At 52.8% G+C, this 115,343-nt stretch carries 87 protein-coding genes, 1 tRNA gene, 3 rRNA genes, 1 other RNA gene and 3 pseudogenes (2 of these 95 running past the window's edge); 67 read left to right on the top strand and 28 right to left on the bottom strand.

From position 1 onward, the window contains the following. Together CpATCC19410_RS02805 and CpATCC19410_RS02810 are read left to right on the top strand one after the other, a co-directional pair. On the top strand, positions 1-1,775 hold the 3' portion of the coding sequence (locus tag CpATCC19410_RS02805) for a UPF0182 family protein (RefSeq protein WP_013241410.1). The gene continues 1,192 nt to the left of window position 1, outside the view; 1,775 of the gene's 2,967 nt are visible here — the last part of the coding sequence; the start codon falls outside the window, past its left edge; the stop codon is at positions 1,773-1,775. Positions 1,776-1,901: 126 nt separating this feature from the next. Further along, a tRNA-Met gene (locus CpATCC19410_RS02810) sits at positions 1,902-1,978 on the top strand. A gap of 7 nt (positions 1,979-1,985) precedes the next feature. Here CpATCC19410_RS02810 and CpATCC19410_RS11080 read toward each other — a convergent pair. Continuing rightward, complete coding sequence (locus CpATCC19410_RS11080; RefSeq protein WP_014300532.1) at positions 1,986-2,195, bottom strand: helix-turn-helix domain-containing protein; 210 nt, start codon at positions 2,193-2,195, stop codon at positions 1,986-1,988. On the opposite strand from CpATCC19410_RS11080, the gene CpATCC19410_RS02820 reads away from it, so the two are divergent. The 3 genes from CpATCC19410_RS02820 to CpATCC19410_RS02830 all read left to right on the top strand — a co-directional run bounded on the left by CpATCC19410_RS02820 (position 2,194) and on the right by CpATCC19410_RS02830 (position 4,636). After that, positions 2,194-3,015 (top strand): Abi family protein, encoded by an 822-nt coding sequence (locus CpATCC19410_RS02820; protein WP_014401043.1) that lies wholly within the window; start codon positions 2,194-2,196, stop codon positions 3,013-3,015. The two genes, CpATCC19410_RS11080 and CpATCC19410_RS02820, sit on opposite strands and share 2 nt — an antisense overlap. Positions 3,016-3,159: 144 nt before the next feature. Next, a complete protein-coding gene (locus CpATCC19410_RS02825) occupies positions 3,160-4,158 on the top strand; it encodes a hypothetical protein (RefSeq protein ID WP_232518570.1) in 999 nt (332 codons plus the stop codon). 19 nt (positions 4,159-4,177) lie between these two features. Continuing rightward, positions 4,178-4,636 (top strand): hypothetical protein, encoded by a 459-nt coding sequence (locus CpATCC19410_RS02830; RefSeq protein WP_014300535.1) that lies wholly within the window; start codon positions 4,178-4,180, stop codon positions 4,634-4,636. A gap of 297 nt (positions 4,637-4,933) precedes the next feature. On the opposite strand, the gene CpATCC19410_RS02835 is transcribed toward CpATCC19410_RS02830, so the two are convergent. Then, the gene (locus tag CpATCC19410_RS02835) at positions 4,934-9,880 is read right to left on the bottom strand and encodes a DEAD/DEAH box helicase (protein ID WP_014522367.1); all 4,947 of its coding nucleotides are present in this window, start codon (positions 9,878-9,880) and stop codon (positions 4,934-4,936) included. A gap of 753 nt (positions 9,881-10,633) precedes the next feature. Between CpATCC19410_RS02835 and CpATCC19410_RS02840 the strand changes: the two genes are divergently transcribed. From CpATCC19410_RS02840 to CpATCC19410_RS02855, 4 genes are all read left to right on the top strand, one after another. Next, positions 10,634-10,930 (top strand): DUF2249 domain-containing protein, encoded by a 297-nt coding sequence (locus tag CpATCC19410_RS02840; protein WP_013241416.1) that lies wholly within the window; start codon positions 10,634-10,636, stop codon positions 10,928-10,930. Continuing rightward, positions 10,903-12,051, top strand: coding sequence for a DUF8744 domain-containing protein (locus CpATCC19410_RS02845; RefSeq protein WP_014300538.1), 1,149 nt, complete (start codon positions 10,903-10,905; stop codon positions 12,049-12,051). Before CpATCC19410_RS02840 ends, CpATCC19410_RS02845 begins: the two co-directional genes overlap by 28 nt. Beyond that, positions 12,048-14,696 carry a multicopper oxidase domain-containing protein gene (locus CpATCC19410_RS02850; protein ID WP_014300539.1) on the top strand — a complete coding sequence of 883 codons (2,649 nt, stop codon included), beginning with the start codon at positions 12,048-12,050 and terminating at the stop codon, positions 14,694-14,696. The genes CpATCC19410_RS02845 and CpATCC19410_RS02850 overlap by 4 nt, the downstream gene beginning before the upstream one ends. A 292-nt stretch (positions 14,697-14,988) precedes the next feature. Continuing rightward, on the top strand, positions 14,989-15,663 hold the full coding sequence (locus CpATCC19410_RS02855; protein WP_014522694.1) for a trypsin-like serine protease: 675 nt from the start codon (positions 14,989-14,991) through the stop codon (positions 15,661-15,663). Positions 15,664-16,000: 337 nt separating this feature from the next. Here CpATCC19410_RS02855 and CpATCC19410_RS02860 read toward each other — a convergent pair whose 3' ends face one another. The 3 genes from CpATCC19410_RS02860 to CpATCC19410_RS02870 form a co-directional block, all read right to left on the bottom strand. Continuing rightward, the gene (locus tag CpATCC19410_RS02860; protein WP_013241420.1) at positions 16,001-16,657 is read right to left on the bottom strand and encodes a hypothetical protein; all 657 of its coding nucleotides are present in this window, start codon (positions 16,655-16,657) and stop codon (positions 16,001-16,003) included. 208 nt (positions 16,658-16,865) lie between these two features. Further along, positions 16,866-18,233 (bottom strand): heparan-alpha-glucosaminide N-acetyltransferase domain-containing protein, encoded by a 1,368-nt coding sequence (locus CpATCC19410_RS02865; RefSeq protein ID WP_013241421.1) that lies wholly within the window; start codon positions 18,231-18,233, stop codon positions 16,866-16,868. A 33-nt stretch (positions 18,234-18,266) separates the two neighbouring features. Beyond that, positions 18,267-22,265, bottom strand: coding sequence for a Pls/PosA family non-ribosomal peptide synthetase (locus CpATCC19410_RS02870; protein WP_014401046.1), 3,999 nt, complete (start codon positions 22,263-22,265; stop codon positions 18,267-18,269). A 1,170-nt stretch (positions 22,266-23,435) separates the two neighbouring features. Between CpATCC19410_RS02870 and CpATCC19410_RS02880 the strand changes: the two genes are divergently transcribed. From CpATCC19410_RS02880 to CpATCC19410_RS02910, 7 genes are all read left to right on the top strand, one after another. Next, entirely contained in the window at positions 23,436-23,714 is a 279-nt protein-coding gene (locus tag CpATCC19410_RS02880; RefSeq protein ID WP_013241424.1) for a hypothetical protein, read from the top strand. A 381-nt stretch (positions 23,715-24,095) separates the two neighbouring features. After that, on the top strand, positions 24,096-25,535 hold the full coding sequence (locus CpATCC19410_RS02885) for an amino acid permease (protein WP_013241426.1): 1,440 nt from the start codon (positions 24,096-24,098) through the stop codon (positions 25,533-25,535). A 304-nt stretch (positions 25,536-25,839) separates the two neighbouring features. Next, on the top strand, positions 25,840-27,321 hold the full coding sequence (locus CpATCC19410_RS02890; protein ID WP_014401047.1) for a methylmalonyl-CoA carboxytransferase subunit 5S: 1,482 nt from the start codon (positions 25,840-25,842) through the stop codon (positions 27,319-27,321). Positions 27,322-27,336: 15 nt separating this feature from the next. Further along, positions 27,337-28,893 (top strand): acyl-CoA carboxylase subunit beta, encoded by a 1,557-nt coding sequence (locus CpATCC19410_RS02895; protein WP_013241428.1) that lies wholly within the window; start codon positions 27,337-27,339, stop codon positions 28,891-28,893. A gap of 9 nt (positions 28,894-28,902) precedes the next feature. Next, on the top strand, positions 28,903-29,166 hold the full coding sequence (locus tag CpATCC19410_RS02900; protein WP_013241429.1) for a hypothetical protein: 264 nt from the start codon (positions 28,903-28,905) through the stop codon (positions 29,164-29,166). Between the two features lie 24 nt (positions 29,167-29,190). Continuing rightward, a complete protein-coding gene (locus tag CpATCC19410_RS02905) occupies positions 29,191-29,553 on the top strand; it encodes a biotin/lipoyl-containing protein (protein ID WP_013241430.1) in 363 nt (120 codons plus the stop codon). A gap of 95 nt (positions 29,554-29,648) precedes the next feature. Next, on the top strand, positions 29,649-30,833 hold the full coding sequence (locus CpATCC19410_RS02910; protein WP_014300543.1) for a S1 family peptidase: 1,185 nt from the start codon (positions 29,649-29,651) through the stop codon (positions 30,831-30,833). A gap of 74 nt (positions 30,834-30,907) precedes the next feature. On the opposite strand, the gene hisN is transcribed toward CpATCC19410_RS02910, so the two are convergent. Both hisN and CpATCC19410_RS02920 read right to left on the bottom strand, forming a co-directional pair. After that, on the bottom strand, positions 30,908-31,714 hold the full coding sequence (hisN, locus tag CpATCC19410_RS02915; protein WP_013241432.1) for a histidinol-phosphatase: 807 nt from the start codon (positions 31,712-31,714) through the stop codon (positions 30,908-30,910). Between the two features lie 41 nt (positions 31,715-31,755). Next, the gene (locus tag CpATCC19410_RS02920) at positions 31,756-32,640 is read right to left on the bottom strand and encodes an inositol monophosphatase family protein (RefSeq protein WP_013241433.1); all 885 of its coding nucleotides are present in this window, start codon (positions 32,638-32,640) and stop codon (positions 31,756-31,758) included. 113 nt (positions 32,641-32,753) lie between these two features. Between CpATCC19410_RS02920 and prfB the strand changes: the two genes are divergently transcribed. Continuing rightward, a complete protein-coding gene (gene prfB / locus CpATCC19410_RS02925; protein WP_013241434.1) occupies positions 32,754-33,854 on the top strand; it encodes a peptide chain release factor 2 in 1,101 nt (366 codons plus the stop codon). A 34-nt stretch (positions 33,855-33,888) separates the two neighbouring features. On the opposite strand, the gene CpATCC19410_RS02930 is transcribed toward prfB, so the two are convergent. Then, positions 33,889-34,362, bottom strand: a complete 474-nt coding sequence (locus CpATCC19410_RS02930) for a P-loop NTPase family protein (protein ID WP_014522695.1) — start codon at positions 34,360-34,362, stop codon at positions 33,889-33,891. A gap of 60 nt (positions 34,363-34,422) precedes the next feature. After that, positions 34,423-36,051, bottom strand: a complete 1,629-nt coding sequence (locus CpATCC19410_RS02935; protein ID WP_013241436.1) for an AbgT family transporter — start codon at positions 36,049-36,051, stop codon at positions 34,423-34,425. Positions 36,052-36,309: 258 nt separating this feature from the next. Between CpATCC19410_RS02935 and ftsE the strand changes: the two genes are divergently transcribed. The 12 genes from ftsE (at position 36,310) to rrf (ending at position 50,613) form a co-directional block, all read left to right on the top strand. Further along, positions 36,310-36,999: a cell division ATP-binding protein FtsE gene (gene ftsE / locus CpATCC19410_RS02945; protein ID WP_013241437.1), complete on the top strand. Its 690-nt coding sequence runs from the start codon at positions 36,310-36,312 to the stop codon at positions 36,997-36,999. Positions 37,000-37,020: 21 nt separating this feature from the next. Then, entirely contained in the window at positions 37,021-37,923 is a 903-nt protein-coding gene (gene ftsX, locus CpATCC19410_RS02950) for a permease-like cell division protein FtsX (protein ID WP_013241438.1), read from the top strand. Positions 37,924-38,029: 106 nt separating this feature from the next. Next, positions 38,030-38,521 (top strand): SsrA-binding protein SmpB, encoded by a 492-nt coding sequence (gene smpB / locus CpATCC19410_RS02955; RefSeq protein ID WP_013241439.1) that lies wholly within the window; start codon positions 38,030-38,032, stop codon positions 38,519-38,521. A gap of 136 nt (positions 38,522-38,657) precedes the next feature. After that, positions 38,658-39,039, top strand: a transfer-messenger RNA (tmRNA) gene (ssrA, locus tag CpATCC19410_RS02960). A 355-nt stretch (positions 39,040-39,394) separates the two neighbouring features. Further along, positions 39,395-40,117, top strand: coding sequence for a carbonic anhydrase (locus CpATCC19410_RS02965; RefSeq protein WP_013241440.1), 723 nt, complete (start codon positions 39,395-39,397; stop codon positions 40,115-40,117). A 609-nt stretch (positions 40,118-40,726) separates the two neighbouring features. Continuing rightward, the gene (locus CpATCC19410_RS02975; protein WP_013241442.1) at positions 40,727-41,719 is read left to right on the top strand and encodes a siderophore ABC transporter substrate-binding protein; all 993 of its coding nucleotides are present in this window, start codon (positions 40,727-40,729) and stop codon (positions 41,717-41,719) included. Positions 41,720-41,834: 115 nt separating this feature from the next. Beyond that, on the top strand, positions 41,835-42,800 hold the full coding sequence (locus CpATCC19410_RS02980) for an ABC transporter permease (RefSeq protein WP_013241443.1): 966 nt from the start codon (positions 41,835-41,837) through the stop codon (positions 42,798-42,800). After that, complete coding sequence (locus CpATCC19410_RS02985; protein ID WP_014401050.1) at positions 42,793-43,851, top strand: iron chelate uptake ABC transporter family permease subunit; 1,059 nt, start codon at positions 42,793-42,795, stop codon at positions 43,849-43,851. Before CpATCC19410_RS02980 ends, CpATCC19410_RS02985 begins: the two co-directional genes overlap by 8 nt. Then, entirely contained in the window at positions 43,848-44,603 is a 756-nt protein-coding gene (locus CpATCC19410_RS02990) for an iron ABC transporter ATP-binding protein (protein ID WP_013241445.1), read from the top strand. The genes CpATCC19410_RS02985 and CpATCC19410_RS02990 overlap by 4 nt, the downstream gene beginning before the upstream one ends. A gap of 808 nt (positions 44,604-45,411) precedes the next feature. Further along, a 16S ribosomal RNA gene (locus tag CpATCC19410_RS03000) occupies positions 45,412-46,931 on the top strand. 369 nt (positions 46,932-47,300) lie between these two features. Next, positions 47,301-50,383, top strand: a 23S ribosomal RNA gene (locus tag CpATCC19410_RS03005). Positions 50,384-50,496: 113 nt separating this feature from the next. Next, positions 50,497-50,613 (top strand): 5S ribosomal RNA (rrf, locus tag CpATCC19410_RS03010). The 16S, 23S and 5S rRNA genes sit together here, the layout of an rRNA operon. 109 nt (positions 50,614-50,722) lie before the next feature. Here rrf and CpATCC19410_RS03015 read toward each other — a convergent pair. Next, positions 50,723-51,706: a pseudouridine synthase gene (locus CpATCC19410_RS03015; protein ID WP_013242874.1), complete on the bottom strand. Its 984-nt coding sequence runs from the start codon at positions 51,704-51,706 to the stop codon at positions 50,723-50,725. On the opposite strand from CpATCC19410_RS03015, the gene CpATCC19410_RS10800 reads away from it, so the two are divergent. From CpATCC19410_RS10800 to CpATCC19410_RS03025, 3 genes are all read left to right on the top strand, one after another. Beyond that, positions 51,699-51,842 carry a hypothetical protein gene (locus CpATCC19410_RS10800; RefSeq protein WP_014301029.1) on the top strand — a complete coding sequence of 48 codons (144 nt, stop codon included), beginning with the start codon at positions 51,699-51,701 and terminating at the stop codon, positions 51,840-51,842. The two genes, CpATCC19410_RS03015 and CpATCC19410_RS10800, sit on opposite strands and share 8 nt — an antisense overlap. 175 nt (positions 51,843-52,017) lie before the next feature. After that, positions 52,018-52,917 carry a universal stress protein gene (locus CpATCC19410_RS03020; protein WP_014401463.1) on the top strand — a complete coding sequence of 300 codons (900 nt, stop codon included), beginning with the start codon at positions 52,018-52,020 and terminating at the stop codon, positions 52,915-52,917. Positions 52,918-53,266: 349 nt separating this feature from the next. Further along, on the top strand, positions 53,267-53,524 hold the full coding sequence (locus CpATCC19410_RS03025) for a GlsB/YeaQ/YmgE family stress response membrane protein (protein ID WP_013242872.1): 258 nt from the start codon (positions 53,267-53,269) through the stop codon (positions 53,522-53,524). A 55-nt stretch (positions 53,525-53,579) separates the two neighbouring features. Here CpATCC19410_RS03025 and CpATCC19410_RS03030 read toward each other — a convergent pair whose 3' ends face one another. Next, a complete protein-coding gene (locus CpATCC19410_RS03030; protein WP_014301028.1) occupies positions 53,580-54,308 on the bottom strand; it encodes a queuosine precursor transporter in 729 nt (242 codons plus the stop codon). Between the two features lie 178 nt (positions 54,309-54,486). Here CpATCC19410_RS03030 and CpATCC19410_RS03035 point away from each other — a divergent pair, with 178 nt between their 5' ends. After that, the gene (locus CpATCC19410_RS03035) at positions 54,487-55,113 is read left to right on the top strand and encodes a TetR/AcrR family transcriptional regulator (RefSeq protein WP_014301027.1); all 627 of its coding nucleotides are present in this window, start codon (positions 54,487-54,489) and stop codon (positions 55,111-55,113) included. Here the strand turns inward: CpATCC19410_RS03035 and yidC are convergent. Next, positions 55,110-56,357 (bottom strand): membrane protein insertase YidC, encoded by a 1,248-nt coding sequence (gene yidC / locus CpATCC19410_RS03040; RefSeq protein ID WP_014401462.1) that lies wholly within the window; start codon positions 56,355-56,357, stop codon positions 55,110-55,112. The genes CpATCC19410_RS03035 and yidC overlap by 4 nt on opposite strands. A 151-nt stretch (positions 56,358-56,508) precedes the next feature. Between yidC and CpATCC19410_RS03045 the strand changes: the two genes are divergently transcribed. Together CpATCC19410_RS03045 and CpATCC19410_RS10805 are read left to right on the top strand one after the other, a co-directional pair. Beyond that, on the top strand, positions 56,509-57,396 hold the full coding sequence (locus CpATCC19410_RS03045) for a class E sortase (protein WP_013242868.1): 888 nt from the start codon (positions 56,509-56,511) through the stop codon (positions 57,394-57,396). After that, positions 57,397-57,549, top strand: coding sequence for a hypothetical protein (locus CpATCC19410_RS10805; RefSeq protein WP_013242867.1), 153 nt, complete (start codon positions 57,397-57,399; stop codon positions 57,547-57,549). A gap of 72 nt (positions 57,550-57,621) precedes the next feature. Here the strand turns inward: CpATCC19410_RS10805 and CpATCC19410_RS03055 are convergent, their stop codons facing one another. Continuing rightward, a complete protein-coding gene (locus CpATCC19410_RS03055) occupies positions 57,622-58,194 on the bottom strand; it encodes a DUF2020 domain-containing protein (protein WP_013242866.1) in 573 nt (190 codons plus the stop codon). On the opposite strand from CpATCC19410_RS03055, the gene CpATCC19410_RS03060 reads away from it, so the two are divergent. Both CpATCC19410_RS03060 and CpATCC19410_RS03065 read left to right on the top strand, forming a co-directional pair. Then, entirely contained in the window at positions 58,193-59,518 is a 1,326-nt protein-coding gene (locus CpATCC19410_RS03060) for a sensor histidine kinase (RefSeq protein ID WP_013242865.1), read from the top strand. The two genes, CpATCC19410_RS03055 and CpATCC19410_RS03060, sit on opposite strands and share 2 nt — an antisense overlap. Positions 59,519-59,664: 146 nt before the next feature. Then, positions 59,665-60,303 (top strand): response regulator, encoded by a 639-nt coding sequence (locus CpATCC19410_RS03065; RefSeq protein WP_013242864.1) that lies wholly within the window; start codon positions 59,665-59,667, stop codon positions 60,301-60,303. 48 nt (positions 60,304-60,351) lie between these two features. Here the strand turns inward: CpATCC19410_RS03065 and CpATCC19410_RS03070 are convergent, their stop codons facing one another. Further along, on the bottom strand, positions 60,352-60,672 hold the full coding sequence (locus tag CpATCC19410_RS03070; protein WP_013242863.1) for a histone-like nucleoid-structuring protein Lsr2: 321 nt from the start codon (positions 60,670-60,672) through the stop codon (positions 60,352-60,354). Between the two features lie 524 nt (positions 60,673-61,196). Continuing rightward, complete coding sequence (locus tag CpATCC19410_RS03075) at positions 61,197-61,829, bottom strand: DUF6474 family protein (RefSeq protein ID WP_013242862.1); 633 nt, start codon at positions 61,827-61,829, stop codon at positions 61,197-61,199. A gap of 158 nt (positions 61,830-61,987) precedes the next feature. Between CpATCC19410_RS03075 and CpATCC19410_RS03080 the strand changes: the two genes are divergently transcribed. Both CpATCC19410_RS03080 and CpATCC19410_RS03085 read left to right on the top strand, forming a co-directional pair. Then, a complete protein-coding gene (locus tag CpATCC19410_RS03080) occupies positions 61,988-63,550 on the top strand; it encodes a TM0106 family RecB-like putative nuclease (RefSeq protein WP_013242861.1) in 1,563 nt (520 codons plus the stop codon). Positions 63,551-63,604: 54 nt separating this feature from the next. Beyond that, a complete protein-coding gene (locus CpATCC19410_RS03085; protein WP_014401461.1) occupies positions 63,605-64,963 on the top strand; it encodes a glycosyltransferase 87 family protein in 1,359 nt (452 codons plus the stop codon). On the opposite strand, the gene CpATCC19410_RS03090 is transcribed toward CpATCC19410_RS03085, so the two are convergent. After that, the gene (locus CpATCC19410_RS03090) at positions 64,944-65,264 is read right to left on the bottom strand and encodes a nucleotide pyrophosphohydrolase (RefSeq protein ID WP_013242859.1); all 321 of its coding nucleotides are present in this window, start codon (positions 65,262-65,264) and stop codon (positions 64,944-64,946) included. The two genes, CpATCC19410_RS03085 and CpATCC19410_RS03090, sit on opposite strands and share 20 nt — an antisense overlap. Positions 65,265-65,489: 225 nt before the next feature. Between CpATCC19410_RS03090 and uhpT the strand changes: the two are divergent. Then, a pseudogene (uhpT, locus tag CpATCC19410_RS03100) lies at positions 65,490-66,916 on the top strand (hexose-6-phosphate:phosphate antiporter UhpT). A gap of 1,028 nt (positions 66,917-67,944) precedes the next feature. Beyond that, positions 67,945-68,889, top strand: a complete 945-nt coding sequence (locus tag CpATCC19410_RS03110) for an Abi family protein (protein WP_014522909.1) — start codon at positions 67,945-67,947, stop codon at positions 68,887-68,889. A 386-nt stretch (positions 68,890-69,275) separates the two neighbouring features. Here the strand turns inward: CpATCC19410_RS03110 and CpATCC19410_RS03120 are convergent, their stop codons facing one another. From CpATCC19410_RS03120 to CpATCC19410_RS03130, 3 genes are all read right to left on the bottom strand, one after another. Continuing rightward, positions 69,276-70,487 (bottom strand): MFS transporter, encoded by a 1,212-nt coding sequence (locus CpATCC19410_RS03120; RefSeq protein WP_013242854.1) that lies wholly within the window; start codon positions 70,485-70,487, stop codon positions 69,276-69,278. 130 nt (positions 70,488-70,617) lie between these two features. Beyond that, entirely contained in the window at positions 70,618-71,202 is a 585-nt protein-coding gene (locus tag CpATCC19410_RS03125) for an NADPH-dependent FMN reductase (RefSeq protein WP_013242853.1), read from the bottom strand. Positions 71,203-71,483: 281 nt separating this feature from the next. Continuing rightward, positions 71,484-72,086 carry a superoxide dismutase gene (locus CpATCC19410_RS03130; protein ID WP_013242852.1) on the bottom strand — a complete coding sequence of 201 codons (603 nt, stop codon included), beginning with the start codon at positions 72,084-72,086 and terminating at the stop codon, positions 71,484-71,486. A gap of 341 nt (positions 72,087-72,427) precedes the next feature. Between CpATCC19410_RS03130 and msrA the strand changes: the two genes are divergently transcribed. Both msrA and CpATCC19410_RS03140 read left to right on the top strand, forming a co-directional pair. Continuing rightward, positions 72,428-73,102, top strand: a complete 675-nt coding sequence (gene msrA / locus CpATCC19410_RS03135; RefSeq protein ID WP_013242851.1) for a peptide-methionine (S)-S-oxide reductase MsrA — start codon at positions 72,428-72,430, stop codon at positions 73,100-73,102. 280 nt (positions 73,103-73,382) lie between these two features. Beyond that, a complete protein-coding gene (locus tag CpATCC19410_RS03140; RefSeq protein WP_013242850.1) occupies positions 73,383-74,333 on the top strand; it encodes an L-lactate dehydrogenase in 951 nt (316 codons plus the stop codon). Positions 74,334-74,435: 102 nt separating this feature from the next. On the opposite strand, the gene CpATCC19410_RS03145 is transcribed toward CpATCC19410_RS03140, so the two are convergent. Then, positions 74,436-75,722, bottom strand: coding sequence for a thymidine phosphorylase (locus tag CpATCC19410_RS03145; protein ID WP_013242849.1), 1,287 nt, complete (start codon positions 75,720-75,722; stop codon positions 74,436-74,438). 184 nt (positions 75,723-75,906) lie between these two features. Between CpATCC19410_RS03145 and CpATCC19410_RS03150 the strand changes: the two genes are divergently transcribed. The 7 genes and pseudogenes from CpATCC19410_RS03150 (at position 75,907) to CpATCC19410_RS03180 (ending at position 84,615) form a co-directional block, all read left to right on the top strand. Further along, a complete protein-coding gene (locus CpATCC19410_RS03150) occupies positions 75,907-76,377 on the top strand; it encodes a cytidine deaminase (RefSeq protein WP_014401455.1) in 471 nt (156 codons plus the stop codon). Between the two features lie 11 nt (positions 76,378-76,388). Next, complete coding sequence (locus CpATCC19410_RS03155; protein WP_013242847.1) at positions 76,389-77,603, top strand: NupC/NupG family nucleoside CNT transporter; 1,215 nt, start codon at positions 76,389-76,391, stop codon at positions 77,601-77,603. Between the two features lie 255 nt (positions 77,604-77,858). After that, complete coding sequence (locus CpATCC19410_RS03160) at positions 77,859-78,578, top strand: glycerophosphodiester phosphodiesterase (protein ID WP_013242846.1); 720 nt, start codon at positions 77,859-77,861, stop codon at positions 78,576-78,578. A gap of 63 nt (positions 78,579-78,641) precedes the next feature. After that, positions 78,642-79,553, top strand: coding sequence for a DUF5926 family protein (locus tag CpATCC19410_RS03165; RefSeq protein WP_013242845.1), 912 nt, complete (start codon positions 78,642-78,644; stop codon positions 79,551-79,553). A gap of 151 nt (positions 79,554-79,704) precedes the next feature. Continuing rightward, a pseudogene (locus CpATCC19410_RS03170) lies at positions 79,705-81,264 on the top strand (alanine/glycine:cation symporter family protein). Positions 81,265-81,537: 273 nt separating this feature from the next. Further along, positions 81,538-83,478: an HtaA domain-containing protein gene (locus tag CpATCC19410_RS03175; protein ID WP_227985919.1), complete on the top strand. Its 1,941-nt coding sequence runs from the start codon at positions 81,538-81,540 to the stop codon at positions 83,476-83,478. Between the two features lie 12 nt (positions 83,479-83,490). Continuing rightward, on the top strand, positions 83,491-84,615 hold the full coding sequence (locus CpATCC19410_RS03180) for a membrane protein (protein WP_013242841.1): 1,125 nt from the start codon (positions 83,491-83,493) through the stop codon (positions 84,613-84,615). A gap of 92 nt (positions 84,616-84,707) precedes the next feature. Here the strand turns inward: CpATCC19410_RS03180 and CpATCC19410_RS03185 are convergent, their stop codons facing one another. Genes CpATCC19410_RS03185 through CpATCC19410_RS03195 form a run of 3 tightly spaced genes read right to left on the bottom strand, consistent with a single transcriptional unit; the run spans position 84,708 to position 87,948 of the window. Continuing rightward, positions 84,708-85,991: an LCP family protein gene (locus CpATCC19410_RS03185; RefSeq protein WP_014401453.1), complete on the bottom strand. Its 1,284-nt coding sequence runs from the start codon at positions 85,989-85,991 to the stop codon at positions 84,708-84,710. Positions 85,992-86,041: 50 nt separating this feature from the next. Next, positions 86,042-86,803, bottom strand: a complete 762-nt coding sequence (locus tag CpATCC19410_RS03190) for a CPBP family intramembrane glutamic endopeptidase (protein ID WP_041481579.1) — start codon at positions 86,801-86,803, stop codon at positions 86,042-86,044. Then, positions 86,800-87,948, bottom strand: coding sequence for an amidase (locus CpATCC19410_RS03195; RefSeq protein ID WP_013242838.1), 1,149 nt, complete (start codon positions 87,946-87,948; stop codon positions 86,800-86,802). The genes CpATCC19410_RS03190 and CpATCC19410_RS03195 overlap by 4 nt, the downstream gene beginning before the upstream one ends. 35 nt (positions 87,949-87,983) lie before the next feature. On the opposite strand from CpATCC19410_RS03195, the pseudogene pheA reads away from it, so the two are divergent. Then, positions 87,984-88,906, top strand: a pseudogene (gene pheA, locus CpATCC19410_RS03200) (prephenate dehydratase). Between the two features lie 3 nt (positions 88,907-88,909). Next, entirely contained in the window at positions 88,910-89,575 is a 666-nt protein-coding gene (locus tag CpATCC19410_RS03205; RefSeq protein ID WP_013242836.1) for a histidine phosphatase family protein, read from the top strand. Positions 89,576-89,693: 118 nt separating this feature from the next. Here CpATCC19410_RS03205 and CpATCC19410_RS03210 read toward each other — a convergent pair whose 3' ends face one another. The 3 genes from CpATCC19410_RS03210 to CpATCC19410_RS03220 are packed head-to-tail and all read right to left on the bottom strand — an operon-like array spanning position 89,694 to position 91,848. Then, entirely contained in the window at positions 89,694-90,041 is a 348-nt protein-coding gene (locus CpATCC19410_RS03210) for a metallopeptidase family protein (protein ID WP_013242835.1), read from the bottom strand. Continuing rightward, the gene (locus CpATCC19410_RS03215; protein WP_013242834.1) at positions 90,038-91,054 is read right to left on the bottom strand and encodes a septum formation family protein; all 1,017 of its coding nucleotides are present in this window, start codon (positions 91,052-91,054) and stop codon (positions 90,038-90,040) included. Before CpATCC19410_RS03215 ends, CpATCC19410_RS03210 begins: the two co-directional genes overlap by 4 nt. Before the next feature lie 20 nt (positions 91,055-91,074). Beyond that, on the bottom strand, positions 91,075-91,848 hold the full coding sequence (locus tag CpATCC19410_RS03220) for a GntR family transcriptional regulator (RefSeq protein ID WP_013242833.1): 774 nt from the start codon (positions 91,846-91,848) through the stop codon (positions 91,075-91,077). Positions 91,849-91,912: 64 nt separating this feature from the next. Between CpATCC19410_RS03220 and serS the strand changes: the two genes are divergently transcribed. The 3 genes from serS to CpATCC19410_RS03235 all read left to right on the top strand — a co-directional run bounded on the left by serS (position 91,913) and on the right by CpATCC19410_RS03235 (position 95,023). After that, positions 91,913-93,172: a serine--tRNA ligase gene (serS, locus tag CpATCC19410_RS03225; protein ID WP_014522488.1), complete on the top strand. Its 1,260-nt coding sequence runs from the start codon at positions 91,913-91,915 to the stop codon at positions 93,170-93,172. 17 nt (positions 93,173-93,189) lie between these two features. Continuing rightward, positions 93,190-94,038 carry a lysophospholipid acyltransferase family protein gene (locus tag CpATCC19410_RS03230; RefSeq protein WP_013242831.1) on the top strand — a complete coding sequence of 283 codons (849 nt, stop codon included), beginning with the start codon at positions 93,190-93,192 and terminating at the stop codon, positions 94,036-94,038. Positions 94,039-94,186: 148 nt separating this feature from the next. Continuing rightward, positions 94,187-95,023, top strand: a complete 837-nt coding sequence (locus tag CpATCC19410_RS03235; protein ID WP_014401449.1) for a Cof-type HAD-IIB family hydrolase — start codon at positions 94,187-94,189, stop codon at positions 95,021-95,023. Positions 95,024-95,099: 76 nt separating this feature from the next. Here CpATCC19410_RS03235 and CpATCC19410_RS03240 read toward each other — a convergent pair whose 3' ends face one another. After that, a complete protein-coding gene (locus tag CpATCC19410_RS03240; protein ID WP_014522487.1) occupies positions 95,100-97,127 on the bottom strand; it encodes an N-acetylmuramoyl-L-alanine amidase in 2,028 nt (675 codons plus the stop codon). A gap of 477 nt (positions 97,128-97,604) precedes the next feature. On the opposite strand from CpATCC19410_RS03240, the gene CpATCC19410_RS03245 reads away from it, so the two are divergent. The 8 genes from CpATCC19410_RS03245 (at position 97,605) to CpATCC19410_RS03280 (ending at position 108,667) form a co-directional block, all read left to right on the top strand. After that, positions 97,605-98,618, top strand: a complete 1,014-nt coding sequence (locus CpATCC19410_RS03245) for an ABC transporter substrate-binding protein (protein WP_013242827.1) — start codon at positions 97,605-97,607, stop codon at positions 98,616-98,618. A 24-nt stretch (positions 98,619-98,642) separates the two neighbouring features. After that, entirely contained in the window at positions 98,643-99,686 is a 1,044-nt protein-coding gene (locus CpATCC19410_RS03250; protein ID WP_014401447.1) for a FecCD family ABC transporter permease, read from the top strand. Position 99,687: 1 nt separating this feature from the next. Next, positions 99,688-100,464 (top strand): ABC transporter ATP-binding protein, encoded by a 777-nt coding sequence (locus CpATCC19410_RS03255; protein ID WP_013242825.1) that lies wholly within the window; start codon positions 99,688-99,690, stop codon positions 100,462-100,464. Between the two features lie 103 nt (positions 100,465-100,567). Continuing rightward, on the top strand, positions 100,568-101,764 hold the full coding sequence (glf, locus tag CpATCC19410_RS03260; RefSeq protein ID WP_014401446.1) for a UDP-galactopyranose mutase: 1,197 nt from the start codon (positions 100,568-100,570) through the stop codon (positions 101,762-101,764). A gap of 332 nt (positions 101,765-102,096) precedes the next feature. Continuing rightward, a complete protein-coding gene (locus tag CpATCC19410_RS03265) occupies positions 102,097-103,467 on the top strand; it encodes an MFS transporter (RefSeq protein WP_014301010.1) in 1,371 nt (456 codons plus the stop codon). Positions 103,468-103,540: 73 nt separating this feature from the next. Further along, on the top strand, positions 103,541-104,638 hold the full coding sequence (locus CpATCC19410_RS03270) for a glycerophosphodiester phosphodiesterase (RefSeq protein ID WP_013242822.1): 1,098 nt from the start codon (positions 103,541-103,543) through the stop codon (positions 104,636-104,638). A gap of 361 nt (positions 104,639-104,999) precedes the next feature. Next, on the top strand, positions 105,000-108,065 hold the full coding sequence (locus tag CpATCC19410_RS03275; protein WP_014522776.1) for a DUF5979 domain-containing protein: 3,066 nt from the start codon (positions 105,000-105,002) through the stop codon (positions 108,063-108,065). A 95-nt stretch (positions 108,066-108,160) separates the two neighbouring features. Then, a complete protein-coding gene (locus CpATCC19410_RS03280) occupies positions 108,161-108,667 on the top strand; it encodes a phosphatase PAP2 family protein (RefSeq protein WP_013242820.1) in 507 nt (168 codons plus the stop codon). Here CpATCC19410_RS03280 and CpATCC19410_RS03285 read toward each other — a convergent pair. Further along, positions 108,664-110,019 carry a DUF5129 domain-containing protein gene (locus tag CpATCC19410_RS03285; RefSeq protein WP_013242819.1) on the bottom strand — a complete coding sequence of 452 codons (1,356 nt, stop codon included), beginning with the start codon at positions 110,017-110,019 and terminating at the stop codon, positions 108,664-108,666. The two genes, CpATCC19410_RS03280 and CpATCC19410_RS03285, sit on opposite strands and share 4 nt — an antisense overlap. Positions 110,020-110,284: 265 nt before the next feature. Between CpATCC19410_RS03285 and CpATCC19410_RS03290 the strand changes: the two genes are divergently transcribed. From CpATCC19410_RS03290 to CpATCC19410_RS03305, 4 genes are all read left to right on the top strand, one after another. Continuing rightward, positions 110,285-112,276, top strand: coding sequence for a glycosyltransferase (locus CpATCC19410_RS03290; protein WP_013242818.1), 1,992 nt, complete (start codon positions 110,285-110,287; stop codon positions 112,274-112,276). After that, complete coding sequence (locus CpATCC19410_RS03295) at positions 112,269-112,775, top strand: phosphatase PAP2 family protein (RefSeq protein WP_014401444.1); 507 nt, start codon at positions 112,269-112,271, stop codon at positions 112,773-112,775. Before CpATCC19410_RS03290 ends, CpATCC19410_RS03295 begins: the two co-directional genes overlap by 8 nt. After that, positions 112,776-113,756: a decaprenyl-phosphate phosphoribosyltransferase gene (locus CpATCC19410_RS03300; RefSeq protein WP_013242816.1), complete on the top strand. Its 981-nt coding sequence runs from the start codon at positions 112,776-112,778 to the stop codon at positions 113,754-113,756. It abuts the gene before it with no gap. 182 nt (positions 113,757-113,938) lie between these two features. Then, a protein-coding gene (locus CpATCC19410_RS03305) for an arabinofuranosyltransferase AftB family protein (RefSeq protein WP_014522775.1) crosses the window boundary here: on the top strand, positions 113,939-115,343 show its 5' portion. It continues 539 nt past the right edge of the window; the window shows 1,405 of its 1,944 coding nt (coding positions 1-1,405); it begins with the start codon at positions 113,939-113,941; its stop codon lies beyond the right edge, outside the window.

Below are 115,343 nucleotides of genomic sequence, written 5' to 3' on the forward strand. Positions count from 1 at the left end.
CTCTTGCGATGGACCGCTACGTTATCGACGGGGAATTGCGTGACTTTGTGGTCGCCGCCAGAGAGCTTGATCCGAATGCTCTTCAAGAGAACCAGAGGGACTGGATCAACCGGCATACGGTATACACCCACGGAAACGGCATCGTTGCGGCGCAAGCGAACCAGGTGGATGAGGTAGCTCGCGACGTCGGATCCGCACGTGGCGGTTATCCGGTGTATACAGTCTCGGATCTGCAGTCGACAGACGCTGAGGCAAAAGAACTCGGCATCGTGGTCAAAGAGCCGCGCACGTACTACGGCCCGGTTATCGCGTCTGCTCGCGACGGCGCCGATTACGCAGTGGTGGGCTCGGACCAAGGTAACCCCGTGGAATATGACACCGACTCTTCTACCTACACGTATAAGGGTAAAGGCGGAGTGAACATTGGAAACCTCTTTAACCGCTTGGCGTTTGCCGTCCGCTACCAGGAACTTAATCTTGTTCTCTCGGATCGCGTGAATAAAAACTCGAAGCTCCTGTTCAACCGTGATCCCCGCGAACGCGTGCATAACGTGGCCCCGTGGCTGACCACAGATTCCACTACATATCCTGCGGTGATCGATGGACGCATCAAGTGGATCGTGGACGGATACACCACCCTTTCTTCTCTGCCATATTCGGAGCGGACGTCTATGACAGAGGCCACCACAGATACCACCGCGCAGGTTGGTAATAGTGCACAGCGCATTGTCACCGACAACGTGGGATACATCAGGAACTCTGTGAAAGCCGTAGTGGATGCTTATGACGGCAGTGTGGATCTCTACGAGTTTGATGAGCAAGATCCGGTGCTCAAGGCGTGGAAGGGAATCTTCCCGGGCTCTGTGAAGCCAAAGTCGGAGATTTCTGAGTCGTTGATGAACCACCTGCGGTACCCGGAAGATATCTTCAAGGTTCAGCGTAAGATGTTGGCTCGCTACCACGTTGATGACGCTCGTGACTTCTTTACCAACGACCGCTTCTGGTCAGTCCCAAGCGATCCATCTGCATCTGAAGGTCAGCAGAACATAGCGCAGCCTCCGTACTACGTGGTTGCTGCAGATCCTCACACTAAAAAGCCAAGCTTCCAGTTGATTACCCCGTTCCGTGGTCTGCAGCGTGAGTATTTGGCAGCGCATATGTCAGTGAGCTCAGACCCTGATAACTACGGCAAAATCACCGTGCGGGTCCTGCCTACAGACACCTTGACTCAAGGACCTAAGCAGGCTCAAGACACCATGATGTCTTCGGATCAAATCGCCTCTGACCGTACGCTGTGGCGCGACACAAATGATCTCTTTAACGGCAATCTCCTGACTCTTCCGGTCGGTGATGGTGAGATCCTCTATGTGGAGCCGTTGTACTCCCAGCGTAAAGACCAAGCCTCGGCATTCCCTAAGCTTCTTCGCGTGCTTGTTTCCTACCAAGGAAAAGTTGGTTACGCCCCAACTATCTCTGAGGCGCTATCGCAGGTAGGGATTGATCCTAAGGCGGCTCAGGATCTTGGCGAGGCCCGGAACCTGGGCAAGGTGCCAAAGAAAGATGATGCTAACAAGGATCAATCGAATCAGAAGGAATCTCCTAAGCCATCAGCGCCTGCCACTGGTACTGGTGCAGCGGGAGAAGCCATCCAAAAGATCAACGATGCTCTTAAAGCCCTGGAGACCGCTAAGGGCAAGTCCAATGAAGAATATGGTCGTGCGATCGACCAGCTGGACAAAGCCGTTCAAGACTATCGCCACACTATAGGCGGATAGTCCAGATGGTTAGACTGATCCTCAGTGCTTAGGTATATGGCGCCTGTGCTGGGGATTTGTCTATTTGTTAGGTCCTATGTAAAGTTACTCCTCGTTGCACAGGACATCTTGTTCTAAGGCAATCGTCGCGGGGTGGAGCAGCTCGGTAGCTCGCTGGGCTCATAACCCAGAGGTCGTAGGTTCAAATCCTGCCCCCGCTACCATGTTTCGTTAGCCCCCTCTTCGGAGGGGGCTTTCGTGTTTTTCAGGGGCCTTGGCTTGGTGGGGGATTAAATCATGCACGCTGATATCCAAAAGTTCAGCAACCGAAAATAGCTCAGCTAACGACCAAGAAATTTCCCCTCGCACTTTTCGGCCAGCGGTTGCACCAGAGATACCCAAAACTTCTCCAAGCTGTTTCTTTATGACGCGATTGACCATGAGTAAGAAAATGACCACGAGACAACACGCAAGACAGCTAACAAGGCAAGCTCTTGCGCAGAAAGTAGCTCACCAATCCGGCCTTGAGCCAATGAAGTTTCATTACTTTCTGGGGTATGCCCGCAATTTCAGAGAGTTGTACTTTGACGGAAAGTTGCCAGGCCGGAAAACGCCTGACCGTGTGTTCCGGTTGATTGATGTCGACGCTAAAGTTTCGGAAGTTCTCTATTCGGGTATTCGAAATGCTGAATGGCTATTGCGGCATTATCTCGTGCAAGAGTACTGCGAGAGATTTGAGTCTCGGGGTTCATTTCTTGATTTCGAAAATTACTTGAACTTGGGAGACGATTACACCAATGATCATTTAGCTCGTGGCTTAATGAATGACATTCTTGATTACAGTGAAACATATGTTGTAGAACAGCTTGCCGAAGTTGCTAAGGCTCTGAAGTGTCCGCCTCCTAAGCGGTGTGACGTAAGCAATTGGGAGCATTGTAAAAATCTTTCAGAAGACTTGGCGTTGTGGTCAGTCGTTGATAGTTTTTCGCTGGGGCGTTTGGTAAAGCTGATACAGCGCTGTGATAGCACCGCGGACGATAAACAACGTATTTGGCGTAAAATTGCCGCAGATATGGATATTCCCGCTGGGCGTTTTGGTGTAGGGATGGAATCGCTACGTTCATTAAGGAATCTGGTTTCGCATCAATCTAGACTTTGGCTAAGACCAACAACGAACACTGTCAGTAAAAAGGGCCAGTTTCATAAGAAGATTGGCCGTTGTCACAGAAATCCATACCCGTTTGGTGTACCGATAGGGTGAGAATGACGTCGTGACAATCAGGCCATGTAGGTTCCTTAGTGATGATGATCTGAGCCTGAATCTAGGTTGCCTAGGGAATAGTTGCAACGATCTTCCTCGAACGAACTTCAGCTAGAATATGCAATATCCTCAAAACTGACTGGAGTGCTTCTAAAGATGCCACTGAAACGACTGAATCGTACCGTCCAATTCTGGAGAATTGTTGATGCGAGAGATAACCAGCCACTGGAAAAGGATTATGATTGGGCTGCAATATTCGGTGACTTATACGGCAAAACTTCCCCATTGCTCTTCGAAGCAGATTTGGAAGGTCGAAAGTTTTTAGGCCAAGTGGTGACGCTTGGTGATAAGATAACAGAGCTCCTACATCATGAATTAACCGACGTATTTGGTAGTAAGGGCAGCTGTCAACATTTTGGCGTTATCCTTGCTGGTGATAAGGACTACGTGCCCAACCAGCAAAACAAACAATCAGGTGTTCAGCAACCCGTGGGGCTTAATGAGGGATGGGATGCTGTTGATAACTCCTTTGTCTGGCATCTAGCTTTCGGAAACATGTTTGCGATCCTATTGGAATCACAATCATCTGGCAGAGCTAATCGTTACGCAGCTTGGCTTACGCGATTTTTACGTCAAAGTGGAATCATTTCCGATCAGCAAGTGTCATATGAAGCAATTCCTGTCATTGATGGTGACGTTGTGGATCGAGCTCGGAAGGCAAAGGGAATCAAGGCTGTAAGCCTCCGAACTTCTCTAGGTAGAGCATCTTCAGCGAATAATCCTGTTAACCGCATATTTGCATCGCATAGCAACTATCACGATGTCGACATTGAAATAAAGATAACCACGCGGCCCGGGAGGAGTAGGCAAGAGGATGAGCAAGAAAATTTGGAGTGGTTCCGAGAGAATCTAGGAGATTTGACTGAGTTTTCGAAAGCTGTTGTGAAGACTGTGGACAGCAAGGGAACTATCGATGAGCTAAACTTGCTGAAAGAACGCTTGAGTCGAAAACAGAATATTACACTGGATACAAGTAAGTCGGCAGCCGACGCCATAAATAAGGATTCCGTATTTCCGGCTATTGTTGAGGCCTTCGTTAAAAATTACCGCGATTTGCAAGGCCTTAAAGATGATGGGCGTTAACAATTTTTAGAGGTGGAGTATGAGCTCGGTCACCAAACATGTGGGACTTTCCTGTTTGTTCTTTGGCGTCGTTTGCTTGGCCCTAGGAATCGCCATTAATTCGGCTAAGGCGGAAGTCTTAGCGAGCGCACTGACTAATTTGGCTGCCGTGAGCGGGATCGCGAGTGGCCTTTCGTTTGCTGCTTTATCAATCTTTACTCTTAACGGCACTTACCAAGAAAAAGTATTGAAGTATGTGGGAAATACCGTCCGCGGAACTCTCTTCTACATGCTATTTGTCGTTATGCTCGTGTCGGTATTTAGTGGTATTTCTGTAATTTGGGCTGATTCGTCGTGGATTAGAATTGTTTTCCCTATCCTAGTTTTCCTTGTGGTCGAGCCATTTTATATCACTTTTAGAATTACCTATACCGCATATGAATGGGAATCTGAGCCGACTAGACCAGACCCTATGGACTCGAAATATATCAAAAAGTAAGACAAAACCACCGCCCCTAACGCTCACACCTAGAGCGTTAGGGGCGGTGGTTTATCCCGAGTAGTCAGTTGCCTAGCTAGCGGTCAATTCTAGTAGCCAAAACCGGCCATGCTGGGTGTGTCACCTCGGCCGTTGCGGTTATCGACGGGGGCCTGTTGGTGACTCACTGCGCCCCGGTCACCTGTCCCGTAGACCCGCGTGCCACGGGCTCTAGATACATCACGCTAGGGGGCACAACCACCTGGTGTGACATGTGCGTCCGTGCAGTTATGATTTCCGCACTGTGGCAAAGTCGAATTAACCCTCGTCCAACCCCTCCACAATCCGCACCGTCTCCATGGCCACGCGCACAACGCGCCCGATCAGCTCCACGATGTAGAGCGGGTTGCCTACCTCGTCGGCCCAATCGTTTGGGTCATTAACAATCCCGGAGGCCTTGTCCGTTTTGACTTGGTAGCGATCAATCAGCCACGCCACCGCGGAGCGCGAGCCGAGCATGTACTCATCGGCCTGCTCCGGGATCCCGCTGATGGTGATCTGCCGGTTGTAGATCAGACTGGTCACGTCGTTGACGTTCTTGCCGGTCTCGGGGTCCTTGCGCTTAGCCCACCGCATCTTGGCCACCCGCCAGGTCTCGCGTGCGTCCTCGTCGCCTTTGACTTTCACGTCGAGCGGCCACGGCTCGACCGTTTCGTATCCGATGTGCAGCGTGAGCAGTTCGGCACCCGCACGCACAAACCGATCAAACTCCTCGCGGGTGGCCGGCGTTTCAATGTGCGGCAGCATCTTCTTCAGATCCGTCGCATACGCGTTGCGGTACGCCGGGTCATGCAGTTTGCCGTACATGAAGTGGAAGATGTCATCGCCCGTAATATCGCCACCGAGCGCCTCGCGGTACAGCATCTTGATCTCGACGGTGATGTTATCCACGCGCCGGTAGCCCTCAACAACCTCGCCGATCTCGCCATAGGCGCTTTCTTCAAAGCTTTGCTTGTCGACGCCCCCACGACCGAACAACCCACCATTATCCTCGGTAGGGTCCCACGTGAACCGGGGGAAGAATTGGCCGGATCCCGAACCACTTAGACACAAATCAGGTACGAGTTCAGTTGCAATCGCATTGAATCCACGAGCAGCACTACTTGCGGCAGGAATATAAAATCCAACATTGCGGTGCGCTGGCGTCGGAAACATCGTCGGCAGTTGGTAGCGACGGTGGTTTAGTTGTTCATCAAAATAGACGTGCTGTGCACAAAAAGGGCGGTAAAGACTGTTCATCACAGAGCCAGACTTTCGTAGAGGCTGCCTGCGCTCTAATTGGCTCTGGAGGCTCGACGACCACTTGCTCTTTTTCGGATCAACAAGTGATGGTTCTGTTGCAAATAATTGGGGGGCACTCTGACCATCTTGAATTTTGTCTAATGCCTCCGCGTAGTTTTGCTCGATCTGTTTTACTTTTAAATCAAGTTCCGTAGACGTGAACGAATACACCCACGCATCGCGATTTGTCTGGAGACCTGCAGAAAACGTTCTGAAGAACGTGGTGGACGTACCCTTCTTCTCGCCGATCACCGGCCACGTGGCGAAGTCCTCCGAGCGCTGGTTCAACCAATCACCGTGAACGTTTGGTTCAATTACTCGCCATTCGAGCGTGCCTACTGTTGAAGTCGAAATTAGTTCGAGTTTTTCCTCACGGGGCGCAGCGTCCGGAGTTTGAGCATAGGAAAGACGGAATCCCTTTCTTGATGAGTCTTTCACCGCGACAAAAATTGCAATCGTGGTCTGGGAGCCAGCACCAAAAATTTGTCCACCCTCGGATCTCCAATCAGAGTTGCGCATGTTCCCGCGCAGGTTAAACACATACAAATCCGTGAAGTCTTCAGCCATGGACAAACGCACACCGTCACCGGTGTTGCCGTCGATCCAGCCACCGTTGGACACAAAAGCAACAACGCCTTGATCTCCGATACGATCGGTGGCCCAGCGGAAGGCGCGCAGGTAGGAATCATAAAGCGAGTTCTTGTTCGTCGCTGTAGATTTCGCGGCATAGGTCTCCGCGATGCGCGCGTCCAAGCTGGGGTACTTCAAGTTCGCGTTGAGATCGTTTGCGGATTTTTGGCCTGCCGAATAGGGCGGGTTACCAATCACCACATTGATCGGGGCAGCCTTCTGGCGCTCGATCGTGTCGTTGTTCTCCCGGAAGATGTTCAAATCCGGGATATCGCCGTCCTCGTGGATCTGGAACGTATCAGCCAGGGCGATGTTCTTAAACGGCACGTACTCCGGTTCCGGCTCACCACCCCGCTGCGCGGCCTCGGCGCGCAAGGCGTTGTAGGTGGTCTCAATGTTTACAGCCGAGACGTAGTAGGCCAACAGCATAATCTCTGTGACAAAGATTTCGTTCGCGTACTTGCGCGCCAGATCTTCCGGGCGGATCAAACCCGACTGTAATAAGCGCACCGTAAACGTTGAGGTACCAGCAAAGGGATCGAGGATGCACACCCCTTCATCACTTAACCCGCGCCCAAAATGCCTACGCGAAACATCATCGGCAGCGCGCAAGATGAAGTCCACGATCTCCACCGGGGTGTACACAATCCCCAGGGAATCGGCTTGCTTTTTAAAGGCCTTTTGGAAGAAGCGCTCGTAAAGCTCCTTAATCACCTGCTGCTTGCCAGAGGCCGAGGACACCTCCGAAGCACGCACGCGCACCGAATCGTAGAACTTCTCCAGCGACTCGGTCTCGGTATCCAAATGCGCAGCCTCCAACGCATCCGTCATGCGCTGCATCACCTGGGCCACCGGGTTGTGCTCTGAGAAAGAATGGCCCTCAAAGAGCGCATCAAAAACCGGGGCGGTGATCAGGTGCTGCGAAAGCATACTGATCGCCTCATCTTTGGTAATCGAATCATTCAAATTGGCGCGCAAACCAGCAACAAACGCCTCAAACTCGGCGGCTAGTTGGGGATCGGCGCCGTCGATAAGCTTAGAAATACGCACGATATGCGACTGCGCAATCGTAGCGACATCATCGGCCCAATCCTCCCAATACGTGCGCGTGCCCACCTTATCCACCAACTTGGTGTAAATAGCCTCCTGCCACTTTTCCAAGGAAAACAGGGCGATCTGTTGGGCGGGATCGTGGGTAGGGTCCTCGCCGGGCTGATCTTCGGCGGGGCGGGTGTCGTCCTTGTCCAGCTTGTCTTTCGGGTTCTCCAGGTGATCCACCACAATCGGCAGCTCTTCAGTCGAACCCTCGTTCAGCGCAAGCGAATTCACCTTCGCGTTAAAACGATCATCGTGCGCGCGCAGGGCATTGAGAATCTGCCACACAACCTTAAAACGCGCGTTATCATTCAGCGCCTGTGCAGGGCTAACACCAGGGGAAACCGCAACCGGCAAAATAATGTAACCATAATCCTTACCCTCGGCCTTACGCATCACACGCCCCACCGATTGCACAACATCCACCATCGAATTACGCGGATTAAAGAAAATCACCGAATCCAAGCCCGGCACATCCACGCCTTCAGACAAACACCGCGCGTTAGTGAGAACCCGCGACTCATCGGACGGGAAATCAGCCTCCAACCACGTAATCTTGCCCGAGCGCTCCAGCGCATTCATGGTGCCATCCACATGCTGGGCGGTAACGGAAAGATCGACGTGGTGCAAGGTGGCGTCGACAAGCGAAGGCTCAACGTTCACCGCGTTTTGGTGAAGCAGCTCCTGGTGCGCCGCAATCAACGCCGGGAAAGACTCTGCAATCTGGCGCGAATGCTTAATATCCTTGGCAAAAGCCACCGTGCGGCGCATCGGCTGATCATCAGCGCCGAAGCCGCCCTTCTTGCCTTGCAGGGTACCCGAACGCTTGGCCAGCGCATTCCACGCGCCAATAATCGCAGACGCCGTGGTTAAATTCAGCAGCTCACTAGGGGAGTGGGCCAGGGCCTCGGCGGCGACGGACTCATCAACCGTCATCACCAACACCTTGTAATCAGTGAGCAAACCGCGCTCTACCGCCTCACCAAAACCAAGACGGTGGAACTCCGGGCCATAAATCGCCTCATCATCCATCGACGCCAACTCCGCGAAATGATCGGCGGCTTTGCCCTTGACGGTATCGTCGAAAAGCCTCGGCGTAGCCGTCATGTACAGCCGTTTCTCGGCCTTGATGTATGCGGGGTCATGGACCTTGACAAAATTCGAAGCATCCTGGCCAGCCAACGTCACGCCCGTAGTACGGTGTGCCTCATCGCAAATGACCAGATCAAAATCCGCCAAACCCTGCTGTTGCGCCTCATGCACCGCCGGCAACGACTGATAGGTGGAAAACACCACGTGCAAGCCCTTCGAGCGCTTGCCCGTTTCAAAGGCCTCTGCCAAGGTTTTCCCATCCGTGGACACCGGGATCTCCACATCATAGGAGGCAATATCCTCCGCCTGGCGGCCGGCCTTTGTATCCGAACACACCGCGAAACTACGCATGGACACCGTCGCCTGCGCCGTCCACTCCCTCAAGGTCTGCGACAGCAACGCGATCGACGGAACCAAAAACAAAACACGCGCACGGCCACCGTTCTTGTGTGCAAACTGCTCCGCAAGGCGCAGTGACGTAAACGTCTTGCCCGTACCGCACGCCATGATCAGCTTGCCGCGATCATGAGCGTTAAAGCCTTCCAGAGCTTTTTCAATCGCCTCCGCCTGGTGCTTGCGCGGCTTGAAAGGCTCCTTACGGGTGAGCTTGACCTCGATCTCCGAACCTGGGAACACCACGTCCCAATCCACCGGCGCCCCCGAAATATCCGCACGACCAATCCTGCTGGTCGGGATCATCTGGTTGGCAAGCGCCTCCTCAGCATTCTTCGACCACTTATCGGTGGTGGAAATAATGTAGCGGTGTGAGAAATGCTCTCTGCCTTGTTCAGTTTCAAAGGATTGGCCGGAGGCCTCAAAGAAGGAATCAATGTGCCTCTTTTGAATACTGGTGGACTCCTGGTAAAACTTCGCCTGGATAGCTACCCACGAACCATCTTCTTTTCGCTTAGCAACGATATCGATACCCGTATCCGGCTTACCTCCGTTATAGCGCCAGTCGCCCCAACGCGAGACCTCATCAAACTGCTCCGCCAGCGTAGGCGCCATGCGGAAGAAATTAACCATCAACTTCTCAAACGCAATCCCATACTTGCCCTGGGGTTGGTTATCACGCAGCTGATCAAGGACCTGTTCAAAAGACGCCATGAAAAAGATTATGGCACGTGGGGGTAAGGGGGCTGGGAATCAAAGCAGTGGCCCGGGGGGTGTACCGATTTTCCGCGGCGTCGACCCCTCACGATCTTATCGTCAAGACTACTCATACTAGGAGGTCCCTATCTTAAAAAAATCTTCGGCCTGGATAGGAGACCGGACTCAAATGACAACCCGCAGTGGAGAAACTCAACAAAAGCCTACGCAGCACGAGCGAAAATAGTTTCTCTCATTTTGCTGTGGTTGTTGCTTCTTTTTGAAGATCAAACGCACTACCTACGTAGCTCTCACGGCAGTGCTCATGCTTTCGGTACTATCCCGTCGCTAATGCCTCGAAATAACCGGAAGCTCAGCTCTCTCCGAATCTGCTCAGAGTCTGCGTTACCTTGATGACGGCAGGACGTTGGTTTTTGACAAAAACGAAGAAAAGGTTCGAGAAATAGGAAACGACTCACCACGTAGAGTAAAACGGGGAATCATTCCAGAAGAGACTAAAACTCTCGTTGAGAAATGTCTCGGCGTTGGATTTTTCTCAGGTGGTCTTCCTGGAAAACTTAGCTCTGCATGCCGTTAACATAACCCCGTGTTCTAGCAGTGCTGTTCAAAGCCAGCCGTGCCAAGATCCCACCGGAAGTCACGCCATTCTTAGCTGAGGAAAAGACGTCTATGCTAAATATCATATCCTTTTCTTTAAAAGAAGCTATAGGATAAAAATATCAACGAATTCCTCAAGACTGGACTGATCCCTTGAAGAGTCAACTATCCCTCAATGAAACCTCAACCCAGCCCCACGCAGGCGCTTGCGGATGTCACTTTCAGCAGGCCGAACTCCCGACTCTGGATGCCCGCGCGATTGTTCCCCGCCTGCGTCATGCCGCTATCTTTGGAGCATTGGAATCCCTGACTCCAGGGGAAGCAATGGGCTTCATTGCGCCGCACAACCCCGTGCCTTTGTTGCAGCAAATCGGGGACAAATACGGTGATGGCGTAGAGGTGAGCTACCTGTCAGAAGACCCGTGGACGCTCAAGTTCACCCGCGTCTAGTAGCTGGACGCTCCAACCCAGCACGTTGGCGCGTCGTACTGCTCGTGCTCGGTGGCGTGTGCCTTTTGATGGGACTTAACGCCGCGCTGCTGCTCCTCGGGGTCCCCGCTCCCGTGGAATCGGAGACGCTGAGCAACAACCATGGGCTCATCATGACCCTTGGCTTCATGGGCACGGTCATTGCACTGGAACGCGCCCAAGCGCTCCACCAACCTTGGGCCTACCTTGCGCCGGGGTTGTTAGGCAGTGGTGGACTTGCGCTGGGCTTCGGTGCCAGCTGGCTCGGGCACACTCTTCTACTTGAAGGCACACTCGCCCTTCTGTTGGTTTACGCCCTGCTATTTAAGCGTGCACCTCTACCGTTGGTTGCAGTTCAAGGCCTCTCTGCTGTGTGGGCATTTATCGCAGCTGCCTTGGCCCTCACTCTGCCTACCGCGGACCTCATCGTCCCTCTTGCTGCCTTCATCGTGCTGACCATCGCCGCCGAAAGGGCAGAACTCGCGCAGCTGGCCATGGGGCCCAAAGCGATTCCCACTCTCGTACTTCTGTCCGCTCTACTCAGCGCCGGAGTTGCCGCGCACCTACTGTGGGCCTACAAGGGTGCACACCTCTATGGCGTCGCCCAGGCCATCATCGCGATGTGGTTGCTTCGCGACGACGTGGTGCGCATCTTCATCCGCGCACGCGGATTGCGTCGATACAATGCCAGCGCACTATTGAGCGGCTATACGTGGCTGACCCTCGCCGGCCTGATCTGGGCAGCAGGCGGTGGGCACATAGGGACGGCTTCCTACGATGCCGTCATCCACTGCACTTTCTTGGGTTTCGGCGTGTCCATGATCATGGCCCACGCGCCGATCATTTTCCCGACTGTGATTGGTCGCCCTTTGCCGTATACCCCGTGGTTCTACCTCCCTTTGGCGGCACTCCACGGCGGCATGGTTCTACGGATAGCTGGCGACTTCTCCGGGCAAGGCATCGCGTGGCAGATCGGAGGAAGCATCACCGTGATAGCCATGCTCATTTTCGTCATTCTTGCCGCGATGACGGTGCTTTTTAACCGACGCGACCAGCAGCAACCCCAGACTCCACAAACGTGTGAAAAGAAAGTACAACAATGAACCAGCCAAAAATGCCTCCCAATCGATCCGGACGCCGCAGCAGCTTGCGTGACTTCGTCGTCATCGGCTGGCTGGTGGCCTTGTTCGCAGTGATCTTCGTACACCGCTGGGTGCCGGAGGCCATGTGGCTGATGATTCACCTCGTGCTGCTAGGGGCACTGACGCATTCCGCAATGGTGTGGAGCGAGTACTTCGCGCACACTCTGCTGCGTACGGGGCAGGGTGCGCAAGAAAAGAAAAACCAGAACCGCCGCATCCTCATCCTCGTGGCAGGTACCTTGATGGTTTTCATCGGGGTCCCGGCAGGGCAGTGGTGGCTGGTCGTGGCCGGGGGCGTACTCATCGCGTCTGCGGTGATCTGGCATGGCGCCTATCTGTACCGCCAGTTGAAAAAAGCCTTGCCCGCGCGTTTCCAGATCGTGGTGCACTACTACGTGGCTGCGTCTTTTATGCTGCCGATCGGTGTGTTTCTCGGTGTGCTCATGGCCAGGAATCCGGAGGAACCTTGGTACGGGCAGTTCCTCATGGCCCACATTGCGGTGAATTTCCTAGGCTGGATCGGCCTGACAGTCGTGGGCACGCTGGTAACTCTGTGGCCAACGATGCTGCGCGCCCGCATGGACGAGCGCGCGGAGAAACTTGCTACTCGTGCTCTGCCAGTGCTGCTCTTAGGTATTGCAGTGATCGTGGGTGCAACACTGCTAGGTGCGATGAAGATGGCGCTGGCAGGACTCGTGGTGTACTTTGCAGGCCTGGTTATTTGGGGAATCGCTCTGGGCAAGCCGTTGCGAGCAAAGGGGCTGCGTGAATTCGCGCCAGCATCCGTGTTGGCTGCAATGTTCTGGGCCGTTGTAGGGCTGGTCTGGGTGGGTATCATTCTTGCGACATCAACCAACTGGGCGCAGGTTACTGCGGCTCTGCCACTGATAGGTGGGGTGTTTGCTGCAGGCTTTGCTATCCAGCTGCTGTTTGGTGCGCTGACGTACCTTATGCCTTCCGTTATGGGTGGCGGAACAAGGGTCGTCCATGCGGGGCAGTCTGCGCTGCACAAGTGGACGACTTTCCGCATTCTTGTTCCAAACGTCGCGCTGGCACTGTGGTTGGTGGTCTCGGCCTCATGGGTCAAGGTTGCGCTGTCGGTCGTGGGGGTTTTGGTATTAGCGATGTTCGTGCCGCTTTTGGTCATAGCAGGGAAGCGTTGTGCGGCGATGCTTCGCGATAAGAGCACGGGTGCGGCGCTACCTGAGTTCGATGTTCCCGCGACCTGGAGCTGGAATGGCGTGGTCGCGGCTGTAGCAGTGATCGTGCTGTCTGTGACCGCGGGTGTGGCTGTTGATCCCGGCGCAGCGGGTTTTCAGCCTCACGGCGGAACAAACAGTTCCGGTACGGGAGTCATGGCCACCGGCCAAGATACCCGCGTGGAGGTCACGATCGAGGGAATGCATTTTGTTCCGAGCCGCATCGAGGTGCCCACGGGTAACAGGTTGATCGTGGAGTTTAAGAACACCGGATCCGATGTGCACAACCTTGTGGTGGGCGACGCCCGCACACCCCGCCTCGCGCCGGGGGAGTCTCATACCTTAGAAGCTGGTGTGATCAGTCATGACGTGGAGGCTTTTTGCTCAGTTGCGGGGCACCGCCAGATGGGCATGGTTTTGGACGTTGTAGCCGTGGGCGCGCTCGCGGGGAACAGCATGACCGGAGGGGACCACGCCGGTCACACACCTATGTCCACCGGTCAGATCCAGAACGTTCCGGGTGCTAAGTTGCAGGATCACATCGACCCGAAGCTGCCAAAGCTCGGCAGTGAGCGCGTGCATAAGCACCGCTTTGAGGCCACGGAGGTTCCCAATGAAGTCGCGCCCGGCCTGTGGCAGACGCGGTGGACTTTCAACGGGAAGTCTGTCGGCCCCACCTTGCACGGCCGGGTTGGAGATGTCTTTGAGATAACCCTGGTCAACAATGGCAGTATGGGGCATTCCATCGATTTCCACGCCGGTGCCCTAGCACCGGATCTCCCGATGCGTACCATCGCGCCGGGAGAGGAACTGGTCTATCGTTTTAAAGCCACGCGCGCGGGTATCTGGATGTATCACTGCGGAACGATGCCGATGACTAGCCATATTGCTATGGGTATGCACGGGGCCGTGGTGATTAAGCCCGAAGGATTGCCTGAGGTGGATCACGAATACGTGCTCACCCAGTCTGAGATTTATCTAGCTAACAAGGCGCGCTCTGCCGGTGAAGCCCAAGAGCTGGATAGCAAAAAGCTGGCGGAGGAACGGCCGGACCGGGTGGTTTTCAACGGCATCGCCAATCAGTATGATCAGCAGCCTTTTAGGGTAAAGGTCGGTCAGCGGGTGCGTTTCTGGGTTCTCGACGCTGGGCCGAACCGCGCGCTGTCCTTCCACGTCGTCGGCGGGCAGTTCGATACTTCGTGGACTGAAGGTTACTACACCCTCAACCGGGGTGTATCCGCCGATGGAGCTACCGATGGAGGCGCTCAGGTCCTGCCGCTGCTTCCCGCGCAGGGTGGCTTTGTGGAACTGACTTTCCCGGAAGCCGGCCACTACGCCGTAGTCAATCACGTCATGATTGACGCAGAACGCGGTGCCCACGGCATCGTGGAAGTCACGGATCGCTAGTCCGTCAGTACCTTGCCCCGCAGCTCGGGCAAGGTGAGCCCCCAGCGTGACGACGAGGCAGTCTTTGCTAAAAGGAGCGGCTTGCACAATGCTTGCAGGTTTGTCTCAACGCGACTGTCTCCACGCGGGTGGGGGACTCGACCTAGCGCATTAGGGTTTATTTTTAATAGCCGAGGAAAAAGGGAAAGTGATTGTGATCTTCGGATCACTTATGTCTTTGCTATGTACTAAAATCACAATTCCTTATAAATTAGGTTAGGCTTACCTAATCTAAACGGGAAGGTGGCTCAATATGTATTCCTCCCTCAAAGAAAGGTCTTCTGTCAAAATGAAGATGCATACGCGTGTGGCTATCGCGCTATTCGGTTCATTTATTGCTGCTTCAACGCTTGCGGGCACTGCTACTGCCGACGAATCTAATGGACCGATCAAAAATGGAAGTTTTATTGAGGTATTCAATGGCGATACACGTATCGGGTCATGCTCGGCAACAGTGATTGAAAAGGGAAGCCTGTTAACGGCTGGACATTGTGGTCATGTGGGTGCGAAAGTTCGCATCAGGGATAAGGAAATCGGCTTCGTGGATTCAAGTGGTCTCCGTCAGGGCTACGATATTATTCACGTCACACTTAATCCCGGTATAAAAGTTGTGCCTATGAAAGCTGATTTGGGATATACCCCTAAGACTGGAGACCGTGTATCGAAAGACGGTTGGCGCAGCCTTCATACTGAAGGGACTGTGAAGGATCCTGAAATTAAGGAAGTTAAATCCCGCGAGAGCATCAACGCGCCTGTTGACGGGCAGACGTTTACCGTATCAACCTGGACCGCGGACCTAGTTAGCCTGCAAGGCGATTCTGGTGGAGCTGTGACCCATAATGGGAAAGTTGTGGGACTAGTCAAGGGTGGACCAAACGATGAGGTCACAACTTACTCCCTTGGGGGCTGCCCTTCAGTCTTTGCATGAATAGAACGATCGAAGAAGCGGCGACTCATGCTGAGAAAGCTAGTTACGGTAAACAGCAAGTTGAATAGTCGTGACGAGTCTCTTGGCTTTAAAAAGTCTCTTCTATGAGACATAGTTCAAATTCTATTCCCGCTACTAAAATGGATCCCCCGATTTGTAAAAGCGAATCGGGGGTTTCTTGCCTCTCGAGGAGGGAAAATGCCGGGGAAGGAAGCGCCTATTGGTAAGCGCAGGGGAGAAGGAAATATCAAGATCAACTGTTCAAAAAGAAAAACCCCACTGACGTGGGGAAGTTTTCTCATCGGTTACCGCGGAACAGCACAGACTACGAGAGTTCTTAATTCCAATAGAGTGAGTCGCGGGATTTTTCTCCGGATTGGTCCCAGTCAAAGCGAACAGACTGAGCATGCTTATTGTTTGCGGAGTCTTGATTCTTAGTGATCACTCCGATGTTTCCGCGTGCGTAGACCCGGTTGACCTTTAAAAGAGACTCAGACGTTGGTATACGGCTGGAATCGGGGATTCCGCAGGCTTTGTCTGCTCCACCATTGAGGTGGAGAGCATTGTCACCCGAAGCCGTTGCCGGCACCAAGGTAGGAGCGATAACGGCAGCGTGCTCGGCGTCGGCAAGCCCGGAGAGCGCGAGCGGGTCATCGGAACCTTTGGAGACTGCCCCTAAGAATTCAACGTCGTAGGCATAACACATGAAATGTGAAACCTCGTTGGATTCATTGGTGTTAAGAAGACTGACTTTCTCTAAAGGCAGTGGGACACCATCGTGGGCAGTGACGGCCCAGACAAGGTAGCGTCCCTCAGAATCTTCGGTGACTACATTTGCGGTTTCTCCAAATTTTAACGTGGTGCCCAATGGGGTTATTTTGACTTCTTTATCATTAGGATAAAGAAATATTTGCTGTTCAGGAAGTGCCTCTGGAGGTTGCGGAGCTTCAGAGCTTACGCTGGGAGGCTCAGGAAGATCCTTCTTGTTAACCACCTCATTATGTTTGTCGGCGGTGATCTTTTTTCTAGTTTCGGCTTATCCTTATTTGACGGATGTGGATGGAAGCCCGCAGCATCATTTCCTCCGCACGCTGTGACTAGCGTGGCAAGCGTAGCGGCAGCAGAGAGTTTAAGGACAAAAGTCCTGAACGAGCGGTGCGTGCTAGCCCGATGAGACTTTGACATAGCGTTTTCTTTCTCTGTTAGTTTTCTGTGTCACTGACGGTTTTGGGTTGAGCAGGGAGAAACGCTCTGCTCACCCGTTTGGAGATTTTTGATACGACCTCTTCTAGTGGTCCACGGCCTCTAGCAAGCTGCCATGCGGTGCCAAATAGCAAAGCCCCAAGAACATGAACCATGAACCAGAGCGTTGGCAGGGCCTCTGTAGATTCTTTGAATGTGGCCATCAGGAGGATGTGGGAGACGTAGAGCGTCAGAGTCATCGATCCAGCGGCAATTAATGGGATAAAGAGGTTCTTAATCATTCGGGTGATTACAAGGAATGAACCGAGAGCCAAAATTGCTGTGCCAAGGGACGTGAGCAAAGAAAATGGTGTGTTCACGTGCGGGCCGTTGATAGCCAGCCACCACCATGTGTCCGTAGGAAGATGGATCTCAGGGCCAAAGTCGATGACTCGAAGAATGTCCTCTACATCGTAATTATCAGTGTGGTAATAGAGCTGAGAGAACCCGCCTACGTAGTCAATAAGGAAAGTTGATAGAAGAAAGCCCATGATCGCGGCAACCGCACCGATGGCGATGAGCCTGGTTTGGGTAATTAACCAATGGAGGTTCATGCGGCCTAGGGCTATGCCTACACAGATGTACGCCATCCAGGTGACCACCGGGTAGGTACCACCGACAAACAACGTGATGATGGTGTCAACAGGCAGATTAATCAACGAGGAGAAGCTGGGGTTCAGAGTGGTGGTGTAGTGTCCCCAAGAATTCACCGCAAAGATTGCTAGGGGACCAGCGATAATGAACACCCCGCTGAGGATGAACAACGTCCGAATTCTCAAGGAGACGAGCGCGATGGACAGCAGGAATAGTAGGCCGTAGTAAGCCAAAATATTGGATACTGGCAGCCTGATCTCGTCGAGGGCTAACCCCAAGGCAAAGACAATAACCGCGCGAACTGCTAGTGATATCTGATCGCGGCGAAGCTCCCTGCCAGAATGCGGCATATTTCCGCCCGTAAGAAGTGCGATAGTTACTCCCGCCAGTAGCGCAAATAACGCAGAAGAATTTCCACCGAATAACTGCCAGATCAAAGTGGGTTGGTCGGTGTATTTGTTGTACGCAGGAAGCACATGAACGGCGATCATGCCTATGAGGGCAAAGCCGCGGGCTGAGTCGATACCAATGATGCGTCGAGGATCGGCAGAAGAACCAAAGGCAAGTTCTTTGTTCCAGCGTGATGGGCGAATTTCTGGCTCCGGTGGTGGACTATAAGGTTGGGGTAGTACCTCGGCTTCGCCGTTCCAGATAGGACGGACACACGCAGGGCCTGGTTGTGGCCTAGTTATAGCATCTGAGGTGTGATGCTGCGTAGATATCTGTGATGTCATTGTCGATTCCTTGGATGTGGTGAAATCAATCCACTAGCCGATGAGAACGGCTTCTTGCGGGAGAGTGTTTTGGGAAGTGCTATCAAAATCAGTGATGCTTTTAGGATCAGCGACATAGGAAACGGGGTTTCCGGACCAGACGCTATCGTTGGGGATAGCGTCTTGGCGCAATATCAAGGATCCGGGGCCGATGGTGGCCCGATCACCGATGGAAGAGCCGGGAAGGATAAAACTATTGGGGCCAAGGGTAGAGCCTGTCCCCATGGTGACTGTCTCTAGGGCCATAACGCGATCATGGAATAGATGCGTCTGGAGAACGGTACCCCGGTTGATCGTGCAACGGTCTGAAAGGGTGATCAGATCGAATTCCGGGAGCCACCAGGTTTCACACCAGACGTCGCGGCCGATATGCGTTCCCATGAGCCGCAACCACCAGTTATAGAGTGGTGACCCGAGCGACATTCTGATCAAAGAAGGCACTGCCAGAAGTTCAGCGATATTATCGGTGAGTTCGCCGCGCCAAACAAAGGTGGAAAAGAGCGTGCGATGCCCCGCAGTAAACCGACCTATGAGAAGCCATTTCATTATGATTGGCACGATGCTGGCGATAATTCCAGCTCCGAGAACGATGGGGAAAGACCACAGCAAGACTGCCTGGATTCCGCCCCATCCGCGTCCGCCCGACATGTATGCCAGCGTGCCCAGCCACACGATTAAAAGATCGAGATAAGCAGCAACGATTACAGGCAGGAGTCGGAACAACTCGACGAATGCGCGGGCTACTTTGAGCCGGTCAGAAGGATTGAAAGTGCGTTGAACATCGGCGTCGATATGGGCGCGAGGGATTTGGCGGGTAGACCTACCAAGCCAAGAAGTGCCTTTACCGGGGCGCTCAGGAGTCGATGAGAGAACCGCGACCAGAGACTCGGCAGGAAGATCGTGGTCGGGGCCAACAATTCCAGAATTACCAACAAATGATCCATCGCCGAGGACGGTTGTGCCGACGTGAACCCAGCCGTTGTTATAGCGTGCCGACGTACACATGGAGTGATCTGCAAGGAAGCAACGGTCACCGATGGCTGTCAAGTGCGGAATGGTCTCAACAGTAGATATCTCGGTGTCTTTGCCCACACGAGCCCCCAGAAGTCGCAGGAAAGCAGGAGTGAGCCAACCGGCGTACACAAAATAAGTGGAGGTGAGTGTTTTCTGTAGCAGCGTGTGTGTCATCCACAGTGCCCAGCCAGTGCTGGAGTGAACCGGGTAATAGCCTGGACGAATCAACAGTGAGCAGAGGCGAACCGTGATGATCACTAGCGCCAGCCAACATGCAACAGTGAGAATCGCGAAGAAGGGCGTCCATGCTGCCAAGATCAAGAAGACCTCTTGGTACCGGAAATTATCCACCACCGTGGGCAGGATGAGGAAGGTCGCCGGTAGCACTGCCAAAACCGGCAATAAGCTCTGCAATAACAATCCGAACATGTACAGCAGATGGTGGGATAGGAATCCCAGCCCGGTGACGGTTCCCTCGGCGATAGCCTCTTTGGGGGTTTGGCTAGGCCAGGTGGTCTTGCTCGGGCCGTTATCGCTTAGCGGATTTCCGCTGTAGCACCGACCCTCGGCGACGGTACCTGTGACACAGGAGCCGGGGATAATCTCTACGTCATCGCCAATACGCGACCCAGGGGAAACGAATGTTCGCATGCCAACACGTACGCGATCACCGATGGTGATGTCTCTGACGTAGAAGGTATCGCCCTCAATCCAGTGTCCATTAATGTCCACTTCATTTTCCAGGACTGAGTTCTCGCCTATTGTTGCCAGACCCGTGACCGGTGGGAATGCTGCTAGCGTAGTTCCCTTGCCTACTTTGCAACCAAAGAGACGGAACAAGAGCGGAGTCGATGGAGTGTCAAGGATTGCGTCTAAGCGTAAATAGGCCAAGAAGCGTTCCGCAGACCAGACTCGTAGATGAGTCCAACCACCTCGTGGGTAGTCTCCAGGTCGGATGCCAAAGGTAGCGATGCGAGCCACAAGTGCCGCTTGCAAAATCTTTCCGGGAGTGGAAAAGAGCACAATCATGCCAATGCATATCGGCCAGAATGGGACGGTGGGTACCCATGCCGCAGAGAAGAAGAATCCCAGGGCCCATACAACAAAGACCGATCCGACGATATACCGAGCAACGTTGACGGTGTAAATACCGCAGACGATCAGGAACTGGATGATGCCAGACCACCACGGGATCTTCTTGGGTAATGGCCGTTGTTCGGTGTCGTTGTGGAGTGTATCCACGTAAGCGGCCATGCTAGACAACGTGGGGTTATCGTAAAGAGCTCCGATATCCAACGCAGGGTGGGACTTCCTTAGCGCAATAGCTAATTTTGCAATAGCCACCGATGAGCCGCCAAGGTCGAAGAAATTAGAGTCGGCTTCAATCGGGACAGGTCCTAGCTGGTCTATCCATTGATCTGCAAGCCAACGCAATTGTTCAGGCAGTGCCTCAACGGAATCGCGAGAATCCGGTAACGGCCAAGGAAGTGCCTTGCGATCCACCTTGCCGGAGGTCTTCATAGGAAGCTCATCGACGATGCACAACGTGGGAGCGATTCCACCAGGTAAGACGGTGGCTAGATGGGTGCGGGCTTTGTGCAGGTCTATAGTTACCGGCTTGCCCTCGTCCTCTTCCGGAACAACATAGCCGATGATAACGTCAGATCCAGCCGTGGTTGTTTGCTTGGCTGCCGCTGCTACTCCGGGTACAGATGCGAGGGCTCGGTCGATCTCACCAAGTTCCATGCGGCGGCCGCCGAATTTGATTTGATCATCCGCGCGTCCCGCAAAGATGATTCCCTTTTGATCCGCTACCACAAGATCGCCAGTCCGGTAGGCGCGTTCCCACCCTAGGGATTCGAGGGGAGCGTAGGCTTGGGCATCTTTTTCTTGGTCTAGGTACCGGCCTAAGCCGACCCCTGTTACAAGGAGCTCACCAGTTTCTCCCCAGCGCACGGGATCGCCAGTCTCCGGGTCTACGATGGCGAGCTCCCAACCTGGGACGGGACGGCCGATTCGTACCGGCTCTTTATCCGTCATCGGTTCCATGAGATGACCCGAGCAGATAATGGTGGCTTCTGTTGGGCCATAGGTGTTCCAAAGCTCGCGACCTGGGGCTGCGAGTCGGTTAACCAACTCTACGGGGAGAGCCTCACCACCAAAGATCAAGAGACGTACTGCGGCTAACGACTCAGTGGGCCAGAATGACGCGAGAGTTGGCACCGTTGATACAGCGGTGATTTCGTTTTTTGTGATCCACTTGCCCAGCTCATCTGCGGAACGGACAATATCGCGAGGAGCAGGGACGAGAGCAGCCCCGTACCGCCAGGCCAGCCACATTTCTTCACAGGATGCGTCGAATGCAACAGAGAGTCCGGCCATGACCCGATCCTGAGGTCCTAGAGGATCGTTGACCAGGTACATGCGTGCCTCTGCATCAACAAGCGCCGCTGCAGAGCGATGGGTAACCGCCACTCCCTTGGGCTTACCCGTGGAACCAGAGGTAAAGATGATCCATGCGTCGTCAGCAATTGTCGGCTCACAGGCTTTGACGGGAGCGAGAGTATTACCTCTGAGGTCGAGGGAAAGTTCGGCGCCATAGACAGCAGTGACATTGGCTTCTTCCCATACTGTGTTAGCTCGAGAATCTGGATCGTCCCAGTCAACAGGAACGTAGGCCGCCCCAGCACAGATCGTGGCAAGTATTGCTATGTACAGGTCGGTGGTGCCTGAGGGTACCCGAATTCCGATGCGCGCTCCGCGGCCGACCCCGAGAGCCGCCAAGCGCTCTATTTGCTTCTCGACGCGCTCTGCTAACTCGCTGTAAGTCAGAGATTCATTTGTGCCAATAAGAGCGGTGGCGTTGGGGTAGCTGATTACGGTGTCGCTGAAAATATCAACGAGCGTGCGAGGTTCGGGGATGGTATCGACGCCGTAGATTGCATACGTACGGTCGTCGGATGGGGCTGGTTTTCCCACCGAAAAAGTTCCTTTCAATTGCTTTAAAAGCCTCCAAAGTTTGTTAGCGGAGACCCCTGTCAGTGAACTATTGCCCAGATATAGTCTGTGCTTTTTAGAAAGCTAATAGTTTCCGATTGAGCGATAAGAGTAATTTACACTCAACCTGATGAAATATTCTTAATAACATATTTAAGTCATATGCAAATCAGTGAAATATTATTATTTTATCGATAGAAAATAGGGGTTTTTATTTCCGTGCTGGTTGTGAGGCTTTTCTATCTTTTCGCGTATGCATTACGGGAATACAAGGTGTGAAATTAAGCACATTTTAAGGGATTTAAAAACTATTGCAAAGCCATTTGAAGTGCCCTTTAGTCACTATTGCGAGTTGTTTGAACGCATGTGAAAAATGATACTTTTTAATCGGGAAATATACGGTTAGGCATTGCTTAATTAGTTCTTTTAATAGGCAATTTCCAAATCTTATATAAGTAAAATAAACCTATTTGCCTAGGTCGGTGAAAATAGGAATAAGGGCTGGACGGAATGCTTTCTTTTCCTGTTTGTGATCTGGGGTAGGCGGCGAAAAGAATGGCCAAAGTACTGATATATCGTCTGGCTGTTTTATAGGGTGGGGCAGGCCTAAATAATCGGCAGGGGGAGTTTTTAATCTTCCGATATTCATTGAAGGCGAGTGGTCTGAAATTTTCAGCTTTTATTAAGTAAATGAGAAAGCTGTGAATTCTTCTTTATCGCCCGTAATTCTCCGTTTTCGAGTTTTCGTTTTTAAACGTGAATATTGCCGGAATGTATTTCATGCTGGGGCTATGTGAATTGTGTGGGTTTATTGGGGGTTGTTTTTGCGGAGTTAAAAAAGGGGAGGGGCAGTAAGTATTTCGTACGGAAAACTATAAAAAATGGATTTGTGAGATTTTCCACTTAAGAGAAATGGTTACCGGAGCGGGGAAGGGGCGGTTGTTTCGGTCCCCGGCGTTGTCCTAGTTAGTTGGCTCTTTTTCGTTTCCTATATGTCTACCGATATTTTTTAAAAAAAGTGACAAAAAACGCATTCATACAAAAAATCTTATTAGGATATTTTTAGTTCATTTATAAATTTGTGTAAGTTTCTAAATGCATCGATCGAATGTATTTATTTGATTTCCGCTTTTATATAAGGAGAGTTTTATTTTGAAGATTCGCAAGATCACCCTGACTGTTACCGGTGCTGCCATGTTGGCGGGGGTTGCCTCGGCGCAGGCAAGTACGTATTCCCCAGAGCCGCATTCCAAAGAATGGTGCCATAATACCTTCGGTGATGGTCAGCATGACCTCTGTAATTACTACAACTGGGCAACGGATGCTGCCCGTATTCTGCGGCAGAATGGTGAGGATCAAGCTAAGGACTATCAGTCTGCTGCGGATGAGGCCCTGCGCCGTCTTTATGAGGAACAGAAACGGGGCCTTTAGTCCTATATTCCTATAGCTTTAACTGCCGCTACGCTATCTGTCATTAAGGCCCTTATGGTTCTTTCCTTGTGGGATCGAACCATAAGGGCCTTGTCTGTGTGGCGGGCATGTGGTGCGGAACTGCCCAATTATGTGATTTTGATAAAAATGACGTAATTTAGTCACTAAAAATTTTATTTGTACTGTGATCTCCATTGCATTCTCTTTATTGTGGGCCTTTAACTAAAGTGCCCGCTAGCTGCGCAATGTGGTGTTGGGGTGCGTGAGAACGTCGAAAAGCTTTATGGATAACTATTACTTGATAGCTTTCGCCGTGTATTTTCTCCTTATTGCTTAGTGCACAATGCGCTGGGCTTAGTCCGAAAAGGTCGGTCAGATTTTATGGCGCATACAGATTCTTCATTTCTTACAGCGGATCAGGAGGGATACAAGACAACTCTGGGTTCACGCCACATCCAGATGATGGCACTGGGCTCTGCGATTGGTACGGGGCTCTTTATGGGAGCTGGCGGGCGTTTGGCCACTGCGGGGCCGTCGTTGGTTTTGGCGTACCTTATTTGTGGCTTTTTTGCTTTCTTTATTCTGCGTGCTGTCGGTGAACTTGTTTTGTATCGCGCGTCTTCCGGCGCGGTAGTCTCGTGGACTCGTGAATTTATGGGCGAGCGTGCGGGGTTTGTGGTGGGGTGGGTCTACTTTATGATGTGGGCCTTGACCGGAATTGCAGACACCACGGCTATCGCGATTTATCTGAAGTTCTGGAATCTTTTCTCGGATGTTCCGCAGTGGACACTTGCATTAGCCGCATTGGTTATTGTTTTGCTTCTGAACCTCATCTCAGTCCGCGTTTTTGGCGAGATGGAGTTTTGGTTTGCCATGATTAAAATAGCTGCAATTTGCCTGTTTATGGCCGTCGCAATCTTTTTTGTGGTCACGGGTCGCGTTGTGGTGGATCAGCCGGCGGGGCTTGCCAATATCCTTGATCACGGCGGGGTCTTTCCTACGGGATTTTTGCCTTTAATCGTTGTTATTAGTGGCGTGGTTTTCGCTTACTTTGGCATTGAGCTGATTGGCACTGCTGCGGGGGAGACTAAGGACGCAGAGAAAGAGATGCCCAAGGCTGTAAACAGCGTTATTTGGCGCATCATTGTGTTCTACTGTGGCTCGGTGTTGTTGTTGGCTTTGGTGCTTCCATACACCGCATATTCTGCAGGGGTCTCACCATTTGTCACCTTTTTTGATTCGATCGGTGTTCCTTCTGCGGGAACGATTATGAATCTGGTTGTTATCACCGCGGCTTTATCGTCTTTAAATGCCGGTCTGTATTCCACTGGGCGTACCATGCGCACCATGGCCAGGGCCGGAACGGCTCCGGAGGCGTTGGGCGCTTTTAATAAACGAGGTGTGCCTTTTGGCGGTATCGCGCTGAATTCTGCAGTGGTGCTAGTCGGCGTAGTTATCAACTACCTGGTTCCAGGAAAGGCGTTTGACATTGCTCTTAATATGACCGCAATCTGTGTGGTTATTAACTGGGCTTTCACCATCGTGTGCCATATGCAGATGATTAAAAAGGTGGAGGAACGCCCTGCCTTCCGGATGCCGTGGGCGCCCGTGACCAACTGGCTAACGCTAGGTTTCTTGGCGGTCATCGTTATCTTGATTGCCTCTGGTTCCTGGGACGGATTCCTAACTGTTGTTGCGTCTGTGTGCATGACTCCGTTGTTTGTTCTGGGGTGGCTGGCAACTCGGGGACAAGTGGAAAAACGTCGTGAGGAACATACTCGGGCGAATGACATAAAACAGGAGAGCGTTATAGAGGTCTAAGGTTTGTTTGCGCTCTGGTGCCGGGCAGAGGCGCTCTGTGAGGAGCTGCCGCTGCGCGGCCCGTTTTATAAGAATGATCACTTTGCGCAAACATTGTGACTAATTTATGGAATTTTCAATTTAGTGAAAAACTTCACAGGATATTTTCGGGATATCTGATCGGACATTTCCGAGCGCAAAAAGCCGTTTTACCTGAGAAAACAACGTGGTTCATCCGGTTTTTATTTGGGTTTTGTTTGTTTTGTGATCTATTTCGGATAAAACTACCGTGCAACTGAGCTCAAATCCGCATAGATTGTGAACTATGAGCCCAAGAAAAATTGGAGTGACTGAGGTCGCTTTACGCGACGCGCATCAGAGTTTGTTTGCAACTCGTATGGCTATGGAGGACATGGTTGATGCGTGTGAGGACATAGATAAAGCAGGATTCTGGAGCGTGGAGTGCTGGGGTGGTGCAACGTTTGATGCGTGCATCAGATTCCTTAATGAGGATCCCTGGGAGAGACTTCGCACCTTCCGTAAGTTGATGCCAAATTCCAAGCTCCAGATGCTGCTCCGCGGGCAGAACCTTCTGGGATATCGCCACTATGAAAACTTGGTAGTAGACAAGTTTGTTGAGAAGTCCAAGGAAAACGGCATGGATGTATTCCGTGTCTTTGACGCTCTCAATGATCCACGCAACCTAGAGCACGCTATGCGGGCGGTGAAGAAGGTTGATGGACACGCTCAGGGAACCATCTGCTACACCGTTTCACCACTACACACCGTTGAAGGATACGTTGAGCTTGCTGGTCGCCTTCTAGATATGGGGGCAGATTCCATCGCGCTGAAGGACATGGCAGCGCTTTTGAAGCCGCAACCAGCGTATGACGTTATCCGTGGAATTAAAGAGACCTACGGCGAAGATACTCAGATCAACGTCCACTGCCACTCCACCACCGGCGTCACGCTAGTAACTTTGATGAAGGCCATTGAAGCTGGCGCAGACGTTGTGGATACCGCCATTTCCTCTCTCTCACTCGGGCCAGGCCACAACCCCACCGAGTCTCTCGTAGAGATGCTTGAGGGCACCGACTACACCACTGACCTAGACATGGATCGCCTGATCAACGTGCGCGATCACTTCAAGGCAATCCGTCCAAAGTACAAGGAATTTGAGTCCAAGACGTTGGTGGATACCAACATCTTCCTCTCACAGATTCCTGGCGGCATGCTTTCTAACATGGAGAGTCAGCTGACCGCTCAAGGCGCCGGAGATCGTATCGACGAGGTGATGCGGGAGGTCCCAATCGTCCGCAAAGATGCAGGATACCCGCCACTGGTTACTCCATCTTCCCAGATCGTGGGAACCCAGGCTGTTTTCAACGTCCTTATGGGGCGTTACAAGGTAATGACTGCAGAATTTGCGGATCTGATGCTTGGTTACTACGGCGAGTGCATAGGCGAGCGCAATCCCGAAATCGTGGAGCAGGCAAAGGCACAGACCAAGAAGGAAGCTATTACTGTGCGTCCGGCTGACCTCCTTGAGCCAGAGTGGGATCACCTTGTGGAGGAAGCAAACAAGCTTGAAGGCTGCGATGGCACAGACGAAGACGTGCTTACCAACGCGCTGTTCCCAGGCGTCGCCCCAGGCTTCTTTAAAAACCGCCCCGAGGGGCCAAAGAATGTGGGTAAGGACCCATCAAAGATCAAGACCCGCGAGAATGAGGCCGTTCTCGAACCGATTACCTACAAGGTCACCGTGGGCGGTCGCAGCCAGACCGTCAAGGTCGAGCCCGCCGAGTAAAGGAGAACCGAAGACATGTCTCAAGAACCTACTATGTCTGAGCGCCTAGATCAGCTCGCTAAGGCTCGTCATGAGATCGAGCTAGGCGGCGGCGAAGCCAAAATTGAAAAGCAGCATGAGAAGGGCAAACTGACGGCTCGTGAGCGCGTCGCAGCGCTTCTCGACGAAGGCACCTTCCGTGAAATCGGCATGTTTGCCAAGCATCGCACTACTCACTTTGGTATGGATAAAGCAGTCGCGCCGGCAGACGGTGTTGTTACTGGCTCCGGAGCAATTTTTGGTCGTGCCGTTCACGTAGCCTCACAGGATTTCACCGTGATGGGCGGATCGGCTGGCGAAACCCAGTCCAACAAAGTTGCCGCGATGATGGAAGCTTCTGCTACCACCGGAACTCCTTTCATCTTTATCAACGACTCTGGCGGAGCTCGTGTGCAGGAGGGAATCGATTCTCTTTCCGGCTACGGCAAGGTGTTCTACCAGAACGTTCTTCTCTCAGGACTTGTGCCACAAATCTCGATCATCTCGGGACCTTGTGCTGGTGGCGCTGCGTATTCACCTGCTTTGACTGACTTCATCATTCAGACCCGTAAAGCCAACATGTTTATCACTGGCCCGGGTGTGATTAAGTCGGTTACGGGTGAAGAGGTCACCGCAGATGCTCTGGGCGGGGCGGATGCACATATGGCCAAGGCCGGAAACATCCATTTCATTGCTGATGATGACGAGCAAGCGGTTCTGATTGCACAGAAGCTGCTGAGTTTCTTGCCTCAGAACAATACGGAAGAGCCACCGGTTGTTGAACCAGATCCAATCGTTACCCCTGATGAGGAACTACGGGAGATCGTTCCAGTCGATGGCAAGCGTGGTTATGATGTCCGCGATATCATTTCGCGCGTTGTGGACCGCGGCGATTTCCTTGAAGTTCAGGCCGGATACGCCCAAAACCTTGTCGTTGGATTTGCCCGTATCGTAGGCCGTACCGTGGGCATCGTGGCCAACCAGCCAAACGTTATGTCCGGTGTATTGGACATCAACTCCTCGGATAAGGGCAGTCAGTTCATTCGTTTCTGCAACGCCTTTAATATTCCGCTGGTGACCTTTGTTGACGTTCCAGGCTTTATGCCTGGCGTTGCCCAAGAACACGGTGGCATTATCCGGCACGGCGCGAAGATGCTCTATGCATACTCAGCGGCTAGCGTGCCAAAGATCACGGTGGAACTGCGTAAGTCCTATGGTGGCGCACACCTAGCCATGTGCTCAAAGGACTTGGGAGCCGACCGCGTGTTTGCGTGGCCCACTGCAGAAATCGCAGTGATGGGTGCAGAAGGCGCAGTTAACGTGGTCTTCCGTAAGGAGATCGAGGCCGCGGAGGATAAGGAATCCAAGCGCAATGAGCTTATCCGCTTGTACAAGGAGACTTTCTCCACCCCATATATGGCGGCTTCTCGTGGATTGGTGGATGACATCATCGATCCTGCAGAAACCCGACTGCATATTGCAGACGCGCTTGAGGTCTTGGCTAACAAGCGAGTGGTTCGCCCAGCTAAGAAGCACGGCTTAGGCCCGGTATAAGGAGCAAAAGTGAGCGAATTAAACAGCGAGCAACTTGCTCAATTAGTCGCGAAACTTTCAGCGCGGCTTGATGCGGCGGAAGCTGAGCTTAAAGAGCTGCGCAAGCGTTCTGACGCTTCCATCCCAGAGGACGTCATCATTGCTATTTCTGCAGCGGTGTCCGCCTTCATGGGTAATCGTGGCACGATTAAGGCAGTCCGCTATTCCCGCGAAAGAACGTGGGCAGCACAGGGACGCCAGAAGGTCCAGCATCATATTCCGGGTCAGCCGTAGGCATCCAAAGGTAGAAGGTAAAACATGAAACTTAACGTGACAGTCAACGGGATCGCCTATTCTGTCGAGGTCGAGGTGGAAGAGGAGAAGCGCCAGATCGCTCCCATCTACTTTGGTGGCGGCTCAGGTGCAACTCATTCTGAACCAGCCAACGCGAGCGTCTCTGGTGTATCGGCAAACGCTGTTGTCGCACCGCTCGCTGGATCAGTCTTCAAAATCTTGGTTGAAGAAGGCGAAGAGATCGAGGCCGGCCAGGTCCTCCTGATCCTCGAAGCAATGAAGATGGAAACCGAGATTACGGCCCCTAACGCAGGTACTATTACCAGCGTTCGGGTTGCCGTCGGTGATTCCGTTCAGGGAGGTCAGGCCCTGATTACCATCGATTAAATTCGCGTTGATGTGGCGGGTTATGCGTACGCTCAAATACATGGTTATATGAGTGAGAAAAGCTCGTCTGAATAGCGAAAAGGAAGCCTCGGTACATGCGAAACCGCAATCCCCATACCCGTCGTTTGTTTATTACAGCAGCAATCACAGGGATGGCGGTCTTTGGTTCGCCAAGTGCCGGGGCTTCTGAGGCTGTTTCGCAGCCTGCTCCGGTCTCTGCGTGGGTTAATCAGGTATCTGAGCAACTTCGTGGCGTCGGTGTAGCTACCCCTCCTGTGGATCCGGCGATGATCGCTTCTGCAGACGCAGCGGTTGCTCGCATGCAAGCTGATGCGGACGCTTTTAATGCGAATGTTCACGCCGCAGGTGCACAAGCGCAAGCTGCTTTACATCAAATAGTGCGGCCTCAGCAGCCGCAGGCTGTTCACCCGGCGCCAGCACCACTTGAAAATACCCAGCCAACGCAAAAAGATGCGCAAGGTCGAACAATCCCCGAGGTGGTAAAGCGGGAAAAGGCCTTTGAGCCGATTATCGATGGTCCTAATTATCACTGGCGTACGGATCTTCTCTCGCAGTTCATGGCACAACATCCCGGAAAGGTTCTCAACCGAGTAGCCGGTAGCTGGTTTAACTCTCCGGATGTTCCAGCTGAATCTTTAGCCGCAGAAAAACGCGGGATCTCTCTGTATGGACCAGGAACCCCTGTGTATGTGGGAAAAAATTCTCTTTGTACTGTCGCTGCGACAGGACACGATTCCGCAGGGCGTGCGGTAGCTATTACCGCGGGACATTGTGGGGCAGTAGGACAAAGCGTTGAGTCTGCTGATTCTTGGCGGATTGGACCAAGCGGCACGGTCGCCCTTCGCGGTGATCGTTTGGACTATTCCGTTATTGAGCTTGGTTCTAATGCAGAAGTAACTAATGCGTACAACGGAATTCGCGTCAATTCTGTAGGAGGGCATAATCCTAATACTGGGGAGACCGCATGTAAGCAGGGAATAGCCACCGGACACTCCTGTGGGCATATCTGGAATAAAGACGCGCTAACTTCAATGTCCCAGATTTGTGCGCGGCAGGGTGACTCCGGTGCGCCTGTGATCGTGGGGGATCGCGTGGTGGGAATCGTCAAGAGAGGTGCTATTAATAACCAAGCTCTTGCATGCCACACACCATGGCAGGGGCCGCTGTTTATGCCCACGATCTCCACCAATATGGATGCGGTCCTCGCAGACATAAACGCGAAAAAAGGCGTGGGTGCTGGCTTCACACTAGCAAAATAGAAAACAAAGCAATAAGGCAGGTTTTGGCTGAAAGAATCAGCTGAAACCTGCCTTTTGGGCTTAATACCACGAGGCTAAGCACTCGGTTTTTGGGTCTTTGTCCCCAAAATATCCAGTGCTGCGTCATGGAGTAGCGCATTGGAAGCTACCGCACTGCCGCCGTGCGGCCCTGGCTCACCCGTAAGAGAAGTGAAAGTGCCGCCGGCTTCTTCTACCAGGACGGCTAAGGGCGCTAGATCCCATAGTGAGACTTCCGGTTCTGCCGCAATGTCTACTGCGCCTTCTGCAACGAGGCAATAAGACCAAAAATCCCCAAAGCCGCGCAGCCTCCACGTGCATTCGGTCAGATCAATAAAGCGCTGGTCCAAATCCAGGCTTTGCCAGCCGCTCAAGGATGAAAACGATAGGGAGGCATTGTCTAGGTGAGCAATGCGAGAGACCGACAATTTTGTGGGGGTCCCGCCGTTGAATGTGCGCCATGCCCCTTGGCCGGAGGCCGCCCACCAACGCCGGGCTAGCGCTGGCGCGGTGACCACTCCTACAACTGGGGTGCCGTCGACAAGCAAGGCGATAAGCGTTGCCCAAGCAGGGACGCCTCGCACAAAGTTTTTTGTGGCATCGATGGGATCAATGACCCATTGTCTTCCTTTAAATTCCACGTCACCGCCGAATTCCTCTCCCAGGATGGCATCGTCTGGGTAGCGTGCTGTGATGAGCTCCCGGAGGGCCTTTTCACAGGCGAGATCGGCGTCGCTTACGGGGGTCATGTCTGGTTTGGAATCTACAACCAGATCGGCTGACTCGAAGCGTGGGAAGGTTATCGCATCGGCAGCGTCGGCGAGTGACAGAGCAAAATCAAGGTCAGAATCATAAGAAGTCATACAAACCGGCTTTCTAAGACGTCGCGCGTAGAAGGAGCGGATTAATTCGCAGGGGGTAGACCGCGAAGAATCGTTGCGATTTCATTAGCAGCCTGCGGATTAGCTGCTACGCACCACGTCACGCCCGCGGCTTCAACCTTGATACACGTGCCGCCTACCCCTTCGACGAGGGCGCGGCCGGGCAGCCAATCCCAGTCCTGCACAGTGTGTTGGACATAGGCGCCTAAGGTGCCATCGGCAACTCCGCCTAGGTCAACTGAGCCTGCTCCGATCATTCGCCAACTAAGAAATGCCTGCGCAAGGGAAAGCCACGCGTTAAGCAGCGCTGGTTCCGCGATAAAAGGAGGGTTGAGATACGTCGCCATGCTAATGAGCTCAGTAGATTTATTCTCTAGCGCTGGCAGGGCTTTGCCGTCGCGGGTGGTGGGGATGTCTTTACCACCAAACCAGGTGTAACCCATTGCAGGTCGGTGCACGGCACCGAAACAGACCTTATCCGGGTGGGCCGGGTCGCCTTCTACAAGGGCGAGGGCGGAACACCAATAGTCCGAACCACTCACAAAATTGTAGGTGCCGTCTACCGGATCGATAACCCACGTGCGCCCGGAGGTTCCGGGTTTGTGGGTGCCTTCTTCACCTACAATGCCGTCTTCTGGTCGGAGCGCACTGATCACACCCGTAACAAACTGCTCGGCTGCTCGGTCGGCATCCGTAACCACGTCAGAGAGGGAAGTCTTAAAATCCGTAGATACTCCCTGCTCCCGCATCCGCCACGCCAAGCGGCCCGCATTGAACACCAGCGCTTGAGCTAAGTGCTCGTCCGAATCTTGATCGTGAGCGATAACAAAAGTCTTGGTGATCGTTGCGATCATGTCAGTTAGCGAGGAATGTAACGCAGTATCCCGAGGTTGATCCATATTCACCATTGTTGCCTTTTCCCAATGCAGTTGCCAACCGAGGAGGGGGTAACAACACACAAAAACCGGAACGGTGGGTGCAAAACGGAAGAGGGAGGTGTATCCCGCTAGACTAGTTTTCCATGCGCCCGGAAATTCTCGCTGCTCTCAACGAACTCGATGCCACCTTGACCACGATCGAAAAGGTTATGGATCCTGAGGAGCTAGCATCGCGCGTCCGTGAGCTGGAACAACAAGCTTCCGACCCCACGTTATGGGATAACCCTGACCATGCTCAGAAGGTGACCACGGAGCTGTCTTCGGTGCAAGCGCAGCTGAAGAAACTCACTAGCCTGCGGCAGCGTATCGACGACATGCCGGTGATGTACGAGCTCGCCGAGGAAGAAGGCGACGACACTGAGCTTGCCGACGAAGAACTGGCCGAGCTTACCTCAGAGATCGAATCCCTAGAGGTGAAGACTATGCTTTCTGGCGAGTATGACGCGCGTGAGGCCGTGATCAATATTCGTTCTGGGGCAGGTGGCGTTGACGCCGCAGACTGGGCGGAGATGTTGATGCGCATGTACGTGCGCTGGGCGGAAAAAAATGATCGCAAAGTTGATATTTATGACATCTCATATGCAGAAGAAGCAGGTATCAAATCAGCGACGTTCGTTGTCCATGGTGAATACATGTATGGCCAGCTTTCTGTAGAGCAAGGCGCACACCGGCTAGTACGAATCTCACCATTTGATAATCAAGGCCGCCGGCAGACCTCATTTGCAGAGATAGAAGTCCTTCCGGTGGTGGAGCAGACCGACCACATTGATATCCCTGACTCCGAAGTGCGTGTGGATGTCTATCGTTCCTCCGGGCCCGGCGGGCAGTCCGTGAATACTACAGACTCAGCCGTGCGTTTAACGCATATTCCTACCGGGATCGTGGTCACCTGCCAAAACGAGAAGTCCCAGATCCAAAATAAGGCCTCTGCCATGCGTGTCCTTCAAGCCAAACTCTTGGAGAAGAAGCGCCAGGAAGAACGAGCTGAACTCGATGCCTTGGGTGCAGGCGGCAATGCCTCGTGGGGAAACCAAATGCGTTCCTATGTGCTGCACCCGTATCAAATGGTGAAAGACCTGCGTACCAATTATGAAGTCAATGATCCCCAAAAGGTCCTCGACGGAGACCTTGATGGCTTCCTAGAAGCAGGTATTCGTTGGCGTATGGCGCAGCAGGAGCAATAACAGAGGAGAACCTTGGGGGCGTGGATAAGCAATTTTATCGACGCCGAATTTCGGTTTTCCCTGAATATTTCTCTGCAATCTCCGCATAGTGCTTGCGTTTTTCTTTTGTGCACGAGTCCCACAGCACCCATTTGAGAAAGACACAATCAATTTTCTCTGGGCATCCTCTTGCCATATCTGGTCGCGTTGTCCCGTAGTAACGGACTAGGCGCAGAAAAACTCGCCATAATCTGATTGCGCGCGGCACGAGGACCAAGATGATGCGGTCGGCCTCAGCTAATCGACGCTCCTCAGATAAGAGTGCATAGTTGCCGTCAATGATCCAATCGCTATGTGCGTTGAGAAAAGCCTCTACGGTTGCGGATTCTTCTGCCAAATTCCGTTCCACCCAGCCGGCTGAAAAGTGAATCGAATCAAGATGCAAGACTGGAGCATTCAACTGGGAACCTAGGCGGCGGGCAAGCGTCGATTTTCCGCCACCTGAATACCCCATAATGGCAATCTTCATCTTTTGAGAATAACCCACGGGTATAGCGCAGAACGGCAGTTTAGTTCTCAGATCTTGGCTTTAGCCATAATGAATAGGAGTTCCGGGGCCGATAGGAATGCCCAGGAAGTACCACACAACAAAGAACAAGAACCATCCCACCAGCATGGAGATGGAGTAGGGGAGAGCCAAGGACATGAGAGTTCCCACGCCTGCAGGTTTGTAATAACGCTGGAGAAAAGTCAGCGCTAGAGCAAAGTAGGGGCTCATGGGAGTAATGATGTTTGTTGGGGAATCGCCTATGCGAAACAGCATTTGCGAGACTTCTGGAGAAACTCCTATGTACATCATCATAGGAACGATTACCGGTGCCATAAGCGCCCACTGAGCTGAACCCGATGTGATGGCCAAGTTGAGCGCAGCAACCATCACCACGAGTGCTCCGAATAACACGTAGACCGGAAGATCCCATTGCTGGAGTAATTCCGCCCCCTTAATCGCGGTCCACATTCCTAGGTTTGACCATTGAAACCACGCAAGGAACTGCGCAACCATAAAAAACAAGACGATCATAGGGATAAGCGTTTTAAGGCCGCGTCCCATGAACTCGGGAATGTCTCCCAACTTTGTAATCGTTTTTGCTGCAACGCCATAAACTATGCCTAATCCCAAAAACATCATTGCAATAGGAACCGCGATCGCTTTGATCAAGGGGCTGGACAGTGCCCCTTCTGCTGAATAAAGCGGTGAAAAGGGAACAAACAGCAGCGCAAAGTATGCGGCAAGCATGAGTACAAAAGCTCCTCCAGCACAGGCCAACGCGCGAGCCTCGCTAGGATGAAGCTCGATTTCTTGTGCGAGCTCATCATCTGTTTCCTCCCTATGAGGCTGTGCGCCGGGAGAGTCGCCCGCATTATTGGAAAAAGTGAGCGCGGAATGATCGATGCGGTCATGGTCTACTAGCTCGCGGGCTTTCTTTTTTATAAAGAGCTCAGTGACCAATGTGATGATCAACGCAAGCACGATGGATGAGGCCACTACAAAGAAATAGTTTGCAAGGGGAGAAACATGGTAATCCGGATCTACAAGTTGCGCCGCAGAAGTAGAAATTCCGCCCAATAGTACATCAGTGATATTCAGAATTAGGCTGGCATTAAACCCCGCCGAGGATGCGGCGAATGCCACCATTGCTCCTACGATCGGTGACCTACCAAGAGCCCGAAAACTCATGGCGCCTAAAGGAATAAGTATGACGTAAACGGCATCGGATGCAATAGAACCCGTAACTCCAGCCAGCGCCACAACAAAGGTCAGCGTGCGCGGGCCAACCTTAGTTACCATGGCTCGAATAAGTGCGCTGATAAATCCGGAGTGCTCTGCTACAGCGACTCCGAGCATAACGGTAAGGATCACTCCGAGGGGTGGAAAAGTCACAAAGTTATTAACCGCCTCAGTAAGCATTTTGCTTATGCCGTCTTTGGTAAGGAGATTGGTCACGGCAACTGGAGAATTATCCTGGGGATTAATGGCGATCATGCCGGCCTTGGAACCTAGCCAGCTACTTATGGCTACTAGTCCGGCGAGAATAACAAAAAGCCAGAAGGGATCGGGCAGCAAATTGCCCGCGCGCTCCACGAATCCGAGAAATCCTTGTGACTTGGGTGGGGCGTCGTTCTTGTTTTCTAAAGTCTGCTCTGAAGTCGTGCTCATTTCTGGGCTCCGATCTTTGGGAAAGTGATGGGCGCTAGTTTAACGTGACTAAAGTGACGCGACTCATAAATTTATAAAAACTTTACTCATGTGGGGTGGCGGGGTGAGGGGGAATCTAAATATGTGCATGTAATTATGCGTGCGCTCCAGATTGTGCTGTTCGGCATGTCACCCATGACGTCATGTGTGTAGGGAAATTCGTTCCCATTTGTCACAAGCGTTTCAATTGTCACAATGGTTTGGCTAAGGTGTTCAAGTGTGATCACGTTCGACAAAGTCACCAAGTCATATAAAACATCTACGAGGCCGGCGCTGGATAACCTCTCGCTCACTATTGAGAAAGGCGAGTTTGTTTTCCTCATCGGCCCCTCCGGCTCGGGAAAATCCACCTTCTTGCAGCTCATGATCAGAGAGGAGAACCTCACGAGCGGTGATCTTTACTTGTCAGATTTTCACGTGAATAAGCTGCATGGCCGGCAGATTAACAAACTGCGCCAGCACATTGGTTACGTCTTTCAGGATTTCCGCCTTTTGCAAAAAAAGACGGTTTACGACAACGTGGCCTTTGCTTTGGAAGTTATTGGAACAAGGAAAAGTCGCATCAACAAGCTCGTACCAGAAACCTTGGAGATGGTGGGGCTTTCTGGAAAAGCACATCGTATGCCCCACGAGCTCTCCGGCGGCGAGCAGCAGCGTGTGGCCGTAGCCCGCGCTTTTGTGAACCGACCATTGCTTTTGCTTGCCGACGAGCCCACCGGAAACCTGGACCCTGAGACCTCCGATGGCATCATGGTTTTGCTCAATCAAATTAACAAGACGGGCACGACTGTTGTTATGTCTACCCATAATGCGCGAGCGGTCAATGACATGCGTCGTCGTGTTATTGAACTCAACCTGGGCAAACTCGTGCGCGATGACGCCCATGGTGTCTATGGCGAAGCTCAATAGGTGCAATAGGTAAGGAACCTCATGAAACTTGGATTTGTATTCCGAGAGGCCTTCCGCGGGCTCGGACGTAACATAACGATGACCATTGCGCTCATCATCACCACGGCTATTTCCCTAGCTCTTTTGGCTACCGGATTCCTGGTAACTCACATGACTGAGGCGACAAAAGATATCTATCTTGATCGTGTAGAGGTTATGGTGCAGTTGGACGAGGATATCTCTGCTAATGACAAAGACTGTACGTCGGATGCCTGCAAACAAGTGCGCCAAAAGCTCGATGGGCAAACAGGCATCGAGTCTGTAACATTCCGCAGCCGGGAGCAGTCATATCAGCGATTTGTTGAGGTTTTCAAGGACACGGACCCGCAGCTTGTCGCAGAAACATCTAAAGATGCCCTGCCTGCGGCGTTGCATGTTCGCCTTGTAGATCCCTTGGACACCAAGCCTCTTGATGCAGTTCGCGGCATGGAACAGGTGAGCACCATAGTGGATCAAGTAGATGATTTACGTGGAGCTACGGATAACCTTGATGCCATCCGTAACGCGACGTTTATTTTTGCGGCAATTCAGGCGGTCGCAGCCGTGTTCCTAATTGTCAACATGGTGCAAATCGCTGCTTTTAATCGTCGTGAAGAAATTTCGATCATGCGCATGGTGGGGGCCTCTCGTTGGTATACCCAAGCCCCCTTTGTTCTTGAAGCGGTGATCGCCGCATTCTTTGGTGCTGTGCTTTCCGGCGTTGCTTTGTTTGGCGGCAAGGAATGGGTGGTGGATAAGACACTTAAAGGCCTCTACGATTCCCAACTCATTGCGAGAGTAGGTAACTCCGATATCTGGGCAGTAGCTCCTATCGTGGCGGTTATTGGTGTGGTCTTTGCCGCTATCACTGCTCAAGTCACGCTCCGCTGGTATGTGCGCAAATAGGGTCGCATAAACCAGGGACGGGAATAAGAATGCTAGCCTTCCGCACCTTCTGGTGTGGAAGGTTTTTGTATGCACAAGGCGGGGACAAGGTAGCATCAGTGGCATTATGGCGAAGAAGAAAAAAGCTGCAAACAATAATCCTGTGATAGCGACTAACCGCAAGGCTCGTCATGATTACAAGATTCTCGAGTCCTATGAATGCGGCATTGTCCTCCTGGGCACGGAAATTAAATCACTGAGAGAGGGCAAAGCCTCTCTTGTTGATGCCTTCGCCACTATTGATGAGGGGGAGGTCTGGCTCCGTAACCTCAACATTCCGATTTATTCCATGGGATCGTGGACTAATCACAGCCCTAAGCGGACTCGTAAGCTGCTTATGCACCGCCGGGAGATTGACTCGCTGATGGGTAAGGTGCGCGATGGCAATAAAACGCTTGTGCCGTTGTCCCTCTATTTTTCCGGCGGGCGGCTCAAAGTGGAACTTGGCCTTGCCCAAGGCAAACAGGATTATGACAAACGCCAAGACATCAAACGCAGGACTGAAGAGCGTGAAGTGGTCAGGGAACTTGGCCACCGCGTTAAGGGCATCCACGCATAAAACCTCGCCTACAGCTTGTCGACGTCCCCTCGACGGGCATACAAGCAACAGAAGGATTTGAAGCTGCTTCTTGCTCGGAGTAGGATGATCCGAACTACGGATATGCTGCACAGCATCCCAATCCGTAGCCGCATGAGGGGCTGATTTTGGTTTCGACTGCGTAGATTGAGCCAGGGGAAGCGTGCCGGTGCAGGCTAGAGACCACCGTAAGCGTCGTAGCAAACTGATAAGCGCCGAGAAGACTCAGCGCGACTACGCCCTCGCTGCCTAATTTGCAGCGACCTGCGTGTCTGTCAGCCTAGGTTTGTCTCTGGCCTAGTGTCTGGCATCGACTAAGAGACTTGCTGATTCCATTGTGTCAACGGGATGGATCGGGACTTTTACCGATGACTGGGCTCATCATCCGGATGTGTTCGTCCTAGCCGGAGAGCCGAGTAGAGATCTATGCGCGAACTGCGCACGGAGAAGCCCTGGCGAGGTTGCGTAGGACCCGGGTTCAATTCCCGGCAGCTCCACAATTGTCCCCGCTCATCATTACGGTGAGTGGGGATTTTTCTGCCTGTAGAACCTAAGTCGCAAGAATAAAAAGGTGCCCCGAAGGTTTAGGGCATAGGCGACATAGCAATCTCGCAAAAAGATGGTTTTACGCCAGTTTTAAGAGAGTTTACTCACATATTTCTTTATTTGTGAGGACTCCTATAACACACAAACAGATTTTATTATTTCTTCTGCTCAAGCAATGTTTCAACTCAATATGTGTGGGTATTCTGTGCATAACTGATCGCAGGTTGAGTCACTTGTCGCTGCTCATTGCCTAAAACAAAAATGTTATATTTTTGAATCAAAAGTACGACTAGAGACTGGAGCTTGCACATGTCTACAAGGAAGTCCTACAGCCGTCGCCAGATTTTACGAGCCCTGGGGTTTGGTGCTGGAGCCACAGCGCTCGCCGCCTGCACAACTGGGCCAACTAAAGCATCTCAGGGTACGGGTGATCCCATTGCGGATGGAATCAACAAATTTGAGGATTCCATCTACCCCGACAATAAAAAGCTCTATGAGGACATGGCGGATTCCCAATCTCCTCACACTTTGGTGGTCACATGCTCAGATTCGCGCATTGATGCAGAAACTCTCTTGTCTGCCAAGCCTGGTGAGCTGTTCCATTTACGTAATATCGCCAACATTGTGCCGCACGCCAGCAAGCCAGACTTTGGGATGCTTGCCCCGGTGGAATATGCGGTGGCCAGCCTGGAGGTTTCTACGATCGCTGTTATTGGCCACTCTAATTGTGGGGGAATGGCGGCGCTTCAGCACCTCGATGACTACGCAAAAAAGCTTCCAGCTACACATGATTGGCTGACCCGATCTAAGGACGTACTTGCTCGTCTTGAGGGGGAGCGCAAAGCTGAAGATTTCTCGCTTCGCTTGGAAAGAGCCAATGCGGCGGCCCAGCTAGAGAACTTGATGTCTCATCCCTTTGTGTCGGATCGGGTAAATGCTGGCGCTCTCAAGCTGGAAGCGTATCACTATGACATCGGTAAAGGTGACGTGACCAAGTTTGATCAGAAGAAAGGCATCTTTGTGGATGTCTAGCTGAACACTGCGGCGGTTTATACAGCTTGTGTTGTAGGGGCTGCTACATGTGTGCGTCGATAAGCAAACTTTGTGATTGCTTTTGTAGTGCTTTCTGTGTGCTCAGTGGCGCCGTGTTATTGGCGGCGAACAAAAAGAAAAAGTTTGTTGCCATAAAAGCGCTATTTTGTGCAGTGGTTTTGCGCTCGGCTGCCGGTGTGAAACTGAATCGCTGCCTGCATCACCTGTTGTATCTGGGAACTTTTTTGAGGGGGCTACATTCCGAAAGGTGTGAATGGCTTTGGATGTGACTGGTCTCCAAAGTGGCCATGAAAAAAGTTCATTGAGGCAAACTATTATCTTCATTCCCAACTCCAAAAGTGGGTGATGTTAGCGAATGTTCTATCGGTGATATTGTCTTGGGGTGGGATACTTTACCCCCTTATGGGTTCGAGCTTTTGTTTGGTTATTGCTGTGAGCTGCATGTAAGCGAAATCGGGAGGGGCGGCCTGGCCGGGATGTCCAAAAATCTTGTCTTTTCCTGAGGGGCTCTATAGCTTTGATCGAGTGAAAGCAAGCCTGCACTTACTGAGGTTTGCCAATCCCATCTCAATTAAGGATAAGAGTCTTATGGTCTCCAGATTTACTAAGTTCGCTGCAGTTTTTACAGCTGCGGGTCTTGCTTTGAGTGCTTGTAGCGATTCGGGCATTAAAGATAGCGCCGCGAGCGTGCAGTCGAAGGAAAATACCGTGACTGTTCAGGACAACTACGGAAAAGTCGAGATTAAAACTCCTGTTGAGCGAGTTGTTGCTACGGATAACCGCACATTCCAGGTCTTGGATCAGTGGGGGGTAACCCCTGTTGCAGTACCTAAGCCTATCGCGCCGTCGACTGTGCCTAACTTCCTTAACAATGATCAAATCGTGGATCTGGGAACCCACCGCGAGCCCAACCTTGAGGCAATGGTGGCCACTGATCCAGATTTGATCATCTCTGGCCAGCGCTTTTCGCAACATTACAAAGAGATGAAAAAGCTCAATCCCGGCGTTCCTATTGTGGACTTTGAGCCCCGTGATGGAGAACCCTTCGACGCGGAACTTAAGCGTCAGGTGACTGAGATGGGCGTTATTTTTAACAAAGAAGGCGAAGCTAAAAAGCTTGTAAAAGATTTCGAGGATTCTGTAGCTCGGGCAAAGAAGGCCTATAACGGATCTGACAAAGTTATGGCTGTGAACGTATCTGGAGGCTCAATCGGCTACATTGCGCCGCACGTCGGCCGCGTCTATGGTTCCGTTTTTGATCTATTGGGTCTCAAGCCTGCGCTACAGATTGAGGGTGCCTCCTCCAATCACAAAGGTGATGATATTTCTGTAGAGGCGATTGCAGACTCGAACCCTGACTGGATTTTTGTCCTCGACCGCGATGGCGCAATCATGGCTAACGACGCAAGCTACACTCCTGCTAAAGACGTGATCGCTAAGAACCAAGCACTAGCGGGAATTACTGCGGTAAAGAACCAAAAAGTGCTCGTTGCTCCACAGGATACTTATCGTAACGAGTCGATCATCACGTACACGAAGATCTTTAACTCGATTGCCGATGCTTTCGAGCAAGGTAAATAAAGCCTGCTTCCTGAGCGGTGGATTTTGTTAAAAGACTGGGGATTGCTAGCCAAGAGGTTAAGCAATCCCCGTTCTGCCGTTCATTACTGATATTTGATCGTAGAACTCGATTTTTATGAAAACACATACTACGTTGGCGCAGCGCTTTAACATTCGCCTTCTGCTCGCGGCATGTGCTGTGGTTTGCTTGCTCATAGTCTCTCTCCTTACCGGCGAATATGACATTTTTTCGGGTGGAGAGGTAGACATTTTTGGTATTACTCGGATACCGAGGACCGTAGCGCTCGTCCTAGCAGGAGCTGCGATGGCTATGTCCGGCCTTGTGATGCAAATGATCACGCAGAACAGGTTCGTGGAACCGACTACTACAGGAACCACGGAATGGGCAGGACTGGGACTGCTCTTCTGCATGCTGACGTTCCCACAAGCCAGCATTCTGGATCGCATGCTTTCCGCGGTGGTCTTTTCTTTCGCCGGAACAATGGTCTTTTTCCTTTTCTTGCGCAGAGTCTCCTTGCGTTCTTCGCTGGTAGTTCCGATCATTGGAATCATGTTGGGTGCTGTGGTCAGTTCGGTTTCTACTTTTGTTGCACTAAAAACTGACACCTTGCAGACCTTGGGGGTGTGGTTCCAGGGAAGCTTCACCTCTGTGTCCAAGGGGCAATACGAGGTTCTGTGGGCGGTAGCGCTAGTGGTTGTCGCGGTCTTTTTCTATGCGGATCGTTTAACTGCCACGGGGCTAGGGGAGGACATAGCAACCAATATTGGCGTCAATTACAACCGTATGGTCCTTATTGGTACGGCATTGATCGCTCTTGCAACTGGAGTGGTTACCGTAGTGATTGGCAATCTTCCTTTCCTGGGGCTTATTGTCCCTAACCTGGTTTCCATTTTTAGGGGAGACGATTTGCGAGGAAACCTACCGTGGGTGTGCCTAAGCGGGATAGGCCTAGTTACGATCTGTGACCTTATCTCGCGTACCATCATTTCTCCCTTTGAGGTACCGGTTTCCGTGGTATTAGGCATGTTTGGTGCCTTTGTTTTTGTCGGTCTCATTGTGAGGCAGGTTCGACGTGGCTAGGAAGCTGGTTCAAGAAAAAACCGGGGCCGATGTGCAGGATTTGGCCACTACTCGGAGATCCGGGGCGTTTCAGACGCGCCGGGAGCAACGGCGATATTGGATAATTCTTTCCATCGTTGTTTTTGCTGGTTTGTCCTGTGCTTTTGGGCTTTTGGTATACAAAAATCCGATGCCTTTTGGTACGCAGCGTTTTTGGTTAATCGCAGAGCGGCGCACAAACGCCATTATCGCGATGGCTGTGGTGGCTTTTTGTCAGTCGTTGGCCACAGTGGCGTTCCAGACGGTGACAAATAATAGGATTATTACACCGTCAATTATGGGATTTGAGTCGCTGTACCGTGTGATTCATACGTCGACAGTGTTTTTCTTTGGCTCCGTGGGGCTTATGCAGTCGCGCACTATTCCGATGTTTCTCCTGCAGCTTGCGTTGATGATCGGTCTTTCGATGATGCTTTACGCATGGTTGCTTACTGGCAAAAACTCTAATATGCATGCGCTGCTGCTCATTGGAATTATTATCGGCGCTGGCTTGGGCAGCCTGGCAACTTTTATGCAACGGTTGCTCACCCCAAGTGAATTCGACGTATTAACTGCAAGGCTTTTTGGCTCTATTAGCAATGCCGATCCCGTGTATTTCCCGATCGCCATACCTTTGGTGCTCGTGGCCGGTGGGATACTTCTTATGCTGGCAAGGCATCTCAACTTGCTACAGCTGGGGCGAGAGGTAGCGATCAACGCCGGGGTGAATTATAAAGTTTTGTCGGTGCTTATTTTGGCCCTGGTATCTGTGCTTATGGCCACGTCAACCGCACTAGTTGGGCCAATGACATTTCTAGGCTTTTTGGTGGCTACCTTGGCTTATCAATGTGCAAACACTTTTGATCACAGGTACGTCTTTCCTATGGCGTGGGCGTTGGGTTTTGTGATTCTCACGTCTGCATATTTTGTGATGAACCATATTTTCTACGCCCAAGGTGTGGTATCCATCATCATTGAACTTGTGGGCGGAATTATTTTCCTGATAGTCATTCTGAAAAAGGGGCGCCTGTGATTCGGCTAGAACAAGTAGCAAAGAACTACAACAGCGAGGTCTCCATTGGCCCTGTTGAACTTGAAATTCCTCAAGGCGGTATCACGGCTTTTATCGGCCCCAATGGGGCTGGAAAATCCACGCTTTTGACGATGATCGGAAGACTTTTGCCTATCGACGCCGGCCAGATATCCGTAGCCGGCTACGATGTTGCGGCTACCAAATCTCAGGACCTGGCAAAAATTATCTCCATCCTTAGGCAAGAAAACCACTTTATTACCCGTCTTAGCGTGCGCCAGCTGGTTGGTTTTGGTCGATTCCCCTATTCAAAAGGGAAGTTAACCAAACAAGATGAGGAGATCGTTTCCAGATATATCGATTTTCTTAATCTCCGCCCACTGGAAAACCGCTATCTGGATCAGCTTTCGGGCGGTCAACGCCAGCGTGCTTACGTGGCCATGGTCTTGGCGCAGGAAACTGACTATGTGCTTCTCGACGAACCCCTCAACAACTTGGATATCGCTCATTCTGTGGAAATGATGCGTCACCTGCGCGATATTGCGCGCGACTTGGGGCGAACAGTCATAGTCGTTCTCCATGACATCAATTTCGCCGCACGGTATGCCGACTACATCTGTGCAGTTAAGGACGGAAGCGTAGTGCATTTTGGTCCGGTAGCTAGCGCAATGGACAGCGAGGTACTGACCCGAATATTCAATACCCCGGTGCGAGTTATTGATGGCCCCGACGGTCCATTGGCTTGTTACCACTGACACTGGCGCTGAAGCACCGTAGGAATTTTTCCTGCGGTGCTTTGCTGTTTTTATCGCCTTGTTGATTAAAGCTTGTTTGAAAAGCGTTAAAAAACGTGTTCTGACCTGGGGATTTGTGTGTTGTGTTGAGGGTGTGTAACTTTATGTGAGTCGCCGCGACCGACAGCGCCCCTCACAGAGGCAAACACCACACAGTGGTTGTTGATTAGTGAGTGTAAGGCGAGAGGAAAACGAGCAGGCGATAAACAAAAATTATTCTTACATTCAGTACATGCTGGCTTTGTGGTTGGTGTGTGTGGGTGTGGGTGTGTTGTTTGAGAACTCAATAGTGTGCCAATGTACTTATAATATTTTTTATGGTTGACATGGCGGTAGCTACGTTGTGTAGTGGCAGCAATATGTTTTGTTACATGGTTGTGTGATGATCACGATGGTGCAGTATCGACCGGCAAGTGTGGCTTGCTTGTAAAAGATTGTGCTGTTTGTGGAAAAAATGTTGTTGACATGAGGCGTTGTTATGGTGCTGATGCGTGCATGATGTTGTGTTGTGTGGGTGTTGGTGGCTGTGGAAACGTGTGATGCTTGTGCTGTGATGCTCTGGGTGTTGTGCTTGGGGTGTTGTGGTGTGGGTGTTGGGTGATTGTTGTGTTGTCTCGTCAAGGCATCGATGGTCACTGTTTTGTTGTACTTTTTTCATTGTTTTTTGTTGAATGATCAATGAAATGTTTTTTTTTGTTGGTTGTTTGTTTTTTGCCAGTTTTGGTTGGGCTTTTCACGAAGCCTGGTTGGTCTTTTATTGGACTGATTTTTTGTGGAGAGTTTGATCCTGGCTCAGGACGAACGCTGGCGGCGTGCTTAACACATGCAAGTCGAACGGAAAGGCCCCTTCGGGGGTGCTCGAGTGGCGAACGGGTGAGTAACACGTGGGTGATCTGCCTCGTACTCTGGGATAAGCCTGGGAAACTGGGTCTAATACTGGATAGGACCGCACTTTAGTGTGTGTGGTGGAAAGTTTTTTCGGTACGAGATGAGCCCGCGGCCTATCAGCTTGTTGGTGGGGTAATGGCCTACCAAGGCGTCGACGGGTAGCCGGCCTGAGAGGGTGGACGGCCACATTGGGACTGAGATACGGCCCAGACTCCTACGGGAGGCAGCAGTGGGGAATATTGCACAATGGGCGCAAGCCTGATGCAGCGACGCCGCGTGAGGGATGACGGCCTTCGGGTTGTAAACCTCTTTCGACAGGGACGAAGCTTTTTGTGACGGTACCTGTATAAGAAGCACCGGCTAACTACGTGCCAGCAGCCGCGGTAATACGTAGGGTGCGAGCGTTGTCCGGAATTACTGGGCGTAAAGAGCTCGTAGGTGGTTTGTCGCGTCGTCTGTGAAATTCCGGGGCTTAACTCCGGGCGTGCAGGCGATACGGGCATAACTTGAGTGCTGTAGGGGAGACTGGAATTCCTGGTGTAGCGGTGGAATGCGCAGATATCAGGAGGAACACCGATGGCGAAGGCAGGTCTCTGGGCAGTAACTGACGCTGAGGAGCGAAAGCATGGGGAGCGAACAGGATTAGATACCCTGGTAGTCCATGCCGTAAACGGTGGGCGCTAGGTGTGAGGGTCTTCCACGACTTTCGTGCCGTAGCTAACGCATTAAGCGCCCCGCCTGGGGAGTACGGCCGCAAGGCTAAAACTCAAAGGAATTGACGGGGGCCCGCACAAGCGGCGGAGCATGTGGATTAATTCGATGCAACGCGAAGAACCTTACCTGGGCTTGACATATACAAGATCGGCGTAGAGATACGTTTTCCCTTGTGGTTTGTATACAGGTGGTGCATGGTTGTCGTCAGCTCGTGTCGTGAGATGTTGGGTTAAGTCCCGCAACGAGCGCAACCCTTGTCTTATGTTGCCAGCACGTGATGGTGGGGACTCATGAGAGACTGCCGGGGTTAACTCGGAGGAAGGTGGGGATGACGTCAAATCATCATGCCCCTTATGTCCAGGGCTTCACACATGCTACAATGGTCGGTACAACGCGTTGCGAGCCTGTGAGGGTGAGCGAATCGCTGAAAGCCGGCCTCAGTTCGGATTGGGGTCTGCAACTCGACCCCATGAAGTCGGAGTCGCTAGTAATCGCAGATCAGCAACGCTGCGGTGAATACGTTCCCGGGCCTTGTACACACCGCCCGTCACGTCATGAAAGTTGGTAACACCCGAAGCCCATGGCCCAACCAGTTTCTGGGGGGAGTGGTCGAAGGTGGGATCGGCGATTGGGACGAAGTCGTAACAAGGTAGCCGTACCGGAAGGTGCGGCTGGATCACCTCCTTTCTAAGGAGTTTTTGTTTTTCAATGGGCACTGGTTGGTGTTTGTTGTTTATTTTTTTAATCCGGGTGGATCGGTGTTGTGTGTGATTGTGTGCTGCTAACAGTTGGTGGCTGTGCATGGTTGTGTGATGGTGTGTTGTTGTGTGTTGTGTTGATTGTGGGAAGTGTTGTTTGTTGTGTTGGCATGCTGTTGGGTGTCTGGGATGATGCACTGTGGTGTTGATTCTTGTGGCTGCTTGTTGTGCTGGTGGTGATCCTGTGTGGGTTGTTGTTGGTGTGGTGGGTGGTTGTGTTGTGTGAGAACTGTATAGTGGACGCGAGTAATAATCTTTATTCTTTTTAGTTCTTGGTATTTTTTGTTTGCATATTTGTGTGTTGTTTTTTAAGGGCACACGGTGGATGCCTTGGCATTATGAGCCGATGAAGGACGTGTAAGGCCGCGATAGGCCTCGGGGAGTTGCCAATAGAGCGTTGATCCGAGGGTGTCCGAATGGGGAAACCTGGCTGCAGTTATGTGTGGTTACCCTTCAGTGAATTCATAGCTGTTGTGGGGGTTTACGCGGGGAAGTGAAACATCTCAGTACCCGTAGGAGAAGAAAACAATTGTGATTCCGTTAGTAGTGGCGAACGAACGTGGATGAGGCTAAACCATGTGCGTGTGATACCTGGCAGGGGTTGCGTGTGTGGTGTTGTGGGGTGTGTGCGTGAAAAGGCTGCCATCTTTTTGCTGGTTTGTGCATGTGTTAGCGGAAGTGGTGTGGGAACGCCTGCCGTAGAAGGTGAGAGTCCTGTACGTGAAAGCATGTGTGCGCTGGTTGTGCATGTCCCCGAGTAGCAGCGGGCTCGTGGAATCTGCTGTGAATCTGCCGGGACCACCCGGTAAGCCTAAATACTTGTGATGACCGATAGCGGATGAGTACCGTGAGGGAATGGTGAAAAGTACCCCGGGAGGGGAGTGAAATAGTACCTGAAACCGTGTGCTTACAATCCGTCAGAGCCTTTTTTGTGGGGTGATGGCGTGCCTTTTGAAGAATGAGCCTGCGAGTCAGCGGCATGTCGCGAGGTTAACCTTTTGGTGGGTAGCCGTAGCGAAAGCGAATCCTAACGAGGGTGTTGTTAGTGGCATGTCCTGGACCCGAAGCGGGGTGATCTACCCATGGCCAGTGTGAAGCAGAGGTAAGACTTTGTGGAGGCGCGAACCCACTTAGGTTGAAAACTGAGGGGATGAGCTGTGGGTAGGGGTGAAAGGCCAATCAAACTCCGTGATAGCTGGTTCTCCCCGAAATGCATTTAGGTGCAGCGTTGCGTGTTTCTTGCTGGAGGTAGAGCTACTGGTTGGTTGAGCGGGACTACAATCTTAGCAATGTCAGCCAAACTCCGAATGCCGGTAATGTTATAGCGTGGCAGTGAGACTGCGGGGGATAAGCTCCGTTGGTCGAGAGGGAAACAGCCCAGATCGCCGGTTAAGGCCCCTAAGGGTGTACTAAGTGGAAAAGGATGTGGGATCGCGAAGACAGCCAGGAGGTTGGCTTAGAAGCAGCCATCCTTGAAAGAGTGCGTAATAGCTCACTGGTCGAGTGGTTCTGCGCCGACAATGTAGTGGGGCTCAAGTACACCGCCGAAGCCGCGGCAGTCAACTTTTTGTTGGTTGGGTAGGGGAGCGTCGTGCATGTGGTGAAGCATTTGGGTGACCGGGTGTGGAGTGTGTGCGAGTGAGAATGCAGGCATGAGTAACGAATGAAAAGTGGAAAACTTTTCCGCCGGATGACTAAGGGTTCCTGGGTTAAGCTAATCTTCCCAGGGTGAGTCGGGACCTAAGGCGAGGCCGACAGGCGTAGTCGATGGATAACCAGTTGATATTCTGGTACCCGTGGTGATGCGACAAGTGGTGAATCAGTGGTACTAACCGCCCATTAATTGCATGTGTTCATACTTTGTGTGGGTGTGTGTGGTTGTGCGTGGGACCTTCGTTGGTAGTAGCCAAGTGATGGGGTGACGCAGTGAGGTAGCCGAGCCACTTATTGGATTGTGGTGTAAGCGTGTGGCCCGTGGCATAGGTAAATCCGTGCTGCTTGTAAGGGTGAGGCGTGATGCGTACCCTTTTTTGGGGATGTTGGTGATCCTGTACTGTCGAGAAAAGCCTCTAGCGAGTGTCATTATGGCCCGTACCCTAAACCGACACAGGTGGTCAGGTAGAGAATACTAAGGCGATCGGGTGAACTGTGGTTAAGGAACTCGGCAAAATGCCCCCGTAACTTCGGGAGAAGGGGGACCATTGTTGGTGACAGACTGATGGAGCTGATGGTGGTCGCAGAGAATAGAGGGAAGCGACTGTTTATTAAAAACACAGGTCCGTGCGAAAACGTGGAAGTTGATGTATACGGACTGACGCCTGCCCGGTGCTGGAAGGTTAAGAGGACCTGTTAGATCTCTTTTGGGGGTCGAAGCGGAGAATTTAAGCCCCAGTAAACGGCGGTGGTAACTATAACCATCCTAAGGTAGCGAAATTCCTTGTCGGGTAAGTTCCGACCTGCACGAATGGCGTAACGACTTCCCTGCTGTCTCAACCACAGGCCCGGTGAAATTGCAGTACGAGTAAAGATGCTCGTTACGCGCGGCAGGACGAAAAGACCCCGGGACCTTCACTATAGCTTGGTATTGGTGTTTGGTTCGGTTTGTGTAGGATAGGTGGGAGACTGTGATACTGCGCCGCTAGGTGTGGTGGAGTCGCAAGTTGAAATACCACTCTGATCGGATTGAGCACCTTAACCTTGGCCCATGATCTGGGTTGGGGACAGTGCCTGGTGGGTAGTTTAACTGGGGCGGTTGCCTCCTAAAATGTAACGGAGGCGCCCAAAGGTTCCCTCAGCCTGGTTGGCAATCAGGTGGTGAGTGTAAGTGCACAAGGGAGCTTGACTGTGAGACTGACAGGTCGAGCAGGGACGAAAGTCGGGACTAGTGATCCGGCACCTACTTGTGGAAGTGGTGTCGCTCAACGGATAAAAGGTACCCCGGGGATAACAGGCTGATCTTCCCCAAGAGTCCATATCGACGGGATGGTTTGGCACCTCGATGTCGGCTCGTCGCATCCTGGGGCTGGAGTAGGTCCCAAGGGTTGGGCTGTTCGCCCATTAAAGCGGCACGCGAGCTGGGTTTAGAACGTCGTGAGACAGTTCGGTCTCTATCCGCCGTGCGCGTTGAAACTTGAAGAAGGCTGTCCCTAGTACGAGAGGACCGGGACGGACGTACCTCTAGTGTGCCAGTTGTCACGCCAGTGGCAGGGCTGGTTGGCTACGTACGGAAGGGATAACCGCTGAAAGCATCTAAGCGGGAAGCCTGTTTTAAGATGAGGTTTCTTTTGAGGTTCCCTCGAGACGAGGGGGTTGATAGGCCAGATCTGGAAGAGTGGTAACACTTGGAGGTGACTGGTACTAATTTACCGATAAACAACCATTTGTGTGTGGATGTGTTGTGCCTGGAGCGTTTGAAAAAAGAGTGTTTGTGTTGTTGCTTGTGTTCACTGTGCAGTGTCTGACATGACATGTGATGTGTTGTGTTGTATGGATGTGTTGGTGGTTATTGTGTCGGGGGTACGCCCGGTCCCTTTCCGAACCCGGAAGCTAAGCCCGATTGCGCTGATGGTACTGCACCTGGGAGGGTGTGGGAGAGTAGGTCGCCGCCAACCACAAAACTTGATATTGGTGAGGGTGGGTGAATGAGAACGTGTGTTTTCATTCACCCACCCTCCCCTTTTTGCATACCCAAAACCCCTCCTGGACAGAGGGGGTATGGGTTTATTGCAAGGTAAAACACCGGGGGGTGTTACTGAAGGGGTCTAGGAAGGTGAGTTGATAAGCCGTGAGGTGCATAGGCACCCGGAAATCTTCTACTTCTTCTGCAAGAATAACGGGGTAGGCGGGATCCCCTAGGATAGGAACACCAGCTGCCCACATATGCAGACGTAGCTGGTGGGTGCGTCCCGTGTGCGGTTGAAGCGTATAACGTGCCAGGGGTGTGGTGACGTGGTGGAGCTTCTGTAACTGTGCTGTTTCTTGTGCGTCGAGCTCGGTGACGTCGACAAGCAAAGTCTCGGCGTTTGGGGGGCCTGGGACGATGTGACCTTGCATATCGCCTGGTGTTTTGATCATGTGGTCGCGCCAGAGAGTATTACCGGTTAAGTCTTCACTGAAGGGCGCGATCGCATGGTAAGTTTTGGTTACTTTTCGCTCGGCGAAGAGGCTTTGATAAGCGCCGCGAACTTTACGGTTCTTGGTGAAAACCAAGATGCCAGAGGTGAGGCGGTCGAGACGGTGCGCAGGCGAGAGATCGCCGTTGCCGGTCGCGCGACGCATCTGCACGGTGGCGGTTTGGGTAATGTGCTTTCCTCGCGGCATGGTGGCCAGGAATGGCGGTTTATTCACCACAAGGAGATTGTCGTCCTCGTAAATGGTTTCGCAGCTGTATGGGACCGGTATTTCCGGAGCCGGGGTGCGGTAGAACCAGATATCCTCGTTGGCTTTGAGCGTTGACTCTGGGCTGGCTATGCGGAACTTAGGGCCGATGATCACCTGGTCGCCCTGAAAGCGGCTAAGGAGTGCCTCGGTGGTGTCGTCAGGGTGACGACGGCGTTGCGACGCTATGAGGTGCCATACAAACTCGTAGGCGCTCATCCCGGCGTGTTCTTCGGATACCCTCACCCTGGTGGGGTTGAGACCATTTTTTACCGGTAAAGGTGCTTGACCGCGAGGAAAGTGTACTACCCTATCTTCCATGGACATTAATGCTATCTTGCTTCCGGTTATGAACTTCTTTAGCCAAGGTATTGGCCGAGTTATTGCGGATATTCTTCACGCGATTTATTCCTTCTTCTATCCTTCCAATGCCCCTGCAGCGACCCTTCCCGTGGAGAAGTAACCCGGGAATAGCGATTAACTGAGATTTTGTAGTACCTGCAGACTGGTTGCAATTGGTAGTGTGTGGCGTTATCGAGCGCTAACATAGAAAGTGTGATTGACCACCATAGGGTGGGTATATCAGCCATAGTAGATGCGGAGATCCCGTGTCGCCCCGTGAAGAAAGGCTCAGGAAAATGACTGCCGAGAACATCGTCGTCGTCGCAGTTGACGGCTCTGAAGCATCAAATAATGCGGTTCGCTGGGCGGCAAACACCGCAAACAAGCGTGGTGTTCCGCTGCGCTTGGCCGCCAGCTACACCATGCCACAATTTCTCTACGCTGAGGGAATGGTTCCGCCTCAGGAGCTTTTCGACGAGCTCCAGACGGAGACCATGGCAACAGTCGAAGCTGCTCGAACCCTCGCGCATGAGGTAGCGCCAGACATCAAGATCGGCTACACCATCGCGGAGGGGAGCCCCATAGACATGCTCCTGGAAATGTCTAGTGAGGTCACAATGATTGTGATGGGCTCTCGTGGCTTGGGCGGCCTGTCCGGCATGGTCATGGGCTCCGTTTCTGCTGCTGTAGTAAGCCACGCTAAGTGCCCGGTGGTCGTGGTTCGTGAGGATAACCAGGTAACTGACGCCAACAAGTATGGTCCGGTTGTCGTCGGCGTGGATGGTTCTGAGGTCTCCCAACGGGCAACTGAGTTTGCTTTTGAAGAGGCTCAGGCTCGAGGTGCCAAACTTGTTGCTATCCATACGTGGATGGACATGCAAGTACAGGCCTCTCTTGCGGGCCTGGCAGCGGCGCAGCAGGAATGGAATGTTATTGAGGAAGAGCAGACGCAGCTTCTCCATGATCGCATTCAACCCCTGCTGGAGCGTTTCCCCGACGTGAATGTAGATATGGTGATTACCAGGGATCGGCCGATTCGTGCTCTGGAAGATTCTGCCAAGGATGCACAGTTGCTGGTCGTTGGTTCTCATGGACGCGGTGGGTTCCGCGGTATGTTGCTGGGATCCACATCCCGTGCGTTGCTCCAATCGGCGCCGTGTCCGATGGTGGTAGTACGCCCGCCTGATAAGGATTAATAGCGTCTTGCTTGCATAGCCGGCCTCTTTTTCGGGGGCCGGCTATTATGTGTTCTGATTCACCCGGAAAACGACCACGGGTGGGGTTTAAAGGGGGAAAAGCCTGGAGAATCTCGTCGATTAGCTATTCTTTGTTCAATTGTTATCTTTAATGAATATATGCGGATCGTCGTGGCAATCTTTAGGTTACGGAACTGCAAAATAAGCGTATTTACAGGGGTTTTGAGGGGATAAAGATCAACGCAAACGTATTTTTCAGCCTAGCCTGGTGAGTAGTAAGTGAGCACTGGACTTTGAGGGCATAGGGTCCCAAGACGGAGCTCAAATAGAAATTATTTAAGGAGTCAACATGCTAGGTCTAGGAATTATCGGTTGGATCATTATTGGTGGTCTTGCTGGCTGGATTGCCTCCAAGATCAAGGGCACTGATGCTCAGCAAGGTATTGGCCTTAATATCCTCGTGGGTGTTGTCGGCGGCCTTCTTGGAGGTTGGCTCCTGAAACTATTTGGTGTAGATGTTGCCGGCGGCGGCATTATCTTTAGCTTCCTTACCTGCTTGCTTGGTGCGGTGATTCTGCTCAGCATTGTTCAATTGGTTCGTAAGTAGCGGATCAACAAAATAAGGGCGGACGAGTGCTCCTCGTCCGCCCTTTGCTATGGAATTAGTAATTTTCTTTCTTTTTTACCCATGCAATAGCTGCATATGTGATGGGCAGGACAAGTATTTCTACTGCGGTTTTCCAGAAAAACCCTACGAGAGTGTAGTTTGCCGTATCTGAAAAAGTAGTGATGCCGATGACGGGCGCGGCGATAAGGCAAAAAATAAGAGTATCGCCGAACTCCCCCACAATGGTTGATCCTATGAGCCGGACCCACAAAGAACGTTCTCCAGTGCGTTTTTTGATAGCTACGAGCACATATGAGTTGAGAAGCTGCCCTACAAGATAACCCGCAAGCGATGCTAGGACGATGCGTGGTACTAATCCTAGGACAGCGGCAAAAGATTCTTGCCCAGTGTAAAAGTCTGCAGAAGGCAGCCAGATCGCCACATAGAAGGAGATCACGGCTACAAGCATGACAAAGAATCCAGTCCAGATGGCGCGTCGAGTAGCCCGGAATCCGTAGCATTCTGAAAGAACGTCGCCGATGACATACGCGGCGGGGAAGAGGAAGAATGCACCGTCTGTAATGATGGGGCCGAGGGCTACGCCTTTGGTGGCGTTGATGTTAGAGATGAGGAAGATAGCCACGAATAACGTGAGCAGCAATGGATAATAACTGCGTTGCACGGCGATGAAGCGTGCCGGTTGGGAAGGAGCTGGGTTAGTGACGGACGCAGCGGAATTATCGGCTGCGCCCTGCCCAGGGTTGAGCGGGTCGGAAATAGTCATGGATCGTATCGTGCCATAACAGAGGCGAAAAATTATAGCCACTAGCACTTATGGGTAGTTTCCTTGTGTTCAGTGAGTAGACTAGTCTGTACATGCCTGCTGGAATGGCCTGACAGTAGTTGCACGTAGTACCCTTTACATTCGTTATTACTAGCCCTATGGGAAGGAAGTGGCTCTTTTGGCCGAGGCGAAGAGTACGAAAACTGCGGGGCGGCGTCGTAACCGCCCGAGTCCGAGACAACGCCTCCTAGAAAGCGCTACACGTCTTTTTACTACCGAGGGAATCCGGGTCATCGGTATTGACCGGATACTCCGGGAAGCGGATGTGGCCAAAGCCAGCCTGTACTCACTTTTTGGGTCTAAAGACGCACTTGTTATTGCCTATATAGAGAACCTGGATGAGCAATGGCGTGCGTCCTACTATGAACGCACAAAAAATATGGTCCAGCCTGAAGATAAAATCCTGGCTTTTTTTGATCAGTGCATCGAAGAAGAACCACAGAAACAGTACCGAGGATCTCATTTTCAAAACGCTGCCAATGAGTACCCGCGTCCGGAAACAGATATGGAAAAGGGAATTGTGCTGGCAGTAAAAGAGCATCGCGACTGGTGTTTGAAAACACTCACCGATCTGCTGACAGAGAAGAATGGTTATCCCGGAACCACGCAGGCGCATCAACTTATGATTTTTCTTGATGGCGGCCTGGCCGGAGGGCGCCTTACTCATTCATTGGAATCGCTCAAGACTGCCCGCGACCTGGCCGTACAGCTTTTGTCCGCGCCTCCCGCCGATTATTCAATTTAGGTAGCTTCTGTAGTTTCCTCAGGAGGATTGCCAGCTGACTTCTTAGCGCGTGCGGCAGCTCGCTCAGCGCGTCTTTTCTCCGCGGCTTGCTTCCTTTCCTCAGCTCGCTCCTTGTCTATCTCATCTCGAGACGCTTTCCGCTCCTGGGCAAGGGCTTTTTTACGCGCCTTTTCTTCCGCCTTTGCTGCGCGACGAGTCTTTTTAATCTCTGCTATCTCTACCTGATAGCGGGGGAAGCGCCAAGGCATGATGATTGAAGCAAGACGTTTGCGTCGTAAAGCTCGGACGCTAGCCTTTTTCTCTTGGACGCGCTCGCGGCGCTGACGACGTCGATGAGCTTGGAAAGCCTGATGCTCCTTATCAAAGGGATACTTGATACGAAGCACCAGATACATCAGGGCATTTTGGATCAGCGTCCACAGGTTGTTAGCCACCCAGTACATGCAAATAGCTGCGGGAATAGGAGACCTAAGGCCCAAACTGATCAGCATCAGTGGGGTGAAAAAGATCATGATGATGAGAAGGCGGTTGAGCTGTACCGCCAGGCCCGAATCATGATCCACTGAATAGTTGTTTCGAACTACGGAAATAATCAGGTTGATTACTGTAAAGACGCAAGCTGCGATGATAAGCGGGGTGACAAAAGCATGGACGGCATCATAGGTAGTGTTAAGCCTGGCAAATTGCTCTGCAGACATAGCGTTATATGCCGGAAGTGGCACGTCAGAGACGCGTGATTCCAAGAAAGCACTGACATCGTCTGAGGAGAGCAGTCCAATAGGAGCATGATTGTTTGCGTCCAGCCCTTCCACGGGCCGCGCCATACGCAGTAATACTTGATAAAGACCAAGAAAGACAGGAATTTGAATCAATGCAGGAACACAGCCTGATTTAACGCTGTAACCGTACTCTTTGTGCAGCTCTTTTTGTTTCTGCTGATATTCGAGGATTGACTCCTTATCCGTCTTTTCCTCGTACTCCTCCTGCAATCGCTTGAGTTTGGGGCGCATCAGAATACCTGCGCGTCCGGACTTGAGCTGTATCCACGTAAAAGGCGCCACGATACCGCGGACCGTGATAACCAGGGCAAACAAGGACAAAGCCCATGCAAGTGAGGCTGGCACACCGAGCATGTTGGCCAAGAAGAGGTGCCAAAGCTTCATCACCCCAGACACTGGGTAGATAAATATCTCTATCACGAGCGGTACTGTCTCCATTCCAACCTGCGTGCGCATTATGCACATCGACGAGCTATGAATACACCGGTGCGGTAGCTCTGGTTACAAGCTCAGCGTAGTAAAAGAACAATAAAAAGAGTACGCGTAGTAGTGGAAGACATGAAAAAGCGGGCTAGACTACTTCTACCTACCTGAATTAAAGAAAATTAAGGAAGCCATGACCAGTTCTACAGCCCCAGGTGTCTCCTCGGGGGGAGAGCCGCAACATAGACATGGAGTCGGTCGGCACAGCGCGTCTGAGTCAAAGACCGGAAGCCATAAAAATCGTCCACGCATAACCTTCACCCAAATCCTGGGTGAGATTTTGTTGACTGCGGGCATCCTTTTCTTTCTCTTTGCCTTCTATGAGTCCTATTGGACCAATATTGCATCGGGTAAAGCTCAGAATGAGGCTAATAACCAGCTGCAGAACCAGTGGGATAACGAGCGAGTAAATCCACGTAAAAAGATAGCGCCTGAGCTTGGTACGGCCTTTGCCCGGATGTACATACCGGCCTTTGGCTCAGACTTTCAATTTGCGATTGTTGAGGGGACCGCGGACACCGATCTAGAGGCGGGGCCAGGGCATTACCACGATACGCAGCTGCCGGGAGAGAAAGGTAACTTTGCTGTCGCGGGACACCGAGTGGGTAAGGGCGCTCCCTTTAATGATTTGGGGAACTTGCATGCATGCGATGCCGTAGTCGTGGAAACCCAAAACGCATGGAATGTCTATCGGGTTCTTCCCATCGATTCCTTTGGCGAACAACGCCGCGCGGATGCTGAGCGTTGTCTCACGCCGGAACAGATTGAGCGCGTTGTAAATGGTGATTATTCCAGCGTTAGCGGTCGGTATATCACCACTCCCGGTGATGTGAATACGATTAGTTCTCTTCCTGGCACAGACATCACCACGGCAGGAGACGACATGGAGGGCGTAATGACGATGACCACGTGTCATCCGCAGTTCTCTAACGCAGAACGCATGATCGTTCACGCAATGCTCACTGAGACGATTCCCAAGAATGGTTCTGGAGAAAAACCCGCTGCATTGGAGGAGAAGTAAATGTATGGATTATTTTGGCGCTGTCTTCCAGGCCCATGGCCGGTAAAAGCTTTTCTTGCTCTTGCCGTTGCTGTGGCCGTGTTCTTCCTCCTCATGGAAGTTGTTTTCCCATGGGTATCCGCTCTTATGCCTTATAACGACGTAGCAGTCTAAGCATGTGAGCTGCACGCGACATATAGAAAGAGGCTACCGATCGCATCGGCAGCCTCTTTTCTGTGAGGACCTCTACAGCGCCAATCTGGAGATGGTTTCCTTGGCAATCAACTCTGCCTTGAGTGATTGCTGCTGATTGCTGAAGACCACGACCGCCACATTGCCCTTTTGCACCGCGTAGGTGGCGCCTTTATCGTTGCCGATGCGCCCGCCTGACCAGCCTGCGGGTTCCTCGGCGGGCTCGGTAGTGTCGATGGGAGCGGCCCAGTCGACGACCTTGATAGCCTCTTGTTCGGTAGCCATGTGCCGTACGATCACTGTGGCTTGGGGATCCTCAGGATAAGACCAGAAAACGCAGGCGGGGGTATCAAAACGAGAATCCACGCCTTGGGCGACCATGCGCTGGCCATTGGTGTCTGCGACCCAATTCGAGTCGAGATAAGGACATTCTGTCCAGCCGTTTTTGCCCTCTGGGATTTCTGGAAGGGCCTCGGCGGGGAGCCCCGAATCGGGGAGAGGGGCCTCATTAGTAGCCCCGGTTGCAGAGGCAGAAGCGGCGTCAGATGACGAAGTTGCGTTGTTTCCACATCCGGCTGCCGTCAGTGCCACTGCAATAAGAGCTATAGGCAGTAAGGTACGTCTCATGCGACTAAGCCTAGATCCTCAAGACCCTAATAGTGCGCGTCTTCCCCACGAGAGAGGGCATAGTGGCGATGAAAAAATTGCAGGGGACACGCCATTAGGGCTTTTCGACGTCACAGACGGGAGCCGCATAGATGGGCACTTAGAGGCTCACGCGGGGCAACCTGGTGCAGCGCTCTATTACCGGGCGATGAACATTTTGACCACGGTTTTGTTGATTGTCTCCGTGGGAGGGGTTGTGCGCTTAGACACCCGATCAGCGATGATCGCGGTAGCGCTTAGCGCCTTTTTTGCGCTTATTTACTCGCTTATTGTGCTCCGCCAATACACAAAGCTATGGCAGATCCTGCTTCTTCTTGCTGCATTGACGCTGGTATGGGTTCTGATGATTCCGGTTATCCCGGTATCCGTGTACATGGTATTTCCGCTGTTTTTTCTATATTTACGCGTATTGCCAGACATACGGGGGATCATTGCGGTCATTGGCGCAGCCCTCATCGCGATCTTTAGTCAGATGCCAGACCTCACTCTAGGAGCAGTTATGGGTCCGCTTGTCTCTGCTCTTGTGGTTATCGCGATTCACTTTGCTTTTGAGGCGATCTGGAAGGGCGCACGAGAGCGCGATTTATTGATCCGCGAGCTTATCTCTACGCGTTCACAGCTGGCAGAGACAGAACGCGCGGCAGGAGTGGCTGCCGAACGCCAGCGCATTGCGCATGAAATTCACGATACGCTGGCGCAGGGGCTATCGAGTATTCAAATGCTGCTGCGGGTGTCAGAACAAGATATTAAAAACTCCAGTATGAGTGAGGCCGAACAAGCTGTTCCTCTGAAGCGGATGGAGTTAGCCCGCACTACTGCTGCAGATAATTTGAGTGAGGTGCGCGCGATGATTGCGGCGCTGCAGCCGGCGGCGTTGAGTAAAACCTCGTTGGAGGGTGCGTTACATCGCGTTGCTGAACAGATCGTTTCTCCGGAGATTTCTATTCTGGTTGAAGGGGTAGAACGGCAGTTGCCTATGCGTACAGAGGCCGCCTTGCTGCGTATCGGTCAGGGGGCGCTGGGGAACGTCGCAAAGCATTCTCAGGCGACGAGGTGTCAAGTGACTCTCACGTATGCGGATGATGAAGTACGCCTGGACGTTGTGGATAACGGTCAAGGATTTGACCCTGAACACGTGGCTAACCGCCCGGCAGGGCTAGGGCACATCGGGATTAACGCTATGAGGCAGCGAGCAGAGGAACAGGGCGGAACTCTTGAAGTGGAATCCGCGCCGGGTGATGGCACAGCTGTATCTGTGGCGCTTCCCATACGTGCGGAGGCTTAATGCTCAAAGTACTGTATCTATCTTATGGATGGGGTAAAGCGGCAGGTGACACGATATAGAATTACTTACAAGGGTGGGCTAAGTTAGTTGTGTGTCTGCCCCGCCAGTGCGTGGCGTAGCAGGAAAAAGAAAGGCGTGATCATCACATGATTCGAGTTTTGCTTGCCGACGACCACGAGATCGTTCGACTTGGTCTGCGTGCAGTTTTAGAAAGCGCGGATGATATCGAGGTTATCGGTGAGGTAGCCACCGCAGAAGGCGCTATAGCGGCAGCCCAAGCGGGTGGCATCGATGTGATTCTCATGGACCTACGCTTTGGGCCAGGGGTAGAGGGCACTCGGCTGACCAACGGTGCCGACGCTACAGCTGAGATAAAACGGACCATGGAAAAATCGCCTCACGTATTGGTGGTAACCAACTATGACACCGACGCAGATATCTTGGGCGCGATTGAAGCAGGCGCACTTGGCTATCTGCTTAAGGACGCTCCGCCGGAAGAATTGCTTGCTGCAGTTCGTTCTGCCGCTGAAGGCGACTCCACGCTTTCCCCCACGGTAGCCAACCGTCTGATGACGCGCGTCCGCACCCCGCGTACCTCATTGACCCCACGGGAGCTAGAGGTATTGAAATTGGTGGCTGGAGGTTCCTCCAACCGCGATATTGGTCGTGTTCTCTTGCTCTCTGAGGCTACAGTGAAGAGCCATCTTGTTCATATCTATGACAAGCTGGGTGTTCGCTCGCGTACCTCGGCGGTCGCGATTGCTCGGGAGCAAGGCGTTTTGTAGGACGGAGTCTTGCGCGCCTGTGGTGGGGAGGCGCGTGTGAGGCATCGTCTAGCGCTTGTGGGCTTGGACGTATGCGTCAATGACCTCTTGCGGGATCTTGCCACGTGCCGCAATATCTATTTTTTTAGACTTAGCCCACTGCCGCACGTCCTTGGGGTCGTGACCCACGGGGGTGCGCTGGCTCATAGTTCTGGAGGCCTTCTCCGTATACGGGCGGATTGCCTCGCGGAACTTTTCTGCGTTTTCTTCCGAGAGATCGATGGTGAAGTCTTCTCCATCAAAGCTAAAAGAGATAACTCGGACCTCGGACTCATCGAGGGGCGTATTATCTATGTCATCAAAAAACTGGGTGATTTCTCGGCGTGCCATGTTAATGCCCTTTTACTATTAATCGCTCACTGCGCTTACCTATGCACTTGTATGCCTATGCATCGGTAGGCGTTTGTAACAAAGAGGCATGTGCCAGCATTGCTAAATTCACGATCAAAGATATGCAAACAATAAAGAATGCTCTTTGAGGTGAACTGATTTAATATATTATCTCTAAAACTTTCAATTACTAGACGCCTTTCTGATAAAAAATTAATTTTGGCCGTATTTATGGAATGTATTTAATTCCTTTTTGTTATTGCTTTGATATCTTCCTGGTGAATTTTATTGCCATTTTGAGATGGAATCTTTTGAACATAATGTTCTTTTGTGAATTTTTCTCAATTTCTAAGATATTCCAAAATAAGAGTTTTAATTTACTTATTTCGTATGGTGGGGAGATATAGCATAAAAATTATGGTGTTTAATTCGTATGGGGGTAGAAATATAACAATAAAAAATGAGCCAAATCGGTGATTTGACTCATTGAAACCCCACTAAGGCGATGGGGCAGTGGGTTGGCTTTAGCTCTCAATCTTGTTTTGGATCTGGCGTCCCAACTGATCTAAATCCTTATTGATGCTGCGGTGACTACGTTGACGCAGTTCGGGGGTCATAAACTCTGCGTTGTCTACGGCAAAGTCGAGATCCTGAAGGCGTTGTTCAACGTCAGTGACAAAGCCCTTGGGCAGAGAAGAAAGCTTGACGGAGCTATTCATCCCCGCAATGCGTGCCTTAATTTCTGCACCATGCCCGCTGAATCGCCCCAGGTCTTCTGCGCTGACTCCCAACTTCATGGCACGGCGCTTAGCGGCTTCTTCTTTTGCCAGTGTGATTCCCCGATAGACGAGGGGAAGGGCGATTGGGATGATTGCTCGGGCTGCACCTGCATAGCGCAGTATATTATTCTTATTAAACTTGCCGGCTTTGAGCTGTTCAAGGGTATTTTTAGCCATTTTCTCTTCGTGCTTACGCTTGGCTTTGAGACCCTTTTTCTCTTCCTTGAGCAACTTCTTTTCTTGACGAGCAAGGAACTTATCGCGTTTGAACTCGAGTTTGGCAGCTTCCTTGGCTTCCTGGCGGGCACGCACCTTGGCAGCTTTGATCTCTGCCTTGGTTTTTGCGCGTGCCTTACGGATAGATTCAAACAATCCCATGGTTGTTTCCTTCACTCGTACGTATGCTCGTCTCTCGATTCTAAGAGTATCGGTGGGGAGGGCGATACCTCGTTGACATAACAACGTGTTGTGTGATCCTCACCGGAACCCAGTTCAATTCCACAGTACCCGTACTCGTGCAATAGGCTGGGATACTTGTGGAAACCGATATATGCTTGCAACCTTCTGATCTGGTGGGCTGCCGCTACCGGCTCGTACAAGCTAGTCGGCACCCAGGCGTAGCGCCAACGCACAATTCCCAGCTCAGATATGAACGTCGTATGCAGGCAAAGGAAGAGGCTCGTGCGTTTTTCCCCACCGGGCCGAGCATAGGAGACCCCCGGAATTTCCTGCGCATCGATATCCCCCCGCAGGGGAGCACCGCATCAGAAGCAGTTGGCACGGAAGCTGTTGAAACGGACCCAGACGCGCCGTGGCTTGCCACATTGGAGGCGCTTGCCGCGCAGGCCACCATTATCACTAATCCTGTTCTCCTAGGGGAAGACGATGGCCGAGCGTGGCGAGTACGTCTGGATGCCCTGGTGCGTAGATCCGAGGGGACCTACATGCCGATCCTTATCTCTAACCACCGGATAGCTAGGCCACACCATCAGAAAACAATTAAGGTGATGGCTACCTCGCGTCTGGGTCTGGGCACTCCCTACTCTGCTCATTTCAAGCTCAAACACCATGCTGCAGATTCTTATACCTTGGCCCTTGCATCACGCGCGCTTGATCGCCTGGGAGTGGGAAGTAGCCGCGCCGGGTTGATAGGGCAGGATCGCGAGCTGGTTTTCCTTCTTAATACAGATTTCTTTCAGCAAGGTCTTGATGTTGCTCTTGCGGTTCCGGACCCGGAGCATGCTCGTCGCGTTAAAGAATGCGCAAGCTGTAGATATTGGGATTTCTGCGAACAGGAGCTGAGGGCCTCCGATGACCTCAGCCTTTTTCTTTCGGGTGATCGTGGCGATCCATATCGGGAGCGCGGTATCACTACTGTGGATGGGCTTGTCGACGCCAACCTAGGGGCGCCCTCGCAGCTCGCGCGGGCATGGCGCGACGGGGTAGATATATTGCGAAAGTCTCCTGATGTAACCTTCCCGCGCTTTGATATAGAAATTGATATTGACGTGGAAGCCTATTTGGACCAAGGAGCCTATCTTTGGGGCGCGTACGACGGCGAGGAGTACCGACCCTTTGTCACGTGGGAGGGCCTTGGTGACGAGTCTGAGGCACAGGCGTTTGCAAAGATGTGGACGTGGCTCAAACAGCGGCGTAACGCGGCGATTGCAGCTGGCAAAACCATAGGCGTGTTCTGCTATTCCTCTCACGGGGAAAACCACTGGCTTAAATTTTCCGCTCGCCGCTTCCATGGACGCTATGAGGGGGTTCCTAGTGAAGCCGAGGTTTCTCAATTCATTGCTTCTGATGAATGGCAAGATGTTTTTGTGGCTGTAAAAAAGCAACTTGCTGGGCCAAAGGGACTTGGGCTCAAAGTGGTTGCACCCGCAGCGGGGTTCCATTGGGATGCTGAAGACGTTGACGGAGAGACAAGCGTGCATCTTTATCGGGAAGCCACAGGAGACGTTGTTGGGGCTGATTGTGAGGCCGCTCGGGCTACTCTCCTGAGCTATAACGGCGATGACTGTAAGGCCACGGCTGCCGTGCGTCGTTGGTTGTCGGAGGGCGCGCCGGGCGTTCCGGCGCTGGAAAATGGCTAAAGAATTTGCCTTGAATTTGGTGCTCTGAATACTGTTGCTGCTGTGAATAAACAAATGCCCAGTTCTGGCCCACAATTAGCGGCAACCCTCGCCAGAGTGTCGGCACGGCGCTCGACCTGGGCGGCGTCGATAGTGCTTAGCGTTATTATCCTAGGCCTATGGCTGGTGAGCAAAGACATCCTGTTTTTCCGAGGCATCCCTGACAATTTTGATGCGTACTTCCGGTACCACATCGATTTCGATGTATACCGCGAAGGTGCCAAGGCCTTTCTCGCTGGCGATAACCTCTATACTCGCGGCTATTCAGTTGGCGGCGTCTCACTGCCGTTCACATATCCCCCCTTTGCAGCACTAGTATTTGTGCCCTTTACGTTGCTTAGCGTCAACTTTGGTGCCACGATCTTATGTTTAACGTCGGTGCTTGCCCTATGGTGGTGCGTGGTTTTGGCAACACGCAGCGTTATGCCCGATTGGGGTAGGGCATCCGTGTATGGTTTTGCCGCAGTGATTCTGAGCGCGGCGCTTCTCATGGAACCTGTCAGAGACACCATGGGGTTTGCTCAGGTCAATGTGCTTCTTATGATGCTCGTCATCATCGATGTTCTTGCCCGTCGCACGGTGCTCCCGCGCGGCAGTCTGGTAGGAATCGCAGCTGCTATCAAGTTGACGCCGGCGGTATTCGGCTTGTACTTCCTGATCAAAAAAGACTACAAAGCTGCCGCTTGGAGCGTTGCTTCCGGCATCGGTGTGACCCTTATGACCTGGCTGATTGCGCCGCAGACCTCCAAAACCTACTGGTTTGAGACTCTAAGCGACCCGGGTCGCATTGGGGATCTCACATGGCCAAGTAACCAGTCCTTCCGAGGGGTCATCGCCCGCTTCTTTGGTCAAGAATCGCACACCACTTTATGGGCAGTAGCCTGCCTCCTTGTTTTTGCGGTACTCGCATGGTTGATGTGGGTGCTGCTTGGTCGCGGGCACGCGGCCGCCGCGCTATGCGTAAATTCCCTGTTGGCGCTCCTCTGCTCTCCAGTATCGTGGTCTCATCACTGGGTTTGGGTAGTAGTAGCTGTTGCAGTGGCTATCGTGACGGCTGCCCGTCACTGGGGGATGTCCGCCGCGGCCTACCCATTGATGGCCGGCAGCGTTGGTGCTGTTGTTATTACCGTGTGCAGTGGGCATTGGTTGCTGCCGCGTTACGACGGCGCACCTATGCGTTGGAACCTGGCCCAACATCTTTTTGGTGATTCCTACGTGCTTATGGCGATCCTGGTGCTAGTGGCTATGAGCGTTTGGCTGATCAAGCCATGGGGGATGCTAGCAGGAAAAGTACTGGGGAACATTACATATGCTGTGGCAGCGGGATGGGCTGTGGTGAGCGGGTATACGCTTTTTACTTCATATCCTTTTTAGCCGGGGATGTTTGGGCTACAGGATATTTGATTGCTGTTTGCTTCATCTTATTGATTATGAGGTCATGTGGGTTTGACCCAAGTTCGTGCGCCAGAAGATACGCGTAGGAGAGAACATCGGCTAGCTCATCACGCACAGCATTGATGTCTGTGACCTGATCATCCCACTGGAAGCATTCCAAGAGCTCACCAGCCTCAATGGCTACTGACTTGGCTAGATTAGCCGGGCTATGGAATTGTGCCCAGTTTCGTTCCTCACGGAAATTCAATAAAGCTCGTAATGTTTCATTTTGATTAGACATGGGTCAAGTATCGCTTAGATGAGAGGCTTGGGCACTCCGGCGACACCCTTGAGCGCCAATCTGCTACCGTGGTTGACCTGCTGATGGTCCGTTTGCTTTTGAATGCGTTTTACTTGTGTTGTTTGGTGTGAGATTTTACATTGTTGTTCAGAGCGACCTGGGGGATTGAGGTCTTTAATAAAAATTATCCTTGTTAACCCTCTGTTCATCTGAAAGCATTCAGATATGACTTCCTTTTTCGATCTCAAGAAGATCCCCAACAAAGGGATTCCGCTGGAGCAGCAGAGAAAGGAGTGGCTGGGGCAGTTTCTCAAGGCGTTCTTCGTCGTCTTCTTCGTGTACATGTCGATGTACTTCATCAGGAACAACTTCAAAGTCGCTCAGCCAATGCTCAAGGAAGAGTTTGGCCTCACCACGCTTCAGCTGGGCTACATCGGTCTAGCGTTCTCCATTACCTATGGCATAGGTAAAACTCTGGTCGGCTACTTTGTTGACGGACGCAACTCGAAGCGCGTTATTTCGATGCTTCTGCTCTGTGCATCCGTCATGGTGCTAATGATGGGTCTGCTGCTTAGCTACTTCGGTTCTGTCATCGGAATCTTCATCGTTCTCTGGGGTCTGAACGGCCTCTTCCAATCCGCGGGTGGGCCCGCGTCATACTCCACAATCTCGCGCTGGGCACCTCGAACAAAGCGAGGTAAATACCTCGGGCTTTGGAATGCATCGCACAACGTTGGCGGTGCGCTGGCCGGCGGTATCGCACTATGGGGCGCCAACATGTTCTTCGGCGGAAATGTCGTCGGCATGTTCGTATTCCCGGCTCTCATTGGCCTTGCGATCGGTGCAATCGGCCTGTTTGTGGGCAAGGACGACCCCGAAGAGCTCGGCTGGAACCGTAGTGAAGAGATCTTCGGCGAGGCGGTCGAGGAGGAAAACACCGAGACAGAAGACTTAGCTAAGAAAGACGTCTTCTTCACTTATGTTCTAAAAATCCCTGGTTGTGGACTCTATGTATCGCCAACGTATTCGTCTACATCGTGCGCATCGGCATCGACAACTGGGCGCCGCTATACGTCACGGAAGAATTGCACTTTAGCAAGGGCGACGCAGTCAACACCATCTTCTACTTTGAGATAGGTGCCCTTGTAGCCAGCCTTCTGTGGGGCTATGTGTCCGACCTGTTGAAGGGGCGTCGGGCGGTGGTCTCCATTGGCTGCCTATTCATGGTTTACTTTGCGGTCATGCTCTACCGCAACGCTTCCAGCGTGATGATGGTTAATATTGCTCTGCTCATTCTCGGTGCACTGATCTTTGGCCCACAGCTGCTGATCGGTGTCTCGTTGGTCGGTTTTGTTCCTAAGCGAGCAGTCAGTGTGGCCAACGGTATGACTGGCACCTTCGGCTACCTTTTCGGCGACTCTATGGCCAAGGTTGGCCTCGCCGCGATCGCAGACCCGGAGAGGGAGGGCTTAAACGTCTTCGGCTTCCTGCTCCATGGTTGGGGTGCGGTGTTCACCGTGTTCTACTTCGCGCTGACTATTGGCATCCTTCTGCTGGCAATTGTCGCCATAGGCGAGGAGCGCAAGATTCGAAAACTGCAGGCCGCGGAAGAAGGTGGCGCGGAAGAGGACCGCGAGAAGGTGGTCGTTTAATGCGGTAAGTGCGGACTAGTACGGTTTTGTTGCCAAAGGTGTTCCGGAAGTAGTCGGAGGCGCTGGGTATTGTGGATTTTATTTTGCGCGCTGCTGTGGGCCGTGGGTTTTCCGGAGAAGGAATTTGTATCCTGGAAATTTTCATGGCACGACGGATAAAAATGCGCGCGAACCACATTTTCGTTGCTTGATCGGTTTACCATGAGCAGCAATAACCAAGCTAGATCTTGTTGGAGATAAACAACTTACTTATCCTTTTCCCGGGGGTAATAATGCCAACCAACAGCTTTCCAGAAGTCGTCCGTACCCCCGGAAAAGCAATTATCGGGTGCTTGCTAAAGACTTCACTTATAAGCTGAACAAACTCGGTACCGAAGCCTCGCCGTCCATATTTCTCTGGTTTTAGTTTTTAGACCAATGCCAAGGTAGCTATCGGATAAACCCCAGAACGTAATTTCGGCTCAACCGACTTCCAATACTATTTTCCTGGGTGTAGCCTGCTGCGCGGCGCAGGCTACGAAGGAGAAAATGAGCCGGTAAAGGTCACCTTCTGTGATGAAAGGAACCTGCTGGTTTCCGCCTATGGGTGGGAAGAGGGTAACAAAACGGAACTCTTGCAGTGGCCCTGGATAGCTTTGCTCGTGTTGGTATATTCGTGCGCTGTAGCCACATCACGACCACAGAAATAGACTTTGCTCTCGTACCTGACAGTTCGGGTAGTTCTAAAGGCGTCATTGGTGAATACCTAAAAGCCAGTAGTAACCATGACTACCTCCTTCTAAGAGTCAGAATTGACGTGAATTCCAGCAAGCCGTGGGTGCGCCCGCGCCAGGCTCTCACTCATACGCCTCAACCACGACTGGTTCCATCTCTGTGGAATGAGGGCTAGTTCTCATCTCCCCTATTTGGACGGTGCTCTGCTAGGTTGCGACTTGTCGGCGTGGTATTCTCGAGTTAACAGTTCAGCCCGCCTCAGCCTTTGGTTGAGAGTGGGCTGGATCTCTTTTAACAGGAAGTAGGGGCTAGGGGTGGCCGATCTGAAGCCTTCGACGACGCTGGCTGAGCAAGTTGATTTGCTGAGGTCACGAGGCATGATCGTCGATGAGACCTTGGCGTGTCAGTGGTTGTCAAACGTGAGCTACTATCGAATGTCGGCGTATTGGTACCCAGCACGCCGCTTCGATGTAACGGGCGCACGGGCCGATGACTTCATTGTAGGTACCTCGTTTGCTGATGCTGCCGCTCTCTACGAAGCTGATCGAAAACTGCGGGCCCTCACACACGATGGGATGGAGCGAATTGAGGTTGCCTTACGCACTCGTATCGGGAATCTTCTCTGCGAAACGGATCCCCTCGCCTACACAGACCCGGCAACATTCCGGTCGAACTTCCAGCACTCTCAGTGGATAAGCTTGGCGGGCAAGCGGATAGGTCGAGTTGGACGCAGCAATGAGGCAGTCAAGCATTACCAGAGTAAATACGCTGCCTCATTCCCGTTTTGGGTTTTAGCAGAAGTACTCGACTTCGCGGACATCTCCAAGCTTTTTGAGGGACTCCCATCACGCTCCCAACAAGAAATCGCCGAAGGTCTCAACTTTGTCGTTGATCTCTCCAGGCTGTCTGCAACCCAACGAGGCAAGGTCAAGAAGCAGCACCCGCTCGTACGATGGCTTGAACAACTCACCGTGGTACGCAACATGTGCGCCCATCACGCTCGTCTATGGAATAAGTCCTTCACTCCCGCCCCCACTGCTGCACTGAGAACTCAACCTGAACTTGTCACTCTGCCTGAAGGACAAAGCGAACGCCTCTTTGGAGTCCTTACTGTCATGGCACACACCTTACGGACCACGTCCCCAGCAACCACTTGGCCCGAAAAAATTGCAACGCTGATTCATGAATCTTTCCTCACAAACCCCCTCGTAGAATCCACGGCACTCGGGCTTCCTGATGACTGGAATGGCACCTTCTAATCAGGGGGCTCAGTTATCTATCCGACTCCAGTGGCAATGCCTTCGTAGAGGATTTGCTGTGGAAGTACGCTCGTGAATTGTTTGTACGGTGGCGTATTACGCGTCGGCGGTGAACATTGAGACGACGTATAGCTTCCTGATAGCAGAGGCAGCGCTGCGTGATGGCGTGTCCCCAACGGGTAAAATGCGGTTACTGGAATAGTAGCTAGTCACTTTAGAGGAGAGAATCATAAATTCTCTCACCCTAAATCATGAAGAGCTGGGTGTATCACAAGGGCTCGTGGATTTGTTATGGATTATGTAGGCAGTTGGATAATCCAATAGAAAAGTCGCACGTGCAGCGCCTGCAGGAGCGTATTGGCTCCGGAAGACATTGATAAAACGAGTCAGGTCGCGAGGCGTCGTAAAGCAACTGCGATGCCTAAAAGCGCTATGGTCCACAGGCTGAGCCAACCGATAAAACCATGCCAGCTCAGCGCGTCAAAAGCATAACCAGATAGCCATCCCACAACGGAAGACCCAACGTAATAACTGAGCAGATACATACTTGCGCCCGCTGCTCGGTGCGTTGTAGCTATTAAACCCACCCAGCCGGATGCAATGGAATGGATAAGGAAGAACGCTGCTGTGAATATGAACAGTCCTATAAGCGTGATCGTAAGGGAGTTCCAGAGCATGAGGGCTAGGCCTAATAGCATGGCAAGCGCTCCATACATCATTCCTCGACCGCGCCCTATGCGCCCGGCCCAAATGCCTGCGCGAGCGGAACTCCAGGTTCCTGCCAAATACATGAGGAATACAGTGCCTACCAAAGCCTCGGAAAGCTGGAATGTATGGATCATGCGGAATCCGATGTAGTTGTACACCGAAACGGAAATGCCGAGGCCGATAAAAGCAGTAGCAAATAATAGTGACAGGGAGGGCGTGGTCCAGTGTGCGAGCATCGTTGTGAGCTCATGCTTTATGCTTAAGGTCCGTGGTTGGAACCGACGCTGTTGAGGCAACATGACTGCCATAGTTATAGCCATGATGAGGGCGCACAGGGTGGTAGCAAACAGAGCCCATCGCCATGTGGTGATATCGAGGAGCAGCGCGGGGGTCAGCCGGCCGGAGAGCCCTCCTACCGTATTGCCTGCAATATAGATTCCCATGGCCTTGGCCAGGTCCTCGTGGTGGATTTCTTCGCTAAGCCACGCCATTGCCACCGCCGGGACTCCAGCAATGAAAATTCCCTGAATGGCGCGAAGCGCGATAAGGACCCATATAGAGTGAGCTAACGGAAGGCACAATCCCAGCATTGTGGCCAAAAGCGCAGAGATGACAAGGACTCGTCCACGCCCAAACCGTTCCGAGAAGATAGAAATAGGAACTATGCAAATTGCTAAGGCCCCTGTTGTGGCGGAAATAGTGAGCGCGGCCGTTGTGGGGCTTACATTCAAACTTGTTACAAGCGTGGGGAGAATAGCTTGCGTGCAATACAAAGCATTGAATGTGGCAAGCCCTGCGGCTAGGGAGGCGAGTACGGCTCTCCGGTAGTCGGTGCTACCTCGGCGTAACCCTTCCCGCCCAGAGGCAGGCAATGGCACTGGCGGAGACATGCTCCTATGGTATCTACCTCTGTGAAGATAAGTTTGGGGCCCGCAGCTTTATTGCAACTTTATTACTGTTGCGTCTTGGCGCTCGATTGCTCTTGAGCGCCAAGACGTTTATTGGGGCCGATGCTTGTGGCTAGCGCTTACGCGGATTCGTCTTTACTAGTTCCACAAAGGTGTCAAGGTAGCGCTGGATGAATGCGCGGGTGTCCTCGTTGGAGATGGAGCCATTATCGTCGATAAGCGTATTGGACTGGCCAATGAATGCCTCTGGTTGGCCGGTGAGTGGCATCGCAAAGTAAGAGAGCGCGAGACGGAGGTTCTTGTGCGAGCTGTAACCGCCCATGCGTCCGACCGAATGGCTGATGATTCCTCCGGGGAGTCCTGTCCATGCCACATCGCTGTTGGGCTTTGAGCCGACGTCGATAGCGTTTTTGAGGCAAGCTGGGATAGTGCGATTGTTTTCTGCCGTGACAAAGAGGACGGCGTCTGACGCTTTGAGCTCTTCCCGGAAAGTTGTGTAGGCCTCTGGAAGTGGCTTGGACGTCATAGCGGGATCGTCATAATCTGCATCATAGAGTGGCAGATCGCGGATTTCTAGAATGTTGGCGTCCCAATCGCTAGGCAGCATCTCGATGGCATTAAGTGCGATCTTGCGTGCAAAAGAACCTTCGCGGAGGCTGCCGACGAGGACGCTGACCTTGGTTGATGTGTTGGACATATTGGTATAGAACCTCCCGGATAGAAAACTACAAATAATACTTGCAGCGAGTTTATGCGCGTAGTATCTTTAAGTTCAAGCCATTGAACAATAGTGTTCCATTGACTTAGTTCTTTCCGTCCTTTTATGTCCTGTCGAGTAAATGAGGAGGCTTGTAGCGCTCAGAGTTGTCTGGTCTATTCCTTAGTTGAGATATGCGAAGCCCCTAGGTGAGCGGTGTGGCTCAAACCTAGGGGCGCGGCATCTTAAGATGCTGTCTACTTTTTATTCAGCAGGAGCATTTACTTGGTAGCTGCCTCGTAGCGTGCTGCAACGTCCTCCCAGTTGAACACGTTCCATACTGCCTTGACGTAGTCTGCCTTTACGTTCTTGTACTGCAGGTAGAAAGCGTGCTCCCACATGTCGAGCATGAGTAGTGGGGTGAGGTTAGCGGAGATGTTGCCCTGCTGGTCGGTAAGCTGCTCGATGACAAGGCGCTCACCAACGTGGTCGTATCCGAGCACTGCCCATCCGGAGCCCTGAAGGCCGAGGGCTGCTGCAGAGAAGTGCTCCTTGAACTTGTCAAAGGAACCAAATTCAGCGCTGATTGCCTCTGCGAGGTCGCCGGTTGGCTCGCCGCCACCGTTCGGTGAGAGGTTCTTCCAGAAGATGGAGTGGTTGGTGTGTCCGCCGAGGTTAAAAGCAAGATCCTTGGAGAGGGCGGTAACAGCAACGCCGATGTAGCCGTTCTCGCGGGCGTCGGCAAGCTTCTCCAGGGCCGCGTTAGCACCGTTTACGTAGTTTGCATGGTGCTTGGAGTGATGGAGCTCCATGATCTCAGCAGCGATGTGGGGCTCGAGAGCGTCGTAAGCATAATCGAGTTCGGGCAGTTCGTACTTAGCCATTGCCGTTGTCCTTTCATTGAGGTGTAGTGCCGCGCGCATTCCGAGGTGTGATCGGATCAAAAAACTTGATCATGCGCGTGAGGCGACTTGACCCCATGATAGGGCAAACCTGGATTATCGCAACGTTAATCTGTGGAAATTCCAATAAGTTTGCTATGGGGGAACACAGCGGGTGTGTGGGTGGGGGAGACGAAAGCACGGTTCAAGAATTCAGATTGGGAAATAAAACAATCCAACAAAGGGTTGTGCACCGTATAAACAGATAACCGCACAGTCGGGAAGATCGCAGCCAAGGGCGAGCGGTTCTGCGCGGTTGTATATCAAAAGAAACGGAGAAGAAGATGGGTTGGTTGTTTGGTTCATCGCCGAAGATGGTTGCTGATAACGAGGCACTCAAAGGTGGTTCGCAGCCAGTGTTGTCACAGCCGCGTCCGCATGCGGTGTTGCGCACCCCCATCACCGGTCCCTGGAAAGAGGGGCAAGAGGTAGTTTATGTGGGGATTGGCTGCTACTGGGGCGCAGAAAAAATGTTCTGGGAGACTCCAGGCGTTGAGTCCACGTCCGTAGGCTTTGCTGGCGGCATTACCCCAAACCCCACCTATCGTGAGGTTTGTACTGGGCGCACCAACCATACCGAGATCGTGGAAATTGTTTATGACCCTGCCGTGGTCAGCTTTGATCAGATCGTTATTAAGGCATTAGAGGCGCATGATCCTACGCAGGGATATCGTCAGGGAAATGATGTGGGGACCCAGTACCGGTCTGCTATTTACACGGCCGGCCCCTATGCTGCCGAGCAGGCCGCTCGTGCTCGGGAAATTGTAAACGCCTATGGACCGAAGCTTGAGGCTGCTGGATTTGGCCCCATGACTACTGAGGTGATGGAGCTAGCCCAGACGCCTTCCGGTCATTACTACCGTGCAGAAGATATGCATCAACAATATCTCCATAAAAACCCGGCTGGCTATTGCCCGCATCATTCCACCGGCGTTGCCTGTGGGATCCCCGGTGCTTGAGTTCTGATTCCTTCTTGCGGCCACCTCAAAGTTCAATGATGTTGAGGTGGCTTTGCTATGGAGTGCTGCCGGAGGACTTGTTAGGGTGGGGGCGTGAGGCGGGGCCGCGGGACGTGATCCCGTGGGTGCAATCAATGGGAAACGGAATCCGAACGGAATTTAATAGTGTGAAATAAGTATCATATCGGGCATAAAACCACAATAACGGGCATAATTGTGATGGAAGCCCAGAGAGTAGTCACAAGAATTGTCCCTTGGTGGGGCACTAAGGAAGGTAGCCATGAAGGATATCGTCGGAAACAAAGTTGTGCTCATTGGCGCAGGTGATGTTGGGGTTGCGTATGCGTATGCGCTAGTTAATCAGGGGACCGTCGATCATCTGGCCATTATTGATATTGATGAGAAAAAGCTTGAGGGCAACGTCATGGACCTCAACCATGGCGTTGTGTGGGCTTCCTCCCGGACCAAAGTCACAAAAGGCAGCTACGCGGACTGTGAAGACGCCGCTATGGTTGTGATCTGTGCAGGGGCTGCGCAAAAGCCCGGTGAAACCCGGCTGCAGCTCGTGGATAAGAACATGAAGATCATGAAGTCCATCGTGGACGAGGTTATGGCCAATAACTTTGATGGCATCCTTCTTGTCGCCTCTAATCCCGTGGATATCCTTGCTTATGCCGCATGGAAATATTCAGGACTGGATTGGCATCGGGTGATCGGTTCAGGAACGGTCCTCGACTCTGCCCGCTTCCGCTATATGCTTGGCGAGCGCTATGAAGTCGCTCCTAGCTCGATTCACGCTTATATTATCGGCGAGCATGGCGATACAGAGCTCCCGGTCCTTTCCTCGGCTACCGTCGCGGGCGTATCCATGCGCCGACAGCTGGAGAAAAACCCTGGATTGGATGCTGAGCTGGAGAAGATATTCGAGGAAACCCGCGATGCCGCTTACGCCATTATCGACGCCAAAGGTTCTACCTCTTATGGCATTGGCATGGGGCTCGCCCGCATCACGCGCGCGGTAATCCATAACCAAGAGGTTGCACTCCCTGTGTCGGCTCTCTTGCAAGGAGAATATGGGCAGGAGAACATCTATATTGGCACCCCAGCGGTGATTAACCGGGGTGGCATTAACCGGGTGGTTGAACTTGAATTGACCGATCATGAGATGGAGCGCTTCACGCACTCCGCCAATACCTTGCGAGACATACAAGAACAGTTCTTTCCTGCATAAAACCTGCATTTCCATAGACAAACAAGACAATCATGGGGCATTGGTCTCTTAATGTCTATGGAAATGCAGGCTCACTGCAAGTTCTGCATGTTCCTCGTGCTGTTAGCTGATGCGATCAAGGATGACCGAGGGGCGAGGTGCCGGGGGCTCATCGCCGATATTTACGCCGGGTTCGAGGGATTCTAGGGCTCGGCTGAAACGGTCCTCATCGTCGGTGTGGAGGGTGAAAAGCTTCTGGCCTTTTGATACCTTCTCGCCGAGCTCTGCATGGATCTCGATGCCTGCGCCGAGTTGGACTGGATCTTCCTTGCGTGCGCGTCCTGCGCCGAGTCGCCAGCTGGCTACTCCCAGTGCGAGGGCGTCCATCTCTGTGAGATAGCCGTCGCGATCGGCGGTGACCTCATGGGTGTGCCGTGCGGTGGGGAGTGCTGCGTCGGGGTCGCCGCCCTGTGCGCGGATCATCTTCTTCCAAGAGTCCATCGCGCGGCCGTCGGCAAGCGCTTCGTGGACATCGGGATCATGGACGCCGGCGAGCTCAAGCATCTCCGTCGCAAGGGCGCATGTGAGCTCTATGACGTCGGAAGGGCCGCCACCTGCGAGGACCTCTACAGACTCGCGAACTTCTAGGGCATTGCCGATGGTGCGCCCCAGGGGGACGGACATGTCGGTGAGAAGCGCGACCATATTGGTTCTGGCGTCGCGGCCTAGGTCAACCATTGTGCGGGCGAGCTCGCGGGCCTGGTCAAGCTCCTTCATAAAGGCCCCGGAACCCACCTTGACGTCGAGGACTAGGTTTGCGGTTCCCTCGGCGATTTTTTTACTCATGATGGAGCTGGCGATCAGTGGGATGCAGTCGACGGTGGCAGTGATGTCACGCAGCGCATAGATCTTCTTGTCGGCGGGTGCGAGGCCTGCTCCCGCGGCGCATACCACGCAGCCGGGGTCTTCGAGGATCTTCATCATTCGGGCATTATCTATGTCAGCTTCCCACCCGGGGATGGCCTCTAATTTGTCTAGGGTTCCGCCTGTGTGTCCTAGTCCTCTACCAGAGAGTTGTGGCACAGCAACGCCGTAACTGGCAACGAGTGGCGCAAGTGGAAGCGTGATTTTATCGCCGACCCCGCCGGTGGAGTGCTTGTCTGTTGTTGGCCGGGAGAGGCTGGCAAAGCTCATGGTCTCGCCGGAGTCGATCATGGCCTGGGTCCACTGGACGATTTCTTCTCTGTCCATGCCGTTGAGGAATATTGCCATGTTGAGGGCAGCCATTTGATCGTCGCCAACAATGCCGCGAGTGTAGGCATCGATGATCCAGTCGATTTGTCCCTTGCTTAGCTTCCCGTTGTCCCGCTTTGTGCGGATGACGTCTACGGCGTCGAATTTCTCGGCCACGGTATCACCTTCCATTGGAGCTGTTAAGGCTTGGGAAGTGCTATATGGCAACTCGGCCAGAGTACCCACATTGTGTGGTGGAACACTTCTCTTAACCTATTGTGCGATTTGACATTCTTGATTATTATCACTGGTAGCACGAATGTCAAGGGTTAAAGGCACAAATGTAAAAGGGTGTGGTGATATGAACTCCGGGGTTACAACCACTGGTCGGTTAGATTGCATGACCTCGGGAACAGGTAAAACGTGGACCGACGAGGAGCTCCTCGCAGAGGCCCGTTTTGCTGCTCAACGTTCCTACTCGCCGTATTCACATTTTCCGGTCGGCGCTGCACTTTTGCTTGACGACGGCCGCCTTGTCCATGGATGCAACTTTGAAAACGCATCGTATGGCTTAACCATTTGTGCTGAGCGTAACGGAATAGGCGGCGCAATTGTAGGGGGAGAGCCTCACTCGGGTGATGGCGTCCCATTCCGTATCCAGGCAGTGGCAATCGTTGGCAAAGCAGGGGAACCGTGCTGGCCCTGTGGGGCATGCCGTCAGGTTCTCCGCGAATTCAACTGTCAGCGCGTCATCGTGGAAGATGGCGATAATTCCCTCAGCGTTGACTTTGCCGCAATTCTTCCTTATTCCTTCGGTCCAGAATCTCTATAAGGGGACACATAATGGAAAGGCTTCAGGGACTTTTAGGGATCGTAGCCATCTTAGGCTTGCTCATTCTCTTTTCCCGCGCACGTAAACAAATTAATTGGCGGACCCTCGGGGTAGGCCTGGCATTACAAGTTTTGCTGTCACTGCTCGTTCTCAAGTGGAGTGTGGGCTTTAACGCAGTGAAGTCGGTATCTAAAGGGCTGCAGAAGCTTACCGACTTTACCAATGAGGGCACAGCCTTTGTTTTTGGTTCCCTCTTTAGCACTGAAAACTCCTTTGTTTTTGCCCTCAACGTGCTGCCGGTGATCATCTTCCTCGGAGCGATTATTGGTGCGCTGTACTACTTCCGGATAATCCAGTTCTTCGTGGACATCGTCGGCGGCGCATTAAAGTGGCTGCTGGGAACATCCAAGGTGGAGTCGGTGTGGGCAGCTACAGTGATTTTCTTGGGACAATCTGAGGCGCCCCTGGTGATCCAGCCATACCTGAAAAAGCTCACCCGCTCCGAGCTATTTACATGTATGACGGGTGGCTTTGCCTCCGTGGCGGGAGCAACCATCATTGGATATTCCCTGCTCGGTGCCCCGTTGGAGTATCTCCTCGCAGCCAGCGTGATGAACGCGCCGGGCTCTATCCTTGTGGCTAAGGCGTTTATGCCCGAGACAGAGAAGACAACGTTGGACGCGAATGTTCGGAATGTTCGCGATACTGAGAGCAAAAACGTTGTCGACGCTATCGGGCGTGGCGCCATGAGCGGTGGTCAGATTGCCATCGCTGTGGGCTGTCTGCTTATTGCCTTTATTGCAACGATCTCTATGCTGTCCGCGATTCTTGGCGGAATTGGCAGTCTCTTTGGGCAGGAAGGCTGGTCCTTGGAGGGACTCTTTGGCATTCTGTTCTCCCCTGTTGCTTGGCTTATCGGAGTTCCCTGGAGCGAGGCTCATTTGGTGGGATCCTTCATCGGAGAGAAGACTATTATCAATGAGTTTGTGGGATACACCAGCTTTGGAGCGAACCTTGAGAATCTGTCGCCGAAGTCCATTATGATCAGCACTTTTGCCCTTGCTGGTTTTGCCAACATCAGTTCTATTGCAATTCAGATCGGTGCGCTCGGAGGTCTTGTCCCTGAGCGTCGTGGTGAAGTCGCCAAACTCGCCCCAATCGCCCTGATCACTGGTTTTGCCACCAATATGCTCAATGCGGCAATAGTTGGTGTGGTCGCTATATAAAACACAGTGTTTTGCGCGGTGTTTTGAGTGGGCGCAGGGCCGGGCTCTTCTTAGGAAGGGCCCGGCTTTGTGCTAAGTAGCCTAAGAAAGAAAAGGCATAGGCAATAGGTGTTTTTCGGCTCTCTTTCCGTTCTTAGGCGGCAAAGGGACTGTTATTATTTGCGGGGTAAAGCCACGGAGATATTGACTAGGCGGAATAAGACAGAGCATTACATCCCGAGGAGAAAGGTGATGTGATGAGGATAGGGGTATGACGTGCAGATTATCGCGCATCGAGGCTTTAGATCGGCTTATCCCGAGATGAGCGCCCAGGCTTTTGAAAAGGCCCTGGAACTTCCTATTCATGGGGTTGAATGCGATGTCCGCTTAACCAGCGACGGGCATGTGGTGTGTCACCATGATGGAACGTTGCTGCGCACTGCTGGGGAGAAGACACGAGTATCTGCAGCCACCCTTAAGCAATTGCGCCATGCCAACATTGGCACCAGCGATAATCCGCAGCGGATTCTTACGCTTGATGAGCTTCTAGACATAGTCTTGTCCTATCCAGACAAACACCTCTATGTGGAAGCAAAACATCCGCTGCGCTACGGCGCGATGTTAGAAGAGAGCATCGCCATGCGCTTGCGCTACCGGGGAATGCTCGCAGACCCGCGAATTCACCTTATCTCCTTTTCTCATGCGTCGATACGCAGGATACGCCGCCTTGCTCCAGAGATTGATGCCATTTACCTGCGGAGGGAATGGGAAGCGCGCTATAACCCCTGGGATGTTGTGTCATCGCGCCCTACGGCTCGGGGGCTCTCTATCGCTCATGCAAAGCTGCGCCCTGGGTTGGTCGGCCAAAAGGGTAAAAGAACATACATATGGACTGTGAATGAGCGGGAGGATATGCGGTGGGCGCTCGATCATGGCGCCGATATGATCGCTACCGATTATCCCAATATTGCTCTTGAAGTAGTGCAGGGCGGATGAATGTCTTAATGTGAAGAAACCCTGAGGAGGTGTTGAGGCCCTACTCGCGGTAAGTTGTGTGACATGGCTAAGAAGAATAAAAAGAAGGAACAGCTTCCTGAGGGGATAAGCCGTCGTCAGGCTAAGCTTGCTGCTCGAGCTGCAGAGCGTGCGGCATTTGAACGCGATCCACGCCCGTACGGTGGGTTTGCCTTTGAGACGGATCTTGTGGCTATGCAGGAATTCGTGCCTTCCGCGGTGGCTAAGATTGAGGTTGAAGGCCTCGGTGAGGTTTTGTTGTGCACGGTTTTGCCTGGTGGCAGCGCGGCACTGGTGCGGGAGGAATCGGTAGGGGGAGACATCCTCGTCGCTCTCCAGACCCAAGCCCGCTCCAACAATCCGAATCGCGACTTGGCTTATGCCCTTAACTGGGCAAAGAGTGCTAAGCCGGGCGACACCTTGGACCGCGCCGTGGCGGACGGCACTGAGCCAAAGCTGAATGAGCTGCTAGGCGCCGATCAGCAGATAGACATCACTGAGTTCAGCGATTTTAACTGGTGGATTCCGGAGGGAACCGCCGTGAGCCCCATGCACGCCCAAGCGATCCAAGCGGCCAATGACTCGGTCTTGCCTTCGCATCGAGTAGAAGCAGAAGTGCCGGGAACCGTGTGGTGGATTAATCCGGGGCAGAAGGCTCACATCCGATGGGTGCGTGGTGAGGAAGAAGACACACTGCTGCGTGCGCTGGCCCGCATTGCTGCTCGTGGAGAGCTAAAGCTTGGCGACGAAACCAAGTTTGCAGGTGTCTTCCGCACGCATGGACTTGCCGTCCCCGTGTGGGACTTGGATCCTGAGCGCTCCCACGAGGATTATGCTGCTGACCTCGTGGCTCTGAACGGGAAGATTGAGGCGGAGCTGGATAATGACTCTCAGCTGAACCCCGATGAGCGTCGTCAGCTAGAGAACATCAAGTCTCGCCAGGTGACCATCCGCTAGACGGCGTGAGAGGACTATGTGGGGGGCGCGTTTCACTACGCTCTGCCCCCACATGGTGGCGTTTTTCTGTGAGCCAGTGCATTCTGAGCCATCGTGGTGCATGATATATAAATCTTCAAAAAGAGATGCCAATCACATCTAAGGGGTTTATATGGCTGATGCGCTTAATGCTCTGAACTCGATAATCTGGTCTCCAGCGCTTGTGTTTTTGTGCTTGGCTGCCGGCATCTACTTCACCATTGCTACTCGTTTTGTGCAGTTGCGGGGACTCCCGGACATGCTCCGTCAGCTACGACGCGGTGAAAAATCGGAAAACGGTGTTTCTTCTTTTCAATCGTTGATGATGTCCCTTGCCGGACGAGTAGGGGTGGGAAACATCGCTGGCGTGGCTACGGCTATTGCATTCGGCGGTCCCGGTGCCGTGTTCTGGATGTGGATGGTGGCCTTCTTGGGTGCCTCTACCTCTTTTATTGAATGTACCCTCGCTCAAATTTATAAAGAACAAGACCGAGACACCGGCGAGTACCGCGGTGGTCCGGCGTTTTATCTGGAAAAGGCGTACCGTCACACCAAGGCGGCCCCTTTTATGCTGTTCTATGGCATCGTCTTTGCTATTGCGATGATTTTTTCCACCAGTTATTTCCTGCCCGGAATCCAGGCAAATGGCGTAGCTGCTGCGGTAAATAATGCATGGGGGGTGGATGTAAAGATTACCGCTGTGGTGCTTGCTGTGGTCCTGGCTCTTATCATTATTGGCGGGGTGAAGCGCATCGCAAACTTTGCCACGATGGTGGTGCCGGCCATGGCCGCTATTTATATTGCAGTTGCCATTGTCATTTTGTTTATAAACTTTGACCAGATCCCGCATGTCTTTGGGCTGATTTTTAAGTCGGCTTTTAATGCTGAGGCCACATTCGCAGGATTATTTGGGTCTGCGATCATGTGGGGTGTTCGTCGCGGTATTTACTCTAATGAGGCTGGTCAGGGCACGGGGCCGCAGGCCGCGGCAGCTGCGGAGGTCTCTCATCCCGCAAAACAGGGCTTTGCTCAAGCATTTGCCGTGTACGTGGATACACTTTTTGTTTGTTCTGCGACGGCGTTCATCATTATCTCGACCAATATGTACAAGGTTTTTTCCGGGGAGAGTGAAGAGGGGGCGGTTATTTACTAAGGCTCGTTGCCTGATGGAGTTTCGGTGGGGCTGGGATTTGTTCAGTCGGGACTTGATTCAGTCGCTTCGGGCTTGGGTCCGTCATTTATCGCGGTCGCCATTATGTTCTTTGCCTTTACCACGGTAGTTGCCTATTACTATCTGTCGGAGACCAATTTTGCGTATTTGAATCGTTGGGTACACAGCAAAGGCCTACGTAGGCTGATTATCTGGGGCCTGAGGTCTCTTATGATTGTGTCTGTGCTCGTCGGCGCTACTTCCACTCCTGGTGCGGCCTGGACGCTTGGAGATATCGGAGTGGGCACTACTGCGTGGCTTAACGTTATCGGGATACTTATTCTGCAGGTCCCGGCACTCAAATGTCTGCGTGACTATTACCGACAAAAGAAGGCTGGGCTGGAGCCGGACTTTGATCCGGATGCCGTGGGCATTAAGAACGCCGATTTCTGGGTTGAACGTAAGCGGCGTCGTGAAGCCGTCGGAGCTGAGCGGGGCGCTCATATCGATCCTCGGCTTGGCGACGCCCCCTATGAACCCTAAAGCCTCATCCTTAACGGGCACTCCACTGTGGGTGTCCGTTTTCTTTTTCTCTGATGGAGCAGGGGTCAACCATTTTGTTATGCAAAAATAAGAAGTTTTTCCTGGTGCACTGATTTCCCAAGCTTATCAAGCAAGTTCCGTTGTAGAGGGTAAGGCTAACTTACCCCCGTCTTTATTGAGGTTAGGCATGCCTAAAAAGTCGGGTATAAAGTTGTGTGCGCTCGGTTTATACCGGGTAAATTGCATAACTTGAAAGGAACTGCGTTGAACCGAATGCGACGCCATACGGCCACCCTCATGGCAACGGTTATGGCATCCTCCCTCGTTTCCCTCGCACCAGTTGCATATGCGCAAGAAGCCGCATCTGAGGGCTCCTTGTCTTGGGGAATACGTTCTAGCTTTAACAATTACACCGGTGGTGCTACCAAGCTTTCCGATGGCGCCGCCCGTTCCGATAACTCCTTCACCTTCCCCCTGGCCACTCAGGCTTTTGATGAATCCACTTCAAAGCTGGAAGCTCAATTCAAAGGCGAGGTGCTGTATAAGAAGTACTGCAAGAACACAGGGAAAAAAGACCCTGTGGAAGACGATTGCTCGCTCGATCTTTCAATCAAGGATCCCAAAATCGTCATAGCCCCAGAGGGCTCCTACATGGAAGCCACTGTGCGATCACGGCAATACGCCACGGGACAGTACTTTGCTCCGGAAAAACCTGTCCGAATTGTCAACCTCTATACTTCAGGGGCGCAGTTTAAGGACAGCGATGGGAAAATTAGCTGGTCCGATATCGCTACCGCGCTGACCTCCGATGGCGTAAAAATGTTCTCTGATTTTTATAATGAGAACGAGGGCCTTGATCCGCTTAATTTCACATATAAAGGCAAGGGTGTACGCCCCGCTGGTGATCAGGGGGGATTACGGACTGCAGCCCAAAAATGGACAGCGCCAAGGGACTACGACCACCTTTCTCGCCCCTTTTCCTATGGTGACAAGGTCGTGGTGGTTACCGCCGACTACGGCGTAACGCTTCTCAATGCGGAGCTAAAGCCCATAGCGACAAAAGAACTGCCCATAGACAAGCTGACTACGGTCGCTTTCAATGAAAAAACGGGCGAACTCTTTTACGCAGCATCGGGGACCAATGGCTCCTCTGATATGAAGACGCTCATGAAAGCCACCGTCTCCCAGGACGGAATTGGGGAGCCTACCAGCGTGGGAACCGTCCCCGAGGCTATCCGGGGAATCGGAGTGGACGCAGATTCTGGCGTATTTTTTGCAATTAGCTCGGAATCAGGCGATGACTCCTCTAGGGAAAACGGCGGACATCTCACCATCTTTGATAAATCTTCCGAGCGCTCGATAGCTCTGCCAAAGACTTCAGAAGTCCTTGAGGGCAAGGTTGCTGACGGCGAGTCGCTGTACGCCAAAATCTTTAATGACGATGACTTTGCTGAAGTCCTGAAGATGAACGATGGAACTTTTGTCTTCCATCCGGGAACTGCCATCACGTTGAATGATGATGACATTGCAACGAAGGGTTTCCTCTTCTCCATTGACCTGAAGGCTTCTGATGCTGAGGCTTTCAAATACATGAAGGGCTCCCAATACCTCGCGCGTACGGCTCTTCTGGGAGTGTCTACGGATGGGGAAAAAATTGTGCGGTCCACCCACTTTGGTCGAGGTGGAGCACAAATTCTGAAGTATGCGGACCGGGATGTTTCTGAGGTGACAAAGCTTTCTCAAGACTCTGAGCTGGGTCTTTGGGCAGGGTCGGTTTTCCATGACGGAAAGATCGTCCAGCTAGACGGCAGAAACGGCAAGCTTAACTGGTTGAATGCCTCAGATTTGAAGGTGGAAAAGTCCCTTCCCATAGCTAATGGTCGCGAGACCTCTAACAGGCGACATGGTGACTTTTTAATCACCAAAAACGGCGACGTTTATGTGCAAACCTTGGATGAATCGACTGGTGATTACAAAGAATATTATGTGCTCACACGCATGTCCGATGGCTCCAAGCCGGTAGTCACTAAGTCTGACAATGAGAACCGACTACGGGAAATTGAACGGTTTACAACCGATAATGCAAAGCCCTCTTCTGACGGAAAACTTGGGCAAATAGGCAAGATCATCGGCATAGTGCTGGGGGTCTTAGGTGGACTTTCTGCTCTCGCATTCTTCTTCCAAAACCATATTCGCAGCTTCTTGGGATTCTAAAGGACACACATCATGAAAAATAATCGCATACTTTCTCTCACCATCAGCGCTTTGGCCACGGCTTCTGTGTTTACTACTTCTTCTTTGGTTGTCACGTCACCATTAGTTACTGCAGTGGCTAGTGCACAGACGCACGATGCGATGCCGGGGAATTACATAATTAAGAAAGCCGAGGATGGTGACCAGCATCTTGCTGAATTAAATTCTCTGGTTTCCGTGGCAAAAGTTCGCCACCTGTACCATGCGGCGTCGGGCGAGCAAAAATTCGAGGACTATAGAAACGCTACCGATGAAATGCGAAGGGCTCACGAGGAGTCTGAGAATGCCTGTTATATGGCAAAGGCGAGGGTTGCGCTAGCGATACTTAAAGTCGAAGGGGACGCAGACGCTAGAGCCTTGGACTTGGGACGCGTGGGCATTGACCTTGAGGAATCAGAAAAGGCACTTCCGGTTCTTAAGGAGATGAAGGATAAGTACCTGAAGTTAGCCTTGGGCACTGATTCAACGGATCCGGATAAGGGCAAGATCAGTAACACGGACAAGATTGCAACAAATGGCCTAGACGGCTTGGAGCGCGTAATCAAAAAGCTGAAGGAGGGAGAAGAAACATACGAGTTTGATGCGTATTCCATCCTCGACTGGAATGTCCAAGAACGTTTTATTGAAAGGATTAAGTCGGCGCACCACATGGGCGAAGCAGAAGATCAACTAACTGTTTCTAAGCTCAGCGATCCTGAAAATATTAAAAAAGATGACATCCTCAAGACGGCTCAGGAAAACAAGGAAATGCTGCTTAAGAAGCATGGTGGTTCCGATACGTTAGCTCCGAAGCCTCAGGAAAAACCAGAGAAGCACAAGGAAGAGGCAGAAAAGCCAGCTTCTGAAAAACCGAAGGCAGACGCGGAAAAGCCAAAGGCAGAGCCAGAGAAGCCTAAGGCAGAGCACGAGAATAAGGCCCCCGAGGCTAAGGATGAGAAAAAGGTCGAGTCCGCTGAGACGCCTAAGGCGCCTAAGACTCCACAAATCTCCTGGTCTCCCATCACCTGGCCTTCCTGGCTGAAAGTGATTGTGTCTCTGGGCGGTGTGGGTCTACTTGCTGGTTTGGTGCATATTCTGTTGCCATTCTTGCCTCATTAAATCCTCTCTAAAATCTGGATTAGAGGCACCCTAAGATGAGTAATGCCGTTGCGGCTGATTGAACCGCAACGGCATTACTCCTGCGATGATAATTACCGCAAGGAAGCGAATAATTGTTCAGCGGCGGTTTTGTCCCAGAGGACCACATTTCCTACGTCGTAGTTGGCAAAACCCGAGTATGGGACGGTAACCGTATCCACTCCTTCGCGCATTGCTAAAGCCACGCGGAGGAGATGCCAGACGTGATCTTTGTTTCCTACAGTGAAGCTTCCAGCCACGCTGCTTACGGTGGGGAAGAATCGGAATGGGTTGGCAAAGGTACTGGTGGAGGTAAGCTTATTTACCAGCGCGGCGAAGAACTCTCGTTGGCGTTGCACGCGATCGAGGTCGCCTAGGGGGGTGGCTCGTGTACGGACGTATCCGAGCGCCGTTGGGCCGTTGACTTTTTGGCAGCCGGCGTTGATGGAAAGCGCTGCCAGTGGATCATTGATGGGTTCTGCTGGGCATACTTCGATGCCGCCAACTGCGTCGACAACGTTGGCTAGCCCGCCCATGCCGATTTCCGCGTAATGGTCCACGCGCAAGCCGGTGGCTCCTTCTACAGTTTGGGTAAGTAGCGGTGCGCCACCATAGGTGAAGGCTGCATTGATCTTATCCATACCGTATCCGGGGATGCTGACGTAAGAGTCGCGAGGGAGTGACAGCAGGGTTGCTTTGCCGCTAGTGGGGATGTGGAGCAGCATGATGGTATCGGTTCTCATGGAACCGAGATCGCCGCCCGTCCCTAGTCGCTGGGCATCGGCTTCGCTGAGTCCTGATCGGGAGTCCGAACCGACAAGCAGCCAGTTTGTGCCGGCGGTACTAGCAATGCGGTTGGTAGGACGGGCGTTGGTTCGGTTGAGTTTGGTGTCCATCCAGAGCGTGCCAGCGATGCTGAGGACTAAGACGGTGACAACTAGCCACGCGATGCTGGATAGGCAGCCGCGGGGGCGTAGGATCCTCCGACGGCGTCGGGGCGCACTGGGCTGTTGAATAGCGGCCTGGTGGCGCTCAAAGCTTCGGTTAGGTTGAAAGCTTGCAGATTGTTGGTACCCACGGGGATCAACGTAACTCTGTGGCGGCTGCTGTTGCCGTAGCTGCTGTTGCTCCTGCGCCGAAGGGAAATATTGTTGGGGGCGTTGCGGCTGCGCGGGGGAGTCAAAACGCGTCACCTCCGGTTGGGGAGCCTGAGCGTTCCGACGCGGCCGCCGTTGTGGCGCGCTCTTTCCTCGACGGCGCACGGGTCGTCCGTAGCGATCGAGCAGGGGATTCCCTTGAGAATCACGCATGAACTCATCACGCGATCCGTATCCTGCCTGTGGCTCCTGTGGGTTCATGAGAATAAGAGTAGTAAGCCAAGACCGATTGCGGCTAACTCATGGCACTTTTAAAGTCCCAAGAACTGCAGATTTCCACCGATGAGGGAGTAGCCAACAAAAGCGACGGCGTCGATAAGGAAATGCCCTACGATGAGTGGCCAAATATGCTGTGGGCGCCATTTGAGATAGAACCAGGTAAAGAGGAGGCCCATAATCATATTGCCAATTCCTGCGGAAAATCCCTGGTAAAGATGATAAGAGCCGCGCAGCAACGAGCACGCTAGGAGGATGAATCCGGTGGACTTGCCAAGCTGCCGTAACCGTGTACTAAGCCATCCGACCACCACGATTTCCTCTGCAAAGGCATTGGCAAAAGAATAAAGCAGCAAAATGGGAATCGTCCACCATGTTTCGAGCGAGCTCGGGATAACCTGTTTTGACAGCCCTAGATGCACTGCTGTGACGTAGAAGGCAAGACCGGGAACTCCAATAGCAAGCGCGAGTAGGGCGCCCCAGCCGATCTCTGTCAGCCATGTCTTTGCAGACGTGAGTCGAAGCAGCGGTCCAGGTATGCGGTGCTCGGGGGCGTTGACTACAAGGAGGAATAAGGAGAGTAGTCCCCACGCGATGAGAGTTCCCGCCCCGCACAGCTGTAGTGCAAGGTCGAGCCAGGGGGAATCTGCCTGGGAAGAATTAAGAGTGGTGCTCTGCTCGTTGAGGGCTACGGGGGAGAGGGTGGCGTCGATAAGCCTTAAAAGCGAACGTAACCCGGACATGCCGAATGTGATGGCAAGGACCAGCCAGATTTCTCCATGAATACGATGCCTCATAATGCCTCCGCCACGCCAAAGAGCTCAGGAACAGTGGCTCGGATCGCCCCGAGTTGAATCCCTACCCCGCGGTAAGGCACCGATAACGCGGCGCCTCCAGACATGTTGAACATGGTTCCCCACGGGGTCCAACGGGTCTGGGCCGCAAAATCCTCTTCGGGCGGCATAGCGGAGAAATATCCCACGGGCGGCGGGTCGAATGCCAGGGTAGGGGTGAGCAGTACGTCGATATCCCAGGCGTCGCGCAGGAGCTTATCCACGCCCACGAAAATCCGTACGGCCTCTGCTTTCCGCTTTTGGGACACAAGGCGGCCACAGTCGCGTAACCACTCCACGAGAGGAGAAGCAGGCCCATGAATCTTTGTGGATTTTAGCGCCAGAATGTCATGAAAAGCCTTAAACGGCTCATCACCATAAGGCCTGGTCACTCTGCTGACCGCGTGGCCGGCCGCGGAAAGTCTCGCGGCGGCTTCCTCTACCGCGCTAAGGATGTGGGGGGCCACGTCTACCTCTGCATGGACGGGTTGTGTGAGCACACCAATGCGCAGCGGGCGCGATAGCGGGCGGATGTTGTGGAGATAGGCGGCGTCGGCAAGCGTGCGGGTGAGGAATCCTTGAGTGACCGGATTAGCTAGCGAGGCATCATGCGGTGGTTTAAAGCCCACGATCCCAGTACAAGCTGCTGGGATGCGGATAGAACCGCCGCCATCAGAAGCATGGGCGGCCCGCACCAATCCGCGAGCGACCATAACCGCGGCGCCTCCTGAAGAACCGCCAGGCGTATGCCCATCATAGGTCGGGGCTGCTAAACCTACTGGCTCTGTGTAGGCGCTAAGGCCCAGCTCTGGAACCAGGGATTTACCAGGAACTATCGCGCCCTGCGCCATATATTTGGCTATAAACGAGTCGGTTTCCGCCGCCATAACCCGGCGGTGGACTGAACCATAGCTGGTAGGCATACCTGCCACATCGGAGAGATCCTTGGCTGGGATGATCCACCCGGAGAGCCGCTGCGGTGGTGAGTCTGCCTGCATATCTGCTTGATCATGCGCCGCATCAGCATCGAAATGAGCGAAGCCATGCTCTTGCGCGGATAAGCCGGCGACCTGCGTTGCGAGTGCGTCGATTCGCTCATGAATTGCCATGACGAACACACTACTAGGCAGATAAACTAGCCCTCATGAAGATCGCCTATTTGGGCCCTGAGGGCACATTCACCGAGGCTGCATTATGGAAGTTTGCAGAGCGGCAGGAGTTTGTGGATGTTCGGGCGATTCCCATGCGTACCCCACGTGAGGCTGTGGACGCGGTTCGCGCCGGTGAAGCCACATATGCCTGCGTAGCCATAGAAAACTCCGTCGATGGTGCCGTAACACCTACCTTTGATGCGCTGGCAGTAGCTGACGACGTGCAAATCTTTGAGGAAGTCGACCTTCCCATCGCCTTTGCCATCATGAGCCTCCCCGGCGCGGAGGCCTCCGCGGCAAAGATCATAGCCACACATCCCGTGGCTTATCAGCAAGTAAAAAGTTGGCTTGCGCAGCATGCCCCCCAAGCAGAATTTATAGCGGCCTCCTCCAACGCTGCTGCTGCACAGCTGGTATCTGAAGGAAAAGCAGACCTTGCAGCCGCGCCGTTACGCGCCGCCGAGGTCTATGGGCTTTCCGTGATCAGCGACAACGTGGCTGATGTGCCGGGGGCTCGCACTCGCTTTGTCCTGATTGGTCAACCTGCGCGATCCACTCCTCGCACTGGGACAGACCGCACAGCAATCATGTTTATTCTGAAAAACGAGCCTGGAAGCTTGGTCGCGGCACTTTCTGAATTTTCCCTGCGCGGAGTCGATCTATCGCGCATTGAATCCCGTCCCATTGAAAGCGGTCTTGGTTATTACCGCTTCCATGTGGACGTGAATGGGCATATCGACGACGCCCCGTGGCAGAAGCGCTGCGTGCCCTTTATCCGCGTTGCTCCGTGCTCCAATTCTTAGGCTCCTGGCCAGCGCATCAGGCTAACCCGCGGGAAGCCGCCCTGACCGCGGACACGGAACTTATAGATCGTGCTGCCCAATGGGTAAAAAGCATCAGAGAAGGACGTTTGTAGAGGATGGAAACCGTGGGCCGAATCATTTTAATGCGCCATGCGCGTACCTTTGCTAACGCTGCCCGAGTATTTGATACGCGACCGCCGGGGGCAGAACTTACTGTTCTGGGGCGTCTTCAAGCTACGGAAGCAGGTGTGCATCTAGCCAATATCACCCATAACCTTGGAGGGGTGGTGGCTTCAGTGGCAATCCGGACCCAGCAGACAGCCGTTGCTGCGGTAAAGGCTTATGAAGAAACCTTGGGTCTCCCGGCGGATACCTATCCCATTGACGTGGACCCTAACCTGAGAGAAGTCTTTTCCGGGGCTCTCGAGGGGAGCTCGGCTCCTGAATCTCATGAGGCATATATCCGTGCTCTCGACGCCTGGATGAGCGGGGACCTTTATGCAGCAATGCCGGAAGGGGAGACCGCGAATGAAGTGGTTATACGGATGCGGAAACCCCTGGAAGACCTTGCAACGCTATGCCGGGAGACTGGAAAAGATTATCTCGCGGTGAGTCATGGGGCTGCGATCCGCATTGCCACGCGATATTCCTCCGACGTGCCCGAAAATGTGGCTCGGAATATTTATGTGGGAAATACCTCTCTTATGATCATTGAACCCTGCGGAGAATTCGGTCAGTGGCATTGCGAGATGTGGGGCAGCACACGCTTAGATCGGCCATGAAACAAAGAGAAGCAAAGTGACCCTGCATTTCCATAGACATTAGGCCCCAAAAAAAGCCTCCAAAGCTGTCTATGTCTATGGAAATGCAGGTTGGGTGGGCTCGGTTGGCCAAATTAGGCTAGGCGTATCCCAGCCGATGCAGGTCCTCTTCCTCGAGGCCAAAATAGTGGCCGATCTCGTGCATTACGGTGATGCGAACCTGCTCTACGAGTTCTTCCTCGGAAGAACAATATTTTTTCAGGGCTTCTTTATAGATAGTGATCGTGTCGGGGAGGAACCCGGCGTGATCAAAGCTGCGTTCGGTGAGCGCTACACCATGGTAAAGACCGAGGATATAAGGGGAGTCCTCGGCATAATCCTCGATGAGGATGGCAAGGTTGGTGATGTGCTCGGTGATGGACTCCGGGATAGCGGATAAGGCTTGGTCTACGAGTTTTTCAAAATGTTCATCGCTGATCTGAATCATGGGCGTGCTGGTTCTGGGTGAGGGCCTATGAGAGCTTCGGGGTTCACAATAGGTGCTCGCACCGGACGCGAAGCCGGGGGTTGGCCGTTGATAGTGAAGCCGGTTCTGGCGCCGCCAGCGAGTGTGGCAAATTTACGATCTTGGCCAAAGACCAGCGCGCAATTGACACTGCGTGAGCCGCCAGCCCACGAGTTTTCGGGGAGGGTGGTCCAGAACGGTTGGAGAGTGGAGAAATACAGAGGGTCGTCGCCTCCCAAATAGTCCTGGGCCGCTTGGGTGCATACCTGTCGGAGGTGCGTGTCCTGTTGTTCAAGGGAAGGCGTTCCCTCTGGGAAGACTGGCTGCAAATCTACGATGGCGGTGATTTCCATCTGGTGATCGGCAGCGCAGTCGACGACTCGGGTGGCGCTGGCGGCGTCGACAAGCACGCACTCTTCGGGACGGAAGATGCGGGACTGGTCTTGCTCGGCGGCGCGTCCGGAAGTTGGGATGAGAGTGCCTTTATCATCGGTGGCTTGGACACCACAGAGTAGGGTGCGATCACCCTTTGACCAGGCATCTTGTGGGGGAAGAATCGAGGCGACCGAATACTTTCCCATCTGATCAAAGGTGCCTTTCATATACTGAATCGTAGGGTTAAGGCACAGCTCCTCGCGTAGCTGTGCTTGACGGGTGAGATCTGGCATTGGGGCCTCACTGCCAAACTCGGATGCGGGGTAAGCCCTTAGGTCTTCGCGGGAAGAAACCTCGAAGCGGTGCTCGCCTGCGCAGTCGGCTTGCTCAAAATTGGTGATTTTCCCCTGATCGTCTTTCCACGTGAGGCATGACCCGGAATCGGCGGTGGTAAAGGACGCGGCAGACGCTTTGCTGTCTGAGGAAGGACGTGACTGAGACTGCTTGGACGAACCCTCACTCTGGGAAGAAAAAGAGTACGCGCCGACCCCTGCTGTGGAGACTAAAGCTCCGACAAGCAGGATACGAACTGCTGTAGCACTGCGCCAAGATTGAGTCATAGTGCCCTCAGTCTACTTACTTACTTGGAAATAAAGGTCCGCAACGCAAATCTATCTGTGCGATAAAGAGAAGAACACCACTCTATAGGGTGGTTGCCTGCACTGGCATGGCGCTCCACCTTGAGGAGGGGTTCTCCCACTTCAACGTCCAGAATCCGGGCGGTTTCTGCCGTTGCGGCCACCGCTGTGGTGATTTGTTCTGCCCCGGTGATGAAAATGTTGTAGGAATTTTTCAAAATTTGATAAACGGACTTGTATACGTCGTTTTCTAGTAGATCAGGGGCAAAAGTTGAGTTGTACCATGCGTCGTTGAGGCAAAAAGGTTTGCCGTCTCCTAGGCGGAGACGCACGAGGTGGGTATGTGGTGTGGCAGCGTCTGTGCGGAAGAACTCTTGAACCACGGAATGGGGGGATGACCATGCGGAGGACAAAATTTTACTGGAGGGCTCGATACGGCGCGCAGACATCTCATCTGTAAAAGAAGCGAGTTGTAGGCGGGTGACCATCGGAGATTGCGCCACAAAAGTGCCTTTACCTCGGCTGCGGCGGAGTTGTCCGGTGGCTACAAGATCGCCGATAGCGCGTCTTACGGTAATTCGGCTTACGCCATAGGCCTCTTCTAGAACGCGCTCACCGGGCAGCATATCACCAGGTTTGAGCTCGGTACGGCAGAGTTCTTCTAGTATTTCCCTGAGCTGTTGATGCTTTGGCGTGCTGGTTCCGTCAGTTAGGGTTCTGGCGGGCAACCCCAATCGAGTGTCGACCATAGGTATCAGTGTAGCCGCGCTGGTCATAACCAGCCATGATTTTGGTCATGTTGTGACCTACTAGTTAATGGAAGGCGGTAAGGTCGGATGTGTGATTGATCTGAAATTCCTCCGCGAGAATCCCGATATTGTCCGCGAATCCCAGCGTATTCGTGGCGAAGACCCTGAATTGGTAGATAAACTACTGGCCGCCGATGAGGCACGACGTGCGGCAATCCAGGTTGCAGACGAGCTGCGTTCCGAGCACAAAGCCTTTGGCAAGAAGATTGGCCAGGCCGCTCCGGAAGAGCGCACTGCCTTGCTCGAAGGCTCAAATGAGTTGAAGGCAAAGGTTAAAGAAGCTGAGGAGGCTCAGTCTGCCGCGGAAGCAAAGGTAGATGAGCTCCAAATGCTCTTTAGCAATGTGGTCACCGATGCTCCTGCTGGTGGAGAAGATGACTTCATTGTTTTGGAGCACGTTGGTGAGCCGCGCACCTTTGACTTTGAGCCCAAGGACCACCTTGAGCTTGGCGAGTCCCTGGGGTTGATCGATACCAAGCGCGGTACCAAGGTAGGCGGAGCACGTTTCTACTACCTCACTGGCGACGGCGCATTCTTGCAGTTGGGAATGCTCAACCTCGCCGCTCAGAAGGCGCGCGAGAACGGTTTCCAGCTGATGATTCCGCCAGTATTGGTGCGCCCTGAGATTATGCAGGGAACTGGTTTCTTGGGGGCACACTCCGATGAGATCTACTACCTTGAGCGCGATGACCTTTATCTAGTAGGCACCTCCGAGGTCGCCTTGGCTGGTTACCACAAGGATGAGATTATCGACCTTAATAAGGGACCGATTAAGTACGCTGGTTGGTCCTCCTGCTTCCGCCGTGAAGCCGGCTCTTATGGCAAAGACACTCGTGGTATCCTGCGCGTTCATCAGTTTGACAAGCTTGAGATGTTCGTTTTCTGTAAGCCAGAGGATGCCGTCGAGCAGCACCAGGCGCTTCTGAAGATGGAACGCGACATGCTTGCCGCAGTGGAGGTTCCTTACCGCGTTATCGACGTTGCCGGCGGCGACCTAGGATCCTCTGCGGCTCGTAAATTTGATACAGAAGCATGGGTTCCCACTCAGAACACCTACCGCGAGCTGACATCCACCTCAAACTGCACCACATTCCAGGCGCGTCGTCTTCAGACTCGCTATCGCGATGAGACCGGCAAGGCTCAGACCTGCGCTACCCTCAACGGAACTCTTGCTACTACTCGTTGGTTGGTTGCCATCCTTGAGAACAACCAGCAAGCAGATGGATCAGTCATCGTTCCTGAAGCTCTGCGCCCATTCGTGGGTAAGGATGTTTTGGAGCCAATTAAATAAGAGGTATTTGGGTAACCATGAACACTGGATGGGAAAAGCGGGGCATTTGCTGGGTGCCAAAGGGCTTGCAAAAGGTCCCAAGGCATCCAGAAAGCCGAGAGTGGTTTTATGGCCGGATCGTAGCAAGGCTTGTAAAAGGTCTTCTCCGTGCTCAGGCTATAGAGCTCACGGTAGAGGGATCGGAAAATGTTCCTGCTCAGGGTTCGGCGCTGCTAGCGATTAATCACACAGGCTATTACGACTTCATTTTTAGCGGCGCTGCGGCCAACCTTCGCGGTGGGCGATTGACCCGATTCATGGCTAAGAAGGAAATCTTCGATGTACCTGTAGTGGGCAAGCTTGTGCGGCTTATGAAGCACATCCCGGTTAATCGGGCTGCTGGTGCGGGGGCTCTTGATGCGGCGATTAAGCATCTCCAACAAGGGCAGCTCGTGGGGATTTTCCCAGAGGGAACAATTTCCCGAAGCCTTGAGATCAAAGAGCTCAAGAGCGGTGCTGTGCGCATTGCTCAGCAAGCGAACGCTCCTCTCATTCCCGTCGCGGTCTGGGGTAGCCAACGCGTGTGGACTAAAGGGCTGAAGCGTGACATCGGGCGTAGCCACATACCCGTGTGGATTTGGATCGGGCCGCCGGTGTCTCTCGAAGGTACCGTGGAAGAAGCCACTCAGCGCCTCCGCGAGGCAATGATAGAGCTTCTCGACGGAGCACGTGCGGAGTATGAAAAGGCCTACGGTCCCTTTGCTGGCGGCGAGCCGTGGCGGCCTGCCTCGCTGGGAGGTTCTGCGCCTACCGTGGAAGAAGCCGCACGTATTGATGCAGAACAGCGGCGTATTCGCGCGGAGAAGAAAGCTAAGAAACAGAAATAAGAGTCTTTTAGCCTTTGATGCCCAGGTTGGTAGCTTATTCCCACTACCCACCTGGGCATTATGTATGGCGCTGCCCCCGTGGCTGATTAAACCCTAGACATTTGTCACGTTAGGACGGAACAATGGTTAGTAATGTATTCGCATTCCCTTGGAGCCGGAGGATCGTATTGTGACGTGGGAACCCAAGCTCATCGTGAGCGACGTAGACGGAACGTTCCTCGATTCTCGAGAGCGGGTGTCACCGGAGTTACGCGAGGTAGTTGAGCGCGCCGGGGCCCAAGGCGTCTTTTTTGCTCTGGCCACTGGCCGGCCTCCACGGTGGATTTATCATGTGCTGGATCAGTTAAGTATCTGCCCTATCTGTGTGTGCGCCAATGGTGCTGTTCTTTATGACTCGGAAAGTGACCGTGTTCTGCGTGCACATACGCTCAGCCCTGAAATTTTGCGCACTGTGGTCAGCGCTGTGAGGGAAAATCTTGACTGTGGGATTGCTGTCGAGCGCTCCGGGGCTTCCGCCTTTGATCACCCCGGAGAACTTTTCGCGGTGACACCTGGTTATGTGCACGCCTGGGAAAGCGATGAGCATGGGATGGAGACAGAGGACGAACTCCTATCACGCCCTGCTATGAAGCTTCTTCTGCGTAATGACGCCCTCTCTGCCAATGAGATGTATGCACTAGCTGCACCAGTTATCCCCAAAGATCTGGCGCATGTAACTTTCTCCATTGATCACGGACTCCTAGAAGTTTCCGCTCCAGGCGTGAACAAAGCATCTGGATTGCAAGATCTGGCTGAGCTGCTGGGGGTGGAGCCTTCCGACGCAATAGCCTTTGGCGATATGCCTAATGACGTAGAAATGTTGCAGTGGGCGGGACACGGCGTGGCTATGGGCAACGCTCACGAGGCCCTTAAGCATGTCGCGGATGAGATAACCACCAGCAACAATGATGCTGGTGTGGCGAAGGTACTCAAGCGTTGGTTCTAAAAAGAAAACCGCGAGAACAAGCTGTTTAAAGCCTGTTCTCGCGGTTAAGCATTTTCTTTAAGCCGCACCTGGAGCATTAATTTGTGTGTATATCTATTGCTCCGGTAGCTGGGTTAAAGGTGATGTAACCGTGCTGGAAATCTACGCGGTATTCCTCACCGGAACGGTACTGGGTGCCGGTGGGAAGCCCCAGCGGGCCGGCGTCGAATCCCTGTTGTGCCCAAGCATCGCCGATTGCTCCCCACAGTGCATTCGCACCGGTAGATGGAGTGGAGACAATGATGCCGTGGTCAAAGAGTGCATATTCCACTTCTTCACCGGTCTTGGAAGCATAGGTGGCTACGCCGGAACGGGGGTTACCCAGGACTGGGCCAAAGATAGTTTTAACGTCATTCCATGCGCGGGTGATGTTCGGATTGCTGATTAGATCCACCATACGAGTGATGATCGGTGGGATTTGAGATAGCTTTAACCCATTAATCACCTGCACATTGCCGATGGCACCTAGGTTGCCAGGGATGAGTCCCTGCGTGGAGGCGATAGCCGCGGCGAGGAGCAGCAAGGATCCGCCTGCGGCCACTGCGGAATTAAGATCCTTGGGCATGGGGGTCTCAGCGAACTTAGTAATGAGCTCGGCGATATTTGCTATTTGCGCGTTTGGCTGTGCAGGTGCAGGCGCAGGATGCTGTGGGGCTGGTGCGTCTCCGCGCGGCGGAGTGTTCTGTATACCGCCGGAGGGAGCGGTGCCGTTTTTGATCGAATTGTATTTTTGCTTAGCCGTTGTTCTGATGTTGCCCATTTGGGCATAGGCGTGTTTGCCAGGGCATGCAGTATTGCCAACGTCGCGGTGGGCGAAGATATTAGGCAGATTAACTGCTTGGCCCTTGGGATAAGGGGTATAGCTGGTTCCCTCGGAGTAATGAGTACCAGAACCTGTGGGATCAATACCGGCTACGGCTGAGCGCCACCCTGCGAGCTCGCCGACAGATTTGATCATTGCCGGAGTAGTGGGGGCGGTGTCGTAGTTACCCAACATGGAGATGGCCCAGGTATTTTCATTGAATCCGCCAGCGTGGGCACCCCATACATTGCGATTAAGTCCACCGTAGCGGCCCTCGTAGAGGTTGCCATATTTATCTGCTAGTGACTGGTATCCCACGTCGCACCAGCCCAGAGTCTGAGCGTGGTACTGGTAGATGCCTCGGACGATTCCAGGTGCCTGTGCCTCTGAGTAATTGTTTGAGCCTGCGGTGTGGTGAATGGTAATGCCCTTCACGCCATCAAAGTAACTTGGCTGTTGGCATCGGATGGACTCGTTAGCGCCCCACCCTTTGCGAGAGATAACCCGGGGCATCCCATCGGAATCAGCGGTCATCTGGATACCGTTTTCCGGGAGCTGAGATTCTCCACCTTCAATGAAGACCACATCGAAATCTGAGACATTGTTGGTGGCAGTGATATTTGTAGCTTCTGCCACAGGCTTGATATCGCCAAAATTGGATGGCAAAGGGGCCATACCATGCACTGCTGGATCTTCAGCGGGAGCAGCCGGAGAGGCGTCGGCTGCTGGTTGCCCGGCAGCTGGCTGAGGTGCGGCTTCGGCATTCGGCGGAGTTGCTGGAGCGCCGCCGGTGATGTCCACGCCAGACATAGACACTTGAATTGTGTTGGTCGGCTCGATGTAGATCACGTCAGTGCCGCGCTTTTCCGTATCGCCTGCGCCGTAATCTAGTGGCTCGGTGTCATACCATTCAGACCAGGTTCCGTCGGCACGCTGCGCTCGGACAAAGGCTGCGATGTCCTTCTCACCGTTCCAGGTGATCGCGAACTGCGAGAATGGCTGGTCACGGTGGAATTGCTTGACGGTGCGAGAACCCATCTTGCCTTGGGCGGAGATGGCTGCATCATCAATGGTGATGCTTTGGCCAGATGCGAGGCTGTCTGTGCTCACGCTGGCTTCGATGGGGTCGATACCGGTGTTATCGGTATGCAAGATCTGGTTGGCGCCAATGCCAACGACTGCGGAGGCTAAAAGTGCCACTGCAGAGACGATGGCAGTGACTGGCCGAGTCGGTGTGGGGACTAGGCGACGTCGTTGCTGCACGGTAGTGAACTCCCTTAATAAGGTGCGGCTGGGAATGTTGATAACTGCTGAAAACTGTTGAGAAAATGCAAAATCCCTGTTCACTCTAGTGCACTTATGTGAAAGTTGAAACACTTGTGATAGGTGTGGCGGAATTTTTATAGGGAATTGTGGAAAAAGGGGGGAGCCTGGGTAACACTGTGGCTGCACGGATGGTGGGGAAGAGGGCAGATCGTGGACGGCGTATCCATAAGGTTTTATTGTGGAAAACTTCACGGGAACTTAAAAATGACTCCTGAAGAACAACGCTAAAACAGCAGCTAATAGCGGGTAAAAATGGATTTCTTTACGTGTTTGATCCGAATAGTGAACCCCAGCACATTGCTCACGAGATGTCTGTCGGATATGGCACGGTAATCACGTCCCTACCTTTTAAAAAGAAAGTCCCTCGGGTGCGGAATCACGCATCCTAAAGAAAAGAAGGCAGCACGCACCATAATGATGTCCCGCAAGAAATCTTTAGCTCGCGCCGTAGGAAGTGCCCTCTGTGGCATTGCTATCGCTGCAGCCGTTCTGGTTGGTTGCAGCTCTGGTGAAGGCGAAACCGCATCGAACAGCGCAAAAAATGCGGACACAACGCAGAACTTTCCTGTCACCGTGAAGTCAGGTGTTTCCGGTGAGGGTGAGAGCATCACCCTGGAACAAAAACCCGAAAGGATTGTGAGCTTATCGCCCACAGCCACTGAAGTTCTCTATGCCATCGGTGCAGGAGAGCACGTGGTGGCGGTAGACAAACACTCCAATTATCCAGCAGGAACACCCATAGTCGATGGATTATCAGGGTTTAAGCCAAACCTTGAGGCAGTGGTGGCTCATGACCCAGATCTTGTGGTGGTCTCGCGGGAAGATGACACCTTTGTGGCCGGACTACATACAGCAAAGATTCCCGTGCTGGTGTTGCCGGCGGCAAAGAAACTCGACGATGTGTACTCGCAGATTGAAAGGTTGGGGGCGGCCACTGGTCATATTGCAGACGCTACCCTGCGGGTTTCGGAGATGCAGTCTGACATTGAATCGGCCGTGAAAACGGTGCCAGAATCCATCAAGGACGCTCACCTGTCTTATTACCATGAGATTAGTAGCAAGCTTTATGCGGCTGCCGATAGCTCATTTATTGGTCAGGTCTATGCACTCTTTGGCATGAGGTCTATTGCCTCGGGCGCAAAAGACTACCCGCAGCTAACAAACGAGGCTGTTATTGACGCCAACCCGGACGTCATATTCCAGGCTAACCATGGATCGGAAAAGATCACCCCGCAAGATCTGGCCGCTCGGCCGGGCTGGAACACCATCAACGCAGTAAGAACAGGCGCGATAGTGCAGCTTGATCAGGATTTGGCTGCGCGTTGGGGTACTCGGCTGCCGTTGCTGATAAAACAGGTCGCAGAACAACTAGCGGCCCTTCCTCATGATGCGACTGCTCAGGGCTCTGCAGCGTCGGTGGCCCGCTAGCCTAAGTAGTCTGCGGCTTAATCCATGCGAGAACAAACCCTTAGAAACCCTAGAACGCTATGTCCAGTGATCATAGTGTTCAGCGTGATCGCGTTGGGTTGCGTGATCATTGCAGCGACCCTGGTGGGGGCGGTCGGCATTGGCCCTGGGGATGTGATCCGAGAGTTTCTTGGCGGGCAGGCGTTGAGCGAGCGCCACCATGCGATAGTGCTCAATGTTCGATTGCCAAGGGTTATGCTGGCCGTGATTGTGGGAGCCGTGCTTGCTACAGCAGGTGCCACCTATCAAGCGGTGTTTCATAATCCCTTAGCGGATCCCTATCTGTTGGGCGTAAGCGCTGGCGCGGGTCTTGGAGTCACGTTAGCGGTGATCTTTGGGGCCACCATGGGCTTGGGCCTCGGTGGCGCGGGAATCGTCGGCGCGGCTTTTGTAGGCGGCGTTGCTGCGGTTGCTGTGACATGTGTATGTGCTGGCATGGCGGGCGGCCAGTCACGGTCAGATGCTACGACCGTGGTTCTTGCAGGTGTGGCGGTTGCCGCGTGTGCTTCTGCAGCGCAGACCTTTGTGCAACAGCGCAATATAGACACCATTCAGCGTATCTATGCGTGGATGCTGGGAAGCCTGAATACTGCAGGCTGGTCAACGGTGGGCTTGGTGATACTACCCGTGACGTTGTGCGTTGTGCTGCTCTGTCTGAGTGCTCGCCTGTTAGACGTGATCACGCTAGGTGATGAGGAAGCCGCCGCATTGGGCGTACATCCGCAACGCGCACGATTAATGCTGGTAGGGGTAGCCACGCTAGGAACTTCCGTGGTGGTCTCAGTATCTGGGCTTATCGGCTTTGTCGGGATTATCGTCCCGCATGCGGTTCGTCTTGTGGCTGGTCCGGCTCATCGATACCTGATGCCGCTTACTGTGATCTGGGGAGGCATTTTCCTCCTTATCGCAGACACCGTAGGAAGGACCGCCCTAGCACCGGCTGAATTGCCGGTGGGAGTGGTCACGGCTTTTGTCGGTTCTCCTTTCTTTCTTTTTGTTCTGCATCGTCATCGTCGGGGAAGGTCGTAGCATGCTCGACGTACGTAGCCTCTGCTTTTCTTATGCCAGTACGCGTCTTATGGCCTTGGAATACGTGAGTATGTGCTGTTCCAAGGGACAGTGGCTATCTCTAATTGGGCCTAATGGGTGCGGAAAATCTACGTTGCTCAGCGTGATCGCGGGGGTGCGTCGGCAAGCATCGGGCGAAGTGTATGTGGACGGTGCGTCCGCGCGCATGCGGAAGCGGAAAGAATGGGCGCGCACGGTGGCGCTTATGCCACAGCACCCGACGCTTCCGGAGGGGATGCGGGTGATCGACTACATCAAGCTTGGACGCTATCCCCATCGCTCTACCAACAATGACCTGATAGAGCGCGCTATTTGCGACCTCGATCTGCAGAGTTTTGTTGCCTCATCCATAACTGAGTTATCAGGGGGAGAGCTGCAGCGAGTAGCCCTAGCGCGCGCTTTAGTGCAAGAGCCTGCTGTTTTGCTTCTCGACGAGCCCACCTCGGCCTTGGACATCGGGCGGGCACAGGAAGTACTTGAGCTTGTCGACGCACTCCGCGCCGCGCGAGGACTCACCGTTATTGCGGCTATGCATGACCTGACACTGGCCGCAGAATATAGCGATGAGGTGATGCTGCTTGATCGGGGGCGCGTAGTTGCGCATGGAACCCCGGTAGAAGTGCTTACTCGGGAAACCATAGAAAATCTCTATGAGGCCACTGTAGATGTGACTTTTATGGACAGCGCGCCGGCCGTGATCCCACGGCGGAAGCGGGTTCTCCCCAGAGCATCCTCTTAAGCTGGGGATTTATATACAAAGTTAACTGCCATAAGGTTCATGTGAGCTTAAAGATGCATCCCGGATGTTCATAATGCGTAAAACTCCGATAGGCTTTTTCACCATGAAGGAATTTGATCTCATTGTCGTAGGCTCAGGTCTCTTTGGACTCACCATTGCAGAGCGCGCCGCTAGCCAGCTCAACAAAAAGGTGCTCATTGTTGAACGCCGCAGTCACATGGGCGGAAACGCCTATTCTGAAGCTGAACCTGAGACTGGCATAGAGATCCACAAGTATGGTGCACACCTCTTCCACACGTCTAACAAGCGCGTGTGGGAGTACGTCAATCAATTCACGGATTTCACCAACTACCAGCATCGCGTGTTTGCCATGCACAATGGCACTGCGTACCAATTCCCCATGGGTTTGGGCCTGATTAACCAGTTCTTTGGCAAGTATTACTCGCCAGATGAGGCCCGCGCGCTGATCGCGGAACAGGCTTCTGAGATTGATTCCGCTAAAGCAGCAAACCTGGAAGAAAAGGCAATTTCCCTCATCGGGCGCCCGCTCTACGAGGCGTTTATCCGCGATTACACGGCTAAGCAGTGGCAGACAGACCCCAAGGAACTTCCTGCCGGGAACATCACGCGCCTACCTGTCCGCTACACCTTTGATAATCGCTATTTCAATGATGATTATGAGGGCCTTCCCGTCGATGGCTATGCAGCATGGCTTGAGCGGATGGCTGACAGTGAAAATATCGAGATTCTTCTGGATACAGACTGGTTTGAGGTGCGCGATGAGATTCGTGCTGCAAACCCTGATGCACCCGTTGTATACACAGGACCACTGGATCGCTACTTTGACTTTGCAGAAGGCGATCTGGGCTGGCGCACCCTGGACTTTGAGACCGAAGTCCTAGAGACTGGTGACTTCCAGGGCACGCCGGTGATGAACTACAACGATGCTGAGTTCCCTTACACCCGCATCCACGAGTTCCGTCACTTCCATCCCGAGCGCGCGGGGCAGTATCCTTCAGACAAAACCGTGATTATGAAGGAATTCTCTCGCTTTGCAGAGGAAGGCGATGAGCCTTATTACCCGATTAACACCCCTGAAGATCGGGAGAAACTTGAGGCATATCGCAAACTAGCTGCGGCAGAAGCGCGGGAGAACAAGGTTCTTTTTGGTGGGCGCTTGGGAACCTACCAATACCTGGATATGCACATGGCTATTGGTGCCGCTCTGAGCATGTTTGATAATAAGCTCGTCCCCTATTTCAACGAGGGACAACCAATCGAGCAAGAGCGCGGGCACTAAACCGCCATAAAAACAAGGGCCGTAAAGAGCAGAACTAACTGCTTCTTTACGGCCCTTGCGTGTCATTTGGTGCTTCAGTGCGGATGAGAAATTTTTCACATTATTTCTCAGGGCGGTTACCTACGGTGCAGTAGGAAATGATTGTAGGCCTGGGAAAATCTCACTAACTAAGCACGGGAATTGTTGATGTTGTGGGTTTTATCGGAAAACACCCCCCGTGGATAGTTTACTATAGGTGGTGATTCTATGCTTTGCATTCCCTCATGTACTGGCGGGCGTCGAGTAGCTCAAACATTGCGATGTGCTACTAACCTCGCATGAAAGGAACAGAAATGAACCTCGGATGGTTAGCTGCGCCTCCTGCGGCACCTCGTCGCAGTGAGGAGGAGGTAGCGCGTCTTTACCCGCGCCTGCGCCTGCAGGTTTTTATGGGTATTTTCATCGGATACGCTGGTTTTTACCTGATCCGTAATAATATCTCGCTTATCGCTCCGCTGCTGATCGACGATACCGGTATTGACAAAGTAGGCATTGGCCTTATTGCCAATGCCGTTCTTTTTGCCTACGGCCTGTCCAAGTTCTTCTCTGCGATGATCTCGGATCAATCCAATGCTCGGTATTTTATGCCCTTGGGTCTTGCCCTTTCGGCAGTAGTTAACCTGGGCATTGCTTTTGTTCCGTGGCTCTCTGCTTCTGTTGCGGTATTTGCCATCGTGATGTTTATCAATGGCTGGGTGCAAGGTATGGGCTGGCCGCCGGCAGGACGAGTACTGGTTTATTGGTACTCCACTAATGAGCGTGGCTGGAAGACCTCTTTGTGGAATACCGCGCACAACGTTGGTGGTGCCGCATTGCCGTTCCTGGTAGGTATTGGCCTGGCTCACATAAGCAACTCCTGGCAAATTGCTTTCTGGTTCCCGGCATTGGTCGCGCTGCTAGTGGCAGCCCTCGGCTTTGCTTTGATCCGGGACACGCCGCAGTCACAGGGCTTGCCGCCTATTGAGGAATATCGCGATGATCCGGCGAAGGTAGAGGTTGATCTCCAGGACGGTCTGACTACATTCCAACGTATCCGCAAGCACGTGCTGACCAACCGCACCATTGTGATGCTTGCGGTGGCAAATGTCTTTGTCTATGCCCTGCGCTATGGCGTTCTTAACTGGATCACCGTATTCCTACATGAGAAGCACCATGCGGAAATTGGTGCAGGCCTTACCGGCTTTGCGGCCTTTGAGCTCGCCGGCATCCTAGGGACGATTCTCTGCGGTTGGATGTCTGACAAGATTTTCAAGGGATACCGCTCGGGCGTAGGCATGCTGTTTACCATTCTCACGGCCGTCTGCATATTTATTTATTGGCAACTACCCGTGGGCGCATCGATGTGGATGCTCATTCTGCTGGTTGGCCTTATCGGTGGTTTGATTTACGGTCCTGTGATGCTGATTGGTCTCCAAGCTATTGACCTCTCCCCGCACAATGTTGCCGGTACTGCTGCAGGATTTACCGGTTTGTTCGGATACCTATTGGGCGCAACCCTCGCGTCAAGTGGCGCGGGCTTCCTGGTTCAGCATTATGGCTGGGACGTTACCTTCATCGTATTCATCGCCTTCTCAGTGATTACCGTGATTCTCTTTGCTGTGGTGGGTCGTGATGAGCGCGAGCTTATGCGTAGCCACAATGAAAAAGTACAGTCACGTGCTTAATCCCTAAAGCGGGCCCCAGGGCCCGCTTTTTCACTGTCTATCTGCCGTTAATTTATTTGGAGGAATCACAACAATGCGTTTGGTTGGAAAATACACAAAACCTGTGAGCGCACTCGTGCTTTCAGGAGCTCTCATTCTTACAGCATGTGGTACGTCGCAGGAGTCTGGCAAAGAGGCATCGAGTAGCTCTGCTATGACGGCAAAGGAATCAGCGGTGGTCAATCCCGTGGTTAAGCACCTGGATATGCAGGCGCACCGAGGCGGACGGGGGGAACATACGGAGGAGTCTCTCGCCGCCTTTGAGCATGCGCTTTCCTTAGGGGTGAGTACTTTGGAGTTTGATATTGTGATGTCCAAAGACGGCGTTCCTGTGGTCTGGCATGATCCAGATGTTCAAGAAGAGAAATGCCGCGATACCGAGCCAGCTATGCCAAACGATCCGCAGTTCCCCTATGTGGGGAAGCTGCTGCACGATCTCACCTGGGAGCAGCTGAGTACTCTGCGCTGCGATAAAAAGCTAGAGAAATTCCCCGACGCGGAGCCTGCTAAAGACAACCAGATGATTCGTTTGGAAAGAGTTTTCCAGCTCACCAAAGAGCGCGGTGCAGACGTGATGTACAACATCGAAACTAAAATTGAGGCGGATCATCCGGAGAAATCGGCTGAGCCTCAGGAATTTGTCGATGCCATCCTCACCGCATCAGATAACGCAGGTGTGACGGACAAAGTAATGCTTCAAAGCTTTGATTGGCGCTCGCTGCCGCTGGCAAAGAAGCATAATCCCAAGATTCGCACCGTAGCGCTTTACGACGAAACCACCTGGTTGGAGGGCTCCCCGTGGCTCGGCGACATCGACTACAAATCTGTCAACGGTGACGCTCTGGAAGCGGTAAAGAAGCTTGGTGCGGACATCGTCAGCCCTGGCTACGCAGTTCCTTATGGCAAGACCGTTGCCGACTCAGACTATAGGCCTGTAACCACGCCTGAATATGTGAAAAAAGCACATGACTTGGGGCTCAAGGTTGTTCCTTGGACAGTCAACGATAAAGCTACGATGAAATCCCAGATCGAAGCCGGTATCGATGGGATTATCACCGACTATCCCACAATTTTGCGCGAGCTTGCGGGGGAGATGAATCTGGATCTTCCTGTGAAATACCCAGCGAAATAGATAACAATAATGTTGTAATTTTTAACACTACATTAAGTAATGCGGGTCTCATTTTGTAATGAAATGGGACCGCATTACTTAATGATAAATGCTGGTAAGAGGGCGTTTTTTGGTGTGACTTCTTTTGGAAAATGCTTACAATTGTGACTTAAAACTATTTTGTGGACAAATCTATATTTATAGAAAATGTGCTAACTTACGTTAGGAAATTCTTAAAAATTTAGAAATCTTTTAGGTTTGGTGGAGCGCTCATCTTCGCTTCGCCTATTTTCGCATGCCTAAGAGACCCTGAGTTTCCTTTCTGTTGAAGAGGTAAAAATAGAAATGGAGCAGAGTTTTGGATATCTCTCAATTGTTAAGCATGGGGAGTAGTCGGGCAACAAGGTTATGTAAGGCCTTTATCGTTGCCGTAGTTACTTCCTTGGTAGCGGCCATGTGCGTGGTTGTTCAGCCGGCGGTGGCGCAAGCGCGAAGCGAGTGTTCTGGTGGTAGTTATTCCAATTTGCACTGGAAGGATGGGAGCCCTGGCGTAAAAGATGGGGTTTACAATGGGCGTTCCGAGCAGGCGCAGGTGGAATTTGATTGGGAAGTTCCTAATAGTGCCACTAAGGGCGATACCTTTTATATTCAATTGCCTGAAGAGCTAGTTACCGTTAATACGGGGTTGTTGCAGCTAAAAAATAACAGTGGAGTTGTAGTTGCAGAGGCAAACATCATTGGTAATTCCAAAAAAGTGGAGTTTACTTTGACTGAAGTCGTCGATAAGAAATTCGAGGTCAAAGGTAAAGCCCACTTTACGGTTGAGTGGGATCGGGATAGCAAGAGTAATCTTCCGGAAAAAGGTTTCGGTACAGTTAAAAACCCTGGAAAACTTCGGTTTGATGGTTGCGGATCAGGCAATTTGAATGGAGTTTATACTCCCGATGGTCCTGCTGGGGTTAGGCACGAGAGCGGGAAGAGCGGTGAGTATTTTGGGCCTAAAGACGTAGATGGGAAAACCCATCACTTATTTGGTTGGACAGTGTTTGTCGGTAGCGATACTGGCACTTCTTCTTTTTCGGTAACGGATACGCCCCCGGAAGGTCATAAATTCTCATGCGATTCTAAATTTGCGGAGGGGAATTGGTCTCCGATCATATTGGAGGCCACTACCGAAAGCGGTACTACTCCTACAAATGTTATTCAAATTGGCACGGGTGTAAAACATACGGGTAAGCATAATCTTACTCTTAGCAATCATGCTCAAAAAGTGCAGTGGGAACCAGTACGCACCCTAGGTGCACATGGTTTTGAAATTGACTGCCAGGAAAAATCTTTGACAGTTAACTTCCCTTATGGAGTTGATCCACGGACTGGTCCTCGTATTGTTTTGACAACTCATACTGAAGTTAAGCCAATACCGGGCAGCCGTATTACTAACAAAGCTTCGATAAATGGAAAAGACGTTGAAGGTAGCGTTGTTATTCCTTCTGCTGGGGGCTGGGCAGAAGGTAAGCTTGGCGGCTTTGCTTTCCGGAAACAGGCTACTGGCCTTGAGCGTGGGCTAGAGAAGAGCTTTGACTTTGAGTGGACCTGTCACCATAAAAATGATCTTAATAAGGAGACGAATAAGGGGAGCACTTCGCTTAAATCTGGTGAATCGCATCATGTCTCGGATCAAGATAAAGGCACTATTTGCAATCTGAAAGAGAAGAACGCTGATGTTGAAGGATATGGACGCGTAACCAAGTGGATAGTGAATGGCAAGACTCAAGAAAGTGAATCGGTAGAAGTCGAGGCGAGTGCAAAAAATGAGCAAGCCGCGATCATTGAGGTCACTAACTCTTATACAAAGAAAGAAGAAAAACCAAAAACTGGTTCTTTCAAAGTAACCAAGAAAGTTAAAGGTCTTTCAACCAATCACAAGGACATTCAGTACCCCTTCACCTACACCTGTACCAAGGAAGGTGCTGATACTAAGTCCGGGAACTTCACTATTACAGGAGAAGGCGAGCAGGTCATTGATAATATCCCTGCCGGCTATTCCTGCTCGGTAACTGAGGACACGGAGAAGGCCACCGTTAAAGGCTATTCCCTGGTTGCTAACGTTTCTGGTCCAGTAACTATCGTTGCAGATCAGATCCAAGAGATACTCGTGAACAACCTTTATTCTCAAGGCAAGGGATCTTTCAGCATCACTAAGGAGCTCCAAGACCCGAGCAACATTGCGGCTGGTAAAAAGTTCTCCTTTGAGTACGAGTGTGAGAACAAAGACCTTAACTTTAAAACTGGCGGCACAGTAGGACCGATTGGCGCTGGTGAGAAAGCAACAGTCAAGGATATTCCCGCGGGTTCCATCTGCACTATCAAAGAGCAGGACGCCAAGGTGCCAGGGGCCGATCTTAAGGTTTCTGGTCTGGATGAATCCATCATTGTTGGTAACGATGAAAAGAACGTCAAGGTAACTAATACGTATTCCGTCTGGCGTGCAAATATTGTCCTTTCTAAGGAGATCACTGGTTCCACTTCCTCAGCTTTGTTGGAAAAGCCTTTTGAAGTGGACTATGTATGTGTGTTGGGGACTAGAAAGAGAGGCGGCAAAGTAACCGTTACCGCCAAGACGCCGATAGTGATCAGCGATCTACGTTCTGGCTCCGAGTGCACGTTCACAGAGAACACCAAAGACCTTGATGTGAAGAGCGCTCGCTTTAACCCAGCTGGTTCCACCACAAAAACCACCGTTAAAGTCGGTGACAAAGGAACTAATGTCTCCGCGAAACTGATCAATGATTATAAGGAATTAGGCAAGGTCTCCTTGACCAAGGTGATCGGAGGCTTGTCTGCAGATGCGTGGGGTTCCACAGGGCAGAATCCACGGGAGTTTGATGTAGAGGTCACTTATAAGGACGCAAGCGGAGACAACAAGACACAGACTCTGAAGATATCTGAGGATAAGATCACTCAGCTGCCAGCATTGCCAGCGGGCACCGAGATCAAGATCCGGGAGATTATGCCAAATAATTCTGCGTTGACCACGTGGTCTACCCCTGGTTATTCCTCCGCTGATGGCTCTGCTGTTGTCCGCGACAATGGTGACGGTTCTGCCACAATTATTGTTCCGGCTAATTCCTTTGATAAGCCGGCATTGGTTAAGGTGCGCAATACCGCCAATATTCCGTGGTGGTGGTCGTTATTGATCCTGGTGCCATTTGTGGTCCCGCACCTGGTGCCGTCGGATAGCGGAAGCTCCAGCTCTGCGACGTCGACAAGCACCCCACAGAAGCCTGCTGCGCCTTCTACTCAGCAGCCGGCGCCTGTAAAGGAGAAGCAAAAGCCTAAGAAGACTCTTGCCGTCACGGGCGCGAGCGTACACATGGTTTTGATCTTTGGATTAATTCTTACGATGACTGGTGGGGCATTCTTTGTGATGCGTCGTCGTCAAGATTAAGTCAAGCTTAAAAAGCATCCTGAGACAAGAAAGCAAGGGTGAGGAGCTCGCAGCCTGTGCCCTTGCTTTTTTGAGGGTGCCGTAGGCTCGTTGGAGTGGATGCATATCTTTTAGATTTTGTAATTCAGCAGCGCAATGAGGCTGCGACGCCGTGGGTGGTTGCATTAACCACGGCAACGCGACCGGCGTTTGTTATGGTTGCGGCGCTGGTGGCGTCGGCAATGCTTATGCTCAAGCGCCGCGCGTTGCCGTTGTTTCCAGCGGTAGCAGTGGGGCTTGCATGGATAAGCAGTAGCGCATTGAAATATCTGTGCGGACGGGAGCGACCAAGCAGGGAGCTGCAGCTTCTTTATGAATACAATCCGTCATTCCCCTCGGGCCATGCGACAACGGCCTTCGCGGCTGCTACCGTACTTGCGTTGCTATGCCGCCGCTGGTGGGTGGTTACTGCATGGATTATGGCAGCGGCAGTAGCGCTGAGCAGGCTGTACGTGGGGGTGCACTGGCCTAGCGACGTCCTAGCCGGCGCGCTCCTAGGGGCTGGGGTTGTAGCCGCAACCTACGCAGTAATGCGGAAAACTGCGGCAGCGAGGACGCATTAAAAGCTTCCCGACGAGCCCGCCCCGGAGAAACCGCCGGAGTATGAGGCGGTAGATGAGGTGCTAGCGGCTTCGGCCGCGCTGACTGCGTCATTATGCCAGGAAGTCATGAGGAAGAAGGGCACGTAATTTCCGTAACCGGGGTGCCAATCGCTAGCGCCCAGGCTTGGGGTGTGGTTGTTCTCAAGGTCGGCTTGAGAGAATTGCTTTTGGGCCAGGGCTTTGGTCACCGTGCCGTATTCGGAGACGATGAGCGCATATTCATCCATAAAGTTCGCTGCGGCAGGATCTGCAATGAGGGCTCGGCAGCGGGTACTGAGCTCACCGATACGGGCTTGGATGGCGGCGTCATCAGCCTCCACCTCAGCCTTGAGGATGTCCTCGTGCAAGGCCGTGAGTTCCGCTAACCGCACATCGGTATTACCCTTCTCCATGCGGAAGAGAGTATCGATGTTGTTCTCGGCGTTGCGGAGCTGAGTCACACTAGCTGCCGCCGCGGCTAGCTCTTTACGCCGCGCATAAATAGCCTTCTCATCGGCGTTTTCTGGAAGCTGCATCATGGTCTCGTGCTGAGCCAAAAAACCATTTTTAATGTCTTCCCATTCGCGGCGCAGGGTGGCGTCAGCGATGGGGGAGCTAAGGGAATGCGCACGGATATCGATGCTGTCTAAATTATTGGCAAGATGCGTGTAATTGGTGGCTACCGTCTGGTAATTCTGCATCGCAAGCTGTCGCCGCTGCTTGCGATAGTGGAAGGAGATAAAACCCACTATTGCCGCAAAAGCCGCGCCGCCAGCTGCAAAAATTCCGCCGACTATCCAGTTACTGTTGTCGGTAGCGTTGGGGTCATAGTCAGCCACAGTCGTTGCACCAGTGAGCAGGCCGCCCACCCAGTCGCCGTTTTTAAAGGACCTCTTCATAGAATCGGAATAACGCGTGGAATGCTGGTTATATCCGAGGGGCCCTTTTAGATCTTCTCCCACGTAGGTGCCCATTGCGCGGAGATTAACATCCACGGTAAACAAAACATGACCGTCGGCCCATTTGTTTCCTTCTTGGTTGATCAGTTCTCTATGCTGATGCAGCCCAAAGTCCTTGACCCAATCGTCATAAGGAGTGGTAGCGGTTGCGCTGACGATGTAGTCAATGTTGGGAACATGGGCTGGAAAATTCAAAGCCTGAGTCTTCTGAGTAAGCTCGGCTTCCTCACCAGGAGACAGGACGTTGTCTTGGTCGTAAATCGTCACATTCACGGGGGCGTCGGCACGCGCGATTGTAAGCGCACCGGAAGGAAGTAAGAGCAGTGAAAACACTACTGCCGTAATTAAGCACGAAAATTTTACAAAATTACGCATGGTGCGCACCTCTTAGTAAACGTTGACCACGATACAACTGAGTATAAAGGTTTTTGACATGCCGCTAGAAAGCGGAGTTCCCCCGGGAAGCATAAGAAGACTACAGTACAACGGGTTCACAAACGTGAGAAGGAAGCAACTGAGAAATCCGGATGGTGCGCGCGTTATTTAAGGAACGGCGTCCTCAATAGCATTATGCTAGACCGGTGAACTGTGCCCTTCGAGAGCGGGGCAACATCAAAACTTTTAGAAAGGTTTGGCGTCAATGAGCGCTGATAAGAGCACGGCTACTAAGGCAGTGGAAAAGCTGCAGCGATTCCTGCTACCACGAGCAGGCGAGCCTTATGACGTGCGGATGTTGTACCTCATCGAGGCAGAACACAACACTGCGCGTGCGACGTGGGAGGACCGCGGCTCGGTATCGCTTGCTGCCGGCAACGAGTTGAGCTTTTTGACGTACTTCAACGCATTTCCCGCAAGCTATTGGCGCCGTTGGTCTCAGCTGGACTCTGTCATCCTCAAGGTCGAGGTTGCCGGTACTGCACGCGTAGATGTGTACCGCTCCAAGATCGATGGTGCGCGCATCGCTGTGGAAGGCCAAGTGGTCACTGATGGGACTGCTGAATTTGAGCTTTCCCTGCAACCCTTCGAGGACGGCGGCTGGCTGTGGTTTGACCTCACCGCAGAGACTGACACCACCGTTATAGAGGCAGGCTGGTACGCCTCGCAGGCACCGGGCCCCCAGACGCTTCCCGACGGCACCCAGGTAGGTCCCTTCGAACCGCGCGTGACCGTGGGCATTCCCACCTTCAACCGCCCAGCAGACGCAGTGGCCGCGCTAGAAGCCCTAGCTTCTGACCCAGAGGTAGACGCGGTCATTGACACGATGATCATGCCGGATCAAGGCACCAAGCATCCCGCTGATGAGCCAGGCTATAAAGCTGCAACTGAGCACTTCGGGGAGCGCTTCTTTGAGTTCCGACAGGGGAACCTGGGCGGATCGGGCGGCTATTCCCGCATCATGTATGAGGCTCTCGGCGGTGTAGACGGAACTGGCGCGGCCGGCGCAAAGAAGAGCCCTTACATCCTGTACATGGATGATGACATCGCCATTGAGCCCGACTCAGTGCTGCGTGCGCTTCAGGTAGCACGCTACGCTAAGTCCCCGATGCTTGTCGGCGGACAAATGCTCAATCTTCAGGAACGCAGCCACCTTCACACCATGGGTGAGGTGATTGGGCGTCATGACTTTATGTGGACCTCCGCTCCTCATGTGCACTACGACCATGACTTTGCCAAACACCCCCTCGCAGACCGCGGCAAACCAGGCGACAAGCCCGGTATGCCTAACTCCGTTGACCTGCATCGCCGCATCGACGCAGAGTTCAACGGCTGGTGGATGTGCATGATTCCGCGTGTTGTCGCAGAAGAAATCGGGCAACCGCTGCCACTATTTATCAAGTGGGATGACGCTGAATTTGGGCTTCGCGCCGGGCGACATGGCTATCCGACGGCCACCTGGCCGGGCATCGCTATTTGGCACATGGCGTGGTCGGACAAGGACGACGCAATTGACTGGCAGGCTTATTTCCACCTGCGCAACCGTCTTGTGGTGGCTGCTAACTATCACGATGGCCCTGTTGATGGCATTATCAAGTCGATGCAAAAGGCCACAATTAAGCATCTAATGTGCTTGGAATACTCGACCGTGGCCATTCAAAATGAAGCCATGAAGGACTTCCTCGCAGGTCCGGATCAGCTCTTTAACATTCTAGAGTCTTCCTTGCCGCGTATTGCGACGATTCGTAAGGGATATTCAGACGCTGTGGTGTTGCCTACCGCCGCGGACCTGCCCAAGCCCACTGGTATTCCCGGTGTGCCGACTCGCGACATCGGTGGCCGCCTGGCTCCTATCAAGAAGGCCGTGTGGCTGGCCAAGGGGCTCAAGCACTCATTGTCCAAGGAAAACAAGGACCATCACGAGGTGCCTCAGGCAAATCTTTCTCCTATCGAGGCACGTTGGTTTAGCCTCTCGCGTCTCGACGGCGCCACTGTGACCACTGCTGATGGCCGTGGAGTGGTATACCGTAAACGCAATGTGGAGCAGGCAAAGGAACTGCTCAAAGAGTCGCGTCGTCTGCAAAAGGAAGTCGCAGAGAACTTTGATCGTCTGCGCGGCGAGTACCGTGCTGCCCATAAGCACCTGACCAGCCGTGAAGCATGGTCCGAGATTTTTGCAGGTGGCGTGGATGAGTAAATTGGAATCAGATGTTCTCGTTGGGATCCAATCGTGTTTAGCTTCCCAGCGTGCCGTTCTACCCACCGCCCGCGCTCTCAGCCATTTCGGCGAACACGCTTTGGGCTGGATGGGGCTGGCCGCCTTGGGCGCTTGTGCGGATAAGGGAAGACGACGTCAGTGGATACACGTTGGCGTATCGGCTTTTCTCAGCCATGCTGCTAGCGTTGTGATCAAACGTATTGTGCGACGGAAGCGTCCGAATGATGAGCGGATCACCATTGGGGTGGGAACGCCCTCTAAGCTGAGCTTTCCTAGCTCGCATGCGACGTCGACAAGCGCTGCTTTGGTGAGTCTGGCTAAGCTCACGCGCAGTCCGCTTCCGCTGCTCGGTATCCCTGTGATGATGACATCGCGTATGGTGCTCGGAGTGCATTACCCAACCGACGTGGCCGTCGGAGCGATTCTCGGTGCGGCTACCGCGCAAGCAGTGTCGCGAATGGATAAGAAGGAAAAGTAAGTGACCGAGCAAAACAAGAGCTTCCTTGAGCCCGAACCCCACACACGTGGCGTGGAGGACAATAAGAAGCGTCGTCCGCCGAAGAATCTCGCCGACGCGATGATTAAAGCGCTGCGCCCCAAGCAGTGGGTGAAGAACGTCCTCGTTCTTGCGGCGCCCGCTGCAGCCGGCACAGAGGCATTCTTTGCGCCACGCACACTCGTGGACATTCTTATCGCCTTTGTCGCTTTTTGCCTTTCAGCATCTGCGATCTATCTGATTAATGATGCCCGCGATGTTGAGGCGGATAGGCAACACCCGACCAAGCGCTTCAGGCCGATTGCCGCTGGTGTTCTGCCCGTTAATCTGGCTTATGGCATGGCGGTATTCCTGATGCTGGCGGCTGCGTTTATCAGCTACTTTGCTTCCTCGGGCCATGGCCTTGTGATCGTTGTAGTGGTCTATATCGCATTGCAATTGGGCTACTGCTTTGGTTGGAAACACCAGCCAGTGATCGATATTGCCTTGGTTTCCTCCGGATTTATGCTGCGTGCCATGGCCGGCGGTGTGGCCGCAGGCATCAACCTTTCACAGTGGTTCCTTTTGGTTGCTGCGTTTGGTTCGCTGTTTATGGCATCAGGTAAGCGCTATGCGGAAATTCTGTTGGCCCAGAAGTCGGGCGCGAAAATTCGCAAGTCACTTGAGGGATACACTCCCACGTATCTTCGCTTCGTGTGGACGCTCTCCGCGACCGCTGTGGTTATTGCGTATTCCTTGTGGGGCTTTGAGATGGCTGCCTCGTCTTCCGGAACGGCTTCAGTGTGGTACCAGATTTCGATGGTTCCATTTACCGTGGCTATCTTGCGCTATGCGGCCGACGTTGATCGTGGTGACGGCGGCGCTCCCGATGAGCTTGCGCTTTCAGACCGTGCATTACAAGTCCTAGCGATCGCATGGGTCGTGTGCATCGGTATCGCTGTATATTTGGTTCCCGCGATTTAGGCTTACAGAAAATCGGGATGTAACAGCCACCAAGCCAGTTTGTAGAACTGCTTGGTGGCGGTTTTTGCTTTTTGCTGGCTGTTTGTTCGCCATCTGGGAAACGCTGAGGATAAAAACTGATTACGCAACAATTATCACTCCGATTCACAATAGCCCCGTTTTCAGTGTTAGCATGAGCACTCATGAATAAGGGTCGGTCATTGTCAGTGACCACCGCGTTTATAACCGTCATGGTCATCGCGGTGCTTACATTTGTGGGAGGCTGGCAACGCCGGTGGATTAGCGATGATGGCCTGATAGTTTTGCGGACCGTCCGAAATCTCCTTGCCGGTAATGGCCCGGTATTCAACGCTGGCGAGCGAGTAGAAGCCAATACCTCCACTCTGTGGCAGTACCTCATCTTTATTGTTGCCAAAGTGACGGGCGGGGAGCTCACCGCGATTGCGCTGTGGCTTGCTCTGCTTCTGACCACAGCTGCGCTGGCTATTGCGGCACTTGCCACTGTGCGCCTTCATCCAGAGCGTAATGCGCTGATCCTTCCTTTCGGTGCCGTTATCTATATAGCTCTGCCTCCGGCGCGAGACTTTGCCACATCTGGGTTGGAGTGGGGCCTGTCCCTCTTCTGGCTGGCAGCGTTGTGGTGGTTTGTCGTTGCATGGGTTCATACTGCTCGCCCAGCAGTGGCGGCGTCGTCAGACTCGCAGCGAGCGGATAAAGGTGCGCTCCGGGCAACGCTTTTCCTAGCCTTTTGGTGTGGGCTGAGCTGGCTAGTGCGTCCGGAAATGGCACTCTATGGTGGCGTGGTCGGCCTGGTCCTTTTTATTAGCGCGGAGACCTGGCGCCGGCGTGGCCTTATTTTGTTGGTGGCTCTGCCGCTTCCTTTGGGATATGAGATTTTCCGGATGGGGTACTACGGTCTGATTGTTCCGCAGACCGCCGTGGCCAAGTCTGCAAAGCTAAGCGACTGGGCGAGCGGCTGGATGTATCTGAGGGACTTTAATGATCCCTACGGAATGATCATCGCAGTGCTGTTGGTGCTCGCGGTGGGATATACGGTGTTTGTGCGTGGCGGTTTTTTCCGTGGTTTCCGTGGCCCGTGGAGGGCGGAATCACAGTCTGAGGCTGAACCGACGCAGCGGTTTGCCGCCGTGCGCTCGCAGTTGCGAACCTCTCGCGCCATGATTGTGGTGCTGCTGGATTGTGCTCTTTTGCATATTCTCTATGTGACCCGCGTCGGCGGTGACTTTATGCACGGCAGAATGTTGCTGTTGCCGCTGTTTGTGTTGCTCCTGCCCGTCGCAGTGATCCCGGTGCGGCCCACGAGCGAGGGGAAAATATACGAGCTGGCCAGCTTTGGACTCTTCTGCGGCGCGATGACATGGGCATTCCTGGTAATAGCCGGGGGGCATAGCTATGAGCGACCCGGTAGCGGGGATGCGCAGAAGGAAATCGGCATTGTGGATGAGCGGGCGTATTGGACGCAGTCGATGGGGCGCGAGCCTGATAATGCGCCAAAGACCGCAGAGGACTTTCTTGAGGTTCCGGTGATGCGAACATTCAAGGAACGCTTGGCGCAGGCACAGGCGA

This window comes from Corynebacterium pseudotuberculosis (genome assembly GCF_002155265.1).
In the GTDB taxonomy this organism is placed as follows: Bacteria; Actinomycetota; Actinomycetes; order Mycobacteriales; family Mycobacteriaceae; genus Corynebacterium; species Corynebacterium pseudotuberculosis.

What these genes read in the sequence shown, in the direction of transcription:
- CpATCC19410_RS02890 (WP_014401047.1), top strand. Translation starts at nt 25,840, where the DNA reads ATGAGCCCAAGAAAAATTGGAGTGACTGAGGTCGCTTTACGCGACGCG.
- CpATCC19410_RS03125 (WP_013242853.1), bottom strand. Translation starts at nt 71,202, where the DNA reads ATGTCCAACACATCAACCAAGGTCAGCGTCCTCGTCGGCAGCCTCCGC.
- CpATCC19410_RS03185 (WP_014401453.1), bottom strand. Translation starts at nt 85,991, where the DNA reads ATGAACCCACAGGAGCCACAGGCAGGATACGGATCGCGTGATGAGTTC.
- CpATCC19410_RS02905 (WP_013241430.1), top strand. Translation starts at nt 29,191, where the DNA reads ATGAAACTTAACGTGACAGTCAACGGGATCGCCTATTCTGTCGAGGTC.
- smpB (WP_013241439.1), top strand. Translation starts at nt 38,030, where the DNA reads ATGGCGAAGAAGAAAAAAGCTGCAAACAATAATCCTGTGATAGCGACT.
- yidC (WP_014401462.1), bottom strand. Translation starts at nt 56,357, where the DNA reads ATGTGCATAATGCGCACGCAGGTTGGAATGGAGACAGTACCGCTCGTG.
- CpATCC19410_RS03075 (WP_013242862.1), bottom strand. Translation starts at nt 61,829, where the DNA reads ATGGGATTGTTTGAATCTATCCGTAAGGCACGCGCAAAAACCAAGGCA.
- CpATCC19410_RS02935 (WP_013241436.1), bottom strand. Translation starts at nt 36,051, where the DNA reads ATGAGCACGACTTCAGAGCAGACTTTAGAAAACAAGAACGACGCCCCA.
- CpATCC19410_RS03055 (WP_013242866.1), bottom strand. Translation starts at nt 58,194, where the DNA reads ATGAGACGTACCTTACTGCCTATAGCTCTTATTGCAGTGGCACTGACG.
- CpATCC19410_RS02895 (WP_013241428.1), top strand. Translation starts at nt 27,337, where the DNA reads ATGTCTCAAGAACCTACTATGTCTGAGCGCCTAGATCAGCTCGCTAAG.
- CpATCC19410_RS02920 (WP_013241433.1), bottom strand. Translation starts at nt 32,640, where the DNA reads ATGGTGAATATGGATCAACCTCGGGATACTGCGTTACATTCCTCGCTA.
- CpATCC19410_RS03195 (WP_013242838.1), bottom strand. Translation starts at nt 87,948, where the DNA reads ATGGCAATTCATGAGCGAATCGACGCACTCGCAACGCAGGTCGCCGGC.
- CpATCC19410_RS03255 (WP_013242825.1), top strand. Translation starts at nt 99,688, where the DNA reads ATGCTCGACGTACGTAGCCTCTGCTTTTCTTATGCCAGTACGCGTCTT.
- prfB (WP_013241434.1), top strand. Translation starts at nt 32,754, where the DNA reads ATGCGCCCGGAAATTCTCGCTGCTCTCAACGAACTCGATGCCACCTTG.
- CpATCC19410_RS10805 (WP_013242867.1), top strand. Translation starts at nt 57,397, where the DNA reads ATGTATGGATTATTTTGGCGCTGTCTTCCAGGCCCATGGCCGGTAAAA.
- CpATCC19410_RS02965 (WP_013241440.1), top strand. Translation starts at nt 39,395, where the DNA reads ATGTCTACAAGGAAGTCCTACAGCCGTCGCCAGATTTTACGAGCCCTG.
- CpATCC19410_RS02855 (WP_014522694.1), top strand. Translation starts at nt 14,989, where the DNA reads ATGTATTCCTCCCTCAAAGAAAGGTCTTCTGTCAAAATGAAGATGCAT.
- hisN (WP_013241432.1), bottom strand. Translation starts at nt 31,714, where the DNA reads ATGACTTCTTATGATTCTGACCTTGATTTTGCTCTGTCACTCGCCGAC.
- CpATCC19410_RS03150 (WP_014401455.1), top strand. Translation starts at nt 75,907, where the DNA reads ATGAACTCCGGGGTTACAACCACTGGTCGGTTAGATTGCATGACCTCG.
- CpATCC19410_RS03045 (WP_013242868.1), top strand. Translation starts at nt 56,509, where the DNA reads ATGACCAGTTCTACAGCCCCAGGTGTCTCCTCGGGGGGAGAGCCGCAA.
- CpATCC19410_RS03025 (WP_013242872.1), top strand. Translation starts at nt 53,267, where the DNA reads ATGCTAGGTCTAGGAATTATCGGTTGGATCATTATTGGTGGTCTTGCT.
- CpATCC19410_RS03205 (WP_013242836.1), top strand. Translation starts at nt 88,910, where the DNA reads ATGGAAACCGTGGGCCGAATCATTTTAATGCGCCATGCGCGTACCTTT.
- CpATCC19410_RS03265 (WP_014301010.1), top strand. Translation starts at nt 102,097, where the DNA reads ATGAACCTCGGATGGTTAGCTGCGCCTCCTGCGGCACCTCGTCGCAGT.
- ftsX (WP_013241438.1), top strand. Translation starts at nt 37,021, where the DNA reads ATGAAACTTGGATTTGTATTCCGAGAGGCCTTCCGCGGGCTCGGACGT.
- CpATCC19410_RS03140 (WP_013242850.1), top strand. Translation starts at nt 73,383, where the DNA reads ATGAAGGATATCGTCGGAAACAAAGTTGTGCTCATTGGCGCAGGTGAT.
- CpATCC19410_RS03190 (WP_041481579.1), bottom strand. Translation starts at nt 86,803, where the DNA reads ATGAGGCATCGTATTCATGGAGAAATCTGGCTGGTCCTTGCCATCACA.
- CpATCC19410_RS02850 (WP_014300539.1), top strand. Translation starts at nt 12,048, where the DNA reads ATGAACCAGCCAAAAATGCCTCCCAATCGATCCGGACGCCGCAGCAGC.
- CpATCC19410_RS03245 (WP_013242827.1), top strand. Translation starts at nt 97,605, where the DNA reads ATGATGTCCCGCAAGAAATCTTTAGCTCGCGCCGTAGGAAGTGCCCTC.
- CpATCC19410_RS02885 (WP_013241426.1), top strand. Translation starts at nt 24,096, where the DNA reads ATGGCGCATACAGATTCTTCATTTCTTACAGCGGATCAGGAGGGATAC.
- CpATCC19410_RS03155 (WP_013242847.1), top strand. Translation starts at nt 76,389, where the DNA reads ATGGAAAGGCTTCAGGGACTTTTAGGGATCGTAGCCATCTTAGGCTTG.
- CpATCC19410_RS02980 (WP_013241443.1), top strand. Translation starts at nt 41,835, where the DNA reads ATGAAAACACATACTACGTTGGCGCAGCGCTTTAACATTCGCCTTCTG.
- CpATCC19410_RS02865 (WP_013241421.1), bottom strand. Translation starts at nt 18,233, where the DNA reads ATGACATCACAGATATCTACGCAGCATCACACCTCAGATGCTATAACT.
- msrA (WP_013242851.1), top strand. Translation starts at nt 72,428, where the DNA reads ATGGGTTGGTTGTTTGGTTCATCGCCGAAGATGGTTGCTGATAACGAG.
- CpATCC19410_RS03120 (WP_013242854.1), bottom strand. Translation starts at nt 70,487, where the DNA reads ATGTCTCCGCCAGTGCCATTGCCTGCCTCTGGGCGGGAAGGGTTACGC.
- CpATCC19410_RS03220 (WP_013242833.1), bottom strand. Translation starts at nt 91,848, where the DNA reads ATGACCAGCGCGGCTACACTGATACCTATGGTCGACACTCGATTGGGG.
- CpATCC19410_RS03130 (WP_013242852.1), bottom strand. Translation starts at nt 72,086, where the DNA reads ATGGCTAAGTACGAACTGCCCGAACTCGATTATGCTTACGACGCTCTC.
- CpATCC19410_RS03270 (WP_013242822.1), top strand. Translation starts at nt 103,541, where the DNA reads ATGCGTTTGGTTGGAAAATACACAAAACCTGTGAGCGCACTCGTGCTT.
- CpATCC19410_RS02910 (WP_014300543.1), top strand. Translation starts at nt 29,649, where the DNA reads ATGCGAAACCGCAATCCCCATACCCGTCGTTTGTTTATTACAGCAGCA.
- CpATCC19410_RS03295 (WP_014401444.1), top strand. Translation starts at nt 112,269, where the DNA reads ATGAGTAAATTGGAATCAGATGTTCTCGTTGGGATCCAATCGTGTTTA.
- glf (WP_014401446.1), top strand. Translation starts at nt 100,568, where the DNA reads ATGAAGGAATTTGATCTCATTGTCGTAGGCTCAGGTCTCTTTGGACTC.
- CpATCC19410_RS03070 (WP_013242863.1), bottom strand. Translation starts at nt 60,672, where the DNA reads ATGGCACGCCGAGAAATCACCCAGTTTTTTGATGACATAGATAATACG.
- CpATCC19410_RS02820 (WP_014401043.1), top strand. Translation starts at nt 2,194, where the DNA reads ATGAGTAAGAAAATGACCACGAGACAACACGCAAGACAGCTAACAAGG.
- CpATCC19410_RS03085 (WP_014401461.1), top strand. Translation starts at nt 63,605, where the DNA reads ATGCCCAGTTCTGGCCCACAATTAGCGGCAACCCTCGCCAGAGTGTCG.
- CpATCC19410_RS03275 (WP_014522776.1), top strand. Translation starts at nt 105,000, where the DNA reads ATGGGGAGTAGTCGGGCAACAAGGTTATGTAAGGCCTTTATCGTTGCC.
- CpATCC19410_RS03180 (WP_013242841.1), top strand. Translation starts at nt 83,491, where the DNA reads ATGAAAAATAATCGCATACTTTCTCTCACCATCAGCGCTTTGGCCACG.
- CpATCC19410_RS03285 (WP_013242819.1), bottom strand. Translation starts at nt 110,019, where the DNA reads ATGCGTAATTTTGTAAAATTTTCGTGCTTAATTACGGCAGTAGTGTTT.
- CpATCC19410_RS03290 (WP_013242818.1), top strand. Translation starts at nt 110,285, where the DNA reads ATGAGCGCTGATAAGAGCACGGCTACTAAGGCAGTGGAAAAGCTGCAG.
- CpATCC19410_RS03250 (WP_014401447.1), top strand. Translation starts at nt 98,643, where the DNA reads ATGCGAGAACAAACCCTTAGAAACCCTAGAACGCTATGTCCAGTGATC.
- CpATCC19410_RS02930 (WP_014522695.1), bottom strand. Translation starts at nt 34,362, where the DNA reads ATGAAGATTGCCATTATGGGGTATTCAGGTGGCGGAAAATCGACGCTT.
- CpATCC19410_RS03015 (WP_013242874.1), bottom strand. Translation starts at nt 51,706, where the DNA reads ATGTCCATGGAAGATAGGGTAGTACACTTTCCTCGCGGTCAAGCACCT.
- CpATCC19410_RS03215 (WP_013242834.1), bottom strand. Translation starts at nt 91,054, where the DNA reads ATGACTCAATCTTGGCGCAGTGCTACAGCAGTTCGTATCCTGCTTGTC.
- CpATCC19410_RS02835 (WP_014522367.1), bottom strand. Translation starts at nt 9,880, where the DNA reads ATGGCGTCTTTTGAACAGGTCCTTGATCAGCTGCGTGATAACCAACCC.
- CpATCC19410_RS02975 (WP_013241442.1), top strand. Translation starts at nt 40,727, where the DNA reads ATGGTCTCCAGATTTACTAAGTTCGCTGCAGTTTTTACAGCTGCGGGT.
- CpATCC19410_RS11080 (WP_014300532.1), bottom strand. Translation starts at nt 2,195, where the DNA reads ATGGTCAATCGCGTCATAAAGAAACAGCTTGGAGAAGTTTTGGGTATC.
- CpATCC19410_RS03020 (WP_014401463.1), top strand. Translation starts at nt 52,018, where the DNA reads ATGACTGCCGAGAACATCGTCGTCGTCGCAGTTGACGGCTCTGAAGCA.
- CpATCC19410_RS03065 (WP_013242864.1), top strand. Translation starts at nt 59,665, where the DNA reads ATGATTCGAGTTTTGCTTGCCGACGACCACGAGATCGTTCGACTTGGT.
- CpATCC19410_RS03175 (WP_227985919.1), top strand. Translation starts at nt 81,538, where the DNA reads ATGCGACGCCATACGGCCACCCTCATGGCAACGGTTATGGCATCCTCC.
- CpATCC19410_RS03060 (WP_013242865.1), top strand. Translation starts at nt 58,193, where the DNA reads ATGCGACTAAGCCTAGATCCTCAAGACCCTAATAGTGCGCGTCTTCCC.
- CpATCC19410_RS03030 (WP_014301028.1), bottom strand. Translation starts at nt 54,308, where the DNA reads ATGACTATTTCCGACCCGCTCAACCCTGGGCAGGGCGCAGCCGATAAT.
- CpATCC19410_RS03210 (WP_013242835.1), bottom strand. Translation starts at nt 90,041, where the DNA reads ATGATTCAGATCAGCGATGAACATTTTGAAAAACTCGTAGACCAAGCC.
- CpATCC19410_RS03230 (WP_013242831.1), top strand. Translation starts at nt 93,190, where the DNA reads ATGAACACTGGATGGGAAAAGCGGGGCATTTGCTGGGTGCCAAAGGGC.
- CpATCC19410_RS10800 (WP_014301029.1), top strand. Translation starts at nt 51,699, where the DNA reads ATGGACATTAATGCTATCTTGCTTCCGGTTATGAACTTCTTTAGCCAA.
- CpATCC19410_RS03090 (WP_013242859.1), bottom strand. Translation starts at nt 65,264, where the DNA reads ATGTCTAATCAAAATGAAACATTACGAGCTTTATTGAATTTCCGTGAG.
- CpATCC19410_RS03165 (WP_013242845.1), top strand. Translation starts at nt 78,642, where the DNA reads ATGGCTAAGAAGAATAAAAAGAAGGAACAGCTTCCTGAGGGGATAAGC.
- CpATCC19410_RS02830 (WP_014300535.1), top strand. Translation starts at nt 4,178, where the DNA reads ATGAGCTCGGTCACCAAACATGTGGGACTTTCCTGTTTGTTCTTTGGC.